Raw genomic sequence first — 110,677 nt, 5'->3', positions numbered from 1 at the left:
GCGACCTCGGCGGCCGTCGCCCCGTTGCCTTCGCCGGAGCTCACGCAACTGCTCGACCTCAACGATCTGATGACGGCGGCGGCGCTGCCCACCTCGGGTCTCATCTCGGTGGAGGTCAGGCCGGACGGCACGGTGTCGTTCGCGTTGCCGCGGGCCGAGGTGGGGCAGGGCATCACCACGTCGACGGCCATGCTGATCGCCGAAGAGATGGCCGTGCCGCTGGACCGGGTGCGGGTGACGCTGGCCGATGCCCGGCCTGAGCTGGTGTTCAACCAGCTCACCGGCGGGTCGAACACGACTTTCGCAACGTACACCCCGATTCGGGTGGCCGCCGCCGTCGCCCGGCTTCGGCTGCTGGAGGCCGCGGCGGCCGAACTGGGTTCGGCGGTCGGCGATCTGACGCTGAAGGCGGGTGTGGTCACCGATCGCTCCGGCCGGGGCGTCGGCATCGGCGCGCTCGCCGAGAAGGCCGCGAGTGCCCGGACCCGGCAGGTGTCGGTGGAGCTCACGCCTCGCCGGGACTTCACCGTCATCGGCAGGCCGCACAGCCGGGTCGACGCTCTGGACGCGGTGACCGGGCGCAAGAAGTTCGCCATGGACCTCGACGTCCCGGGCGCGAAGCCGACGATGGTGTGCCGTCCGCCGACCATCAACGGCAAGGTCGGTTCGGTGGCCAACCTCGCCGAGGTCCGCGCCATGCCGGGCGTCACCGATGTCGTGGTGATCTCCACCGGGGTGGCGGTGCGCGCCGAGACCTTCGGCCAGTGCGTCGACGCCGTACGCGCCCTGAAGGTCACCTGGAGGGCCGGCACGGCGGCGGGGAAGTCCGACGACAGCGTGCTGCGGCAGTTGGAGGCCGCGGAGCTGCCGCTCGGGCTCAGGCCGCCGACGCCGATCGTGGAGGGCAAGTTCACCTTCTACTTCCGCAGCAACAGCGCGCTGGAGCCCAACTGCGCGATCGCCGACGTACGGGCCGACCGTGCCGAGATCTGGTCGGCGCTGAAATCGCCCATCGTCGCCCAGCAGGCCATCGCCGCCAAGCTGAACCTGCCGGCCGGCAGGGTCACCGTGCATGTCGTCGAAGGCGGCGGTTCGTTCGGGCGCAAGCTGTTCTTCGACGCCGCGCTGGAGGCGGCCGAGGTGTCGCAGAAGGTCGGTAAGCCGGTCAAGCTCATGTGGCATCGCGCCGACGACGCGCGGCAGGGCCGCACTCACCCCATGGCCACCTCGCGGGTGCGGGTCGCCTACCTCGGTGACACCGTGCTGAGCTACAAGCAGCGGCACACCAGCGTCTCCACCGATCTGGGTCACGGGCTGGGCGAGATCATCACCGCGATGGCCGCGCGGCTTCCGGTGGGCGACATCGGTTTCTCGCAGACGTTCTTCCATCTCAGTCAGGCGATGTCCTACGATTTCGGCGCCAGTAGCCAGCTGCTCAGCGAGACGGACAAGAGTTTCAACACCGGCAGCATGCGCAATGTCTACTCGCCCGACGTCACCTGCGCCCGGGAGCTGATCGTCGATCAGCTCGCCGCCAGGATGGGCAAGGATCCCTACCGGTTCCGGCATGCGTTCCTGCGCGACGACCGTTCCCGGGCGGTCCTGGCGAAGGCGGCCGAAGCGGGCGGCTGGGGGCGGGCGATGCCGGCCGGTACCGCGCAGGGCATCGCGTTCCACGCCGAGTACAAGGGGGTCAGTGCCGCGCTGGTGGAGATCGACTGCCGGCCGGAGACCGTCAACCGGCCCGTTCGCGAGGGTGTGAGCGGGCCCCGTGTCACCAAGGTCGTCTTCGTGGTGGACGTGGGTCTGGCCGTCAACCCGCGCGGGCTGGAGGCGCAGATGATGGGCGGCGTCATGGACGGCATCGCGCTGGCCCTGACCTCCAGCCTGCACTTGCGCGATGGCCACTTCCTGGAGGCGAGCTGGGACAACTACTTCTACACCAGGCAGTGGAACACGCCGCCCGAATTCCGGGTGATCGTCATGCCGAGCACGTCGGAGACGCCCGGCGGGGCCGGCGAGCTGGGCGTCGCCGCGTCGATGGCCGCGGTCGCGTGCGCGTACGGCCGCGCGGTCGGGACGATGCCCACCAGCTTCCCGATCAACCACGGCACGCTCTCCTTCACCCCCAAGCCGACCATCCCGCCCGTGCCGCCGTCTCCCACCGACGGCCTGGACCACGCCCGCTGAGCAAGGAGTTGCGAGTGCCTGAGTTCACCTTCCGCGTCAACGGCGAGCAGGTCACCGTCGATGTCGCCGGCGACGTGCGGCTGCTGTGGGTCCTGCGCGACATCCTCGGCATCACGGGGCCGAAGTACGGCTGCGGCATCAACGTCTGCAAGGCGTGCACCAGCCATCTCAACGGCAAAGCGGTCAACCCGTGCGCGATCCCCGTCGAAGATCTTCAGCCGGCCGACGAGGTCACCACCATCGAAGGGCTGCCGGCCACGGTCGGCAGGGATCTGCATCCGATGCAGCAGGCCTGGCTCGACCATGATGTCGCGCAGTGCGGCTACTGTCAGCCCGGCCAGATCATGGCGGCGGTGGCGCTGGTGCGCCGGGCCGCCGCCGAAGGCCGTACGATCACCGACGCCGATCTCGACGGTCTGCGCAACATCTGCCGCTGTGGCACCTACGTGCGCATCCGCGCGGCGATCAAGGCCGGCGCCGCCGCCATGGGAGGTGGGCCTGCTTAGCGCTGTGACGGCGGCGGGGAGGCGGGCGTTCCAGCGCCGCGCGCGCCGGCCCTCACCCTGGGGGCCGGCTCAGGCGGGTGTGGTGATGCGCCAGTGGTGGCCGTCGGGGTCGGTGAAGTGCCCGGCGTAGTCGCCCTGGCCGGTCTGGGCCGCTGGGGCGGTGACCCGGCCGCCGGCGGAGTCCGCGGCGGCGAGAAGAGCGTCGACGTCGTCGCAGGTGGCGGCGGTGTGGGTGAGGACGAGCGCGGAGAAGCCGTCGCCGTGCTCGTCGACGCCGGCGTCCTTGGCGAGGGCCTTGCGGGGCAGCAGGCCCAGCCGGCACGCGCCGTCGGCGATGGTGAAGTCGATGAACTTGTCGCCGTAGTCGCGGTCGACGTTCATGCCCAGCTTCTCGTAGAACGCCTTGGACGTCTTCGGCTTGGCGACGCCGAGGAAAAGCGCGGTCTCGGTCGGCTTGGGAGGGTCGGGGGCGAGATCCGTGTCCTTGCTGGAGGCGGCGGCCAGCTTCCAGACGGCTCCGTCGGGCGCCTGGTAGACGGCGACGAACTCGCCGAAGAGCGCCTTCTTCGCGGGCTTGATGACCGTGGCGCCGTTGGCGGTGGCGGCCTGGAGGAGGGCCCTGACCTCGGCGGGCCGGCTGACGATGCAGGACAGGACGTAGCCGCGGAAGCCCGAGGTCGCCGGGTTCGCGGCGGAGTCGGCGGCGAGTGCGCCGATCTGGCGCAGGGCGAGCCGTCCGGTGCCGTGGAGGTTCAGGCGGGCGGTGTGGTCGTCGTCGGTGGCCGTGGCCGAGAACGCGGAGGTGTAGAAGGCGCGTGCGGCTTCCACCTGCGGTACACCGATCGTGATGATGTCGAGAGCGAGCGCCATCGGGTGATTCCTTCGTGCTGTCGGGGGCCGGTCGGTCTGGCGGTGGGAGTGGCCGGCTCAGCCGGGTGAGCCGGTGATGCGGACGAGGTTGCCGGCGGGGTCGCGAAAGGCGCAGTCGCGGATGCCGTAGTCCTGGTCGATGGGCTCCTGGACGACCTCGGCGCCCGCGGCCTGGAGGCGGTCGAAAAGTCCGTCGAGGTCGTGGGTGGCCAGCGTGATGGCGGTGTAGGCGCCCTTGGTGATGAGTTCCACGATGGTGCGGCGCTCCGCGTCGGTGACGCCCGGATCGGCCGCCGGCGGGTGCAGCACGATCGAGGTGCCGGGCTGGCCGGCCGGTCCGACGGTGATCCACCGCATGTCTTCGTAGCCGTTGTCGGCCCGGACCTCGAAGCCGAGCATGTCGCGGTAGAAGCCGAGAGCGGCCTCGGGGTCGGTGTGCGGGAGGAAGGCGTGATGGATGGTGATGTTCACGCCCGTCACGGTAGGCGTGACTGGCGGGTGCGGGCTTCTCGATTCTTGACCGGTCTGGTCACCTGCTTGCTCAGACACGGCGGAATGCCCGCCGCGGCCTGGGAGTGGTCACGCCGGTAGAGGCTCGGCGGCACGCCGACCAGCTCGGTGAACCTCGTGCTGAACGTGCCCAGCGAGGAGAAGCCCACTGCGAAACACACGTCCGTGACGCTGAGGTCTCCGCGGCGCAGCAGCGTCATCGCCCGTTCGATCCGCCGGGTCATCAGATAGGAGTACGGGGACTCGCCGTAGACGCGGCGGAACTCCCGGCTCAGGTGCCCGACCGACATGTGCGCCGCACGGGCCAGCGTGTCGAGGCTCAGCGGCTTGGCGTAGTCACGATCGATCCGGTCCCGGACACGGCGGATCACGGCGATGTCGCGCAACCGTCGCGCCTCCAGACGCCCAAGGCCCATACGCGCCATCGTGCCACGTCGCCCTGACGCGGGCGACGAGGGCGGCAGGGCCGAGCCCTGCCTGCCCCCGGTAGGGTGGGCATCTTTTGGGGATGCGGGAGGACATCGGTGCGGGGGGCGTTGCTGGTCGCGGGGACCACGTCGGACGCGGGCAAGAGCGTCGTGACGGCGGGCATCTGCAGGTGGCTGGCCAGGCAGGGCGTGCGGGTGGCGCCGTTCAAGGCGCAGAACATGTCGCTCAACTCGTTCGTGACGGCCGATGGCGCCGAGATCGGCCGCGCGCAGGCGGTGCAGGCGGCGGCCTGCGGGCTGCGGCCGACCGCCGACATGAACCCGATCCTTCTCAAACCGGGCAGTGACCGGCGGAGCCAGGTCGTCGTCATGGGCCGTCCGGCGGCCGACGTGGACGCCATGGAGTACGGCGCGCTCAGGGACCGCTTGCGTGCCGTCGCGGTGCAGGCGCTTGAGCGGTTGCGATCACAGTACGACGTGGTGATCTGCGAGGGCGCGGGCAGCCCGGCGGAGATCAACCTGCGCGCGGGTGACATCGCCAACATGGGGCTGGCGCAGGCCGCCGGGCTGCCGGTGATCGTCGTCGGCGACATCGACCGCGGCGGTGTCTTCGCCTCGATGTACGGCACGCTCGCCCTGCTGGACGCGGCCGACCAGGCGCTCGTCGCCGGTTTCGTGGTGAACAAGTTCCGGGGTGCGCGTGAGCTGCTGGAACCGGGGCTCGACATGCTGCGCGCGCTGACGGGCCGGGAGGTCTACGGCGTGTTGCCGTGGCTCGATGGGCTCTGGATGGATGTGGAGGACTCGCTCGCGCTGGACGGCCGCCCGGCGCAGGTGCCGGCGGCGGGCGGGCCGAGCCTGCGGGTCGCGGTCGTCAGGCTGCCGCGGATCTCGAACTTCACCGACATGGACGCGCTGGCGGCCGAGCCGGGGGTGATCGTGCGGTTCGTCACCTCGGCCGCGGAGCTGGACGACGCCGACCTGGTGGTCATCCCCGGCTCGCGGGCCACGGTCGCCGATCTGACGTGGCTCAGGTCGGCGGGCCTGGCTCGGGCCGTACGGGAGCGGGCGGCTCGGGGCGGGCCGGTGCTGGGCATCTGCGGCGGCTACCAGATGCTGGCCAGGACGATTAGGGACGACGTCGAGTCGGGCGCCGGCGTGGTGGAGGGGCTGGGGTTGTTGCCCGCGTTCGTGGAGTTCGCGGCGGACAAGCGGCTGGGGCGTCCGGTGGGGGAGGCGTACGGCTGCCGCGTGGCCGGCTACGAGATCCACCACGGGTCCGTGACCGTCGACTGGCCCGGACACGGGCCGGCCGGTGAGGGCGGCTCGGGTGGCGACGGGGCGGAGCCCTTTCTCGACGGCTGTCGTCTGGGAGCCGTGTGGGGGACGACCTGGCACGGCGCCCTGGAGAACGACGACTTTCGCAGGGCGTTTCTCGTGGAGGTGGCGGCGAGCGCCGGACGGGCCTTCACGCCGGCGCCGGGCACCTCGTTCGCCGCGCTCCGCGAGGCCCGGCTGGACGCGCTCGGCGACCTGGTCGAGCGGCACGTCGACACCGAGGGCCTGACCCGGCTGATCCGGCGGGGTGCTCCGGCGGGGCTTCCCCTGCTGGGTCCCGGAGCGGGTTCCTCTCGCGGAAGCGCGTGAGAGGACCCCGTCAGGTGAGTCGTCGGGGCCGGCGGGTCCGCTCCCGCGGGGCCGGGTCCCGCTCCGGCTGGTCCGGGCGTTCGACGCGGGTGGGGTCGCCGCGTACGAGCTCGTCGTGGATGCGCCGGCGGGAGGCGGTGACGGCGCGCTCCGCCGCCTGGTCGCCGTCCTCGATCCGCTGCCGCAGCAGCCGCAGGGCGATGCGGCGGTTGAGGCTGAACTGTCGTTCGGTGTCGACCACGACGACGATCCCGGAGGGCCGATGGGTCGCACGTACCGCGGTGCTGGCCTTGTTGCGGTGCTGGCCGCCGGGGCCGCCGGTGCGGCAGGCGACGATGTCGACGTCCGCCTCCGCGAACGTCGTGCGGGGGGTGTCGACCTGGCACGGCTGGGCGATGACGTACCAGTTCTTCCGTCCGGTGTTGGAGCGGTAGGGGCTGGGGGCCTGCCAGCACAGGGTTCCGGTCCACGAGGCGGCGAACGCCTCGGCGCCGGCTCCTGTGATCCGGACGAGGACCGACCGGTAGGTGCCGGGCCGGTCACCGGCAACGGTCTGGGCCCGGCTGGTGCGCAGATGTCGCCGGGCGGCGTCGGCTTCGAGGCGGCGCAGCAGCTGGGCCAGCGCCCAGGCGCACTCCTGCGGGCCGCGCCCGGCCGACAGGAGCAAATCGACGGTCACTGCCGGCCTCGCCTGCGGCGCTGGTCGCGGAGGTCGCGATGGCCCTTCCGGGGCGCGGACCCGAGGTCGGCGGTCTTGTAGGTGACCAGGGGGATGGTGGTGGCCACCGGCGTGGCCAGGTCGTGGTCGACGAGGTCGGCGATCACCTGCTCGATGCGTTTGTAGGCCGTCGGCGCCTCTTCGAAGAGCAGCTGGCGGTCGCCGCACACCACCAGCGACCCCACCGGTGTGCGGCGCAGTTCCTCGACCGTGTGCTTGGCCCGGCCCCGGCGCAGGGCGTCCGCGCGTGACATCTTGCGGCCGGCGCCGTGCGCCACGGAATGGCCGGCGTCCGGCCCGGCGTGCGCGGCCACGAGGTAGGAAGGGGTGCCCCTGGTGCCGGCGATGAGCACGTCGCGGCCGTCGCCGGGCGCCGCGCCCTTGCGGTGCAGGTAGATCCCGTCGCGGAGCTCGACCAGGTTGTGGCACTGGTCGACGATCGGCTCGGTGGGCTCGGCCCCCAGCGCGTGGGCGACCCGGGCGGCCATCAGCCGCCGGTTGAGCGACCCCCAGCGTACGGCGTCGTCGTGCATCGCCAGGTAGGCGCCGGGATCAGGGGCGGGGCCCGCGCCGTGGACCTCGGTGTGCGCGCGCAGGATTCGTTCGCCCAGCCCTCGGGAGCCGCTGTGGACGATGAGGACCAGGTCGCCGGCGGCGAGTCCGAGACGGCTCGCGTGGTCGGGCTCGAGGACGGTGCCGATCCGGGCCAGTTCGACGAAGTGGTTGCCCCGGCCGACCGTCCCGAGGCTGTCGACGTGACCGGCGGGAATGTCGCCCTTCAGCACGGCCCACGCCGGGTCGTCGGCGTCCCGCTCAGGGTCCAGCGCCTGATCGAGGTCGGGGAAGCGGGCGGCGAGTTTCTCGGGGTCGGCGCGCTTGAGCTTGATGGGGAACACGGCGATGCCGCAGCCGATGTCGGATCCGACCAGGAACGGGTACAGCGTGGTCGACGCCATGGCGGCGCCGATGGGGGCGCCCTTGCCGGGGTGCAGGTCGGGCATGGCGGCGACGTGCGTCATGCCGTCCAGGGCGGCCACCTGGTGGCACTGCGCGACGGCCTCGGACTCGATCCAGCTCGCGGGGGAGGCGAACACGGTGACGGTGGCCGGCCCCGTGGCCGAGGTCGGCGGCGGGGAGGACTGCTGGTGGGGGTGTCGCTGGGACAAGGACGCTCTCTTCGCTGAACAGGGTGGGGGGCTGGCGGCATCAGGGCGCGCTCGGGCGCCGATGGATCTCGGCGTGGGGGTGCCGTCCGTCAGGAGATCATGGGCACCACGTTTCCGGAGCCCGCGACGGGTGGCAAACGGTTTTCGGCCGTACGGCACGGGGTGCGTCAGCAGGGGAGGGCCAGGCGGAAGCGGTCGCGGAGGCCGGCGAGGGCCTCGCCGCCTCCTGCATCACCGGCGCCATCATGTCGGTCGACGGCGGCTGGACCGCTCACTGAGCACGGACCGCGCGGATGGACTGTCGCGGTCCCCTCTCACGGGAGTCTGACCTCGGCGAACACCGGCCGGTGATCGGTGTGCCGCAGGTCCAGCACGCGGAAGTCCCGCACCGCCATCCGCGAGTCCGCCAGCACGTGGTCGATCGCCACGCCGGGCAGCCGAAACGTCCGGCCCAGCGCCTGCGGCCAGGTCGCCGTGAACCCGTGCCCCATGACGTCGGCCGCGTCCCGATAGCCGGACGCCAGCAGCTCACGCATCGGCAGGTGGTCGAGCGTGGCGTTGAAGTCGCCCGCCAGCAGCCGCAACGCGCCGCCGCCGCGCGGCAGCGCGTCGAGGCCGCCCTGCCAGCACGGTTGCCGGCCGATGCGCTTGGGCGCGCACGGGTGCACGGAGACGATCTCCACGCGGGCCCCGCCGGGGTGCGCGAGCCACGCCCTGGCCTGCCCGAACGCGCCCAGCTTGATCGTCTCTCCGGCCGTCAGCGGATGCCGCGCGTACACGGCGGACCCGCCGACGCCCGGCAGCGGCCGTGTGACGGCGTGCGGCAACGTTGCGCGCAGGCCCGCCGCCTCCAGCCGCCGCATCGCCTCGGGTGTGAGCTCCTGCAACGTCAGCACGTCCGGCCGTACCTGGCCGACCAGGGTCATCAGCTGGGCCGTGTCGGCCTGGCCCACCATCAGGTTGGCCGCCAGCACCCGCATCACCGGCCCGTGCGCGGCCGGATTGCCGTCGGCCAAGGCCCGGGGCGCGACGGCGAGTCCCATCGCCACCACGGCCGCGATCCCCACCACCGCCGCCGCCGGGCGTCTCAGCGCCCACGCCAGGGCCGTGCCGGCCAACGACCCGGCCGCCGCGTAGGGCGTGTAGGCCACCACCGGCACCCACGGCCAGTCCGGCTCGAACCCGCTCAGCCGCACCAGCGCCCACCCGGCGAACGGTACGACGGCGATCCAGCTCATCCATGTACGCACGTCCCTGTATCGCCACAGGGCCCGATACGCGTTCATGAGAAGCCGCGCGATGACGCCGAGGCCGGAGTCGTGGCCGGGACCGTGAACCTCTTCGACGCCGGCCGGTCAGTCCCCGGGGAGACCTCCGGGGCCTCACCGCACCGCGCGGAAGAAGGCCCGGATGTCCTCGACCAGCAGTTCGGGCGTCTCCATGGCGGCGAAGTGGCCGCCCCGGTCGAATTCCGACCAGTGCGCGACGTTGTGCCCGCGTTCGGCGATCCGCCGGACGCCCGGGTCGCCGGGGAAGACGGCGACGCCGTGCGGCACCGTCGAGTACTCGGCGGGGGCGCCCCATGAACTCTGCGACTCCTTGTACAGGCGGGCCGAGGACGCGGCGGTCCCGGTGAACCAGTAGATGCTGATGTCGGTGAGCAGCTGGTCGACGTCCACCGCGTCCTCGGGCAGGTCGCGCGCCGGGTCGGTCCACTCCTTGAACTTCTCGGCGATCCACGCCAGCTGTGCGGCGGGCGAGTCATGCAGGCCGAACGCCAGGGTCTGGGGCCGGGTCGCCTGGATCATCGCGTAGCCGGCGCGGTCCTGATCCTGGTACTGGCCGAGTCGGGCGAGCTCGGCCTCGGTGAGCCCCTCGAACTCGGCCGGGTCGCCGGTGGGGAAGCCGAGGGCGCCGTTGACGTGGACGCCCACGACATGCGCGGTGTCGGCCCGGCCGAGCATCGGTGAGATGACCGCGCCGCTGTCGCCGCCCTGCGCGCCGTAGCGGTGGTAGCCGAGGCGGCGCATCAGCTCGGCCCACGCCCTGGCGACCCGGTTGAGGTCCCAGCCGGGTTCGGTGGTCGGCCCGGAGAAACCGAATCCGGGGATCGACGGGGCGACGACGTGGAAGGCGTCGGCCGGCTCGCCGCCGTGCGCGGCCGGGTCGGTGAGCGGCCCGATGACCTTCATGAACTCCGCGACCGAGCCGGGCCAGCCATGCGTGATGATCAGCGGGAGTGCGTCCGGCTCGGGTGAGCGGACGTGCAGGAAGTGCACGTTCTGCCCGTCGATGGGGGTGGTGAACTGCGGGAACGCGTTCAGCCGCGCCTCGGCGGCGCGCCAGTCGAATCCGGTGCGCCAGTATTCGGCCAGCTGCTGCGCGTAGCCGACCGGGACGCCGTAGGACCAGCCGGCGCCGGGCAGTTCGTCCGGCCAGCGGGTCGCGGCGAGCCGGCCGCGCAGGTCGTCGAGCTGCGCCTGCGGGACATCGATGCGAAAGGGGGTGATCTCCGAAGTCATGCCCCCATCCTCATACGCCTGCGTTCCCACTGGTAGGTTCCCGTGCACCGGCTGGACGTGCGGAATGCAGGCTCAGGGTCCCCGGGGGTGCCGGTGGCCCGGCCGGGCCGTCGGAACGTCAGGCGCGGGCCTGGTCCTGCGGCGTGGCCGAGGGCGCGGGCAGGCCGAGCTTGGCCGCGAGCGCTTCCAGCAGCTCGACCTGCTGCTGCGGGCGGGTGGGCGAGAGATGGAGCGCGATGTGCATCTCGTCGGCGCCGAGTGCGGCGGCGCGGTCGAGGTCGCCCAGCGCGGCTTCGGTGAAGGCGCCGGGGGAGAGCTGATCGTCCCCGAGGGGCGGGATCGTGTTCACCATGACGGTGCCGGCGCCGCCGGCCTGCCGGTACCAGCGGACCTGGGTGCGGGTCTCGTCCCAGTCGACGGCGACGGTGATGAAGCCGTCGCCGAGGCGGGCCGCCCGTTCGATGGTGCGGCGGGTCGTCGCGCCGATGAGCAGGGGGATGGTGCCCGACGGCTTGGGGCCGATCAGGGACGGCGGGATCTGGTAGTGCTCGCCGTGGAACTCGACGGGGTCGGGGGCCCAGCAGGCGCGCATCGCGGCGATGTGCTCGACGAATCCGGCGCCTCTGCGGCCGGCCGGCACCCCCGCCGCGATGAATTCCTCGGGGATGTGGAACGGCGGCAGCCGGGTGCCGCCGCCTTGGCCGATGCCGACGTCCAGCCGTCCCTGGGACAGCCGGTCGAGCGTGGCCAGTCTGCGGGCCAGGATGACGGGGGAGTGGAAGATGGAGTTCAGGATGGCGGTGGTCACGCGGATCCGGCGGGTGTGCGCGGCGGCCCAGGTCAGCATCTCCAGCGAGTCCCAGGCGTGTGACTCGGGCAGGCCCGCGTCGTTGTCCCAGCCCGGTGCGGCGGGCACCGGACCGCTCGTTCGGGAGCGTGGCGAGGGAGGCACACCGGGTGCGTGCCTCCCTCGCCGGGCAGGATGCTCAGTATTCGCTGACGACGTCCAGGACCCAGACGACGCCGAAGCCGTCCCTGAGCATCCCGTAGAGCGGCGCCCACTGCGCGGGCGCCAGCGGCTGCAGGACGGTGGCGCCGGCGGAGAGCCTCTCCCAGTACGCGGTGATCTCCTGAGTGGTCTCGCCCCGGACGGAGAGGAAGAACGCGTTCTCGCCCTGGTTCCACGGCAGGCCCGACGGCACGTCGTAGGCCATCACGTGGAAGCCGTTGTCGGCGAGCACCTGACCCCACATCACCTGGTCCGCCCCGGCGGCGTCCCGCACGTTCCCGGCGTCCTTATAGGTGACGACGGCGAGGTGCCCGCCGAACACGGACTGGTAGAACTCGAGCGCCGCGCGGGCGTCGCCCCGGAAGTTCAGATGGGTGACGGACTTGACGGCCATCTTCGGGCTCCTGACTTTTCGAATGTCGTCTCTGGGCGCCGTTGTCCGGCGCGAGACCACAGTCACAGGGGTAGAGGTCAGGTTGTGGCCGCTTCTCACGGCATCATGGATGCATGCCGAAGACCTCAGCGCGACTGCTGGCGTTGCTCTCGCTGCTCCAGACGCGCCGCGACTGGCCGGGGGCGCTGCTGGCCGAGCGGCTGGACATCAGCCCGCGTACCGTGCGCCGCGACGTCGACCGGCTGCGCGAGCTCGGCTATCCCATCGTGACCTTCAAGGGGCCCGACGGCGGATACCGGCTCGAAGCCGGCACGCGACTGCCCCCGTTGCTGTTCGACGACGAGCAGGCCGTCGCCCTGGCCATCGCGCTGCGGACCGCCGCCACCGCCGGCGCCGGCATCGGGGAGGGCGCGGTGCGCGCGCTCAACACCGTGCGGCAGGTGATGCCCGCCCGGCTGCGCCACCGGATCGACACCCTCCAGGTCACCGCCGTCGAGTGGCCCGCGCTCCGACCGGCCCCGCAGGTCGGCGGCGAGGTGCTCATGGCGCTCAGCGCCGCCGTGCACGCCCGCGAGGTGCTGCGCTTCGACTACACCGCCGCGCCGGACGACGACCACGGTGTCGTGGGCGTCCAGCCGCCGCGCCGGGTGCAGCCCCACCACCTCGTCACCTGGGGCGGGCGCTGGTACCTCGTCGCCTGGGACCTCGACCGCGACGACTGGCGCACCTTCCGCGCCGACCGGATCACTCCGCGCGTCCCTACCGGGCCCCGCTTCGCCCCGCGTGAGCTGCCCGGAGGCGACGTGGCCGCCTTCGTGGCCGCCAGGTTCCGGGGCACCGGCACCGGCACTGGCGACGGATCCGGCGACTGGCCGTGCCGCGGCGAGGTGATCCTGGGCCTGCCCGCCGCCGCCGTGTCCCCGTACGTCCGCGACGGAGTCGTCGAGGAGCTCGGCCCGGACCGCTGCCGGCTCGTCCTCGGCTCGTGGTCCTGGCTCGGCCTGGCCGCCGCCATCGGCAGGTTCGACGCCACCATCGAGGTCGTCGGCCCGGCCGAGCTCAGGGACGCCTTCGCGCACCTGGCCCGCCGCTATGCCGCCGCGGCCGACGGCGTGGGGCTCGGGTAGCGCGAGCGGGGTCCGTCCACCACGGACGACAAGTCCACCACGGACGACAAGTCCACCACGGACGACAAAAGGAAAAAGCAAGGAGGTCATTCGCCTCCCTGCCACTTTCAACGTATAGCGCACCGGGGGGCTTGCGGCAAGACCCGGGGCGTGCTGCAGAATCGTCGGCCGAGGCCGGCACCTGCGAAATCAGGGGCCGCGAACGCACGTGTCCTGGTGCCGGCGTGCGGGCTCGCGGACGTGGAACCGCCCGTGGGGCCCGGGGCGCGATCGCGGGACCCGGCGCCGAGGTGCGGGTGCGCGCGGAGCGGCCGGCCGGAAAACGACCTTGTCGAATAGGGGATTCATGATTGACGTGATCGTCGCCGGTGGCGGACCGACCGGCTTGATGCTGGCCGCCGAGTTGCGGCTGCACGGCGTGCGCGTGCTCGTGCTGGAGAAGGAGACGGAGCCCATCGGGTACGTCCGCGCGCTCGGCCTGCACGTGCGTAGCATCGAGGTGATGGACCAGCGCGGCCTGCTGGAGCGGTTCCTCGCGCACGGCCAGCGGTATCCGGTCGGCGGTTTCTTCGCCGGCATCACCAAGCCCTCACCCGCCCGGCTGGACACCACCCATCCCTACGTCCTCGGCATCCCGCAGCCCACCACCGATCGCCTGCTGGCCGAGCGCGCCGCCGAGGTCGGCGCCGAGATCCGGCGCGGCTGTGAGCTGGTCGGGCTGAGCCAGGACGAGGACGGGGTGAGCGTCGAGCTGGCCGACGGCACGCGGCTGCGCTCGCGCTACCTCGCCGGTTGCGACGGCGGCCGCAGCACGGTGCGGAGACTGCTCGGCATCGGTTTTCCCGGCGAGCCGTCCAGGGCCGACACGCTGCTGGGCGAGATGGAGGTGGCCGTGCCGCCGGAGACGGTGGCCGCCGTGATGGCCGAGGTCCGCAAGACCCAGCTGAGGTTCGGCGCCGGGCCCGTCGGCGACGGCGTGTACCGCGTCGTCGTGCCCGCCGAGGGGGTGGCTGAGGACCGCTCGGTCCCGCCGACCCTCGAGGAGTTCAAGCGGCAGCTGCGGGTGTTCGCCGGCACCGACTTCGGCGTGCACTCACCGCGCTGGCTGTCCCGCTTCGGCGACGCCACCCGGCTGGCCGAGCGCTACCGGAGCGGCCGGGTGCTGCTGGCCGGTGACGCGGCGCACATCCACCCGCCGCTCGGCGGGCAGGGGCTCAACCTCGGCATCCAGGACGCGTTCAACCTCGGCTGGAAACTGGCCGCCGAGGTCGGCGGCTGGGCGCCGGAGGGGCTGCTGGACAGCTACCACGCCGAACGGCACCCGGTGGCCGCCGACGTGCTGGACAACACCCGCGCGCAGATGGAGCTGGTGTCCACCGAGCCGGGTCCCCAGGCGGTGCGCCGGCTGCTGTCGGAGCTGATGGAGTTCGAGGACGTGAACCGCCACCTGATCGAGAAGATCATCGCGATCGGGATCCGCTACGACTTCGGCGGGGGGCACGAGCTGCTCGGCCGGCGGATGCGCGACGTGGGGCTGAAGCGGGGGCGCCTGTACGAGCTGATGCACAACGGCCGCGGGCTGCTGCTCGACCAGACCGGCCGGCTCTCGGTGGCGGGCTGGGCGGATCGGGTCGACCACGTTGTCGATGTCGTCGACGGCGGCGAGGAACTGGACGTGCCCGCGGTGCTGCTGCGGCCGGACGGCCACGTGGCGTGGGTCGGTGAGGACCAACGGGAGCTGGCCGGCCTGCTGCCCAAGTGGTTCGGCGCCGCCGTCGGCTGAGCTCTGCCCGGTCAACCTCGGAGGTAGGCGAGGACGGCGAGGACGCGGCGGTGGTCGTCCCCGGCGGGGGGCAGGTCGAGTTTGGCGAGGATGCCGGCGATGTGCTTGGCCACCGCCGCCTCGGTGACCACCAGCACGCGGGCGATGGCTGAGTTGGAGCGGCCCTCCGCGACCAGGCCGAGGACCTCCCGCTCGCGCGGGGTCAGCCGCGACAGCGGTCCGCGGCGGCGGCTGAGCAGTTGCCGCACCACCTCCGGGTCGACGACCGTGTGCCCCTGGGCGACCCGCTCCACCGCGTCCACGAACTCCCGCACCTCGCCGATCCGGTCCTTCAGCAGGTAGCCGATCCCCGCACCGTCGTCGGAGTCGAGCAGCTCGGCCGCGTAGGTCTGCTCGACGTACTGGCTGAGCACCAGTACGGCGAGCCCCGGGTGGGAGGCGCGCAGTGCGAGCGCGGCGCGCAGTCCCTCGTCGGCGAAGCCGGGCGGCATGCGCACGTCGGCGACGACGATGTCGGGTTCGTGCTCGGTCACGGCGGCGATCAGTGCCTCGCCGTCGCCGACCGAGGCGACGACCTCGTGGCCGAACCGGTCGAGGAGCCCGGCAAGCCCCTCGCGGAGCAGCACACCGTCCTCGGCGAGGGCTATCCGGAGAGGGGACACGGGATCTCCACACGCAGCGACGTCGGCCCGCCTGGCGGGCTGGACAGGGTCATCACGCCGTCCGTCACGGCGACGCGGTCGGCGAGCCCGGCCAGCCCGGACCCGGCCGCCGGGTCGGCGCCGCCCACCCCGTCGTCGCCGACCTCCAGCACCAGCGCGCCGTCGTGGAGCCGGGCGCGCACGAAGCCGCGCCGCGCCCGGCTGTGCCTGGCGATGTTCGTCATCGCCTCCGACACGACGTAGTAGGCGGCCACCTCGATCGGGGGCGGCAGCCGGCCGGGCAGCGAGACGTCGACGTCGACGGGGACGGGAGACCGGCCCGCCACGTCGCGCACGGCCGCGCCGAGCCCCCGGTCGGTGAGCACCTGGGGATGGACGCCCCGGATCAGCTCGCGCAGCTCGGCCAGGGCGCGTTTGGCCTCCTCGTGCGCGTCGGCGACCTGCGTCTCGGCGGGCGACCCCGGCGGCAGGTCGAGCCGGGCCAGGCCGAGCTTCATGCTGAGGGCCACCAGCCGCTGCTGGGCGCCGTCGTGCAGGTCGCGCTCGATCCGGCGGCGTTCGGCCTCGAACGCGTCGACCAGCCGGGCCCGGGAGCGGATGATCTCCGCGTCGCCCGGCGCGAGGAGCGCCCGCGCGATCAACGCGCGGGTGCCCGCCCAGGCGGCCATCATGTAGGCGAACAGCGGGAACAGCAGCAGCCCGGCGGCGAACAGCGGCAGGCCCTCCAGTGGGTTCAGGCTCGGCTGGAACGGCCCCGACATCAGCAGCAGCGGCAGCCAGATCGCCGACGAGACCAGTCCCAGGTCCATCCACCACATCACCGACGCCGCGACGGCCGTGAACCCCAGCTCGCGCCAGGTCGCCTGCTCGCGCAGGCGGGTGGCGAGCCAGGCTCGCGGACCCGGCCGCGGCGGCCTCAGGTGCGGGTCGGCCGCTGGCGCGTGGTCGACCAACCGGAGCCGCCACCGCTCGAACGCCGCGGCCGGCACCGTGAGCACGGTCAGAGCGAGCAGCGCGGCCACGGTCGCCACTCCGACGCCGAGAGCGTAGGCCGCGTAGATCATCACGCACGCGGCCACCGCGTGGACCGCGCTGCACAGCAGGTAGGCCAGCGACCGCCAGGGCCACGACGAGCGGAGGAACGCCGACGGCCTGCGGGTCACCGCTGCCAAGGCGGTCGGGGCGAGCACCCCTCGACGTTAACCGATCCGGGTGCGCGGGCACGGTAGTGCTGGATCTACCTCTGTCTCTCGCCTCAGCGCCAATGCGCCGGCACGGCACAGGCGGCTTTGCTGGACCACATGAATCCGGCAGAGACCACAGGCGGCCGAGACGGCGCGCACCCGGCAGCGCCCGGCGGGGACCCGGGGCAGGTGGACCGCGAGGAGACCGTGCGGCTGCGGGCGGTGCGCCGGCTGTACGGCACGGCCGCCCACACGGTGAGGGCCCTCGACGGGGTGACGGCGAGCTTCCACGCGGGCACCCTGACGGCGATCATGGGTCCGTCGGGGTCGGGCAAGTCGACCCTGCTGCACTGCGCGGCGGGCCTGGACCGGCCGACCGGCGGCACGGTCGCCATCGACGGCACCGACCTCGGCTCGCTGAGCGAGAACGGCCTGACCCTGCTGCGCCGCGAGCGGGTGGGGTTCGTCTTCCAGGCGTTCAACCTGGTGTCCGCGCTCACCGCCGAGCAGAACGTGGCGCTGCCGCTGCGCCTGGCGGGCCGCGCCGCCCCGTCCGGCCTGGTCCGGGCGGCGCTGGCGGAGGTCGGCCTCGCGGACCGGGCGGGGCACCGGCCGAGCGGCCTGTCCGGCGGCGAGCAGCAGCGCGTCGCCATCGCGCGGGCGCTGATCACCAGGCCCGCGGTGGTGTTCGCCGACGAGCCGACCGGCCAGCTCGACACCAGGGTGTCGCGCCAGATCCTCGGCATGCTGCGCGGGCTGGTCGACGACCGCGGACAGACGATGATCATGGTGACGCACGACCCGGTGACGGCCTCCTACGCCGACCGGGTGCTCTTCCTCGCCGACGGGCGCGTGGTGGACGAGCTCACCGGTACGGTCACCGCCGAGATCGTCGCCGCCCGGATGGCCGTCCTGGAGGCCGCGCCGTGCTGACCTTCGCGACGTTGCGAGAGCGGTGGCCCTCCTTCGCCGGGGGGTTCGTCGTGCTGTTCCTCGGCATGGCGATGGTGTCGATGAGCGTCCTGGCTCTGGCCTCGGCGGGGGCGAGGGTGCCCGAGCGGCTGGCGGGGACGCCCGTGTTCGTCTCGGTGCCGATGGCCGAGCGTGGCGACGGCGACTTCGCCCCGGACCGCCCGTGGTCGCCGGAGACGGTGGCGTCGCTGCGGGAACGGCTGGACGCGATCCCCGGGGTGGCGCAGGCCGTACCGGATCGGACGTTCTACGCGCAGCCGGTCATCGGGGGCAGGCCGGTGGCGGGTGACCGTGGGTACGCGTGGTCGGCGGCGATGCTGGCGCCGTACCCGCTGACGGCGGGCGCCGCGCCGCGGGAGGGCGAGGTGGCGCTGGACCGGTCACTGGGTCTCGCGCCGGGGGAGCGGGTGTCCGTGCTGACCGTGCACGGGCCGGTGACGTACCCGGTGTCCGGCACGGTGGACGGGCCGGGGGTGTATCTGAACGACGCGGAGGCGGCCCGCCTCTCGGCGGGGGTGCGCGCGATCGGCCTGGTCACCGAGCCGGGGGCGGATGTCGCCGCGGTCGCCGCGGCCGCGCGGGCGGTGGCGGGCGGCGTGGTGCTCACCGGGGAGGGGCGCGGCGCCCTGGAGACGCGGGAGGACGAGCGGACCCGCTGGATCGGCCTGCAGGTGCTCACCGCCATGGCCGCGCTGTCGGCGTTCGTGTCGGTCCTGGTGGTGGGTTCGACGTTCGCGGTGGGGGTGGCGCAGCGGCGCCGCGAGTTCGGCCTGCTGCGCGCCGTCGGCGCGACGCCGCGCCAGGTGCGGCGGATGGTGTACGGCGAGGCGCTGGCGGTCGGTGTCACCGCGACGGCGGGAGGGGTGGCGGCCGGCGCGTTGCTGGGTCCCGTGCTGGGGGACCTGCTCGTCACGGTGGGGTTCCAGCCGCCGGGCTTCGCGGTGCGGTGGTCGCCGCTGCCGCTCGCGGGCTCGTTCGCGGTGGGGGTGGTCGTCACGCTGGCGGGTGTGTGGTCGGCGTCCCGGCGGGCCGCGCGGGTGCGCCCGCTGGAGGCGCTGCGCGAGGCCGAGGTGGACGACCGTCCGATGCCGCGCGGGCGGTGGATCGCCGGGGTGGCGTGCTGCGCGCTGGGTCTGGCGGCCGCGGCCGGCGCGGGCCGTTCGGACGGCTCGGACGCGTTCGTGGTGTCGGGGCTGGTCGCGGCGATGGGGGTGATCGCCGGGCTGGCGCTGCTGTCGCCCGCGGTCGTGCCGCCGGTGGCGCGGCTGGTGTCGTGGCCGCTCGCCCGGGGCCGCGGCGCGACCGGGATGCTCGTCCGGGAGAACGCGCTGACCGCGGTCCGCCGTACCGCGGCGACGGCCACGCCGGTGCTGATCACGGTGGGGTGCGCGGTACTGATCACGGGGATGGTGCAGACGACCGCCGCGGCGTTCGCGGAGGTGCGCGCCACCACGATCCGGGCGGACGCGGTGATCGTGCCGGACGGCACGCCGGGGCTGACGGACGCCGCGGCGTCGGCGGCAGGTGCGGAGTCGTCCCTGTTCAGTGGCCTGTTCGAGCCGGACGGCGGCGTCCTGAGCGCCATCGGCGCCACCCCCGAACTGCTGGAGCGGGCGGGGGACGTCCAGATGGTGTCCGGCTCGCTCGACGCGCTGCGGAGCGAGGACCGGGTGCTCGTGGCGCAGTGGCTGGCCGAGGACCGGGGGCTGCGGCCGGGCTCGACGTTGCCGGTGTCGTTCGAGGACGGCACGTCGGCGACGCCGACGGTGGCCGGGGTGGTCCGGGAGGCGGACGCCGACGTGCTGCTCTCCCGGGAACTGCTCAGGAGGCACGACCCGGTGGCCCTCGCCGAGGAGGCGTACGTCGCGGGCGCCGCCGGCCCGCCCGGCCCGGGGGCGCGCGTGATGGACGTCCCCACCTACGCGGCGGAGGCGGACGCGGAGGAGGATCGGCTGGTGTGGATCGCCACCGTGCTCCTCGTCGTGGTGTCCACGGCCTACGCGGGCGTGGCGATCGTGAACACGATGGCGATGTCGGCGGCCGGGCGCGTTCGCGACCTCGCGGTGCTGCGCCTGTCCGGCGCCACGGTCCGGCAGGTGCTCGCGACCGTGGCGGCCGAGTCGGTGCTCGTGGTGCTGCTCGGCGGCGGGCTGGGGCTGGTGGTGGCGTTGCCCGCGCTGCTGGGCATGCGACGCGCTTTCGCCACCGCCATGCGCGCGGACGTCCCCCTCGTGGTGCCGTGGCCGCTCATCCTGGGAGTGATCGCCGCCTGCCTGGCCCTCGCCGCCTGCGCCGCCGTACTCGCGGCACGCCCCGCAGTACGGCGTGCGGCACCGGCCGGCGCGGCGGAAACCCGTTGGCGTCGCGGTCCTCGATCGGGCTAGCGTTGCTTGCGCCACGCGTCAGGACGACGTGCCCTGTCCGCGCCTGTGAGTCCGCAGATCGGAGACCCACGATGACGTCCCAGCTCGTCGCGCTCTGCTTCGACGCCAACGACCCGCTCGCTCTCGCGCGCTTCTGGGCCGGAGTCCTGGGCTGGGAGATGGCCGACGACCCCCGCGACGGCATCGCGCTCCTGCCGAGCGACGACACCGGGTTCCGGATCCGATGTCTGCCGAGCCAGGAGAAGAAGATCGGCCCGAACCAGATGCACTTCGATCTGACGAGCACGTCCCTCGACGACCAGCGGCAGACGGTGGCCAGGGCACTTCGGCTCGGCGCGCGGCACATCGACGTCGGGCAACGCCCCGAGGAGGATCACGTGGTGCTCGCCGACCCTGAGGGCGATGAGTTCTGCGTCATCGGGCCGGACAACGAGTTCCTGGCCGACTGCGGATTCGTCGGAGCGCTCGCCTGCGACGGTTCGCAGGAGGTCGGCTATTTCTGGAGCGAAGCGCTGGGCTGGCCGCTGGTCTGGGACCAGGACCAGGAGACCGCGATCCGCTCGCCGCACGGCGGCCCGAAGATCACCTGGGGCGGCCCGCCGGTGATGCCGAAGACGGGGAAGAACAGACTGCACTTCGACCTCGCTCCGCCTGCGCACGGTGATCAGCAGGCGGAGGTCGACCGTCTCGTCTCCCTCGGAGCTTCCCGGGTCGACATCGGCCGGCGCGGGGTCAGCCATGTGGTGATGGCCGATCCCGATGGCAACGAGTTCTGCGTGTTGCCCCCGCTGGCGTGACCGTCCCCGCGCGACCGGCGACCCGAGGGAGCGGCCAACGTGCCAGGATGAATCACGTCAAGCCGTAACTCGCGTGGGCCGGTATCGCAGGGCGACCGCCCCCGACCGGAACTCACGGCGGTCCACGGGCTCGAGCTGGATGCGCTCGCGCAGACCGGCGAGCAACGTCGGCCCGTGTCCGGCAAGGACCGGCTGCACAAGGAACTCGTACTCGTCGATCAGTCCCAGATCTGCCAACGCCAGGGGGAGCGTCACGCCACCCACCCACAGGCCCTCGCCTGACTCCTGCTTGAGCCGCTGAACCGCTTGCCCGAAGTCGCCTCGCACCAGCTCGGCATTCCAATCGACCGCGCTCAGCGTGCTCGACACGACGTACTTCTTCGCCCGGTCGATGGTCTCGGCGAACGGGATCTGCCACTCATCCATCCAGTCAGGCCACGTGTCCGTGGCCGGCTTCCGCCACGCCGACTCCATCATCTCGTAGGTCACCCGGCCGAATAGCAGGGCATCGGCTCGCTCCATCTCAGCGGTCCAGTAACGCATCGACTCCTCGTCCGGGGGGAGCCCTGCCTCGTGATGGCAGCAGCCGTCGAGCGTGACGTTGATCGAGTATCGAAGTGGTCTCATCTCGTTGCTCTCCCTTGATGCGCGCAGCGCGTTTTCACCGGACGTCTACTTAGACGACTGTCGGCGCCATTTCTCATCGGCGCCCGATCCCACCTGCTCAACACCGTCGTGATGCGGGTCTCGAAGCGCCCTGCGAGAGTCATCAGGAGGCCGGATCCCCCTTTCCGCCTCGGCGGCCCAGAGGTTCAGCTCCGGAACCCGCGGAAGACGCCGTCCGCGTCGGCGCTCTCGGCGAACTCGCCGAAGTCCATGAGGCGGAGCCAGTGGCTCCGCAGGTGCGGGCGGCGCGGGTTCAGGCGATCAGCAGGCGAAGGCCGAGCTCCGCCGCGTCGAGATGCGAGGTCTCGGTTGCGTTCGGCCCACCGGCCGGAGGCGAGGTCATCCCGGAGGCCGCGCACCGCGCGCTGTTCGGCGTCCGGCCCGACTCTGGCCCAGACCGACACCCCGCGACGGACATCCTCGTCCAGGTATGCCTCGGGCCGGCGCCAGTGTGCCTCGAAGAAGCCGTCAGCGCAGTCCCATGGGATGAGCACCGGTTCCGTCCGGGCTCCGATCGCGCGGGCCTGCTCGGTCACCGAAGGCCGGCCGGCAAGACGGTCCGGGCATCGCCGAGCGCGGCCCAGATCCGCGCGGCGATGCGTGGTTCGGTGCGCCGTGTCACGGTGTAGGTGGCTCCGATGGTGTCGTACAACTGCGCGCTGGACATTGACCCTGCCTTTCCGCTGGTCACCCATCGAGTTCGAGGAGCGGCTACTTCGGGAGGCCTACCGCGTTGGCCGCGTCGGCTTCGAAGTATTCCGTCGTGGCGAAGGGGCCGGCGTGCCTCTCGAAGAACGTTCTGACGCTGTCGACTGAGTCGTGGACGATGATGTTCACCGCTTTGGTCCCGTCGTCGCTGGCCACCGCCAGGGGCCAGCCGGCGCCCTTCGGCAGTTGCCCGTACGCCGCCTTCAGCGCGTCCCAGAACCCGCCGTTGTCGGAAATCGTGGAAATCGTCATGACGTGCATTCCGGTGTTCTTTTCCTTTGCCCTCGGATTCACTCGGCAATTGGTGTGGAGGTATTGCGCGACGCCGTCGTGGAAGTCGTAGATGGCGACGGTCTGGGGGTCTTCGAGTGGGCCGGCTGAAGGCATCAGGAAGTGCGTCTCGCTGATCGGAAGCAGCTCGTACGTGACGCGTTCCGGCTTACCGGTGAGTTGTGCCTCCAGGGGATTCGCGGCGAAGGTGAGGCGGAGATCTCCGTCCTCGGCCGACACCGTGTAACGGGAGCCCGGCCGCTCGTAGACGCCTTCGTACCTGGACGGGTCGAGGACCAGACTCGGATCGGGTTGCGGCAGGTCCGGGATCGTGGGCGCCCCGAGGTCGGAGAGGATTTCGTCGAACACCTTCTTGTAGAAGCCGTCCCGCGGCCCGGCATTGGCCAGCAGCACGAGGGCGAGGCCCGAATCCGGCAGGATCCGCAGGCGGGCGCTCTGGCCGACGGTGCTGCCGTCGTGCGCGTAGACGGTCTGGCCGTGCCAGTCGCACACGATGAGACCGAGGGCCCACTCGGGCCCGAACAGATACGGATCGGGCACGGGGACGCGTGATTCGGTCATCTCGCGAACAGCCTCGGTCGAGACGATTCTGGTGCCGTTCGGCGCTTTGCCGCCGTCGAGGAAGACGTGCGCCATCGTGAGCACCTCCCGCGCCGTCGAGCTGATGTTGCCACCGGCGCCGAAGGAACGCGGCAAATGGCTCAGCGGTGCGACGATCGGCCCCTCGTCGAGGGAGCGGACCAGGTGCCCCGTCGCGGCGCGGTGCGGGTCCACCTGGTCGTGCCAGGTGGACGTGCTGGTCAGTCCCAGCGGGACGAAGAGGCGATCGCGCATGATGTCGTCCCACCGTCGGCCATCGATCACCTCCATGACGCGGGCGAGAATGGCGTAACCCAGGGCCGCGCTGTAGCCGTGGGTGTGGCCCAGGGGATGCACCTGAGGCGCGCCGGCGATGTTCGCGACCATGCGCTCGTTCACATCGTCGCCTTCGCCGGGCCGGCCGTAGGCCTCCTCGATGCCGTGCGTGTGGTTCAGGAGATGGCGGGGCGTGACATGGGCGCCGACCTCGGGATCGGCGACCTCGAACTCGGGGAGATGGGTCCGCACCGGTTGGTCCAGGTCGGCTTTTCCCTCGTCGACGAGTTGCATGAAGGCGAGGGCGGTCCAGGTCTTGGTCATGGAACCGCACTGGTAGATGGTGTCGGGCGTCGCGGGCTCGCGCGTCGCCGCGTTCTTGACGCCGACGGCGAAGTCGGTGATCTCCCCGTCTCGGAGGATCCCGATCGCGGCGCTCGGGATCCGGTATTCGGCGAGAAGTTCGGAGACCCGCGCCCGTGCGCGCGTCAGGTCTGACATCGGCATGTCCTTTCCAGGTGGGGAAAGGCTATGTTGCGTTTCATATGCCGTCAACGAAAAGCGCATGAAATCAGCGATTTAACGGCGGATCGTTGCAACGGTATTGTCGGTGAATGCAATTCCGCTGTTCGTCCGTTGCAATGTACTGTTGGTGAACGCACCTCGAAAGGGAGGCGGGCCGATGCCCGGAGGCAGGCTGACCCATGAGGATCGCCGGAAGATCGCGACCTGGCTGGCCGACGGGCTGGGCTACTCCGAGATGGGCAGGCGGCTCGGCAGGCCCACGTCCACGGTGACCCGCGAAGTCGCGCGCAACGGCGGGCCCGCGGGCTATCTGGCGGACCGCGCCCAGCGGGCCGCCGAGCGGCGCGCCCGCCGGCACCGGGCGGTCAGGGCCACCGCGCCCGATGAGCGGCAGAGTGAGGAGGTACGCCGCTTCGCGGAGGAGTTCGCCACCCTGCTGGCCGGGACCGGTCTGCCCCGGATGCCGTGCCGGGTGTTCGTCTGCCTGCTCACCTCCGACTCCGGGAGCCTGACCTCCGCCGACCTCGTACGCCGGTTACAGGTCAGCCCGGCTTCGGTGTCCAAGGCCATCGGCTACCTCGAATCGATCGAAGTGGTCGGACGCGGCCAGGATCCGGGCGGGCGCCGCGAGCGATACGCGATCGACGACGACGTCTGGGGCCGCGCCTGGAGGGCCGACGCCGGGGCGCACGCCGAGGTCGCGGTGGCCGCGCGGCGCGGAACGCACATCTTCGGCTCCGACACTCCCGTCGGGGCCCGGCTGCGCGAGATGGGCCGGTTCTTCGCCCGCATCAGCGGCCACATGGACGGCGACGGCCTCACCGACGCCGCCGTGGCCGACGCGCTGACGGTGATCGCCGCGCTCGTGCACGCCGCCCGGCCGCTCACCACGGACGACCTCGCCACGGCACTGGACTGGCCCGTCGAGCGGGCGGCCGGTGCCCTCGACGCGATCGGCCGTCGTCCGATCCTGTCCGACCCCCTCACCGTGGAGCGGCCCGGGCGCGGCGCGTACGCCGTCACCCCGAGGCCGGACCGGCTGAGCCCCGTGCAACGCGAAGCCCTGACCGCCGGCTCGCGCTCGACCCGGAGGGCCCGGAGATGACGACACCGGATGAACGTCGCCGCGAACGTCATCGCCGTTCCCGACGCCTTCCCTTCGGCCCGTGGAAGGCGACGATTCTCAGGATGACACTCCGTAGCGGGTGGCGATCGCGACGGCGCGGTCGCGCAGGGAGTCGCGCAACCACTGCGGGGCCAGGGCTTCCGCGTTCGTGCTGAGCTGCCACAGCGCCCATTCGGCGTGTCGTGAATCCTGGAAGGTCACCTCCAGCCGCAGCCGGCCGTCTGCGTCGGCTTCCTCGGAGCGGACGGTCAGCGCGGTGCCCACCAGGTCCTCCCGCCGCGCCGGGTCCACCCGTACCAGCACGGCGACCTGGTCGCCGCCGGTGCGGAACCGCGTGCTGCGTTCCTGCCAGGCCCGGTCCAGATCGACCCGCTCTGGTCGCTGTGCGGGTTCGGCGAGCTCCTTGGCGGCCAAGATCCGGGACAGCCGGTAGGTGCGGTCCGCGCCGGACCTCGTGGCCAGCAGGTAGCCCCGGTCGCGTACGGTGACCAGGCCGATCGGGTCCACCGTGCGCCACTTCGGGGTCTGGTCCACGGCCGCGTAGTGGATGCGCAGCCTGTGTCCGGCGAGCACCGCGCGCCGGACCTCGGCCACTACGGCGTCAGGCACCTCCTCGGCGACCAGCCGACGTGAGAGGAGGTCGGTCTCCGGTTCGACGAGCAACCGCTCGGCCGCGCCGGCCGCGGCGTCCCGATGGCTTTCGGGCAGCGCGTCGACCACCTTGAGCATCGCCGAAGCGAGCGCCGAGCCGAGGCCGAATGCCTGCGCGCCGCGCCGCGATCCGGCGATCAGCAGGGCGAGGGCCTCGTCGGGGGTGAGGCCGGTGAGCTCGGTCCGGAAACCGGGCAACAACGCGAAACCGCCGTGCCGGCCGCGTTCGGCGTAGACCGGGACGCCGGCCGCGGACAGCGCCTCGACGTCGCGCAGCACGGTGCGGGTGGACACCTCCAGCTCGCGGGCCAGCGTGGTCGCGGACAGCCGACCGTGCCGCCGCAGCAGCAGCACCAGCGAGACCAACCGGTCTGCGCGCATACCAGAACTCTACCGAAATATACGACACAGGATGTCGTGATTCGTTGGGACGCTCATCACCACGACCACAGGGACGGCGGCAACCGAGCCGACGGACCTAGGTAAGGTCGGCGAATCGAATGGAGCTGATGTGGCGATGGAGCGAACGGCGGTCAACCCGTGGGCATGGTCGGTGGAGCTGGGATACAACCAGGGTGAGATCGTCTCCGGGCACACCCGGACCCTCTACTGCTCCGGGCAGACCGCGATGAGCGGCGAAGGCAAGCCCCAGCATGCCGGTGACATGGGCGCGCAGTTGGCGCTGAGCCTCGACAACCTGGAGGCCGTGCTCGGCGAGGGCGGCATGTCCCTGGCGAACCTCGTCCGGCTCAACGTCTACACCACCGACGTCGACCGGCTCTTCGAGCACTACGGCGCGCTGGCGTCGAGGCTGGGCGCCGCCGGGGTGGCGCCGTCCACCACGATGCTCGGGGTGACCCGGCTGGCGATCCCCGGCCTGATGGTCGAGCTTGAGGGCACCGCCGTCACGTGAGGCGACCTCGCCGCCTCCTGGCACCGGGGCGCGCCGCGGTCCTCGCGCGGTTCTCAGGGGAGCGGCCAGGTGCGTAGGGCGGCGTCGGCCATCTCCTGGAGCTCGTCGCGGCCGACCCCGCTCGCGGCCTGCACGGCGATGCCGAAGGCCAAGGTGGTGACGTAGCGGGCCAGCAGCCGCGGATTGGTCTCCGGAGGCAGCTCGCCGTCGTCGATGGCTCGCTGGAACCGCTCCTGGAGGCGGGAGCAGCCGTTGTTGCGCCAGGCGACGAGAAGGTCACGGACTCCACGCCCGGAGTCGCCGGAGACCAGGGCGCCCTGGACGCCCATGCAGCCGTGGGGATGGGCCGGGCGGGTGGTGGTGCGGATGGCGCCCGCCAGGATCGCGGTGGTGACGCCGAGGGCGGTCGGCTCCTCCAGGGCCCGGGCCAGGTATGCGCTCGGGCCTTCGGTGTAGCGCTCCAGGGCCTTGCGGAACAGCTCCTCCTTGTTGCCGAAGGCCGCGTACATGCTGGTGGTGGAGATGCCCATCGCGTTGGTCAGGGTGGCCAGGCTGGCCCCCTCGTAGCCGTGCTCCCAGAAGACCAGCATGGCGCGCTCGAGAGCTTCGTCGGCGTCGAATCCTCGCGGCCGGCCGATCGGGCCGCTCTGCCTGGTCTTCATGTCCGCACCCTACCTCTTCTGCATCGAACGATGCGGAAGTGCTACGCTTCGACTTCAGTATCGATCGATACAGAAATCGAAAGAGGTCATTCAGGTGGGACCACTTGAGGGCAAGACCGCTCTCGTCACCGGCGGCAGCACCGGAATCGGCCTGGCCAGTGCCGTACGGCTGGCCGCCGAGGGCGCACACGTGTTCATCACCGGCCGGCGCCGGACCGAGCTGGACGCGGCCGTCGAAATGATCGGCTCAGCGGCTACCGGGGTGATCGGCGACATCTCGAACCTGGCCGACCTGGACCGGCTCTACGAGACGATCCGCGGCCGGGGGCGGGGCCTGGACGTACTGTTCGCGAACGCCTCCGTCGCCGCGTTCGTGCCGCTTGAGCAGGTCACCGAGGAGCACTTCGACACCCTGTTCGGCATCAACGTCCGGGGCACGCTGTTCACCGTTCGGAAGGCGCTGCCACTGCTCAACGACGGCGCCTCGGTGATCCTGAACGGCTCCACCAACGCGGACGTCGGCGCGGAGGCGTTCGGCGTGTACGCGGCGACCAAGACCGCCACCCGGTCGTTCGCCCGGACCTGGGCCAACGAGCTCAAGGGACGTGGCATCCGGGTCAACACCGTCACGCCCGGCCCGATCGAGACCCCTGGCCTGGCAGGGCTCGTCGGCGGCCCGGAGCAGGTCGACGCCTTCAAGCGGCACCTGGCCGAGCAGGTGCCGCTGGGCCGGCTCGGGCGCCCGGAGGAGGTCGCCGCCGCCGTGGCCTTCCTCGCCTCGGCGCAGAGCGGCTTCATCACCGGTTCGAGCCTGTACGTCGACGGCGGCCTGAACCAGATCTGAGTCCCATGACCGCACCTCCGCCGGGGATGGCGTAGCCGCGGTTACGAGGACCTGAGACTCTGCGGGACCTCATCGACGAGCTGGGACCGTCAGCGCGTGCCGCGACCGCCGCCGGGGCTGCCGCCGCCGGCGAGTTCGCAGTCGTGGCGGTCCCCCTCAAGGTGGTCAACGACATGCCCGCGGAGGAGCTGGCAGGCAAGATCGTGCTGGACACGAACAACTACATGGTCTGGCGCGATGGCCATATCCCGGTCATCGACTCGGGTGAGAAGACGGTTCACGAGCTGCGCCAGGAGCACCTTCCGCGCTCCAAGGTCGTCAAGGCCTTCACCCACATCCAGGCTCCCCGCATCACCACCGCGGGTAGGCCGGCGGGCACCCCCGGCCGTCTGGCGCTGTCGGCCTCGAGCGACTTTCCCGAAGCCGTGGAACTCGTGACGCGGCTGTACGACCAGTTCGGGTTCGACACCGCCGACAACAGCCCGCTGAGCGAGTCGTGGCGCAGCGGCCCCGGTCAACCCGCGTGGGTGGCGCACGAGCACCAGAGCCGTGCCGAGCTGATCGCCAACCTCGCCCGGGCGCGACGGATCACCTTGAGGTGAGCCTGCCCCTGGGCGACAGGCAGGCCGAGGAACGCCGAGGGACGTGGAGCCCGCCGACCAGGCGGCACGCCATCTCTCGCCGGGGCGGTCGCTCGCGCCGCGCTTCGCGGCCGAAGATCCTCCCGGCTGCCGTGCCGAGCATGGGGTGCTGATACCTGACCCTTGACACACGAAATGAATATCGTGAACACTGGAGCGTAGTTCGAGGGGGAGTACCCGACTAGTCACCGCACCGCCGCCAGTACGGGCCCGGCCCATCCAGGCCCCGGTGGTGCAGCCGCCCGGCTTCTGTCCGTGGGTGGTCCGGGGAGACCGTCGACCACGAAGAGTGCCGTCGCGCGACGCGCGTGGCGGCCCGGTCGAGGAGGTCTGCTCCGTGTCTGTTGCCTGGTGGGCCTGGGCCGCGGTGCTGCTGGCGGTGGCCGTGATGCTCGCGGTCGATCTGTTCCTGCACCGCGACAACCACGTCATCGGCTTTCGTGAGGCGGCCATCTGGTCGGGCGTGTGGATCGCCGCCGGACTGGCCTTCGGCGCCATCTTGTGGGCGTGGCAGGGCGGGCAGGTAGCCGGCACCTACTTCGCCGGCTACCTGATCGAAAAGGCGTTGTCGGTCGACAACGTGTTCGTCTTCGCGCTGATCTTCACCACTTTCGCAGTCCCCGCCGCACTCCAGCACAAGGTGCTGTTCTGGGGCGTCATCGGCGCGCTGGCCTTCCGGCTGGTGTTCATCTTCGTCGGCGCCGAACTGCTGGAGACGTTCTTCTGGACGGCGTACCTGTTCGGCGCGTTCCTCGTCTACACCGGCTACAAGATGGCCTTCCGGCACGACCAGCACCCCCCGCCGGACCGCAACCCGGTGGTCCGCCTGGTGCGCCGCGTCGTGCCGACCGACCCCCGCTACCACGGCGCCCGGTTCTTCACCCGCATCGACGGCAAGCGGGTGGCCACCCTGCTGTTCGTGGTGCTCATCGCGGTGGAGGCCACCGACCTGATCTTCGCCATCGACTCGGTCGCCGCGATCCTGGCGATCACCACCAGCACCTTCATCGTCTGGACCGCCAACGCCTTTGCCATCCTCGGGCTGCGCAGCCTGTACTTCTGCCTGGCCGGGCTGCTGCGCCGGTTCGTGCACCTGCACTACGGCCTGGCCCTGCTGCTGGCCTTCGCCGGCATCAAGCTGATCGCCTCGGAGACCCCGATCGGGAAACTGCCCATCCCGGTCACGCTCGGGGTCATCGTCGTCACCATCGGCGTCTCCATCGGCTGGAGCCTGCTGGCCACCCGCGGCAGCGCCGGAAACGCCACCGCCCGGCTTCAGCCTCAACCCGCTGCCGCACCAGGTCCGATCCGGCCGCCTGGCACCACTCCCCCCGCAGGCGGCCAACGCGGCGATCACAGCGGCGGGCGCAGCGCCCGCCGCTGACACGACGCTGACTCGTCCCACCGATGCCCTGCATCGGCACGGCCATCGGGGGTGTCCATGTCGTGTTTCCCCTTTCGCGATACGAGGAGCATGCTTTTACCATGACCACCGTGGTATCCGACTGGACATTCCTGACCAACCACGCCCACGTCCTGGTGTGCATCGCCCGCGACCCCGGCATCCGCGTCCGCGAGATCGCCGTCGATGTCGGCATCACCGAACGCGCCGCGCAACGCATCGTGGCCGACCTGGTCGCCGCCGGATACCTCGCCGTCACCCGCGAAGGGCGGCGCAACCGCTACCAGCTCAACCCGTCCCTGCCCCTGCGCCACCCCCTGGAACGCGACCACCAGATCGGGGAGATCCTCGCGGTCTTCCGCGTCACCGACGCGTCCGCACCCAGCGCCAGGCCCGAACCGCTGGACGCACCTACGGCCGACACACGCCGGTAGGCCCGGCGCTCGGGTCGCCGCCACCGGGGGCAGAGTAGCGCTGAGTAACCATCGCTACTCTTTGTGGCTGCGAGGGCGGTCATCTCGGTGTCGAATAACTCATGTCGAGCTCGAACTTGCCGTACAGGTTCAGATGGGACCAGAAGAGAGCCGACAGGGCGCGCCGGTCGGCGTCGGTGAGCTTCTTCCGCCACTTCGGCTCGGCGAGGACGATCTGCACCATCCTGGTGTTCAGGTAGACGATCGCGGCCTGGACCAGGTGAAGGGCCAGCGCGGAGACCTCGACGTGCTCACGGTCGTCGCCGGTCAGATCACCGGCCTTGCCGTAGAAGATGTCCTTGTCGGCCGAGTTCCAGTTCTCCACCACGTTCAGGCCCTCGTGGATTTCGCGGCGCAGTTCCTCTTCCGCCAGGTAGTCGCAGATGAAGACGGTGCGATCACCCGGCCGAGTTCCTCGGCGCGCGGCGGCACGCGGCGGCATCGGTGGTGGCGCGCCCGCGCCGTCCGTGCCAGACTGACTGTTATAGAACTCATTAGAGAGTTATAGAACGATCGGAGCATGGCATGCCAGACGTGTCGCCGTGGCGCGAGCCGGTCCCGCCGGACGGGACGATGGGCGAGCCCCGAGCGCGGGGCCGGTTCGGCGAGTACGGCGGGCGGTACGCGCCGGAGTCTCTGGTGGAGGCGTGCCGCGAGGTGGACGAGGCGTTCCGGGAGGCCTGGGCGGATCCGGGGTTCCGCGGCGCGCTGGCGCGGCTGCTCGCCGTGCACGCCGGGCGGCCGACCCCGCTCACACCGGCCCGCCGGCTGTCGGAGGCGCTGGGCGTGCAGCTGTACCTCAAGCGCGAGGACCTCACCCACACCGGATCCCACAAGATCAACAACGTGCTGGGTCAGGCGCTGCTGGCCATCCGGATGGGACGGCGCAGGCTGATCGCCGAGACGGGAGCGGGCCAGCACGGGGTGGCCACCGCGACCGCCGCCGCCCTGCTCGGGCTGGAGGCCACGGTGTTCATGGGCGAACGCGACATCGAACGGCAGGCGCTGAACGTCTTCCGGATGCGCATGCTGGGCGCCGAGGTGGTCCCGGTGTCCACGGGCAGCCGTACCCTCAAGGACGCGACCAGCGAGGCCATGCGGCACTGGGTGGGCGCGACCGGCGACTCCCACTACTGCGTCGGCTCGGTCGTCGGGCCGGACCCGTACCCGTGGATGGTCAGGGAGTTCCAGCGGGTCATCGGCGACGAGGCCCGCGCGCAGTGCGCCGCCGAGCTGCGCACCGGCGTCCCGGACCACGTGGTCGCGTGCGTCGGCGGCGGCTCCAACGCGGCCGGCACGTTCGCCGGGTTCGCCGACACCCCGGCGCGCCTGGTCGGGGTCGAGGCGGAGGGCGGCGCCGGGGCGGCCCGCGGCCGGCTCGGCGTCCTGCACGGCTGCCGCTCGCTGTTCCTGCAGGACGACGACGGGCAGATCGCCCAGCCGCACTCCATCGCCGCCGGGCTCGACTACCCGGGCGTCGGCCCGGAGCACGCCCACCTGCGCGACCTGGGCCGGGCCCGCTACGTCACGGTGACCGACGACGAGGCGGTCGGCGCGGCGGTACGCCTGGCGCGTACCGAAGGCATCGTCCCGGCGCTCGAATCGGCGCACGCCCTCGCCTGGGTGATCAGCGCGGCGGGCGGCGGCGACCTGCCCGCGGGGTCGACGGTGCTGATGACGTTGTCCGGCCGGGGCGACAAGGACGTCTCAACCCTGAAGGAGCTGCTGTGACGAACCCCGTCCTGGCCGCCGGCGCGGTCGAACGCCACCTGCGTGCCCGCCGGGACACCGGCCGCGGCCTGCTCATGCCGTACGTCACCGGGGGGATCACGCCCGGCTGGACGGACTACCTGCGGGCGTTCGCCGCCGCCGGGGCGGACGTGATCGAGGTCGGCCTGCCCTTCTCCGATCCCACGCTGGACGGCGTCACCATCCAGCAGGCCAGTGACACGGCCCTGGCCCGAGGGGCGAGCACCCGCCGCATCCTCGCCGACCTGTCCGGCCTGCCGGACCTGGGCGTGCCGCTGGTCGTCAGCACCTACTACAACCTGGTGCTGCACGACGGCCCCGAGGCGTTCTGCGCCGCGCTGCGCCGGGCCGGCGTCGGCGGCCTGATCGTGCCCGACCTGCCGGTGCACGAGGCGGGCGAGCTGACGGACGTGGCCGCCGCCGCCGGGATCGAGGTGGCCCTGCTGGCGTCGCCGGCGACGCCGCAACCACGGCTGGCGGAGATCGCGTGCCGCAGCCGCGGATTCGTCTACGCGGTGTCGCTGATGGGCACCACCGGTGAGCGGGCCGACCTCGCCGCTTCGGCGGCGGAGCTCACCGAGCGGCTCAGGCACGTCACCGACCGGCCGGTCTTGCTAGGATTTGGCATTTCCACCCCGGCCCAGGCACGCGAAGCCCGCCGGCACGCCGACGGCGTGGTGGTCGGGGCCGCGGTCATGCGGCGGGTGCTCGACGGGGCCGGGCCGGACGACCTGCGGGCCTTCCTCGTGACCCTGCGGCAAGCCCTCGACCAGGAGTGTGACCGACCACGATGACCGCCGACGCCGGGCACGAGGCGCGATACCGCGCCATCGCCGCCGACCTCGCCGCGAAGATCCGGTCGGGGCACTACGCCCCCGGTGAGGCCCTGCCGCCGCAACGGGAGCTGAGCGCCTCCTATGGGGTGACCCTCATGACGCTGCGCCAGGCGTTGCGCGAGCTCAGCGACGAGCGGCTGATCGTGCAGCAGCCCGGCAGGGGCACGTTCGTCGCCCCGCCGCACCTGGCGTACCAGCTCGGCTCGCTCCGCAGCCTGGTGGACGACCTGCGTCAACAGGGCCACGACGTGCGCACCTCGGTGGAGGGGCGGGCGGTGCGCCGGGCCCCCGCCCGGATCGCCGCGGAGCTGCGGCTGCGTCCCGGCGACACCGCCCTGCGGCTGGAGCGGGTCCGCGAGTTCGCCGGACGTCCCGCCGTACACCAGGTGTCCTGGGTCCGCCGGCCGGTGGCCGAACAGATCCGCGACCGTGACTTCACCGCCGTCTCCCTCTACGCGGCCCTCGCCGACGCGGGAGTGACGGTCGCGCGGGCGTCGGAGGTGGTGCGGCCCGGTCTGCTCGACCCGGCCGCCGCCCGCCACCTCCACGAGCCGCAGGGCAGCCCGGTGCTCGTCAGCACCCGGATCACCTTCACGCTCGACGCCACGCCCGTGGTGTCCGACCACGCCACCATCCTCGGCAGCATGATGGAGATCCGCACCGAACGCGCCGCCACCGGCTTCTCTCTCACCTGGGGCGCCACCAGCTGAGAGCCGGTGCGCGGAAACCCGTCCGGGAGCCGCGCGCTCGTCAGCCGGGCCGGTGAGCGCTCAGGCCGGAGATCATCACGTCGATCAGCAGGTTGTAGCTCTCGTCCGGTTTCTCGGGGAGCCCGAACCCGCCGGCGGCCTCCAGCACCGAGAACCCGTGCACGGCCGCGCGCACGCACCGGGCCGCGTGGATCGCCGCCGAGTCGCTCAACCCGTAGGCCCGCAGCGCGGCCAGCACGATGCCGACCAGCCGGGATCCGGCCTCGGCCAGGCCCGGCTCCGGAGTCTGCAGCATGGCCGAGTAGCGGCGGGGGTGGCGCAGGACATACGAGCGCCAGCTCTCCATCAGCGCCCGGACCGCCTCGTCGCCCGACCGGCCGAGCACGGCCGCGCCCGCCTCGTCGGCTATCTCGCCCATGATCCGGATGGAGAGCAGTTCCCGAAGCTCGGCGAGGTTGCGTACGTGCTTGTAGAGGGACGGTGTGGCCACGCCCGCCCGGGCGGCCACCGCCGAGAGGGTCAGCCCCGGCTCCCCCTCCTCGTCGACGAGCCGCAGGGCGATCTCCACCACCGCTTCACGGGACAACGCCGCCCTGGCCATCGACGGCCTCCTTCCGATCACGTCCCGCACGGCCCTGGCGATCTCGCCGGCCGTGGTCAGTCCTTGAGGAAGCCGAGGACGGCGTGGGCGACCTCGGCCGGATACTGCGCGTGAGGGTAGTGGCCGGCTCCCTCGATCATGGCGACGCGGCCCACCCCGGGCGCCATGCCGGCGACGATACCGTTCGCCTCGGCCTCGGGGTCGGGCCAGTCGGGGTCCTGGCGGCCCATCACGACCAGGGCGCGGCACCGGACCCCGGCCAGGCACTCGCCGGCGTCGACAGGCGCCGACTGACCCATCTTGCCGACCACGGCCATCCGGCCCGGCCGGCGCAGGTCCGCCTGGAGCGCGGTGACGTACTCGGTGTGGTCGGCGGGTTTGACGCCGGGGTAGGCGACGTCGAGGTAGCTCTTCCACAGGCCGGCGCTCCTGAACAGCGCGGCGCCCATGAGCCGCGTCATTCCGCTGCGGTGCCGCGGGTTGCGCAGCAGCCCGCCCAGGTCGATCTTCTGCGCCCGGGTGAACGGGCCCAGCTCGACCACGGCGCTGACCAGCTCGGGGTGCCGGGCCGCCACGATGGTCGCGGACCCGCCGGAGAAGGAGTGGCCCACGACGACGGCCGGCCCGCCCAGATGCCGGATGAGCGCGGCGAGGTCGCCGGCCACATCGGTGCGCGTGTAGGAGGGCCAGCCGACGCTCGACTCGCCGTGCCCTCGGATGTCCATGGCGGCGACGCGGTGTCCGGCTTCGACCAGCAGCGGCGCCAGGTGGCGGAACGCGCCGCGGCCGTCACCCATGCCGTGGGCCAGCACGATCAGCGGCCCTTCGCCCGACACTTCGTACGCGAGCCGCCCACCGTCGACGTTCAGGAACTCGGTCATTCCGCCTCCAAGCTCATCTGTGTAGCCGTAAAGCTAATGCCATTAGCCGATGGCGTCAACCGCAGGTCGCCGGAGCCTCGCAGCGGCAGACCGGGAGCCGAAGGTCAGGGCCGGTCACCCTTCGCTCATCTTCGGGCGTGAGCCTCCTCTCCCAGGTCAGCCGTCGCCGTCACCATGCCTGGACCAAGGGGTCCTGCTCGCCGGGCACCACGCGGGTGCGACCGGTCTCCAGGTCGAGGCGCAGCAGTTGGGAGCGGGCGCCGCCGCACGGAGGCAGCCCGGCCAGCGGAGACCGGTCCATCTCCGCGGCCTCCCGGTCGACGCCGACCAGCGCGTGGCGGCCGGTCGGGTCGAGCGCCAGCGATTCGATGTGGCCGCAGTCCACCGTCAGGACCTTCCTGACCAGCCGCGTCCCCTCATGCAGGACGAGCGTGCGGGTCGGCCAGCCGAGCGCCCGCAGTTGCCGCCCGCCGGGCAGAGGCAGGATCGGGCGGGTGAACTCGTGCTCGGGCGGGGCGGCGACCTCCCCGATCGCGCCCGTGCCCACGTCGAGGGTGGCCAGGACGCCGGCCGGGACGCTGTGCTCGGGGAGCGCGAGGACCCGGGTGTCCAGCCACTGGAGACGGTAGCCGCTGACCGGCCATTCGCGTTCCAGGGTGCCCGCGAAGCGGGCATCGTCCGTGATCCGGCCGTAGGCGATGCGGCCCTCGGTGGAGACGGCCAGGCCGTTGACCGTGCCTTCGAGGGTGGGGGTGAGCCGCTCGCCGACCGTGATCCGGCCGTCGTCGCCCATGGACAGCCGGTAGAGGCGGAAGTGACGGCCCGACAGGCTGGTGAGCGCCGCTACGTAGCGGCCGGGCTCGGTGTCGCGGACGACGAGATCGTACTGGAAGTAGGTGCGCGTGGCCTGGGGCAGCAGGCTCACCGGCTCACCGGTCTCCAGGTCCAGCACGTACGGCCGGCCCGCGCCGGCGACCGCGTAACGCGGGGTGCCGTCGGCGTTGACCGGCAGCCCGATCAGCGCGGCGGGCAGGAACACGGCCAGTACGGCGGCTGCCACCGCCAGCACGGTGGCGCGCAGCTCGGTCAGGCGCGGCCGGATGCCCGCGCCCACGATCCCGGCCAGCAGGACCATGGTGGTGGGGGAGAGGAGCCAGGCCAGGATCAGTCGCGGCACCACGAAGGACGGCGTCGTCATCTGCGCGTTCAGGCATTCCTGCCACATGAAGGGCATGTCGGCGGACAGCCGGTCCTCGGCCTCGACCAGCGCGGCGGGAAGCAGGGCGAGCGCCAGTCCCAGCGTGGCGGGGAGCGGGAAACCGCCCCGGCCCGCGTAGGGGCCGCCCCGGGGGCGGGATCGGATCGCCCAGAACGCGGTCAGCGCCAGCAGTACGGGCTGCAGCCGGCCGAGCCAGTCACCGAGGAAGCCGGCCACCTGGGCCGCCGGAACCGGCTGCGGCCACTCCAGCGGCCCGGCACTGCTGCAGGTGACCATCACCGTTTCGGCGAACAGCGGTTCGGCCAGCAGTTCCCACAGCGACAGGGCCACCGCTGCCGACCAGAAGAACTTCATCATGCGCATCGGGGGGACTTTCCGAGCTCTGTGGAGGGGGATCGGAGTAGCCTAGCGCCCGCCGAGCCGCCATGATCACCGACTCGCCTCCGCATCCTCGGCTCCCGCGAAAACCACCACGAGTTCCAACCCGCCCCCCGGGTTGGGGCTCGCGCGCACGTCGGCCCCGTGAGCCTTCGCGATCGACGCGACGATCGACAACCCGAGCCCCGAGCCCTCCCCACGGGTCGTCTGCAGCCGCCTGAAGGGCTCGAAAAGATCGTCGAAACGTTCCTGGGGCACGTCCGGGCCGGTGTTGCGGACGTTCAGAACTCCACGGGAGAGCGTGACCTCGACGGTTCCGCCGGGATGGTTGTAGCGGACCGCGTTGTCGAGGAGGTTGGTGACGAGCCGGTTCAGTAAAACCGGATCCCCGTCGACGACGAACGGCTCGGCCCGCGCCGTCACGGTGACGCCGTCCGCGCCCCCTTCCGCGCCCCCTTCCGCCACGACGAGCCGTACCACCTGGTCCAGGGCCACCGGACTCCTGTCGTCCAGGCCGTGCTCCGCCTGGGCCAGGACCAGCAGGGCGTCGATGAGCTTCTCCGCGCGGTGGTTGTGGAGCAGGAGAGTGTCGCGGATCTCGCCGACGTCCTCGGGGAGCCCGATCTCGATCGCCGCCCGCTGGACGGCCAGCGGGGTTCGCAACTCGTGGGACGCGTTCGCGATGAACCGCCGCTGCCCCGCGACGGAGCGTTCCAGCCGGTCGAGCATCGCGTCGAAGGTGTCGGCCAGTTCCTTCAGCTCGTCCTTCGGCCCGGCGAGCGCGATCCGTTCGTGCAGGGTCGACAGGGACAGCCGCTGCGCTGTGGCGGTGATGCGGTGGAGGGGCCGCAGGATCCGCCCGGCGACCAGCCATCCGACGAGCAACGAGACCAGCACCAGGATCCCGACCGTGAACCCGGTCGCCTCCCACTGGTAGCCGATCACGTCGTTCACCAGCTCGGGCAGCCGCGGCAGTGGCTGCAGCCGGGGCAGCGGCGGCAGCCGATCGCCCGGCGTCACCCGCGTCGGCGCCGGCGTTCCCTCGGGCAGGCGGGCGATCCGCGCCTCCAGTGCCCGGCGCAGCAGGAGGTTGACCGTGACCAGCAACACGACCGAGGTCAGCAGGAACAGCCCGGAGTAGATCAGCGTGAGCCGTACCCGGATCGTCGTCACAAAAGGTATCCCGCTCCGGGAACCGTCTGAATGCACGGCGGGTCGCCCAGCTTGGCCCGTAGGCGGCTGACCAGGACCCGTACCACCGTCGTGAACGGATCGGCGTTCTCGTCCCATGCCTCTTCAAGCAGCCGTTCGGAGCTCACCACCCCGCCGTCCGCCCTCATCAGCACCTCGAGGACGGCGAACTCCTTGAGCGACAGGTGCAGGTGCCGCCCGTCCCGCGAGGCCTGCAGCCGATGCGCGTCGAGCACGATCCCGTGCCGCGTCAGCACCGGAGGCACCTGCGACCGGCTGCGCCGCCCCAGCGCCTGCACCCGTGCGACCAGCTCGGCGAAGTCGAACGGTTTGGGCAGGTAGTCGTCGGCCCCCATCCCGAGACCCGCGACTCGCTCCGGCACCGCCGAGGCCGCCGTCATCATCAGGATCCGCGTACGGCTCCCGTTCGCCACCAGCTCACGGCACACGAGGTCGCCGTGCATCTCGGGCAGGTCCCGGTCCAGTACGAGCACGTCGTAGTCGTGCACCGCCAGCCGTTGTGACGCGGCGGCCCCGTCGTACACCACGTCGACGGCCATGGCATGGCGGCGCAACCCCACCGCCACGAGATCGGCCAGATCGCGTTCGTCTTCGGCCACCAGAATCCGCATGCCGACGTTCGTACCCGAACAGGGGTAACAGTGGCGTTAACGGATCCGTTCACCACCGTGCAACCCGCCTCAGGCCACGCTCGCGGCCATGATCAGAGCCCTGTGCGCCGCCGTCCTGGTGACGGCCTGCTCCATGTCCGCCCCCGCGTCGGCCCCGACGCCGCAGCCGGCGTCACCATCGGCCACCACCCCAGGCGGAGGCTGCACCCCCAGCACGGCGCCACCGCCGCGATCGGCACCGCCGACCTCGGTGAACACGCTCCGGCAGGCGTACTTCTGCGTGCTGGCCAACTATTACAGCGGCCCGGTCATGGATTCGAAGGCGCTGCTGAAGAGCGCGTTCGCCGCCTACACCCAGAACCTGATGCGGCGCGGCGCCGACCGGGCCGACCTCCGGCTGCCCGCCCTCACCGGGAACCATGACACCGACTGGGCCGCCTTCGCGAAAGTCCTCGGCGCCGGTGACCCCGCCGCCCTGCGCGCCGCGATCACCGGCATGGTCGCCGGACTGCACGACAACCACGCCCGCTCGGTCAGGCCGGCCCCGCCGCAGGACGGCGGGCCGACCGGAACGGGCATCGTGGGCGCGTCGGCCCAGCAGGGATCGCAGCTCGACCCCGCCGCCCGACCACCTCTGTTCATCACCCAGGTCCTGCCGGGCAGCCCCGCGGCCAAGGCCGGCATCAGAGCCGGTGACATCATCGTCAAGGTCAACGGCGTGCCGGCGTTCATCGGGGACACCGTCAATCAGGGCCTCCTCGACGCCTTCGCCTCCGGCACGGTACGGCTCACGCTCAAGCGGCCCACGACGGGACGGAACCGCGTCGTCGAGCTCAGGGAGGGCCCCATCAGGCGGCAGCCTCCGGCGGTGACGTCGAAGAAGCTCGCCGACGGCGTCGTGTACGTCCGACTGCCCGGATTCTACGAAGGCGCCGCCGACCAGGTCATCGCCAAGCTGGGCGGGAAGCCGGAGGCGGTGGTCCTCGACCTGCGCGGCAACGGCGGCGGCTCGCCTCGCGAGGTGACGCGGCTGCTCGGCGCGTTCGCGCACGGCAAGGTCACCAGCTACTTCTGCCCGCTCAAGGGCGACTGCGTGCCCAACCGGACCGACGACAGCGTCCCGCTGCTCGGCTCGCGCCTGGTCGTCCTCACCGACCGCGGATGCGCTTCGGCCTGCGAGGACTTCAGCGCGGCGGTCAAGGACAACGGCCTGGGCACGCTCATCGGGACCCGCACCGCCGGGGCCGTCTCCGGCCCCAGCGAGGGATACCTCCTCGACGACGGCAGTGTCCTGCTGCTGCCCAGGGTCCGGCACCTCGGGCCCGCCCGCGAGATCATCGACACCATCGGCGTGCCGGTCGACCACCACGCCCCCATGACCGCCCTCGACCTGGCCACCGGTCGCGACCCGGGCGTGGCCAAGGCGCTGACGCTCCTGTGACGCGCCCGCCGCGACGGCCGGCAACGAGTCACCGACTGGACCTGACGAAGGAGTGGATCGTGAGCGATGCCGCCGACACGCCCGTGCTGAGCGCACGCGGGTTGCGGAAGGAGTACGGAAAGGGGGAAGGGCTGGTACGCGCCGTCGACGGCGTCGATCTGGACATCGGCGCGGGAGAGACGGTGGCGATCACGGGGCCCAGCGGCTGCGGGAAGTCCACGCTGCTGCACCTGCTCGGCGGGCTGGACCGGCCCTCGGGCGGCGAGGTGTCACTGAACGGCCGGCGCATCGACGACATCAGCGAGAAGGCCCTGTCCAGGATGCGGCGGACCGACGTCGGCTACGTCTTCCAGTCCTTCCACCTGATGGAGGAGCTCACCGCCGTCGAGAACGTCGAACTGTCGGCGCTGCTCGCCGGCCGCTCGCCGCGGGCCGCCCGGCGGCGCGCGGAGGAGCTGCTGGACCGGCTCGGGCTCGCCGGCCGGTCGCGCTTCCTGCCCTCGGCGCTCTCCGGCGGCCAGCGGCAGCGGGTCGCGGTCGCCCGGGCGCTCAGCAACGAGCCGCTGGTCGTCCTCGCGGACGAACCGACCGGCAACCTGGACAGCGCCGCCACCCTGGACGTCCTTCAGCTCTTCAAGGACCTGCACGAGTCCGGGCAGACGCTGGTCATCGTCACGCACGACGCGCGGATCGCGGCCACCACGGACCGGACGTTCACGATGCGCGACGGCGCGCTCGTGGACGAAACCTGGCCGAGCGGCGGCACCACCGGGCGGCTCGGCGCGCTCGCCGGACTGGAGGACTGACCGGAATGGGGCGCATCCTCCTCGTGGTCCGCCTGGCGCTGCGCGACCTCCGGCGGCGTCGCACCGAGGCCGTGCTTCTGCTGATCGCCATCCTGACCGCCACCACGACGCTGACGCTCGCGCTCGTCCTGCGCGACGCGGCCGGAGACCCGTACGAGAGCACCCGGGCGGTGACCAAGGGGCCCGACGTGGTCGCGAACGTCCAGTCCACCGGGCTCGACCACCTCGATCAACTGGCCACCGCCTCCGGCGTCACCCAGCACAGCGGACCGTACCCCGTCATCGCGGGGAAGCTCATCGCGGGGAAGCTCTTCGCGGGAAAGATCGAGGCGTCCGGCCGGACGTCGGACGCGCAGGTCGAAGGGCGCGACGCCACTGTCGCGTCGGTCGACCAGCCGGAGGTGACGAAGGGCGGCTGGGTCAGCGACGGCGGCGTGGTGGTCGAGGCCGCCTTCGCCGACTCGCTCGACGTGGGCGTCGGTGACTCGGTGGTCCTGAACGGCAGGTCGTTCGAGGTCGTCGGTGTCGCGGTCACCGCCGCCATGCCGCCCTATCCCGGTGGGTCCTGCATCGTCTCCGCCGGCTGCGTCAACGGTGCCATCCCCGACGACCGGGACCTGCCGCCGGGGTTGCTGCACAATCCCGGGCTGGTCTGGCTCACCCAGGCGGATGTACGGAGCCTCGCCTCGGACGGAGGCTCCCTGTCGTACGTGATGAACCTGAAGCTGGCCGACCCGGACGAAGCCCAGGCGTTCGTCGACCGGAACGGCGGCGAACACGGTGGCGTCATGTCCATGCGGACCTGGCAGAGCATCCTGGCCGACGCCACCGAACTGGCCCAGGACTCCCAGATCCTGCTGCTGATCGGCGCCTGGCTGCTCGGCCTGCTCGCCGTGGCCAGTCTGTCGGTGCTGGTGGGCGGCAGGATGGCCGACCAGACCCGACGCGTCGGACTCCTCAAGGCAGTCGGCGCCACCCCGGGCCTGGTCGCTGCCGTGCTGCTCGCGCAGTATCTCCTCGTGGCGCTCGTCGCGGCCGGGGCCGGGCTGACGATCGGAGCGCTGACCGCTCCGTTGCTCACCGAGTCCAGTGCCGGGCTCGTCGGCAGCGCGGGGACGGCGTCGCTGACCTGGTCCACGATCGGTCTGGTCACCGCCGTGGCCCTCGGCGTCGCAGTGGTGGCGACCGCGGTTCCGGCCGTGCGCGCGGCCCGCTCCAGCACCGTCAGCGCGCTGGCCGACGCGGCACGCCCACCGCGCCGCACCGGTTGGCTGATCGCCGTCTCGGCGCGACTGCCGGTCCCGCTGCTTCTCGCCTCGCGGGTCGCCGCCCGCCGGCCGCGACGGGTGGCGCTGGGTGTGGTCAGCATCGCGGTGACGGTCAGCGGGCTCTACGTCCTGCTGGTGCTCAACGCCTTCCTCGGCGACCAGCCGAGCACCGGGGCGTACACCGAAGCCCAGGTGGCGGTGCTGCGGCAGGTGCTGCTCGTCTGGACGGTGATCCTGCTCTCCCTCGCGGCGGTCAACGCCATCGTCATCACCTGGGCGACGGTGCTCGACAACCGGCATGCGTCGGCGCTGGCGCGCGCCCTCGGCGCGACCCCGCGGGAGGTGAGCGGCGCCCTGGCGGCCGCGCAGGTGCTGCCCGCGCTCCTCGGCGCCGTCCTCGGTGTCTTTCCGGGAGGCTGGGCGCTGTTCGCCGCCATCGTCACGATCACCGGCGGCGACAGCGACAAGGCCACGCTTCCCGCCCTCTGGCAGCTGACCGTCATGGTGCTGGCAGCCGTGCTCGTGGTGGCGGCGCTCACCTCCGTTCCCGCCTACCTCGGTGGCCGCCGTCCCGTGACCGAGACCCTGTCGGCTTCCCGGTCCTGAAGGACTGAGCTCGCGGTTCCTGGTCGTCGGTGGCTCCGATTACGCCGCTTCCGGCCCGCACCGGCGAGCACGGCGAGCCGGCCCCGCCGGCCGACCAGGACCCGGACCCGGTGGATCCGGGTGCATGCCGTCGCCGCGGTCAGGGCGTGAGCACGAAGCGACCGCGCACCCCGCCCTTGGCCATGGCCCGGTGGGTGTCGGCGACCTGGTCCAGCGGCACGACCGCGTGCACCCGGGCCGGCAGCTCGCCGGACGCGGTGCGGGCGAGCAGGCCGCTCAATCGAGGGCCGTCGGGGTGGGTCACCACGACGGCCACGGTGATCCCCCGCTCAGCGGCCGGCACGGCGTTCGGCCGGACGCCGACGAACGCGCCGCCGTCTCGGACCAGGGCAAGGCCCGCTCCCTGCAACGCCGCGCCGTCGGCGACCGCGTCCCAGCCCGGCTCGGCGTGCGTGGTGAAGCCGACGCCGAGGCCGCGGACGAACTCCTCGTCCTCGGCTCTGGCCAGACCGGTCACCTGCCAGCCGCGGTCGGGCGCGAGCGCGGCGACGTAGCCCCCGACCGCGCCGGCCGCGCCGGTCACCAGCAGCCGGTTGCCGTCGGACGGCGCGTCGCCGAGCAGGTCGAGGATCTGGGCGGCGGCCAGCCCGTTGAGCGGCACCGTCGACGCCGCCGCCAGGTCCAGCCCGTCGGGAACGACGGCGAGACTGGCGACCGCCACGACGAGCTGCTCGGCGTAGGTGCCGAAGTCGCGGTCGAAGCCGTCCACCAGGCCGGCGACCCGGGTGCCGGGCGCCATGTCCACATCGGGTCCGGCGGCGACGACGGTGCCGGCGAATTCCCAGCCCAGGCCGGTGTGCTCGGGCTGGTCGATCAACCCTGAGGCGTGGAAGAAGCCGCTCGCGACCCCGAGATCGACGGGGTTGACCGGCGCGGCGGCGATCTCCACCCGAACCTCGCCGGGCCCGGGCTCGACGACGGGCACGTCGATGATCTCGATCGAGTCGGGTCCACTCGGGGTGCGGACAACGGCCGTCCGGAAGGTGGCGGTACGGGACGTGGGAGTGTTCACGGGTTCGCTCCTTGTGGCTTGTGCTCGGCGGTTGCCTTGCACCACTGTGGGATGGGTAACTCCCCAACGGGAAGTAGGCACTTCGAAGTGCGTAGGTCACCCCTCGGTAGGAAGGAGCGGTCGATGCCGACGATGACGGCGGCCCAGAAGCGGGCACAGGCGCGGGCGGATTACGACGCGTTCCTGGCGGGCTGCCCCAGCCGCCGGCTACTCGCCCGGATCTCCGACAAGTGGATCGCGCTGATCCTGGCCGCCCTCGGCGGCGACGGCCCGCACCCCTCCGGGGACGACAGCGCCGTCAAGCCGCGGGCGATGCGCTACTCCGAGCTGTCCCGACGGCTGGCCGGGGTCAGCCAGAAGATGCTCACCCAGACGCTGCGCTCCCTCGAACGCGACGGCCTGGTCACCCGCACCGTGACGCCGACCGTGCCCGTCACGGTCACCTACGAGCTGACCGAGCTCGGTCTCTCGCTCCACCACATGATGCGCGGCATCAAGGAGTGGGCCGAGACGCACATGAACGAAGTGCTCGCCAATCGCGAGGAGTACGACACCCGCACCGCCTGAACACCGACGACCAACGCGACAGGACCTCACCCACACTCGCCACCGGGTGCCGGCCGTGGTCGTGCCCGAGGCCTGAGCGCACGCGATCACGCGCCAGACGCCCGAGCCCCGGTCGGCACGGCCGCCTCATGGCCTCGTACCGTCGGGGAACCCGGTCCAGCGCAGGTCGGCCGGAAGGTGGCTCATGTCATTGAACATGACGAGCGTCGGCGGCAGACCGGTGCGGTGGTCGATGACCGTCAGGGCGGCGTTGGCGCTGTTCAGGCCGAGCCACCGGGAGGGCGGCGCGTCCAGGGCGTGCCGCACCAGCCACGCGATCTGGTAGGCGTGCGTCACCAGAACCTCGTGAGTGTCGCGCCGGGTGCCGGTCGCGGTCTTGGGGGACTCCGCGAACCGGGCGACCAGGGCCTCGGCGAGCTTACGGCCCGAGGCCGCCTCGGCGGCGTCGTAGCCGTCGAAGAAGCCTGCCCAGGACGGGGGTGTCTCGGCAGCCTGGGGAACGTAGGGCAGGTGGTCGATGAGTTCCTCGGCCTCGAGGACGGGCGCGTTCCGCAGGTGCCGGGCGAGTTCGTGCGCGCTGGCCGCGGCGCGCGGTAGCGGAGAGTGCCACACGGCGTCGACCGGCAGGCCGGCGAGCCGTTCGCCCAGCAGGCCCGCCTGCCGGCGACCGATGTCGGTGAGGTTCCCGAACGCGTCGGCGGCGCCGTGGCGCGCCAGGTAGAGGTGTCGCGTGGTCATGAGCGGCTGGGGCGCGTGCCCGTGTGGGCCGCTCCCCGTCTCCTTTCGGTCCTGGGGTGACGCGGGCGTGGGTGCGGATCGGTCACGCATCGGCCGCCGTGACGGTGCCGGTGGTGCCGTCGATGGTGATGGTGCTGTCGTCGTGGAGTCTGCTCGTCGCGTTCGGGACGCCGAGGACCGCGGGGATGCCGTGCTCGCGAGCGACGATCGCGGCGTGGGAGAGCACGCCTCCGGCCTCGGTGATGACGCCGGCCGCGATGCGCAGCAGCGGCGTCCAGGCGGGGTCGGTGAAGGGGCAGACGATGATGTCGCCGGGGTGCGCGCGCGTGAAGTCGCGGGGACCGCGGATGATCCTCGCGGTGCCGGTCACGACCCCGTGGCTGCCGGGTGTTCCGGTCAGCGTGGGCGCGGCGGCCGGGGCGTGGCCGGCTGGCGAAGGCCACGCCGGGGGAGCGGCGGTGACCGGCCGTGCCTGCAGGATCCAGGCGCCGCCATCGGCGATCGCCCACTCGACGTCCTGAGGCCCGTCACGTACGGTGGTGATCTTCTTGCCCAGCTCGGCGAGCAGTCCGGCGGTCGCGTCGTCGAGTGCCGGCCGGTCGCGGGCATGGTCGGGCACGGCGGAGGTGACGAGTCGCCCGCCACGCCGGTCGAGGCGGGTCCGTTTGCGCGCGAGCGTGCGGGTGACCGAGCCGTCCCCGGCGACGCGGTAGGCGTCAGGGGTGACGGTGCCGCCGACGACGCTGGGGCCGAGCCCCCAGGACGCCTCGATGCGGGTCACGTCGTGCGGGTCCGCGGGGGTGAACATGACCCCCGACACCTCGGCGTCCAGATGGCGTTGCACGAGCACGGCCATGACGAGATCGTCGACGGGCCGGCCGCCGCGGCCGGAGGCGTCCCGGTAGTCGATGGCGCGCGAAGTGAACAGCGAGGCCCAGCAGGCGCGTACGGCGTCGATGACCGCGCCGACCCCGCGCACGGCGAGAAAGCTGTCGTGCTGCCCGGCCGCCGACGTCTGGCCGGTGTCCTCGTCCGCGGCGGACGATCTCACCGCGACGGGCGGATCGCCGAGCTCGCCGAGCGCGCGTCCGAGCGCGTCGATCAGAAGGTCATCGACCGGGCGGGCCTCGATCGCCCGCCGCGCGGCGTCGAGCCGGTCCGGCCGGCCGGCGAGCAGCTCGAAGCCCAGGTCGCGGAGGGCGGCGCGGTAAGCGGCGAACGGCACCACGAAACCGTCGGGAACCGGTAGTCCCGCGCGAAGCAGAGCGCCGAGCGCACCGGCCTTGCCGCCGCAGGTATCGGCGGCAGCCGATATGAGGGGTACGATCATCCGCTACCTATCAACGAAAGATTGACAACAATTCATTGATTGTGGATCATGTTGACCATGTCACGCAAGCACGACCTCACCCAGGCCGGACGCGCCGACCACGTCCAGGCCAGGCGCGAGCACGACGCGAGCGACCGCCTTCTGCGCCTGGGCGCGGGGGCGCTCGACGCCCGCCCGTGGCGCCCCTCTCCGGCGCCGCCGTCGGCGGTCGACCTCGTCCAGTTCGCCGTCTGGCGCAACGCCGACCTGGATCCGGAGGACGTCCTGAGCGCGCTGAGCCTCCTGCCCGCCGCACACGCCGAAGTCGAAGGACTCGAGTCCGCCCTGCTGTTCATCGCCCGCGGCGCCGGGCTGACCTGGGCCCAGATGGCGAACGCGATGGGGTTCAACTCCCCGCAGGCGTGCCAGCAGCACTTCAACCGCCTGACGGCGCGGCAGGACGCCGGCTCATGACGCGCGACTCCCTGCCCGGCCTGCTGGTCCTGCACGCCGTGCGCGTCCTCGGGTTCGCGGACACCCCGGTGGCCGCGCAGCGGTACGGGCTCGATGCGGCCGAGACCGAAGAGTTGCTGCGCGACGCCGAGGCGCGCGGCTGGGTCTCGTACACCGCCTTCGCCGGCACCGCGGGCTGGTCGCTGACCGAACGGGGCCGGGCCGAGAACGAGCGCCTGCTCGCGACCGAGCTCGCCCGCGTCGGCGGCGCCGACGAGGTCCGCGACGTCCACCGCGAGTTCCTCCCGCTGAACGCCCTGCTGCTGCGGGCCTGCACCGACTGGCAACTCCGGCCCACCGCCGGCGACCGGCTCACCGCCAACGACCACCGCGATCCTGCCTGGGACGCCCGGGTCCTACGCGAGCTCGGCGACATCTCCCGCGCGCTCACGCCACTGGCCGACCGGCTCGGGAGCGTCCTGACCCGGTTGCGCGGATACGACACCCGATTCGCCGCGGCCCTGGCGCGTGCTCGCGCCGGGGAGAACGCCTGGGTGGACCGCACCGACGTCGACTCCTGCCATCGCGTCTGGTTCCAGCTCCACGAAGACCTCATCGCCACGCTCGGCCTCGACCGGCACGCGCACTCTTGACCTGCTCGCGGGCGTTCCCGACTGCACCCGGGCAGATGGACGGCCGAGTTCGCGGACTCGCGGGTCAGGCGGGTGGGCGGCCTTCGAGAGGGTTGGCGGCGATCCGCCCCGCGACGTCGTTCCTGACCGATGCGGCGGCGGCGCTGTCCGGCTTGCGTCTCGCCTGGTCCTCGAAGCACGCCAGGAACCGCGCGCCGAATCCCAGCCGGGGATGGCGGGCGAGCATCCGCGCCCTGGCGTCCGGCGAGAACTCCTCCGGCCGCCGGCCGACCACCTCCCAGCTGGTACAGCGCGGGCGGGTAGAAACGCGTGGCCACCGACAGCGCCGCCGCGGCGGCGGGAGTCTCCGGAAACATGAGTCCAGCCCTCCCCGATGGTTCTACCTTGGCGGGTCGTCGACCTTGAGCTCGTCTCCCGTGTTGGAGACGAAGACGACCAGCAGCTTCGCCGGTCGCGTCCGGCTGGTGTTCTCCGTGAGCACATGGTGCGCGTCCGGCGGCTCGACCCAGTTCTCGCCTTGACTGTACGTACGCACCGGCTCGCCGCCGAGCCGGCTGCGCACGGTGCCCTCGAGGACGTAGGCGTAGACGAACGCCTTGCCGTGCCGATGCGGCGCCGCGCGTGCGGCGGGCGGGAAGTTCACGATCGCCGAGGTGAACGTCTTGCCCTGGACATTGGGAAGCGCCTGTTCCAGGAGAGGCGACAGCGTCTCGGACGGTGGCTGCGAGACCGTCGCGGCCACCGGCACCTGGTCGGTCGCCCGCTCCGCTGTCGCCCGCTCCGCTGTGGGCGCGCATCCGACGGACGCGGCCACCAGGCCGGCGGCCAGAAGGCCACCGGCAGACCGTACGTGGATCATGTCGGCTCTCCCATCCTGCTCGGACCTTTCAGGCGCACCGGGTGATCGCGAGGCGTCTCGGGTTCCGTCGGTCAGGAGGAGTGTTGATGAGGATGTCCAGGCATCTCGGAGCCTAACCACGGGCGATTTCAAGCCTTGGTGACGGTCTGCTCAAATGCAGCCGAGCCGAGCCGAGCCGATACGACGTCGCCGGCGACTGAGCCGGCTAGTCGCCTTCCGTGACCCGGATGATCGTCTTGCCGGGGGTGCGCTGGGCGGGCGCGAACGCGGCGGGCGTCTCGGCGAGCGTTCGCACGGCCCCGACGATCGGGCGGAGCCGTCCGTCCCGGACCCGCCGTGCCAGGTCCGCCAGCCGGGCACGATCGGATTCGACGACGAAGAAGATCGCCTGCCCGTCACGGGGCCGGACCGTAGGTGGCGAGACGATGGTGACCAGCGTGCCGCCGGTGCGCACCAGCGCGGCCGAGCGGTCCAGGATGTCACCGCCGATCACGTCGAACACCACGTCGACCTGACCGGCATCCTCAAGGTGATCGGCCTGCAGGTCCACGAAGGCGTCCGCGCCGAGGCCGAGTGCTGTGTCCCTGTCGCCGGCCCTGCCGGTGCCGATCACCCGGGCTCCCGCCTCGCGTGCGAGCTGCGCCGCGATGGAACCAACACCGCCCGCGATGCCGTGGATCAGGACGGTCTGGCCGGCGGCCAGGCGGCCGTGGTCGAACAGGCCCTGCCACGCGGTCAGCCCTGAGATCGGCAGTGCGGCGGCCACGGTGTGGTCGACGCCGGCCGGCAGCGGCGCGAGGTTGCGGGCCTCCACCGCCACGTACTCGGCCAGCGAGCCGTTGCGGGTCCAGTCGGTCAGCCCGAACACCCGCTGGCCGACGGTCAGGCCGGTTGTTCCGTATCCCAGCTCGGCGACGGTACCCGACACCTCATGCCCGGGCACGCTGGGCGTGCGGTCACGGCCGGCGCGATCGGACCACGTTGCCGGCCAGTCGAGCTCTCCGGGAGTGAACCCTGCGGCATGCACCCGGACGACGACATCGTTCTCGGCGGCATGCGGGTACGGCTCTTCCGTCAGGGAAAGCCCGGCCAGCCCGGCGGCGCGGTCTCGAACGGTGATGGCTCGCATGACGGGTCCTCACTCGTGACGGAGATGGCGAACAGGACGAACGTACAGACGTTCTTCCCCCGAACGGGTCCCCGTCACGATGTGGCGCGCGTCATGCGGAGGCTGTGCCGGACTGCCCGCTCTGGTCCAGCAGGGTGTTGATCATCTCCTGGAGTTCGGCGCGTCCAGTGGTGCCGAGCGCGCCGGACAGGGCTTGGGCGAGCTTGTCGAACGGGTCGTCCATCGGCAGCTCTTTCACCTTCGCGGCCAGCTCCGCCACGCTCCACGGCCCGTCCTTGTGGATGTGGCCGCCGAGGGACCAGCCTTGGTTGACCGCGACCGTACCGCCCCGCACCGACAGCACCTGGCCGGTGAGCGGGCAGGCTGGACCGGCGAGATAGGCGGCGACCGGCGCGCACGCGGCCGGGTGGAGGGGGTCGAACCCGGTCGCCGGTGGTTCCTGACTCATGCCGGGGACGCCGAGGGTGAGCCTGGTGCGCGCCATCGACGGCGAGATGCAATTGACCCGAACGCCGTAGCGGCCCAGTTCGAGGGCGGCCACGACGGTCAGCGCCGCGACTCCGGCGTTGCCCGCCGCGTAGGAGACCTGCGTGGGCAGCGGGTTGAGCAGTCCGGAGCCGGAGGAGGTGTTGACGACGGCGCGGTCGGCGCGGACGCCCGCCTGGTATCGGTCGCGCCAGTGGCGGGCCGCCCAGCGGGTCACCGCGAAGGTGCCTTTGAGCTTGACGGCCAGGACGTCGTCGAAGTCCTCCTCCGACAGGTCGGTCAGGCCGAGGTTCCGTTCGATGGTCGCGTTGTTGACCACTACGTGCAGGTCGCCGAAGGTCCGCAGGGCCGTCTCCACCATGCGGCGGGCGCCGTCCCAGTCGGCGACGTCGTCGGTGTCGGCCACGGCGTGGCCGCCACGCACGGTGATCTCCTCGACGACGTCCGCCGCCACGCCGGCGTCGCCGCCCGTGCCGTCGATGGCGACGCCGGGGTCGTTGACGACGACCTTGGCGCCCTCGGCGGCGAAGAACAACGCCTCCTCCCGCCCGATGCCGCGCCCTGCTCCGGTGATGAGGACGACTCGTCCGTCCAGGCTTCCCATGCTGACCGCCCTTCAATCGCTACAGTCACTGTAACAATACATTGTATGCACTAGTGCAGGCTCTAAAGTAAACTGGAGCACATGGTGGAGAAACTGGGGCTGCGGGAGCGGAAGAAGCAGCGCACCCGGCAGGCGCTGATCGAGGCGGCGGTCCGCCTGTTCGACGACAGGGGCTACGACCAGGTGACCGTGGCCGAGATCGCCGACGCGGCGGAGGTGTCTCCCCGCACCTTCTTCCTCCACTTTCAGACCAAGGAGGACGTGCTCTTGGCCAACGCCGACGTGCGCGTCGACCTGGCGCTACAGGTGATCGCCGAGCGCCACGCCGGGGAGCCGCTGTCCGAGGTGCTGGTGCGGGCGATGGACCGAATGATCGCCGACGCCTGGGACCGCGACCTGTCCAGCGGGCTCGCCGCGCTGCGGGCCAGGCTGGCGGCCTCGGTGCCGGCGCTGCAGACCCGGCTGCTGCAGCGCTACCTCTCCGCGCAGGCCGAGCTGGCCCAGGCGCTGCAGCGGGCATTCCCCGCCAGGCTCGACGCGATCACCGCCTCCGCTCTCGTCGGCGCGATGGTGGGCGCGGTCAGCGCCGCCGCGCTGACCGCGCTGGAGCGCGGCGACGGTCCCGACGAGGCACGGGACGCCATGCGGCAGGCCATGGCCTTGGTGGCGCGATCCGTCGCCTGACAGATGATCGCGGTCGACTCCGTCCCCGGCGCGAACGCCTCGTTTCCCGGTTGTCCGGCGGATCGGGAGGGCGATGGCCCCGGTCGGCGTGCCCAGTTATAGTCATATCCATGACTATTCATCGTTATGAGTATCGTTAGCCGATGGCCCTCCGACACGCGGTGCTGGCGGCGCTGCTCGACGGCGAGTACAGCGGATACCAGCTCACCAAGATCTTCGACATCGGCGTCTCCAACTTCTGGTACGCCGCCCCGCAGCAGCTCTACGCCGAGCTGACCAAGCTGGAGGCCGACGGCCTGGTCACGGGCCGGGAGGTGGTCCAGCGTGGCCGCCCCAACAAGCGCGTGTACACGGTGACCGAGGCCGGGCTGGGCGAGCTGGCGGCCTTCGCCGCCACCCCGGCCAAACCCCTGCTCATCCGCGACGACCTGGCCGTCAAGGTGCACGCCGTCGACCTCCTCGACCCCGCGCCGGTGATCGAGCAGCTGCATGACCGGGCCATGGAGGCCGCCGCCAAGCTGGAGGTCTTCGAGCAGCTCCTGCTGCGCCTGCGTGGCGAGCTGGACGAGGAGACGTTCCTGCGCCAGGCCGAGCACATCGGCCCCTACCTGTCCTGCCTGGCGGGGTGCAGGCTGGAGCGCGAGACGCGCGCGTGGTGCCTGGAGACGGCGCGGACGCTCGGCGAGCGCATGGCCCGCACCGGAAGGGAGACCCCATGACCGTCTACACGCGCTACGTCGCGCTCGGCGACAGCCAGACCGAGGGCCTCGGCGACGGCGACGACGTCACCGGCCACCGCGGCTGGGCCGACCGCCTCGCCGAGCACCTGGCCGGCGCCAACCCCGATCTCCTGTACGCCAACCTCGCGGTCCGCGGCCGGCTCGCGGGCCAGATCCGCGCCGAGCAACTGGCCCCCGCGCTGGCGCTGCGCCCCGATCTGGCCACGGTCATGGCGGGCATGAACGACCTCATCCGCCCCGGCTGCGAGCCCGCGGCTGTGGCGGAGGTACTGGAGGAGATGTACGCCGCCCTCACCGAGTCGGGCGCACACGTGGTTACTGTGACTTTTCCGGATATTGGGAAGATCGCCCCGATGGCCCGGCCGCTCCGGCCCAAGGTGCTCGACCTCAACGCCCGCATCCGCGCCGCCGCGGCCCGCCACGGGGTCACGGTGGTGGACACGTTCGCGATGGAGTTCGTCACCGACGCGCGCATGTGGGGCACGGACCGGCTGCACGCGAGCCCGGCGGGGCACGCCCGCATCGCCGCCGCCATGGCCCACTCCCTCGGCCTGCCCGGCAGCGACGACACGTGGATGCTGCCCTTCCCGTCCCTGCCTGCGGCGGCGGCGTGGCGGGTGGCGGCGGCCGAGCTGCGCTGGTTCGCCACCTTCGCGGGCCCGTGGATCGGCCGCCGCATCCGCGGCCGCTCCTCGGGCGACGGCCGCACGGCCAAGCGCCCGGAGCTCACGCCGTGGACCCAGCCGGCCGCGGGCGTGCCGGCTCGGGGTCCCGGTAGCAATGACGAAGTTTCCTAGTCGTTCCGCCTTGCCGGAAATTCTGCCGTCGGCCGCGGACACGTAGGGATTGAAAGCCCGCAGCGTTCGAAAGGCCCGACGAGGATGACGCGTGAGTGAACAAGACGATCGGTCCCGGTTTGAGGCGGTGTATCGGCGAACCTATGAGCAGATCCTCGGATATGCCCTACGGCGGTGTTCCTCTCCTGAGGACGCCGCCGATGTTGTGGCCGAGACCTATGTGATCGCCTGGCGGCGGATGACCGAACTCCCCGACGGCGAGGCCGGCAAGCTCTGGTTGTACGGCGTGGCCCGGCGGGTCCTGGCCAATCACCGCCGCAGCGAGCGGCGCAGGCTCACCCGGCACACCGAACTCACCGACGAGATCGAACACCTTTATGCCGCCCCCTCCCATCACAGTGAGCAGCACGGCGTGGGCGAAGCCATGGACATGCTCGCCGACAGCGATCGTGAGCTGCTGGCGCTGACCCTTTGGGAAGGGCTCGACCCCGGCGAGATCGCCACTGTGCTGGGCTGTTCCCGCAACGCCGCCCGCATCCGCCTGCACCGGGCCCGCAAGCGCTTCGCCAAGGCTCTGGAGAAGACCCGCCCATCGGCCGCTGGTTTCGCATCACGGCCGCTCATCGAGAAGGAGTCAGGGTGAACAACGACCAGATCTTCAAGGACCGGGCGCGAGTGCTGGATGAGGACCTGGCCGGCCGGGCGTCCACCGCGGGGGCGGACGCGCTGCTGGCGGAGATCGTCTCGCTGGAGCGTGTTCCGGCCCGGCGGCGGCTCCTGCCCTCTCCTGGCCGCGCTCTGCTCGGCCTGGCCGCGGCCACCGCCGCGGTGGCGGTGGTCGCCCCTGCGATGTCGTCTGACAGCACGATCTCTGTCGCGCCTCAGCCCAGCACGTCGGTGTCCGCGACGGCCGAACCGACCGCCCGGCAGATCCTGCTCGCTGCCGCCGTCGCCGTGGAGAAGGCCCCTGCGAGCGGCGACTACTGGCGCACCGCGACCGTCGACCGGTGGATGTTGACCGACCCCACCCGCAGCTATGTGCTGGAGGGCAGCCGGTCCCTTGAGACGTGGCTGGCGAAGCGGCCGGATCTGGAGTACTGGCGCATCTGGCAGGATCTCGGCGTCAAGCCCGCGACCCCGCAGGACGAGGCGGCCTGGCGGGCGGCGGGGGCGCCCACCAGCTGGCGCTACCCCAAGAACATGAAGACGGAGAACCTGTTCTCCGTCCCATCCAGGCCGCTGGAGGCGGCGGCGGGTGAGCGAACCGCCGAACGCCTCTACGGCAAGTGGAAGGGCTCGGCCGGCGACCTGGCAGGGGAGGACATGACCTGGAAGGAGGTGCGCGCGATCCCGAGCGAGCCCGACAAGCTCCGGAGCTACCTGGAAGAGCGCATCGGCCGACTGGAGCTGGCCGGATCTGAGATGGGCGTGGAGGAGGCGAGGGCGTACATCCTGCTGCGAGACTGTGTGGGCATCATCAGTGGCCTGCCGGCCTCGCCCGAGGTTCGGGCATCCGCGTACCGGATCCTCGCGTCTCTGCCCGGCATACGGGCCGAGGGGGAGATGCCCGATCCGCTGGGCCGGCGCGGGCAGACGCTGAGCTATCAGGAGGAGATAGAGCCGGGCCTGTTCACCCGGGTTCAGCTCGTGGTCGATCCCGGCACCGGCCTGCTTCTTGCCGAGGTGAGGACGAACACCACCAAGCTCGCGAACGGGCGGCAGGCGGAGCTGCGTCTCTCCACCTCGTTCCAGGCGATCGGCTGGACCAACCAGCGCCCAGAACTGCCCATGCGTCGGAACTGAGTCGCTCACAAATCCGCGCGCGAGCTCCTGCCGTATCGGACGAAACCGGAACGAAGGTAGCGGCAGTGATTCACCAGGAGCACAGGGGCAAGCGTGGCTTCGGCCTCACGGTTGCCCCTGTTTCGGCAAGGTGAGGATTTCGGCTCCGTCGTCGGTGATGGCGATCGTGTGCTCGCTGTGTGCCGTCCGGCAGCCTGTCGCACTTCGGAGCGTCCACCCGTCGGCATCGGTGACGAGCTCGGCGGTGTCGGCCATGACCCACGGTTCCAGTGCGAGCAGCAGCCCGGGGCGCAGCCTGTATCCACGGCCGGGTCGTCCGGTGTTGGAGACGTGCGGGTCCTGGTGCATCGTTGATCCGATGCCATGGCCGCCGAACTCGGTGTTGATCGAGTATCCCGCCGCACTGAGAACCGAGCCGATGGCATGGGAGATGTCCCCGATGCGAGCCCCGGGGCCGGCAGCGGCTATCCCCGCGTAAAGCGCGCGTTCGGTCGCGCTGATCAACGCGACGCTCTCCGGGGGCTTCGATTCGCCCACGATGAAACTGATGGCGGAGTCCGCGGCGACTCCGTCCTTGGAGACGGCGAGGTCGAGTGACAGCAGATCGCCGTCGGCGAGCGGGTAGTCGTAGGGCAGCCCGTGGAGCACGGCGTCGTTGACGCCCGTGCAGATGTGGTGGCCGAACGGCCCGCGACCGAAGGACGGCTCGTAGTCGACGTAGCAGGACTGCGCCCCAGCCTCGACGATCATGGCCGCTGCCCACCGGTCGATGTCCAGGAGGTTCGTGCCGACCGTGCTACGGCTCTTCAGTGTCTGCAGAATGTCTGCCACCAGGGCGCCCGTGTCCCTTGCACGGGCCAGTTCGGTGGGATTCAGAATCTCGATCATGCGGCGCCCTTCTCACGCTACCAATAACTATCCCGGCCATATTATCCCGGTATAGGATCGAGGGCATGGTCAGGTTGCCGCTCACACCCGCGGAGGTCGAGCGCGGACAGCGCCTCGGCGCCCTGTTGCGTCGCGCCAGGGGAGAGCGCTCGATGCTCGAAACCGCGCTCGACGCACGGGTCTCACCGGAGACCCTCCGGAAGATCGAGTCGGGCCGCGTGGCGACCCCCGCCTTCCCGACCATCGCCGCGATCGCCGATGTCCTCGGCCTCTCCCTCGATGCGGTGTGGGCCGAGATCAACCAGCCCGTACACGGTGTCGAGCCGACCGGCTCCGGTCGCGACCCCGGGGAGCGGTTGGTCTCGTAGGGCGTCAGTCGAGTGACAGCCCTGCGGCCGGAGTCACCCGGGTGGCCCGGCGCGCCGGGAGGACAGCGGCGAGGAGTCCGGCCAGGGCGGCGATGAGGACGACGACGACGAGTGACAGCCAGGGGACCCGCATGGTGGCGTCGCTGAGAGCCCGCGTCACGAACGTCTCGTAGCCGACCCAGGCGAACCCGACGCCGATCACGGTGCCGAGCAGGGTGGCCACCACCGACAGCAGCACCGCCTCGGCCGCCAGCATCCGCCGCAGCTGCCCGCGGGTGAGCCCGAGCGCGCGCAGCATCGCGTGTTCGCGGGCGCGTTCGAGTACGGAGAGCCCCAGGGTGTTCGCGATCCCGATCAGGGCGATCACGACGGAGATGCCGAGCAGGCCGAGCGCTGACCAGGTGTAGATTCCCAGCTGTTGGTCCAGCGACTCCCAGGTCCGCAACCCGTTCGCGACCGTCGCGCCGGCCGGATCCGCCAGCTCGTCCAGGTCACTGCCGAGTTGAGCCGGGTCGGCACCGGAGGAGGCGCGGATCCAGATGGCATGCGGCTCGGGGGCGTCGGTGAGCGTCGCCAGCGTCTCGGGCGCGACCACGGCCGCCGGGCCCCAGCCGGTGCCGACGGCGACCCGCAACCGGGCTCGCCGGTCGCCGACGCGCACCGTGACCGGGTCACCGGGCCGGAGGCTCAGGTCCTTGCCGAAGGCCTCGGAATCGATTCCGATCTGCCCCGGCTCGACCCGGGCGAACGCCCCGCCGTCGCGGGCCACGTGCGCCGCGGCCGGCGCGCTGACGATCGGGATCGGCTCGGCCAGCCCGGTCACACGGGCCACGGCGCCGTCCACTGAAATGGCCCGCGCCACACCGGGAGTGCGACGTACCCGGTCGAGGAGGTCAGTGGTGACCGGCTCCATGGGCGAGGTGAGCGCGACGTCGATGGGGTGGTCCCTGCCGATCTGCTCATCCAACGCCGAACGCCACGTGGCCATCCCGGTGAGTACGGCGGTCGTCAGGGTGACGCCGACCAGCAGGGAGGCGGTGGTGGTGGCGGTCCGGCGCGGATTGCGCACCGCGTGCTTGGTCGCCAGCCGCCCGGCCGGGCCGAGCAGCGCGCCGATGAGCCGGACCAGGCGGGGAACGAGCACCGGCCCGAAAAGGAGTACACCGGCGAACACCAATCCTCCGCCTGCCACCATGAGCGCCGTACTGTCCTGGACCATCGCCGCGCCGAGCAGGACCAGCCCGGTGACCAGGAGGATCGCAGCGAGCGCCGGCCGCACCAGGCCGGTGGCCGTGTGTACGTCGACCGCGGCATCCGGTCGCAGCGCCGCCAGCGGGCTCACCCGGACCACCCGCCGGGTCGGCAACCATGACGCGACCATAGTGACCACCAAGCCGACGGCGAACCCCCCCAGCAGCCAGAGCGCGGGCAGCTCGGCGGCACCCATCGGGGCGGTGGGCACGAGGGCGCTGATCAGGGCGATCAGCCCGTAGCCGAGACCGATACCGACCAGTGTCCCGGTCAGCGACGCGAGCACCCCGACGACGGTCGCCTCGCGGCGTACCGAACGCACCACCTGCCGCCTGGTGGCGCCGATGCAGCGCAGCAGCGCGAAGTCGCGCAGTCGTTGCGCGAACAGGATGGAGAACGTGTTCGCGATGACCAGGACCGAGACAAAGAGCGCGATGCCGGCGAACAACAACAGCATCACCGACAAGCTGTCCACCCTGTTCTGGACATAGGTCAGCCGCTCCGCGCCGAACTCCTCCGGCGACTGCGCCTTCGCGCCTTCCGGGAGCTGACCCACCTCCCCGCGCACCGCCACCGCGTTCAGATGGAGGTGGTCGCGCCACTGCAGCAACTGCGGCCAGGTGACGTACATCGAGGCCTGCGCCGGGGGCGAGGGCGACTCCACGAGACCGACCACGTCTACGTCGGCCGCGGCGGCGCCCTCGCCGATCCGAACCCGGTCGCCGACCGCGATGTTCTCGGCCAAGGCGAAATACACGTCCACCACGGCCTCGCCCGTGCGGGCTGGGAAGCGCCCCGAGCTGAGCGGCTGCCAGCGCCACTCCTCCAAGGTCGCGATCGGCCCCACGGTCGTTTCGGAGAGTCGCCGGCCATTCGCGCGCCACGGCAGCGTTGCCCGGCCGGTCGCGGACGCGTTCTCGCCGTGTCGCTCGGTGAATGCGATCGCGGCCTTCGGGTCCAGCTCGGATGCTGGCCACCTCGCCGCCGAGACCACGTGGTCGGCATGGCGGTACGGCGCCCCCAGGCCGTCCATGAGTCCGCTATGTGCCCCGGCCGTGAGCACACCGACCACGACGACGAAGGCGACTGCGACGGCGACCGCGACCGCCGCTGCGACGTACCTGCGAACGTGGGTGCGCAGCGACGCCAGGAAGACGGTACGCATCAGACGATCCGCCCGTCCTGCATGGTGACCACGTAGTCGGCGTACGCCGCCGCGTCCCGCTCGTGGGTGACCATCACGACGGTCTGGCCGAGCTCGCGCGCCGACCGGCGCAGGTGATCCAGCACCTCCGCCGACGTGGCGCTGTCCAGGTTTCCGGTGGGCTCGTCGGCGAACAGCAGGTCCGGCTGGGTGATCAGGGCCCGGGCGATCGCGACCCGCTGCTGCTGGCCGCCGGACAGCTCCGCGGGCCGGTGGCCGAGCCTGTCGGCCACGCCGAGGATGTCCGCGAGGAGGTGCGCTCGCTCGCGCATCGCGTCGTCGACCCGGCGACCGCCCAGCTCAAGCGGGAGCATGATGTTCTCGCCCGCGGTGAGCATCGGCAGCAGGTTGAACGACTGGAACACGAAGCCGACGTGCTCACGGCGGAAGATCGTGAGAGCGTCGTCGTCGAGTGATCCGAGGTCGGTGCCGGCCACGGTGACGGTGCCGCCAGTGGCCTGGTCGAGTCCGGCCAGGCAGTGCATCAGCGTGGACTTGCCCGACCCGCTCGGCCCCATGATCGCGGCGAACCTGCCTCGTGGGAGGTCGAGATCGATGCCCCGCAGGGCGTGCACCTGGGCATCGCCTTGGCCGTAGGTCTTGGTCAGGCCCCGCGCGCTTGCGGCCGCGGTCTCCTGAGTGGCTTGCCGGGTGGTGGTCGTCATGCCGCCAGTCAAGGCAGCGTGGTGTTGTCAGCACGTATGTGGTTTTCGATACGCCGACGATATGCTCCGGCTCCTAGCATCGAGAACATGCGGGTGCTGATCGTCGAGGACGAACCCTACCTGGCAGAAGCCATCCGCGATGGCCTACGCCTGGAAGCGATCGCCGCCGACATCGCCGGTGACGGTGACACCGCTCTGGAACTGCTGAGCATCAACGCCTACGACATCGCCGTCCTCGACCGCGATATCCCCGGGCCCTCCGGCGACGAGATCGCCAAACGCATCGTCGCCTCCGGCAGCGGCATGCCGATCCTCATGCTCACCGCTGCCGACCGGCTCGACGACAAGGCCTCCGGGTTCGGACTCGGCGCCGACGACTACCTCACAAAGCCCTTCGAACTCCGAGAACTCGTGCTCCGTCTCAGAGCACTCGACCGCAGGCGCGCCCACGGCAGACCACCCGTGCGAGAGATCGCGGGTCTGCGGTTGGATCCGTTCCGCCGCGAGGTCTACCGCGACGGCCGTTACGTCGCGCTCACCCGGAAACAGTTCGCCGTGCTCGAAGTCCTCGTCGCCGCCGAAGGCGGTGTCGTCAGCGCCGAAGAACTCCTGGAGCGGGCGTGGGATGAGAACGCCGACCCCTTCACCAACGCCGTGCGCATCACGGTCTCGGCACTGCGCAAACGGCTCGGCGAACCCGGGATCATCGCCACCGTGGCCGGCGTCGGCTACCGCATTAACACAGCATCCGGCACCGGACGTGAGGGGGGGAACCATGGATAGGGCGCCTGGTTTGAGCGTTCGTCTCAAACTTGCCCTCAGCTATGCCGGGTTCGTCACGCTTGCAGGTGCCTTGCTACTCGCGGCCGTGTGGGTGTTCCTTCGGCGTTATGTGTCCGACGGCGTGCTCTTCAGCCCCGGTCGTTTCGTTCCCAACCGGCCCGACCCCCTGCACGCTTTCGCTCCGGCGGCAGCCGCAGTGTTCGCGTTCCTGCTGGTGTTCGGTCTCGCAGGAGGGTGGATTCTCGCCGGCCGCATGCTCACCCCTCTGACTCGCATCACAGACGCCACACGCAGGGCCGCCAACGGATCACTCTCCCACCGAATCCGGCTACAGGGCCGCAGAGATGAGTTCCGCGAACTCGCCGACGCCTTCGACACGATGCTCGCACGGCTCGAAGCACACGTCGCCGAACAGCAGAGATTCGCGGCCAACGCCTCTCACGAACTGCGCACCCCGCTGGCGATCTCGCAGTCGCTTCTCGACGTGGCCCGCAATGATCCGGCGCACGACCATGGCGAACTCGTCGACCGCCTGCACGCCGTCAACGCCCGGGCGATCGACCTCACCGAGGCGCTACTCGTGCTCAGCCGCGCTGACCAGAGGTTCTTCACCCGAGAACCCGTCGACCTGTCCCTTCTGATGGAAGAGGCCACCGAAACACTTCTCCCGCTCGCCGAGAAACGCGGTGTCACCCTTCATGCCTCCGGTGACATCACCCCGGCTGTCGGGTCGCCAGCGCTCCTGCTGCAAATGACGACGAACCTTATGCACAACGCCATCGTCCACAACCTGCCCGAACAGGGCACCGTGTGGGTCACGACCAGCGTCCGCTCCGAGACCGTGGCGCTCACTGTCGAGAACAGCGGTGAGAAGCTGTCCCCGCAACTGGTCTCGACACTCACCGAACCGTTTCAGCGCGGCACCGGAAGAACGCGCGACGACCACGCAGGCTTGGGCCTCGGCCTGGCGATCGTCAAGAGCATCATCCACGTGCACGACGGGTCCCTCACCATCGTCCCGCGCCCCGCGGGCGGACTCCGGACCGTCGTCCAACTGCCCACCCCACCACGGCAGGCGGCCACATAGTCAGTGGTGCTCAGCTGGGAGGGCCGCCGCGATGCAGTCGAGGACACGCTGGAGCCCGTACCGGAACTGGTCCTCGCGGCTCAGGTGCGGCTGGCGCGCCTCCATCACGATCTTGGTGAAGATCGGGTACTCCCCGCTCTTCACCAGCCGGTCGACGTAGGGGTAGCTCCGTGCCATCCACTCCGACTCGCTGAGCCCGCTGCGGCGGACCTCCCTGGCCGAGCTGATCTCCTCGCGCGCGGAGCTCTCGACGTAGCTGTTCAGCATGGCCACGAGGCCGAGGTTCTCGTCGATGGAGACGAAGGCGTCGAGCACTCCCATCAACCGTTCGATCAGGAGCAGTTGGTTGGGGCCGAAGCTGGGGAGTGACCGCTGCACGGTGGCGATCCACGGGTGCCTCAGCCACATGGCCCGCAGCCCGTCGGCGTAGCGGGTCAGGTCGGCGCGCCAGTCGCCCGAGGGCATGCCCGTGACGTCGATCTCGCCCATCAGCCGGTCGGCCATGAGCTCGACCAGGTTGTCGCGGCTTGGGACGTACCGGTAGAGGGACATCGCGCCGGCGCCGATCTCGGCGGCGATCCGCCGCATGGTGGCGGCCTCCAGGCCCTCGGCGTCGGCGATCCGGACGGCCGCCTCGGTGATCTGCGCCCGGCTGTAGATCGGCTTCGGCCCGCGGGCGGGGCGCTCGGGCCGCATCCAGATGTTCACGTACTCGGCGTCGGTCACCGTTCCACCCCCTACTTGCGTACATAGTACCCAGTAACTTAGCCTGACCGGCATAACCGCGTACAACGTACCCAGTGGAGGAGTCATGGCGGATCCGGTCGTCTTCGCCGAGGGGCTGCACAAGTCCTTCGGCGACACCCATGCGCTACGGGGGCTGGACCTGAGCGTCCCGAGAGGAACGGTCTGCGGCGTGCTGGGGCCCAACGGCGCCGGGAAGACGACCGCGGTGCGCATCCTGGCGACCCTGTCCGACCCCGATGCCGGGCACGCCCGCATCGCCGGATACGACGTCGTCCGCGAGGCCGGCCAGGTGCGCGCCAGGATCGGGCTCGCGGGCCAGTACGCCGCCGTGGACGAGAAGCTCACCGGCCGCGGCAACCTGCGCATGTTCGGGCGCCTCTCCCACCTGTCCCGGCGTGAGGCGCATCGGCGGGCCGACGAGCTGCTCGAACGCTTCGGTCTGATGGACGCCGCCGATCGGCAGGTCACCGGCTACTCCGGCGGCATGCGGCGCCGCCTCGACCTGATCACCAGCCTCATCCTGCGCCCCGAGGTGCTCTTCCTGGACGAGCCGACCACCGGCCTGGACCCGCGCAGCCGCGGCGAGATCTGGGACAGCGTCCGCGAGCTGGTGGCGGACGGCACCACGGTGCTGCTCACCACGCAGTACCTGGACGAGGCCGACCAGCTGGCCGACGACATCGCCGTCGTCGACCACGGACAGGTGATCGCCACGGGCACACCCGACGAGCTGAAGGCCACGATCGGCGACCGCCTCGACGTCATCCTCGAAGACCCCGCCGCCCTGCGTCCGGCGGCGACCGTGCTGAAAGCCCTGGCCGGGACCGATCCCACGATGACCGGCGCCGACCGGCTCGGCGTCGCCCTGCCGGGCGGCGGCTTCCGGCTCGCCGACATCGTGCGCGAGCTCGACCGCGCCGGGGTCGCCGCGGCCGACGTGCGGCTGCGCCGCCCCACCCTCGACGAGGTGTTCCTGCGCCTCACCGACCGGAAGGAACTGGTCTGATGACCGACCTCGCCCCGCCGCTGGGCCACCGCCTGCGGTGGACGTTCACCGACGGGCTGACCCTGGTCGGCCGCGAGCTGGGACGGCTGCGACACGATCCCGGCGAACTCGTCGCGGCGCTGATCTTCCCGGCCGTCATGGTGGTGCTGTTCGGGTACGTCTTCGGCAGCGCGATCCAGGTGCCGGACGGCGGCGACTACCGCGAGTACCTGATGCCCGGCCTGTTCGCGATGGTGACCTTCTCCGCGGTGATGGCGGCCATGACGCGGATGGCCACCGACGCCTCCCGCGGTGTGATGGACCGGTTCCGCTCCATGCCGATGGCGCGCTTGGCGGTGCCGTTCGGGCACACCGGCGCCGACCTGCTGATCGGCCTGCTGATGCTGGCCATCATGGTGGGCGCGGGCCTGCTGGTGGGCTGGCAGCCGCACCACGGCCTGATCCCCACCGCCCAGGCGTTCCTGCTGATGATCGTGCTGCGGTACGCGCTGAGCTGGGTGGGCGTCTACGTGGGCCTGGCGGTGAAGAACGACCAGGCCGCCGACGCGATGGTGCCGCTGTTCCTGCCGTTCACGATGCTGTCGAACGCGTTCGTCCCGACCGACGGCATGCCGGGCTGGCTGCGCCTCCTGGCCGACTGGAACCCGGTGAGCGCGCTCACCGCCGCCTCACGGGAGCTGTTCGGCAACCCGGGCGGCCTGGCCGGAAACGTGGCCTGGCCCCTCGCGCATCCGGTGACCACCGTCCTGCTCTGGTCTGCCGCGCTGCTGGTGATCTTCGTCCCGCTGTCGCTGCGCGCCTACATGAGCAGAGGACGCTGAACGCTCCGGACATCAGCAGACCGCATGCCGCGTCAATGCCAGTTGCGCGTCATACGCGGGGTGTGAACTGGCTCAGGTCGTAGATGCCGAGCGTCTTTTCGATGTCGGCCACCTGCTCGACAACGCCGGTGAAGCCGGCCGCGCCGAAACGGCGGTGCTCCTCATCTTCGAAGGTCTCGGCCATCTGGATGAACTCTTTGGGCGGGATGACGTCGCGCATGGCGGGGAAGACCACGGTGTCCTCGCGTGCCTCGTGGGGCTCGTACATGCGGATGAAGGCGGCCAGGTCGGCGGCCAGGTCGCGACGGGCCTGCTGGGGGGTGGGTCTGGCGGTGGCGTCCAGGATGCGGCCGGTCAGCACGCGGCCGCGCTGGTGCTGCCGGACCAGGATGGGGACGGTGTCGGTCAGCTTGCCGGCCTTGACCAGGCGTGGGAAGACGTAGCGTTCTTCGAGTCGCTCGTGGTACTCCTCGATGAAGGTACGGATGATGCCGGCCCCGGCGTGCAGGGGCCGGGCGGGCACCGCCTCGCCGGCGTTGATCCGCCGGATGCCCTCCCGGTAGATCAACAGGACGCGTTTGAGGACCCCGTGCTCGCGCATGAGGTCCTCCGATGGCGTGACCGGCACCTCCTGGGCCTGTTCCGCGCTGGGGGCAGGGGGGTGTGTCGCGGCGCCGCCGGCCGGCCGGGTGGTCCCGCACGCGGTCAGCGCCGCCGTGCCACAGGCCAAGGCGACGGGCAGGCTGAGCAGCTCGCGGCGGCGCACGCTCGGTGTTCCGCGGTTGTCCCGTGCCTCGTCGCTCATCGTCCGCCCCGGTCCCCAAGTCCGATACGGGCCGACTGGACCGCATCGCCTCAGGCGCCTGCCCGGCAGTGGGTGATCTGACGCGATAACGGAGGTAATGCTTCCCTCTGCCTGTCCGGCCACCGGGCAGGTCCAGCAGCCGGATGCCCTCTGCGGTCGAGGTCGTTCACTGCTGTCTCCTCTGTCGGCCGATCGCCTCGTCAGGTATGGAGACGGCATCCGCCGCGCAACCTCATCGGTCCAGAAACGGGTGGAAGGTTGAACGACGGGAACAGGGCCGGCTCGTGGAACGCGACGATCTCGGTTATCCGGCCGTCGCGGCCCCGCGGCACGCCGATGCCGAACGGCTCGGGTGAGCCGGCCGGAGCGGGGCTCCGTCAAGCAGAGCGACGACCCGTGGGGCGTAGATAGCGCCGAGTTTTTGGCATTTGCCTAGTCCGCATCCACCAGTGTTGCCATAAGGGAATCATCGTTTCCAAAATCCGGGTAACAGTTTCCCCACGCGCGAAAGCTGGTGAAGCATCATGCGCTCCTGGCCGGTCAGGATCTGCGCGACCCTCTTGATCCCATTTCTCATCCTCACGGCCGCCCCCGCCAGGGCCTCCGCCGACCCGTCCGCACCGGGCGCGTACCCAGTCGGCTACGCCGACGTCAGCGTCTCCGCCTCCGGCCGATCGTTCGGCGCCAGGGTCTACTATCCGGCGACCTCGGCGGGGAACGGCACGGCCGTCGCCTCCGGGCAGTTCCCGGTGACGGCCTTCGGCCACGGATTCTTCCAGAGCATCAGCAAGTACGCCTCTCTGGGCAGTCACTGGGCCTCCTGGGGCACCATCACGATCATGCCGACCTCACAGGGCGGCCTGTTCCCGAGCCACAGCGCCTTCGCCGACGACCTGAACGCCGCGCTGACCTGGATGGTGTCGCAGAACTCCACCTCCGGCTCGCGGTTCAACGCCCACGTGCGCACCAACCGGCTGGGACTGTCGGGTCACTCGATGGGCGGCGGCGCCAGCGTGCTGGCCGCCGCGCGCAACTCGTCGGTGCGGACGGTGACGAACCTGGCCGCCGCCGAGACCAATCCCTCCGCCAAGGCCGCCGCGGCCACCACAGCCGTCCCCATGCAGCTGGTCGCCGGCTCCAATGACACCGTCGCGGGCCCGTCGGGCCACCAGATCCCCATCTACAACGCCAAGCTCGCCCCCAAGCAACTGCGCACGATCGTCGGCGGCTTCCACTGCGGCTTCACCGACTCCGGCGGCATCGGTTGCGACAGCGGCTCGATCAGCCGGGCCACCCAGCAGGCCATCACCCGCCGGGTGACCACCACCTGGCTGCTGCACTACCTGCACGACGACACCACCCAATACGACGCGGTCTGGGGCACCTCCGCCCGTAACGACCCGGCGGTTCAGTTCCTCGGCGTGCAGTGACCACACTCCGGCCCACCCGCCCCGGCCAGGGGCGGGTGCAGGAGCGGCGGCCACACGCCGGGCACGAACAGCCCCAGCACGAACGCCCGCCCGGGTAGCGCCGACCGGCTCTCGGCGCCGAGCTTGGCGCGCAGCCGCACCAAGTGGTAGTCCACCGCCTGGCGGGTCAGGTACAGCCGCCGGGCGATCTCCGCGTTGGACGCGCCCGCGGCGACCAGCCGCAGCACCTCGCCTTGGAGCGGGCCCAGCACGGGCGCGGCGGAGGAGATCTCGTCCAGTACGGCCACCGCCCGCCACGGCATGCCGTCCGCGCGGTGTTCGACGGAGGCGCTGACCCGGGCGCGGATCACGGCCCCGTTCCCGCGGATGAGCCGCAACCGCGTCCGGTAGACGTTCAGCCGCCCGAAGGCCAGCATCCGCCAGAAGGGCCGCTGCGCGTCGATCTCACCAGGAGCGAGCAGCTCCTCCGCCAGGAGACCGTCGAGCTCCTCGGCGGTGCGGTCCACCACGGAGCGGAAGGCAGGATTGCTCTCCCTGACCCGGCCGAGCCCGTCCACCGCGGCGATGGGGATCCGGGCACGTTCGAAGTACACCTGATACCGGCCCTTCATGACCGCACCATAGAAAATCTCGTCCAAGCGGTCCATCCCCGTTTGCAACCGCACGGGCCCGTTCGGAGCCGTGACCACCTGTCCGGAAAAGGATTGGACGGGATGATGCTCGGGCTTGTAGCTTGCAGGCGACCGTGACACCGCCCGAGGAGGTGAGACCCATGAACGCTGTATCGATGTGGGTGCTCCCCCTTCCCATCACGGCCGGGCGATTGACGTAGGTGTCGCCGGGAGCGCCTCGCCAACAAGGCACTCCCGAAAGGCAACACCTATGCACTCTCAGCAGTTCGCCGCCGAGCCGTCGTCGAACGACAGGGTCGAGCGTGACTCCACGGTGGGCGACGTCCCCGCACTCTGGCCGCCGGCCTCCGGCGCCGATCGCGCGCCCCTCATCTTCGATGTGATCATTGCCGGGTGCGGGCCGACCGGTGCGATGCTGGCCGCCGAACTGCGGCTGCACGATGTGCGGGTCCTCGTTCTGGAGAAGGAAACCGAGCCCGCGTCGTTCGTCCGCATAGTCAGTCTGCATATGCGCAGTCTCGAGCTGATGGCGATGCGCGGACTGCTGGAGCGCGTTCTCCGGCAGGGAAGACGGCGTCCGGCCGGCGGTTTCTTCGCCGCCATCCCCAAACCCGTGCCCAAGGGCCTGGATTCCGCGTACGCCTATCTGCTGGGCATCCCGCAGCCGGTCATCGAACATCTGCTCGCGGAACATGCGGCCGAACTGGGTGCGCAGGTCCGGCGCGGTTGCGCGGTGACCGGTTTCGAGCAGGACGACGAGGGGGTGACCGTCGAGCTGGCCGACGGGGGACAGCTGCGTTCGCGCTATCTGGTCGGCTGTGACGGCGGGCGCAGTACGGTGCGCAAACTGCTCGGTGTCGGCTTCCCCGGCGAGCCCTCGCGGACCGAGACGCTGATGGGCGAGATGGAAGTGGGCGTGCCGCAGGAGGAGATCGCCGCCAAGGTGACCGAGATCCGCGAGACCCATCAGCCATTCTGGCTCCGGCCCTTCGGCGAAGGGGTCTACAGCGTCGTAGTGCCCGCCGCGGGAGTCAGCGACCGCGCGGAACCGCCCACCCTCGGGGATTTCCAACAACAGTTGCGCACTATCGCCGGAACCGATTTCGGCGTGCACTCCCCGCGCTGGTTGTCCCGCTTCGGGGATGCCACCCGGCTGGCCGAACGTTATCGGGTCGGGCGGGTGCTGCTGGCCGGCGATGCGGCACACATCCATCCACCCATCGGCGGACAGGGCCTCAACCTGGGCGTTCAGGACGCAGTCAACCTCGGTTGGAAACTGGCCGCACAGATCCGCGGCTGGGCGCCGGAACCACTGCTGGACACCTACCAGGCCGAACGTCGTCCGGTCGCCGAGGACGTGCTGGACAACACCCGCGCCCAGGTGGAACTGCTGTCCGCCGAACCGGGCCCGCGGGCCGTGCGCAGGCTGCTCACCGAACTGATGGACTTCGACGAGGTGAACCGTCGTCTGATCGAGAAGATCACCGCGATCGGCATCCGCTACGACTTCGGCGCAGGCCCCGACCTGCTCGGCCGCCGCCTGCGCGACATCCACCTGAAACAGGGCCACCTCTACGGTCTGCTGCATCGCGGCCGCGGCCTGCTGCTGGACCGCACCGAACGCCTGACCGTCGGCCGTTGGTCAGACCGGGTCGACTACCTCGCGGATCCCACTGCGGAACTGGATGTTCCGGGCGTCCTGCTACGCCCGGACGGCCACGTCGCCTGGATCGGCGACGATCAACAGGACCTGGACGACCACCTCTCCCGCTGGTTCGGCAAGCCCGCCGACTGATTTCGCCTGAGCAACCGAAAAGGCCCGTCATGAGGATCGGACCTGGCGGGCTCGCTCGACTTCGGCGGTGCGATGAAGGGCTGCCGGCCGTGCCCGGCTCCGATGACCGGGCACGGCCGGCAGGTCACTCGACCATGATCTGATGAGTGGCCTTGGCCGGCCCGGCCGTGGCCTCCCCTGACCACCTCGCGAGATAGCTGTACCTGCCGGCGATGGCGGGCGTGTCGGTGAACGTGTACGTGCCGTCGGCGTTCACGTTCACCGGTGGGAGCTTGACGCTTCCATCGCTGACGTTGTCGACGTACACGCTGCGCTGCACGGTGAGCGTGGCCCCCGGCGAGGGCGGCTTGCCACCCGCCGTCAGCACGCCGGTCAGCTCCATGGCCGTGCCGACGACGCCTGACTGCGACCCGTCCATGGTGAGGGTGGAACTGTGCCTGACCGTCACGGTGACGGAGGCGCTGCTCCGGCGGTAGTGGTCGTCGCCGTCCCAGAACACCAAGTAGGTGACCTCGCCGATGTCCGGCGGCGTGTCCTCGAAAGTGAACGTGCCGTTCTTCTGCGTCGTCACGCCGGCGATCGGCTCTTTCGTCCCGTGGATCAGGCGCCGGGTCACCGCGAGCGGCTTGAGCCCGAGCGCCTTGCCGTCGGTGCGGGTGAGCCGCCCCTCGACGGTGACCGGCGAGCCGGCGTACGCGCGCGCCGGAGCCGTCACCGTCAGATTGGACGCAGGCAGCGCGACGCCCGTCACCCGCCACAGCAGCAGCCGGTCCGCGGAGCTCCGCAGCAGCACGAAGACATCCGGGCCGGAGAACGCGACGCCGTCCGGGAGCAGTTCGGCGTCCGGCTGGTCGGCCGCGAACATCGCCGCGCCGGTCGCGGCGTCGTAGAGTGTGAGGTCGGTGCTGCCCCACTGGCGTCCCGCGGCGACGTAGGCGCCGCCCGAACCGAGCGCCACCGCCGACGGATAGCCGTCCCAGCCGTCGCCGTAGGTGCCGGTCGCCGCCAAGGTCCTGGTGTCGTACCTGGTGAAGTGGCCGGGGGTGTCGGCCGCGGAGAACAGGGTGGTGCCGTCGGAGGTCAGGGCGAGGTCGCGCAGGTAGTCCATGCTCCACTCCTCGCCGTCGATCGTGCCGCGCGGCTCCGGGGCGCCGCCGCCGACGTCGTAGACCAGCAGGTCGGCGTGGTGCAGGCTGTTCCGGCCGACCACGAGCGTGTCGCCGGCGGCCACGAGCACGGGAGCGCGCGGGTGCTCGCCTCCGACCGCCACCGGTGCCGGTGTGGCCGCGCTCAGATCCAGGCCGACGACGCCGCCGGGGCCGTTGTCGCATCCGTGCCCTACCCACAGCCGCTCGCCCAGCAGTGCCAGGGTGGACGGGCACGGGTGGGCCGACAGGTCGATCCGCCGGGTGACGGCGAGGCTCGCGGTGTCGATCTCGGCCACCTCGTTCGAGTCGGTGAGCGCCGCGTACAGGCGGGTGTCGTCCGCGTTCATGGCCAGCTCGCGGACACCCGACAGGCCGGTGACCACGCCGCCGGTGAGGTGTCCGCCGGTGTCGGTCACGATGATCCGGTCGTCGGCGGCGACGAACACCCGGCCGCCGCCGACGGCCAGGTCGGCGGTGTAGGAGTCGAAGGTCACCCCGAGGTCGGTCGTGGTGTCGGCCGCCGAGGCCACGGGGGCCGCGACAGTGAGCAGGCCGGTGATCAGAGCGGTGATCAGGCCGGTGACGCCACAGTGAGCGGCTAATCGGCGAACCAGTGGCTGGCGCACAAGGACCTCCCGCACGAATGGGAACAGACGTTCTAATAACGTCCCGTGGGTGCTCCCACGTCAAGATCGGCCGGTCGTGCAACACCAAACCGTGATCAAGCACGCCCCCGCCCGGTGTACCGCGGCGGCAAGGGTGACCGCCCGCTCCGGCCGTCCCTTCCTGACCGCGAACTGGCAGATCGTGCCCAACGACGCCGGCTCGCTGTCCGACCACGACAGTGCCGCGCCCGGCGAGAGGGTGACGCCGCTGGGATCGAGGGCGAGCCCGGCGTGCCGTCAGCGGCTCAGCAACCGATACAGGCGCTGCGCCTCGGCGTCGAGCAGCCGGAACGAGCATCGGGTTCGAGCAGGCGGTTCGAGCAGCCGAAGACGGGCCTGCGTTCCGCCCCGCCGCCCGGGTCGAGCAGATCCAGCGGGTCCGGCCCGGCGCAGCGGCCGAGGCCGTGTTGTCAAGCAGCACAGGCGACCTGCGGCCGTCGTCTCGGTGCGCCGGCGCGCGGCCCGTGACCGGGTGTCGGCCGGAATGTCCTGATCGAACACGCGCGACGGCGGCCAGCAGGCGGCCCAGCGCCTCGTGCGGGGGCAGCGCGTGTTCGGCGTCGTCGCCGCGCAGGTCGAGGTGGATGCGCCCGTCGGGAACAGTTCGCGGTCGTGGTGACCCCGGTGGATGGCGAGCCCCAACCCGTAGCGAAGCGGCGAGCGGCCAGGTACGTGATAGAGGCCCCTTCCACGTACATGGCCGACCGTAGGGGTCCGGTCAGGCGTCGCGGTGGTTGATCGCCACGGTTGTCAGCAGGAGGGACACCACGACGTAACCCATCAGGATGACGGTGGCCGTTGAGGGACCGAAGGCTCCGGCGTCGGGTACGGCGGCCAGTTGCCTGGCCAGCGACGGAATTGTCAGGGAGCTGATCCAGTCGTTCCACGGGGCCGGGAGGAAGCGCTCGACCACGGTCGGAACCAGCAGGAGGACGACCAGCGCGATGAGCGCTCCCGGTGTCGAACGCAGCACCGTGGCCAGGCCCAGTCCCACCACCGCGGCGACGGCGGAGCCGGCGCCGGTGGTCAGCACCTCGGTCAGGGCCGCATGTTCGGCGAACGAGGCGCCGATGGGACGCCCGGCCACTACGGCCTGTGCGGTGACGTAGGTGGCGAACGCCAGCGCCTGGCCCGCGACAGCGGCCACGGCGGCCACCACGGCGGCCTTGGCCAGAAGGAGCGTCCACCGGCTCCGGATCGTGGTCAGCGTGAGTCTGATCATGCCGGTGGTGTACTCGCCGGAGATGGCGAACACGCCCAGCATGCCGAACAGCACGGGCGGAATGTCGGCGCTGAGGCTGAGACCCGTGCCGACGGCTTCGCCGCCGGGGCCGTTGGTGTCGAAGTAGTGCGAGATCGAGTAGGCGGCGAAGCCGGTGAGCGCAAGGGCCGAGAGAGTGGAGGCCAGGACGTAGTAGGTGGCTCGGAGCGAGCGTAGCTTGAGCCATTCCGATGCGACGAGGTTGATCATTGGGTGATCTCCATGAAGGCTTCCTCCAGTGATGTCCGGCGCGATACCAGCTCGTGAACGGCGCAGCCGTTCGCCAGGGCGATGTCGCCGATGGCGGCTCTGGTCAGGCCGGTCACCAGCAATTCCTCTCCAGCGCCTGCGGGCCGGCCGGACGTCGGCTCCTCACCGGCGCTGGTGCCCTGAGCGGGGCATACGGTTGCTCCGGCCGCTCGGAGTGCCTTGGACAGGTAGGCCGCATGGGGCGATCGGACTTGTACGCCGCTCTGAAAACGGGCCAGCAGGTCGGCCGTCGAGGCGTCCTCGATCAGCCGGCCCTGGCCGATGATGATGAGCCGGTCGGCGGTGAGGGACATCTCGGTCATCAGGTGGCTCGACAGCAGGACGGTGCGCCCCTCGGCCGCCAGGGATCTGAGCAGTGTCCTGAGCCAGCGGATCCCGTCGGGGTCGAGGCCGTTGGCCGGCTCGTCGAGGATGAGCACGCCCGGGTCGCCGAGCAGTGCCGCCGCGATGCCAAGGCGCTGGCGCATCCCGTGAGAGAATCCGGCGATCCGCTTGCGTGCCGCCCCGGCCAGGCCGACCTCCTCCAGCACCTCCACGACCCTGCGGCGCCCTATCCCGCCCGCGTACGCCAGCGCCTCGAGGTGAGCGAACGCGCTGCGCCCGCCCTGCACCTCGGCCGCGTCGAGCATGGCACCGACCTCGCGCATGGGGTCGCGCAGGTCGTGTTTGCGGACGCCGTTGATCAACGCCTGGCCCGACGTGGGCGCGTGGAGACCGAGGATCACGCGCATGGTGGTGGACTTGCCGGCGCCATTGTGCCCGAGGAAACCGGTGACCTGCCCGGGTTTGACGTCGAACGTGAGACCGGACACCGCGCGGGTGGAGCCGTACATCTTCGTCAGCTCTCTGACCTCGATCATTTCCCCACCTTCTGGATGATCTCGGCCGGGCAGCGCGTGCCCGGCGCGGGCAATTCCCCCGTGGTCAGGTAGGCACTGACGTGCCGCCGCAGGCAGATGTTTCGCGCCCACGACGCGTGGCCGTCGCCGTGCCACAGGACGCGCGCGGACGGGATCTGCTCGGCCACGTGCGCCTGCCCGAGATAGTTGGTGTTGTTGTCGAGCTCCCCGATCGCGAAGAGGATCGGCGGGGCGTCCTTCACGCGCAGTGGATGCGGCGCCCAGGACGCGCCCCCGCTGCGTCCCCAACAGCGACCGAGCTCTAAACGTCCCTCGAGCCAACCGAACCTCGGCGCGATCTCACGGAGTCTGGCCTCGATGCCCTGAAACTCCTCATACGTCGGCAGCGTCGGCATGAAGTCGTTGCACAAGGAGTCTTGGCTCACCGACGCGCCGCCCTGCTCCGGGAGCAATTCCTCCAGAAAGTCGCCGGCGTCGCCGTCGAGAGCCTTGCGGATGGCGGTGGCGAGCTGGGGCCAAAATGCCGGATTCATGCCTTTGGTCGCGCCGGCGTACAGCTGCCCCTCATGCACCGTCCGCCCGGCCGAGGCCGGCAGTGGCGCGCGGCGCACCCTGGCGACGAGCTCGTCCCACGCCTTGCCGGCGTCCGTGCCACGCAGGGCGCAGTCGGTGCGGCGGGCGCACCAGTCGCGGAAGCGGGTGAGATGGCGCTCCTGCGTGAGCGCGTAGTTGCGTATCCAGGGCTCGAACTCCCGCTGGGTGTGATCGGCGGTGCCGTCGAAGTACATGCGGCCGACCCGCTGCGGAAACAGCTCCAGGTATGCCTGGGCGTAGACGGTGCCGTAGGAGTTGCCCGCGTAGATGATCTTGTCCTGGCCGAGTGCGGCGCGCAGGGCGTCGATGTCGTGCGCCACGTTCCACGCTGTCATCCCGCGCCAGGCCGATCTGGCCGCTGTGCGGCAGCTCGCCTGATGGGCCGCGTTCTCGGCGGCGTGGGCGTCCCACTCCTGCTTCGTCCTGGCCAGGAGCAGTCCGTAGACGGAGGGCTCGGGTTTCGCGCAGCTCACCCTTTTGCCGCTCGCGGGCTCCGACAGGCCGCGCGGATCGATGGCGATGACGTCGAAGCTCCTCTGCAACTCGTCGAGCAGGTTCGGCAACTCCGCCTGAGCGTCGGGCTGACTTTTCCGCCTGAACATCGAGGTGCTGGTGCCGGGCCCTCCGAAGTTGACGATCAGCAGGCCGATGCTCTTGCCCGTCGCGGGCAGTTTGGCCACGTGCACCGAGGTTCTGGGCCCGCCGGGATCGGCCCAGTCCACGGGAACGATCAGCTCGGCGCATCGCAGCCCGTCACCGCAGTCCGTCCACACCAGGCCGTGGGCCTGCGCCGAGGCCAGCGCGATGCCGCCGAGCGGCACGGCGAGACAGGCCGCCAGGCACACGGCGATGAGTCTGCGTCGGTTCATGGCGGCAACGATGCTGTGCGGCAGCGGGCCCGCACATCGGAGCCAGATCCGATCTTTGGGATCGGACCAGGGTCGTACGGTACGGGCGTACGTGGGCGGAGTACGACCCTGGTCCGACGGCCCGTGCTCCGATTCGCCCCCGGCCGTTCCTCGATAACGTCGGCATGTGAACCTGCTCGCCCGGCGGCCTCCACCCTGGATGCTCATCCTGGCCGACACCGTGGTCGCGGTGCTGCTGGCGCTGGCGTCCACGGCGAGTCCGCCGGAGCTGACCACGAACTTTGTGACCATGGCGCTTTGCTGGCTGCTCGCGGTGCCCGTGGCGGTGCGGCGGGTATGGCCGGAGCCCGCCTACTACGGTGCGCTCCTGATCGGCCTTGCCGTGCTCGCCGCGCTGCAGACCAACCGGCTGATGCCGACGGCCGTGGCGGCCCTGGCCATCTACCCGGTGGCGACCGGTCGGCCGGTGTGGCGATCGGCGATCGCCCTGGTGTCGGGCCTGCTGGTCAACGGAGGCTCGCTGCTCCTCTCGTTGCCGGGCCCACCACGATATTCGGACGGGTGGCCCGACCCCGTCTTCATCATCGGTACGGCCTGGCTGGTCCTCGCGGCGAGTTGGAGTCTCGGCACGGCGGCGCGCACCCGCCGCGAGTTCGCCGCCCGCGAGGCCAGGAGGCAGGCCGAGCAGGCGGCGGCCGACGAACGCCTGCGGATCGCGCGCGAACTACACGACGTCGTCGCCCATTCGATGAGCCTGATCACCGTCAAGGCAGGGGTGGCGGCCAAAGTCCTGGACAAGCATCCGGAGGAAGGGCGCAAGGCGTTGCGGGCCATCGAGGAGATCGGGCGCGGCTCGCTCGCGGAGATGCGCCATGTTCTCGGCGCGCTGCGCGCATCCGGCGGCGCACCCGGCAGGACGCCGCTGCCTCGGCTCGCCGACCTGCCGTCCCTGGCGCACGGGGCGGCGGAGGCCGGCGTGCAGGTCGATCTGTCGGTGAACGGAACCGTGCCCGACAGCATGGCGCCGGCCGTTTACCGCATCGTCCAGGAGGCGATCACCAACGTCGTCAAGCACGCCGCTCCCGCCCACTGCCAGGCCGACGTGTCGGTCGCCGATGGGAGGGTGCGGATCTCCGTGGTCGACGACGGGCCTGGGCAGCGGGTGCTGCCGGGTGGGCACGGGCTGGCGGGAATGCGCGAACGGGCGCTGCTGTACGGCGGCACCTTCGAGGCCGGCCCGCTTCCGGGAAGGGGGTTCGGTGTGCACGCGTCATGGGAGATTCCTTGACCGCCTGGGAGTTCGCGGGGGAGCGGGCGCAGCGCCGGGCGTTCCGGTGAGGCGCGGGCGTGCTCGAACGACGAGCCCATTCGCCAGAGCGCCGCAGTGGCGCACGGAGATACGTACGGCAGGCGTTCCAAGCGTCGACGTGGTGCGAATGGTAGGCGCGGATCGGTCATGATGGACGCGATGACGAGGAGCACGAGCATGAGCCGGAGGAAGCGGAGTCGGCGGGTCCGGCCAGGGCGTCCGCGGACCGGGCCGGGCCCGGCAGGGATGGGGGCGGCAGGGAGAGGCTCGTGATTCGGGTACTCATCGCCGACGATCAGGCGCTCCTGCGCGGCAGTTTCCGCCTGCTGATCGAGTCGGAGGACGATCTCACCGTGGTGGGGGAGGCGGGCGACGGGCAGGAGGCGGTGGCGCTCGCGCGTACGGAGTCACCCGACGTGGTGCTCATGGACGTCAGAATGCCCGAGATGGACGGCATCACCGCGACCGGGCAGATCGCCGGGGACACGCGGGTGCTCATCCTGACCACGTTCGACCTCGATGAGTACGTCTATGCGGCGCTGCGCGCGGGTGCCAGCGGGTTCCTGCTCAAGGACGCGCCTCCGGACGACCTGTTGAAGGGCATCCGCGTGGTGGCGTCGGGTGAGACGCTGCTCGCGCCGATCGTCACCACCCGGCTGATCGCGGAGTTCGTACAGCGGCCGCTCCAGCAGACCTTTCGCGGGCTCGACACGTTGACGGAGCGGGAGCGCGAGGTGCTCACCCTCGTCGCCCACGGACTGTCCAACGCCGAGCTCAGTGTGCGGCTCCAGGTGAGTCCCGGGACCGTGAAAACGCATATCGGCCGTCTGCTGGCCAAGCTCAACGCCCGCGACCGCGCCCAGCTCGTCATCGCCGCCTACGAGGCCGGCCTGGTCACGCCACGTTCAGCCGACCGCGCGCCGTGACCGCAGGCCGCGTCGGTGCTCCAAGTTTTTTGTAGAGCGGCCGATCTTGAGGGCGCGAGCGGCTTCGGTGACCGAGACGCCGTCGCCGACCTGGTCGGCCCGACCGAGAAGGTCGGCGTGCTCGACGCCTGGTCCGACGGCTGGCGTTGGACCACGACGCAGGCGGCAAGCTGGCTTGGTTGTACGGCGACGATGCGGCGGAGGCGTGCCAAGTGGTGCACGAGGTGATCGCATGCTGACAGCAGCGCGAGCAAGTGCAGTTGTAAGCAGGCATGATGGCGACCGTGCGGATCTGATGGTCGAGCGGGGCTTCAATGGTCGCGACGCGGTAGCGCAGCTCAGCGGCTCACGCTGCGGTTACTCCTCCCACTCCTTGACCTGCACCTCGTGGTCGGCCTTGGCGGATGTGTAGTCGGCGTTGCCCGCCCACTGGACCGTGTACGTGTAGGGGGTCGCAGAGATTTGGAACGGAATCCGGCGTTAGCGAGGTTCCAACTGGTCAGGGAGCTCTCTGCCCCACCTCTGCCCGTACGCGGCTCGCGCCGGATTTCGTTCTGGTTCACAGCGCGACAGTGATCTACCTACTGCCACATTAGGTAGTCGGAGCGCTACCGTCGACGTTACCGGCAGGCCGGTCTAGTGGTCGGTGATGAGGGCGTCCAGGGCGGCTTGCTTGTCGGCTTCGGTGGGCAGGGCGTAGCGGCGGGTGGTGTCCAGCGAGCCGTGGCCGAGGAGTTCGGCGACCAGGATCGGGTCTTTGCCGTCGCGGATGAGCTGGGTGGCGAAGGTGTGGCGCAGGACGTGCGGCCCGAAGGGCTCGGTGGGGTCGTCGTTGATGCCGCAGGCCTCGCCGAGGCCGGTGATGATGTCGCGGGCGGCGCGGTCGCTGAGGCGGCCGCCGCGCTGGTTGAGGAACACCGCGGTGCTGTCGGCGCCGTTCCACCCGGCGCGGGCCTGGAGCCAGTCGGTCAGGGCTTGGCGCAGGTCGGGGTGGATGGGCAGGTGGCGGATCTTGCCGCCGTCGCGGCCCTTGCCGCGGATGCGCAGTTCGCCCTTGCGGGCTGACAGGCGTACGTCGGTCAGGTCGAGTCCGACGACTTCGGCGATGCGCAAGCCCGCGAAGTAGGGCAGCAGGGCCAGGGCTTTGTCGCGCGGGCCGGCGGTGAGCTGGACGTGGCGGACGTAGCGGCGGGCCCGGCGGGAGTCCAGGGCGCGGGGCGCGGTGCGGCGGGCGTCGCGTTCGCGCCGGGCCTGCGGCTTGCCGAGACCGCGGCGGGTGTAGAAGTCGTCGATGGCCGACAGGTAAGTGTCGATGGTGTTGGGGGCGCGGCGGCCGTTCTTGAGGTGCCGGCGGAAGTCGCGCACCGCGCCGGTGGCGGCGATGGGGTCGGTGAGCGGGTCGCCGTCCAGCGCGCCGGCGTCGGCCTGGTCGGCGAGCCAGGCCAGGTAGCCGCGCAGCCGGGAGACGTACTTGGTCTTGCTGGAGTCGGCCAGCGGGGAGCGCTGCAGCGCGGTGCCGTACGCGGCGAGGATCGCCGCGTACGGGCCGGGCAGCGCGACCGCGCGCGACCGGCTGGTGTTTCCGGAAGCTGTTCCGGAGGGCTGGGAGATCTCTACGGGCGTGTTTCCGGAAGTCACTCCCGGAGTCTACTTCCGGAAACACGCAATTCCGGAAGTCATGACGTACATTGAAGGTACCGAGGTTTTTCGAGCGTTGGCATTCAGGTCTGCGTCGCCCCCGGCGAACCACCACCGGCCCTCTTCTCAGGGCCCGGACAGGTCAGGCAGATCATGACGCCGACGCTTCTTTCCTACTCCGCGCCTCTCAGCGCCGCCTCCTCCGCAGTCCCTCAGGTCGATTCCGCGCTACGCCTCAGTCTCCGGCCGGTGCCGAATCAGCGGGCGGTGGTGGACGGGGCCTGGTGGCCCTCCTCCCGTGACGCGGCCGCCGAACTGCCTGGCCTCATCGCCGCCGTCGACCGGCTGCTGGATCGCATCACGCTCCGCATCGGCGTCCATGGCGATGCATGGCAGAACATCCCGCGCCGCATCCCGGCGCGCGGGCGTCAGGTCCGCATCGGCTGGTTCCGCCACACCGACCCGCGCGTGATCACGCTCAGCTTCGCCGCCGGCGAGCCGGTCGTCCTGCTGATCATCCCTGCGGGCACCGTCGCCGGCGCCGCCGAGGCCACGCTCAAGCTCACCGCCCAGGATATCGCCGGCTTGAGCATCGACGCCATCCTCACCCTCGCGCATCTGCCCGCCAGCCCCGCTCCGCGGGCCTCGGCCGACGGCTCGGCCCGCTGGGAGGACGAGGGCGGGTCGGTCATCGGGCAGCCGGCGCAGTCCTTCACAGGACGGCCGACAACGTCGCAGTGACCCCGTGTGCCGCCTGCCGGCCGGATCGAGCGGTCCTGGCACCGCCCCTACTGGCGGCGGGCCGATCTCCGGCCGGCAGGCATCTCATCACCTTTCAGCTTCTCCCGTGAGGAGACATTCCATGACCGTCATCGACACCGCCCCGCTCGCCGGGGCCAGCGCCTCGGCGCCGACCCTCGTGCATCTGTCGGGGGACATCGACATCTTCACCACAGCCCGGCTGCGCAAGCGGCTGATCACCGCCCTCGACCACAGCACCGACCTGCTCGTCCTGGATCTGTCCCAGGTCACCTTCTTCGGGGCCGGCGGGCTGGGCGTGCTGGTCGGCGTGCAAGGCCGTGCCCGGACACGAGGCATCACGCTGTCCCTGACCGGCGTTCCCCCGCGCGTGGCCCGGCTGCTGCGCATCACCGGGCTGGACCGCCGCTTCCCGGTCACGGCGTGACCGGCATGCCGACCGCCACCCGCACCGCCGCCGAGGCGGGCTATGACGGTCATGCGCCGTTCCCCCGCCCCGCCGCGCTCGCGCGGGCCGGCATCGTCCCGGTGACGCTGACCGCGGCGATCGTCATCGCGCCGTTCCTCGCGCTGGGCGCCGGCATCTGGCTGGCGTGGGGAAGCGGGATCACTCTCACCGACCTGCTGCTGGCCGCCGTCTTCTACGTGGTGACCGGGCTGGGCGTGACGGTCGGCTTCCACCGGCTGCTGACCCACCGCTCCTTCACCGCCCGCCCGTGGCTGCGCGTCGTCCTGGCCGTGGCCGGGTCGATGAGCTTTCAGGGCAACCTCATCGACTGGGTGGCCGTCCACCGCCGCCACCACGCCTTCACCGACCGGCCCGGCGACCCGCACTCCCCCTACCGCTACGGCACCGGTCTCGGTGGGCAACTGCGCGGCCTGGCCCACGCCCACCTAGGCTGGCTGTTCTCCAGCGAGCCCACCTCGGCCGCACGGTATGCCCGCGACCTGTTGCGCAACGATCCGGCCATGCTGCGCATCTCCCGCGCCTTTCCCGCCTTGTGCGCCGCCTCCCTGCTTCTGCCGTTCGCGGCGGGCTGGGCGATCAGCGGTAGCCTGTACGGCGCTCTGACCGCGTTCATCTGGGCCGGACCGGTCCGCATCGCCCTGCTGCAGCACGTCACCTGGAGCGTCAACTCCTTGTGCCACATGATCGGTGAGCGGCCGCACAAGACCCGCTGCCACGACCGGTCCACCGACTTGTGGCCGCTGGCACTGCTGTCCTTCGGGGAAAGCTGGCACAACGGCCACCACAGCCAGCCCGGCTGCGCCCGGCACGGCCGCGGCCCCCGCCAGATCGACCCCTCCGCCGCGCTCATCCGCCTGTTCGAACGCCTGCACTGGGCCACCAACGTGCACTGGCAGCCGCCTGACGTCCTCGGCCACCATCGCACGGTGGCCGGCAAACACACGCTGCAGGGCCTGCCGGGCTCCCGCCCGGCAGAGGGCCCGGGCGCCGCAACCCGGCGCAGGTATTCCCGATAATGGCCGTCATCTCGCCAGCGACCAGGGCCGTCCGCCTCCTGCCGGCCGTCAGTCCTCATCGTCGACGTCGTCGGCATCAGGCTCACGCAGCGCCCGCCGCCCAACTGCGGCCGCTGGAAGGAATACCGGCCGTGCACATCAACGTGTCTCCTGATGAACGGGCTGAGCCGGGCGACGTCGTTATCCAGCACCGGATAGCCACGAGCGCGCAGCTGACGTAAAGCATCGATGTAGACGGTGTTCCACAGCACCAAGCAATTCAGGACAATGCCCAGAGCTCCTAACTGGTCCTCCATTCCCTCGTATGTTGTCGGCGCGCAGGGTAGGTGTGATCGACATAGCCGAGCCGATGCCGCTCCAGCGCGGGCACGCCCTTGACCGCGATCGGCCCGTAGGTGATGTTCAGCGCTTGGGCAGTCAGGCACGCCGCCACCGAAATATCCAGGTCGTCCAGGTGCGGGCCGGTGCCGGCGATCGAGGTGAAGGCCTCCATGAACTTCGGGCACCACGACAGGACCTCTACGACTGCCTCGGAGATGTCCACCCGCGGCATCATCGCCTCCACCCGCTTGCGCAGGTCGATCAGAGACGGCGGCTCCTCGATCGCCTTCACGCTGGCGACGTGGATCTTGCCGTCGTCGTCGATGGTGACGGAGGTGTTGGCCGCGAGCGCGGCCCACACCACCCGGTAGGCGCGATCGAGCCGCTCGGCGTGCTCGGCCAGCAGCACCTCGGGGTCTTCGGGCAGGCCCAGGTCGGTCAGCACGCTGTCCTTGACCGCCGCCCAGGCCGCGCCGTTCAGCAGTTGTGCGTCCGGGTCGCGCCAGCGACTGGAGGCGGGCGCGTGGATCTCGCGGCGTTTGAGGTGGCGGTGGAACTGCTCCAGCACGCAGCACACGTACGCGTTGCGGTCGACCAAGCCATCAGTGCGGGCCGGATGGCCGAACACCAGCCGCTTCCACGGGCCGGTCACCACCAGCGGGTCGATCAGCCGCAGCGGCAGCACCGTGACCGGATGGCGGCGCGAGCGGTGGGCCAGCGCGTCCGGCAGAGCCTGCATCGCGGCCAGCACCCGCCGGCCTTCGGCGTTGGCCTCGAACGCGATCACCGCGGTCAGCAGCTTCACGAACCCGGACACGGTGGCGTACTTGGTGGCCATCTGCGCGCGCCAGCCGCCGTCGTCCTCGGCGTCCGGCGGCGGCACCAGCCCGGTCACGGTGGCCACCCTCGAGCGCAGCTGAGCGAGGGGCACGACCGCGTCGATCATCTCCCACACCTCGAACAACCGCACATCCTCACTCCACCCCTCCGCCTCCAGCAGCACCTCCACCGCCTGGGCCAGCCAGGCCGAGGCCTTGGCCAGCCGGGGATGCTTGACGACCTTCTGCTTGTCAGCCTCCCGCTGCGCCTTGCCGAGCAGCTCGGTCACCATGAGCAGGTCCAGCAGCTCCAGCGTGTCGTCGATGGTCTTGGTCTCCAGCCGCTGCGCGGTGGCCAGCAGCGTGGCCAGCCGCCGCGATGCGGGATGCTTCTTCAACTGGGAGGAGTGCGCGGTCAGGCCGTAACAGGCCAGCTCGTCCAGCCGCCGCTGCGGCACCGCGCTGGCCGTCCGCGGGCCCCTCGACTCGAACATGGTCAGATGGGGATGCGAACTGTCTCGGAGCATCAGATCCCCGACACGCAGGTCCGCCTGCCGGCCGGCTTGTTCTCCGACGGTGTGCCCCCGGACGGTGCAGGTCACGAAGAAGGTTTCGGGGTCGGAGCGGCGGATCAGCTGGGGCGTACGCTGGATCGTCAGCGACGGTGCGGTCAGCGAACCACCGACGTGGCAGCGGCAGCCAGCCTAGCTTGCCTAACGTGCCTGACAGACCTTCGAACAGACGTTGGAACGTCGAAGGCGGACTAACGATCAGCCCTGTACTCCGTCAGGGGTACAGGTACCCGCGCCGAGCGGACGACGACATACGCGGGCCGATTGCCCAGGATAAGGCCGGTGACGGCAGTTGACCCCAAGGAGGCGTTGTGGAGATGGTCAGCACCGCCGAGGTTCCAGCGGAAGAACGATTCGCCGTCTGGCGCGAGGTGAGCTCGAAACTGTGGGTGCCCCTCGAGGCACGGTGCGAACCGCATCTGGAAAGCGAATTTCGGGCGCAGGCCGATTTCAGTGGGCTCGGTCTCGTGCAAGCGATGTTGCTGACCACGACACCGCTTTCCGTCCACCGCACATCCAAGCTGATTCGCCAGTCCGATCCTGAGGTGTTCTTCCTGAACTGCGTCGTGCACGGTGGCATGAGGGCGGAGCAGGACGGCCGGTGCGCGGACTTACATGTCGGGGATCTGATGCTCCGGGACAGCTCACATCCGTACCTGACCAGCCACGCTCCAGGGAAGTCATCGAATCAGGTGCTGGTCCTGCAATTCCCGCGCTCGTTACTGCCCTTGCCGCAGCGGGACCTGCGGCGCCTGACCATGGTTCCTCTTCCGGGCGCGCAGGGAATTGGAGCACTGTCCTCGCATTTCATGCTGCAGCTCGCCAGGCGCCTGCACGAGTTCACCCCTTCCGACACCGTCCGGCTGTCCACCCTGACGCTCGACGTGCTCATTGCGGCGCTGGCCGGCGCGCTGGACATCCACGGCACCGTATCGCCCGAGACCAGGCGGCGGGCGTTGCTGGCCCAGATCCACGCCTTCATTCAGCAGAACCTCGGCGACCCGACTCTGACGCCGGGATCAGTCGCCGCGGCGCACCACATCTCGCTGCGCTCCCTGCACAAGCTGTTCCACACCGAAGGGCACACTGTCGCCGGCTGGATCCGTGAGCGTCGCATGCTGCGGTGCCACCGCGACCTGGCCGACCCTCGGCTGGCGGCCCAGTCGATCGCGGCGATCGCCGCCCGGTGGGGCTTTGCCAACTCGGCTCACTTCAGCCAGGCATTCCGCAGCGTTTACGGCCTGTCGCCGCGCCAGTTCCGCCAGCAGTCCGCGATCGTGCGCGCCTACTAAGATTGTCTTTATCCTTCGGATTGTTGTGCTGAGCGACGTTTGATCGTTTCGCAGACAGCAAGACGGCCTTGAGTGATCATGTGCGGTGTCGAGTGCTGCCCCCGCCCGTCACCCGCGGTGGGCGGCCTCGCAAGTACTGCTCCGACGCCTGCCGGTGGGCCTTCGGCCGGACACGCGCCAGGCGCTGGCGTCCGCTCACCCAGCGGACTTCGCCCACCCCGCCGCCGACAACGTCGCCTCCTGCCGGGGGACGGCTGCTGCTCCTCCTGATCAGGCGAGTGCGGCCCGGACCCGGTTGAGGGTCTCCACTCTCCAGTAGGACCGGTCGGGAAACTGGTCGTCCCATCGCCAGCGCCAGGTCGAGATCAGCGCCCACATGAGGACGCGGCACCGGCGAACCAGGTCGTGGTCGGCTTCCGGATAGTGTTCCGCGACCTCTTCGGGGGCATGGGCGAGGTCGAACTCGATCGGGCCGCGGCAGCACGTCGCGAGGTCCACGAAGAGCGGCCCTCTCCTCGTGTTGAGCAGGTTGCCCGGATGCGGCTCGCCGTGCAGCAGCTGTTTCCCGCCACTGATGACGGTGCTCTGGTTGCTGAGCGTGCTGCTGAGGAACTCCCGGTCGGGATCGGACAGCTCCGGGGTCTGCTTCCTGTCGCTCACCTCACTCAGCGCGCCCGCGACCCGATCGGTGAGGTCCGGTGCCTCCAGGTCGATCCGGCGCAGGGCGGCGTGGTACCGCTCGAGCGCATCAGCGTAGAGGGCCGGCGCGATCTCCGATCCCACGGGTTCGTAGTAGGTCCAGAGGGAGACGGCGAAGTCGTCACGCTCATAGACGCGGGGTTCGACCCGAGGGTCCAGCTCGGCCACCGGGCCGCCGACCTCGGCCAGACGCCGGGCGATCTCCACTTCGAACTCCATGCCGGCCAGATGCGCCGAGAGTGAGACCCGGACGAGAACATCGCAGGGGACCAGGCGCAACGTGATGCGGTCGGAGTTGGTGATGACGACCGCATCGTCGACCTGAAGGCCCAGCGCGGCAGCTGTCGCCCATCCGGCCTCAATGGCCCGGTGGAGTTTCGATGCCTCCAAGCCGTCCTCCTTGATCTTGCGTACACAATGGGGACAACGACTCCACTTTGACGTGCTCTCCGCCATGAATGAATGACGGAGATTCCTGTGCTGCCTAGGCAGCAGCTCGCGGCGCGGGTGCGGGCGAGACTGTGGGACAGGATGCTTGACGCTTCACAGACCCGCCCACCGGCAGGTCTCCACGTCCTGTGACCGCCCGTCCGGCGGCGGAGGTGTACCGATGGAGCTGGTTTCTGGCGGCGTTGGTATCGGCGTTGCCGATCCATCCGCACGCCGGGTTCTTACACGCGAACCGGGCTTGGGTTTCACGCGAACCCGGGGTGGTGGTGTGGCAGCGGTGGCACTCTTGGCTGGTGCCATGGGGTGCGACCTTGGCCACCAGGCCGCCGCGGTCGAGACTCTTGTAGGTGAGGAAGTCCACAGTGCGGCCCCACGCCTCGGTGGCGATGGCCCGGTTCAGGCCCCGCTTCTGGGCGACCCGCGTGCCCGGTTCGGCCACGGTGCCCGACGCGGAGGCCATCATGTTCGTGATCTTCAGGTCTTCTACCACGATCACGCTGAACCGCTGTGCGAGATCGGTGGTGGTCTGGTGCTGCCAGTCGAGGGCTCGGCGCTTGGCTGTCGCGCGAAGCCGGGCGATCTGCTCGTAGGTGCGGCGTTCCCGGTTGGAGGCCGGGCTGCCCTTGACACGGTTGGCGCGCTGGCGGACGGAGGTGCGTTCCAGCCGCAGCAGCCGGACGGCTTGGCCATCGGTGAGCCACGGCCCGTGTGTGACGTGCTCGCCGGTCGACAGCGCGAGCGGGACCGTGATACCCCGATCCAGGCCGGCCTTGGGTCCTTGGTGTGGGTGGGGGGAGGGAACCGGCAGTTCGGTGCGGAAGACGATGTGCCAGCCGAGGGCGTCCTTGACCAGGCGAGCCCCGATGATCCGTCCCGCGGGGCCACCTTTGGACAGGCCGGGCAGGTCTTTGGTCCACCGGAACTTCACCCGGCCCGCTTTGGGGAGGTTGACCGCGCCCCACCGGCGGTTGATCCTGCTGATCTGCAGGTCGCGAGCCTGCGGGACGTCAACGGCCATGCGTGAGCGCAAGCGGCTCTTGAAGGCGGGCCGCCGGGCTGGATGGCCGGGGTTGAGAAAGTTCGCCCACGCTTGGCGGTAGGTCTTCAACACCGCTTGGGCGGCCTGGGCTGGGAGTTGCCCCAGCCAGTCGATCTCACGGCGAGCTGCCCGGATCGCGTCGTCGCAGTCCTTCAGCGAGGCGAATCGGCCCTGACGGAACGTGAAGTACTCGTGCAGGAGATTCCACAGCGCTCGCGCGCGGTGTGCCTGCCCGTCCAGGGTCGCGATCTGCGCCAGGTTCAACTCCAGCCGGGCGATGTGCCCCCGAAGCCGCTTCTCCCCTTCCACTCTCTGATCGTATCATTTGGTTTATGTCACCGAGGTGGGAACCGAACCCGGATGTGCGGACGGGACGACATGTCGTCCACAACCTCCATGCCCATTTGGTGTTCGTCACCAAGTACCGGCGGGGTGTGTTCACCGACGTGATGCTCGCCCGGTGCGAGGAGATCATGCGCAATGTCTGTGCGGACTTCGAGGTCGAACTCCGCGAGTTCAACGGGGAACACGACCATGTGCATCTGCTGGTCCACTACCCGCCCAAGGTCGCTCTGTCCAAACTGGTCAACTCGCTCAAGGGCGTCTCGGCCCGGTACCTGCGCCAGGAATACGACACACACGTACGGAAGTATCTGTGGGGCGGTCACTTCTGGTCGGGCTCCTACTTCGCCGGGAGTGTCGGCGGCGCCCCGATCTCGGTCCTGCGTCAGTACATCGAGCAGCAGAGCCGGCCCGTCTGAGCAGGGGACGCCGGTTCGCCTGGCGGCGAATCGGCTATTCCTGCCCCGCTACGCGGGACGGTCGGCTTCACCCCCAGCCTGAAGGCCGGAGCACTGCCGATGAACCAGGTAGACACGAAGATCATTCACCTCCGACCGGTTTTTCGGCGCTCTGTACGCCAGAAACGGGCCGCGGGGAGTTCATGGCCGGCTCTCACCTGCGACTTCGGGTGCAGTGACGCGCGATGTCGGGTGCCAACCGCGAGCGGTGCGAACCCTTGGAGCGAGCAATCGTCAAGACCTGTGGATCGAAGGAACTTGGCTACCGGCGTTGCTGAGCCAGTCGAAGACCGGCGGCAGCGCGAACACGTCGTGTTCTTCCCCTGTCGGCGAGTAGGCGCAGTGCAGCCGATGATGTCAGCACCTGCGCGGCCGTGCGTTGACACCAATCGGAGGAAGCCAGGAAATCCTCCGGTCCCCACGGATCATTGACGGCGATCGACCTCAACACCATCCATTCGCGCAGGCGGTGAGCGAGGAACTCCCACTCCGCGGTCACGGTGACCATGGCCTCGATCCAGTCGGAAACTCGCGTCGGCCGGAAGCTGCGCTGCTCGCCGGTCCAGGTGACGGACCATCGCCGACTGGGCCATCACCGTATCCGGATCACGCAGGACCCGGGCCACCAGGTCAACCTCGTCCTGCGAGCCGGCATCCGCCAGTTCCTGCAGATAGCGAGCGAACCGCTGATGCTCGTCGTCGGTCGGCTGCATGGCGGTGCTTCGGCCGGTCACGCGGCAACTCCTTCGGGTCGCTCGACGAGCCTGCCGCCGGTGAAGACAGCCCCGGCGCGGACGAGCGCGACCAGATGTGGCGCATTGACCGCGCGCCAGCGGGCCCGGGCCCGACTCGATCAGCTTGAACGCCGGCGATCCGGACGCCGGAGGAGAACAGGAGCCGGCCGATGGCGCGGTCGCGGACGAGGGGGCGGCGTTCGACAGCGCGCAGGTAGCAGCGATGCGCAAACGCAGCCGGAGGTCCGAGCTTGTGTCACCGTTCGCAGTGGACTTCTTCGCGTACCCGCTCAGATCGGTCAACGGCGCACCCGATAGCGCAGGTGAAGCACCCGGTTGCCTTGAATCACCACGTCAGGATCGTCCAACAGGTGCTGCGCGTGGACCGACCCGAAGTAGCGCTTGCCGGACCCGAACACGACGGGTACGACATCCATGCGCACCTCGTCGATCAGGCCCGCGGCAAGCACCTGGCCACCGACGTCGCCAGCGGCGACCTCGACCATGCGGTCACCCGCAAGCTCCTGCGCCTTGGCCACGGCTGCCTCGACGCCGTCGACGAAGTGAAACGGCGCCTCGGGGGCCCAGCCCTCGGGCATCGGCCGGTGCGACACGACGACCACGTGGTCGATGCCGCTCGGCGGCTTCCCGCCCCAGCCGTCCGTCAGGTCGAAGACGTGGCGGCCGACGATCGTGACTCCGATCTGGTCCCAGTACGTCCGGGTGTAGTCGTAGGACGTCTGCGACACCTTCAGCTCGCCGCTCTCGTCCAACGGGACGTCACCGCTGGACAACCAGTCGAACAGCGGTCCAGGCTGGTCATTCTCGTCCGCGACGAAGCCGTCCACCGACACCGAGCTGTACATGACCACCTTGCCCACGGGGCTCTCCTCTGCTTTGGGGTGCCCCCAAATTAGCGTTTCGTGAGCTGTCGCTCTTGTAAGAAATCAATCGGCCGGCAGCGGCCAGCCGTCCAGCGCGTGGCCGGGATGTTCGCGCAGGAACCGCCGCCGGACTTCGACGTACCGGGTCGGCGTGAGCCCGGTGAACGCCCGGAACTCGTGGCCGAAGTGGGCTTGGTCGAAGTAGCCTGCGCCACCGGCGAGGTCGCCCCAGTCGATCGGTCCGGCGGGGTTGATCGCGAACACGGTGGCGGCGAAACGGTAGGTGCGGGCCAGCCGCTTCGGCGTGACGCCGATGAGCTTCTTGAACCGCTGTGCCAGATGAGTGCTGCTGACACCGGCTGCCACGCTCAGGTCGCCGATCGCCACCGCCCCGCTGGTCGCCGCGATGACGCTGCTCGTATGGCGGACCAGCCCCAGGCCGGCGGTCTCGCACAGCCGTCGCATCAACTCCTCCTCGAGCAGCGTCAGCATCTCGTGCGGTCCGTCCGCCGTGGCCAGCCGGTCTCGCAGCTCAGCAATGGCGGGCCGGCCCCAAACCTGCTCTACCGTCACCGGCCGGTCACACAGCTCGGCCGCGGGCATCGGCAGGAACGGCGCCAGCCCCCAGGGCTTGACGTGCACACCGACGGACCGGGTCCGGAGTGGGTAGCCGAACTCCAACGCGCGGGTGGGCATGGTGACCACGCAGCCGTCGGCGTACTGGGCCGTTTCGATGTCGGTGCCGGCGCGGATGCGGAACGGCGCCCCGAGGTTGACGATGAGCAACGCCGACGGCATCGGCGGCAGCGTCAGCCGGGCGTACGGCGTCGCACCCTCCAGGTAGTAAAGGTCGTCGATCAGCCTGTCCAGCGGCGGTCGCGGCACTCTGGACACGTACTCCACGCCCACAGTATCGCCGACATCGAGCGCCGGGATGGTCCAGCCGCGCTGCCGCCGGAACGGGCGAGCGTCCGGCGTTACGCAGTCGGCAGGTCGGTGAGGTCCAGGCGCCGGTCGATGCGCAGCCGGATCTCACCGTAGGGGGTCATGTTGGTGTGGAACAGCGGCGTGAGCCCGCGCCGGTCGGCGTCGGTGACCTGGCCGCCCCTCGGCTGGCCACCTGCTCGATCAGCGTGATCGCCGCCCGGTGGGGCTTCACCAGGCCCGAGCATTTCAGCCAGGCATTCCGCGGCCTCTATGGTCTGTCGCCGCACCAGTTCCTTCAGCAGTCCACGATCGAGCGCGCTGACTAAACAGGTGGGCGCTCGGGCTAAAGACATGGCCCGGGCACGGCTTGCATCCTCATGAAGTGAAGACCTCGCCGAAGCGAGAGAACGTTCGCCGACACGCAAGCGGCACCATCGATGTCGGCCTGTCGCTCGTGTTCGACTCAACGAGAAGGGGCGTAATGAAGTACCTCAGAAGATTGGCGGTATTGGCCCTGCCATTACTCGCCGTGATTTCACTGGGCTCTCCTGTGAGCGCCGCGCCGAGTCCCGCTCCGCGGTTAGTGACGCCAGGAGAGGACAACATGGTTTCGTCACCAGAAACCGATTCCCGGGCAACCGCCGCAGCGCTGGTCAGCTACATCCACAATACGAGCGCCAGCAACGGCGGCCTCGGAGCGATTCGTTGGCTCGACGGGGACTACGATGACCCTCGGGGGTTCGACGCGGTGCTGCCACGCGGCTGGCGCACGAACGTCGCATTCGGCTGGCAGCAAGCCGAGGCCTTCTACATCGGCAGTGAGCGCTGTGCCCACACCTGGTACTGGGACGGGTCTGCCTGGGTACGCTCTGCCTCAGTCGGCGCCGGAACGTGGTACGTCCCGCCGACCGGACAGAGCGTTTCGGGATGGATGGTTCAGACCTACGTCTGCTGATTCAGCACAGATCCTCCGAACGCATGAAGATGGCCTCCCCGGTAGCACTGGCGGAGGCCATCCGTGTGATAAACAACCCGCCTTGGCATGCTACTTACTGGAGTGCGCCGGAGGGTGCCGCCCGGAGTGAACCTGAATGGGCCGGCGATGCTACTCACCTGCCGATGAAGAGGACCGATGCGGACGCGTGCGTCCTGGCCAGGGTGGCCGACGGCGACACGGCCGCGCTGGCTGAGCTGTACGAGCGATACGGCGAGCCGCTGTTCGCCTTCCTGTTCCGGCTGGCCGGGGACAGAGGGACGGCCGAGGAGATCCTGCAGGACACGATGCTGGCCGTGTGGCGGTCGGCGGGGACGTTCCAGCGCCGGTCGAGCGCGAGCACGTGGCTGTTCGGGGTAGCGCGCAGGCAGGCGCACAACCGGTTGCGGCTGGCGACGCCCCGGCGGCCGCGGAGCTGTGCGAGCAGCGTGACGCGCTGCCAGGGCCGGAAGAACTGGCGGTCGGCGGCGACTGGCTGCACGCGGTGCTGGCTGGGCTGCCGCCGGCGCAGCGGGAGGTGGCCGTGCTTCATTTCGTGGTGGATCTGGCGCATCAGGACACGCCGAGGTGCTGCGAATCCCCGTCGGCACGGTGAAGAGCCGGCTGCACCTGGCCCGGCCGAAACTCAGGGAGTGCCTGAATGGACAGTGAGGCAGAGAGGGGCGCGCCGCCGGCGGAGCGGATGATTCCAGCGGTGCTGGCCGCGTCGGCGCTGGAGGGGGGCTCGGTGACGTGCGGGCGCACGCCGTACCGGCGCCGCGGCGGGCGTGGCAGCTGCTGGTGATGGAAGCGCGGCTGTTGCACCCCGGGGTGTGGGCGGCGTCATTCCTCGTGATGGCTGTGTGCGCGGGGTTCGCCGCGATGCGGGTGGTGGTGCCGGAGGTGGTGCTCGGGCTGAGCGTGCCGCTGGTTGCCGGGACGGGTGTGGCGGGGCTCTACGGGCCGGAACGGGATCGGGCGTTCGAGGTGGTGGCCGTCACGCCGACGTCGCCGCGGGTGGTGCTGCTCGCGCGGGTGACGCTGGTGTTCGGGTACGACCTGGTGCTGGCGCTGCTGGTCTCCGGGGTGCTGGCGGTGGCCGGCGGGTCTCCTGGGGGCGTGGCCGGGCTGGTCACGGCTTGGCTGGGGCCGATGGCGCTGCTGGCGGCGGTGGCCTTGCTGCTGTCGGTGTGCTGGCGTCCGGGCGGGGCGATCGGGGTGGCGCTGGCGGCGTGGTGCGTGCCGGCGCTGGCGGAGGTGACCGACGCGCCGGTTCCCGATGGCTATCGGGTGCTCTGGCAGAGCGGGCCGTGGACGATCGCGCTAGCCGTGGCGCTGGCGGGGACGGCCGTCGCGCTCGCGGGCCGTGTTGAACTCCTGCGGCGGGCCGGCGCTACTCACTGATCGTGAAACCTGTCGATCTCTGGCGGCACGAGGCCCGGCGGGCGGGGTTGCCCGCCCTGCTGGGACCTCCCGTGCTGGCCGTTCTCATTCTGCTTCTCGCCACTTTCGGCGCCCGGCTCGGCTCGCGTGAGGAGAACACCCGCTGGATGCTGATGGGCGCGCTGGAGATGGGCGTGCCGCTGCTGGCGGGGGTGGCCGCGGCCACGCTGCCCGGCCGCGATCCGGTGGCCGAGCTGCGGCTGGCCATCCCGCACGGCTATCGCCCCGCGCTGCTGCGCCGCCTGGCCGTGACGCTGGGCTGCACGGCCGCGTGCGCGGTGGTGGTCTGCGCCGCGCTAATGGCGAGCGGCTGGTGGACGTTCGCGTACGGCGGTGCGGCCGGGCAATTGGTGTGGCTGGCGCCCGCACTGTGGCTGGCGGCGCTCGGGTTCTTCGCAGCGGCGGCGCTGCGCAGCACCGCGGCGGCCACGTCGCTGGTGGCGTTCGTGTGGACCGGGGAGCAGCTCTTCAGCGGCGCGCTGGCGGACAACCCGGCATACCGGCTCCTGCACCTCTTCGCGACCACGTCATATGGGAGCAACGACTGGCCGGTCAATCGCCTGTTCCTGCTGGCCACCGCCGTCCCCCTGGCCTTCGGGGGCTGGCTGCTGCTCGGGAACACCGAGCGCGTGCTGCGAGGAGAGCCCGAATGATCGCCAGCCTGCGTTACGAGTTTGCGATGCAGGTCCGCCGCCCGTTGCTGTGGATCGTCTACGGCCTGGTCCTGGCCATGATGGTCGCTGTGCTGGACTACTGGTCGCTGGACCTGGGAGTGTACGAGGTGTCGGTGCCCAAGGAGGCGATGGGCGTCGCGGCGCAGATCATCGTCACCTTGCTGCCCATCGTGTACGGCTGCATGCTGGCCGACCGGCCATCGCGCGACAGGGTGCTGCGCAGGTGTCGGCTGCGCCGCCGGACCCATGGGCCCGGCCGGCCGAACCCACGCTGGAGGACGGCTACCTGGCGCTCATGGACGGCCGAGCTCCTTGAGCGAGCCGCCGGGCCGGACGCAGTCCTCCTGAGGCGGGCCCACCGCGGAGCAATGATCGAAACCTGTGGATCTGCCGGGAGGGGTGTACCTTCCCGGATCATCCGTTAGAGGTTTCGAGATAAGGCCGACGCGCCAACGTCGGTCGGGAAGGCACACCCGTGCCGCTTACCGTAGACCTCGGCCGGCGCGATCGAGGTGGTCGCGCCGCGGGTCAACGACAAGCGCGTCGACGAGGCCACCGGCGAGCGGCGGCGGTTCTCCTCATCCATCCTGCCGGCCTGGGCGCGTAAGACTCCCAGCGTCGGTGAGGTGTTGCCGCTGCTGTATCTGCATGGCCTGTCTTCCGGGGATTTCGTGCCCGCGCTGGGGCAGTTCCTCGGCTCCACCGCCGGGCTGTCGGCCTCGGTCGTCACGAGGCTGACCGAGACCTGGAAGGGCGAGCAGCGCGCGTTCGCCGCGCGGGACCTGTCCGGGGTGGACTACGTCTATCTGTGGGTGGACGGCATCCACGTCAACATCCGGCTGGAGGAGCACAAGCTGTGCCTGCTGGTGATGATCGGCGTGCGCGCGGACGGCCGCAAGGAACTCGTCGCGCTGACGGACGGCTATCGCGAGTCGGCCGAGTCGTGGGCCGATCTGCTGCGTGATTGCAAGTGGCGCGGGATGGGGGCGCCGGTGCTGGCGATCGGGGATGGCGCGCTCGGCTTCTGGTCGGCGCTGCGGGAGGTGTTTCCCCAGGTTAAAGAGCAGAGGTGCTGGTTTCACAAGATCGCAAACGTGTTGAGCGCGCTACCGAAGTCGGCGCACCCGGCCGCGAAGAGGTGTCTGGCCGAGATCTGGAACGCCGAGGACAAGGACCACGCCCAGGCCGCGGTGAAGGAGTTCGAGGCCGCCTACAGCGCCAAATATCCCAAGGCGGTCGCCAAGGTGGCCGACGACCTCGACGAACTGCTCGCCTTCTACGACTATCCCGCCGAGCACTGGGTGCACCTGCGCACGACCAACCCCATCGAGTCGACCTTCGCCACCGTACGGCACCGCACCAAGGTCACCAAAGGACCGGGCTCACGCGCCGCCGGCCTCGCGATGGCCTTCAAGCTGATGGAGTCGGCTCAGGCCCGCTGGCGAGCGGTCAACCACCCCACCTCGTCGCCCTGGTCCGCGCCGGCGCCACGTTCCTCGGCGGCAAACTCGTCGAACGCCCCGAAGAGACACCGGCTACCGAGGAGACCACGGTCGCCGCCTAAAGATCTCGATCCACAGGTATTGACGATTGCTCCATTCAGCCTGCGCGTCACACTTCACGAAGCCACAGGACTGGGACAGGCGGAGCGCCTCTGTTACTTGTGGGAATTCTGCCTTCTCGCAAGTTGGCCGGATCTCTGTTGACGCAACAGATCTCATTTTCTGATTTCTAATTTCTAGAAAATCAAAAAATGGTACGGTGCTGCGGTGACTGAGAGCGGTGTGGTGACGCCCTGCAAGCACTGTGGTGCGCCGATCGAGCAGCGGCAGGGGAGAGGGCGGCCCAAGGCGTACTGTCCCGAGGGGGACTGCCAAGCGGCGGCCAAGCGGGAGCGCGAGCTGCGACGGGCGACTCCCGGCTTGGAGGGGGCGCTGGCCAGGGCCGAGCAGTTGTACGACCGGATGGAGAGCGGCCTGGCCTCGGCGATCGAGCCGTTGGCCCGGGTGCTGGCCGAGGAGCTGAGCCCGGCCGGGGTGGAGGCCCGGTTGAGCGCCGTGCAGGCGGAGGCGCACACGCGCGTCGCGATCGCGCGCACCGAGCGGGAGCAGGCGTTCGAGCAGGTACGGCTGGCGCGGGAAGCAGCCGAGCACGCGCGCCGCGAGGCCGGGGCGATGCGGCTGCGGGTCGAGGAGGCGGAGGGCGAGCGCGACACCGCGCTGCGGGATGCCGAGCGGGCCCGCGAGCAGGCGCTGGCCGCCTTGCGGGAGGCGGCCAGCACCGAGCGGCAGGCCCAGCAGAGTGCTGACGAGGCCGGCCGACGGGCCGACCTGGCCGAGCGGCGGGCCGACGAGGCGCTGCAGCGGGCCGAGCTGGCGGAGCTGGCCAGGGTTCAGGCGGTGCAGGAGTTGGCCGAACGCGTTGAGGCGGCCGAAGAACGTACGAATGAGGCGGAGGCGCGGGCCGTACGGGCAGGGGAGGAGGCCGAGCGGGCTCGGGCCGAACGTGACGAGGCGCGCGCTGAGGTGGCGACGGCTGGGCGGGCGAGGCAGCAGGCCGAGCGGGAGCTGGCGGCGGCGCAGGCCAGGGCGGAAGCGGCCGCCCAGGAACGCGATCGAGCCGTCGCCCGTGCCGAGGGCGCCGAGCGGAAGGCGGCGGAGGCCGACCGGGACCGGGCCGTCGCGCTCAACGACGTGGCGCAGGCGCGCGAGGCCGCCGCGGCCGAGGTGACGGCCGCGGACCGGGCGAGGAAGGACGCCGAACGGGAGCTGGCCGCGATGGGTGAGCGGGTCAAGGAAGCCGAGGGCGCCGCTGCGGCGGCGCTATCGCGGGCCGAGGAGGGAGTGGCGGAGGAACGGGCCCGCGCCGACGTCGTCGCGGGCGAGCGGGATCAGCTGCAGGGGGATCTGCGGCTGGAGCGGGCGCGGCTGGAGGACATCCGGGCGCAGCTTGACGCCGCCCGTGCTGAGGCCGCCGAGCTGCGCGAACGGGCGGTGGCCGCCGAGCTGCGAGCCCGCCGGAACGAGTCGTGATTCGCTGGCCCGTGGAGGCTCACTACTGAGAGGGAGTGCCGACAACCAAGGTGCCACCAGCCGCCAAGTAGGGTAAGCAACAGTCCTTGAGTTGAGGGCACCGGATCCTCCTCACCCTGCACGCTCACTGCCTGCGAACTGCGTCTTCTCCCGTTTGCCAGATCGATCACCGCGCACCGAAGTAACTTCACTCTCGGTGAAGCTTCTGTCACAGAAGTGATGGAATGGCGGTAGGGCTGAAGTCGGGAGGTGTGGGTTGGCGCTGGGAGTCGTACGAGATCTACGCGAGCACCGAGCTCCAGGCAGCGAAGAAGATCTTGCCGCCTTCGAGACCGACGTGCTGGCGGGGTTCGTGCTGGCTCGCGCGTCGGCCGGGCTGACCGACAGCACTATCCGCAACGACGCCAATCATCTGGAGTTGATCCGGGACTGGTTCGGTCGGCCGCTGTGGGAGATGCAGCCCGAAGACGGCGACGTCTATTTCGGCAAGGTGTTACGAGAGGCCAAGCCCTCCACTCGCACCGGGCGGGCGGCGGCTCTGACGGTGTTCTTCCGGTTTCTGGAGCTTCGGCACAAGGTTGAGCTGCACAACCTCACCGGCCGGGTCGTCGAATGCCCTCTCGATGAGGTCAACCGACCACGGCTGTCCGTGGATCCGCAGCTGCGCGTCCCGCCGACCGTCGAGGAGATCGAGCAGCTGTTCGCCGGGTGGCGCGAAGAGCTGCTGAGCTGCCGCAAGTTCGCTCCAGCCGCCCGCAACTACGCCGTGGTCCGGTTGGTCGCCGATGTCGGGTTACGGATCAACGAGGCCCGGATGCTGGACCTGGAGGACGTGCGCTGGGAGCTGGGCCGGTTCGGCAAGCTGAACGTCCGCCACGGGAAGGGATCGCGCCGCAAAGGGCCCAAGCCCCGGTTGGTGCCCCTGATCAACGGCGCCGATCGCAGCCTGCACTGGTTCATCGAAGACGTCCTCGGGCTGTTCGAGCTCGACCTTTCCAGCCACCGCACCCCATTGTTCCCCTCGGAGCGGAAGAACGCCGAGGGCACCTGCACCCGCGCCACGGCGGACGTGTTCCGCCGAGCCCTGATCGACGCCGTCGACCGTCACCTGCCGTCCTGGTCGGGGCGGCTAACGCCGCACGTGCTGCGGCACTATTGCGCCTCTCAGCTCTATCTGGCGGGGATGAACCTGTTCGCGATCCAGGAGCTGCTCGGCCACGCCTGGACCGGCACCACGGCCAGGTACATCCACGTGCATGCCACCCATGTCGAAGACGCCTGGGTCACCGGACAGCGCCGCGTCGCCGATCGATGGAAAGGACTCACCCGATGAAATGGAACCTGCGCCTGGCGGCCGCGAACCGCGGGATCTGGAAGGCCAGTGAATTCCAGCGGATGCTCGCCGAACGTGGCCTGGTCATCAGCGCCGGCAAGATGTCGGGGCTGTGGTCGGGAAGTCCCAACGTGGTCAAGCTCGACGAGCTCGATGTCATCTGCACCGTGCTGGGCTGCGGCGTCGACGAACTGCTGATCCCCGAACCCGAGGCCGTCGCCGAGCCGCGCCACCATGACGATGACCAGAGCACGGCGGTTGGCCAAGACCGATTGGTGACCCCGCGCGCCGGCGCCGGGCGGTCGCTACCGCCTCGATGAACTGCGCTCACTGCGGCATCCCGTTGCCGGAAAAGCGACGGCGGAATCAGGTCTACTGCAGCAACTCCTGTTCAGCGTTAGCCTCCTACTATCGGCGCAAGAACGGCCAGCCGGTCCCGCCGCGCTGGCAGCACCCGGCGTTGACGGCCGATGATCCGGTGCTGCGGGCAGCGGCGCGTCATGCTCAGGAACTCGGCCAGATCAGCGGCTGGAATCCCTCGACCGCCAGATGTGTGCTCGATGGGCTGGTCACGGTGCTGACGGACCTTCCCGCAGGTGAGCGTGTCTTGCTCAGCGAGGTCCGAGCCCGGCCGCACCGCTGGGTGTCGCGGCCTCGGCTCGTCGAAGTGCTCACCGATCTGGATCTGCTCCACGACGACTCCGCTCCGGCGATCAGATCCTGGATTGACCGCGTCACAGGCTCTTTCGCTCCCGGCTATATCACTCCCGTCCGGCAGTGGCTGCTGGTCTTGCTCGATGGCGACACCAGATCGCGCTCCCGGTCCGCGTCTAGCATCTATGTCTACTTCAGTTGCATTAGGCCGTTCCTCGACGACTGGGCGGCGGGCTACGACCACCTGCGGGAGGTCACTCGTTCCGACATCCGCGCGGCGCTTGGACCGCTGAGGGGCTCACGACGCGCCACCGCGACCAGCGCCCTGCGATCGCTGTTCGGATTCGCCAGGAAGCGCGGCCTGATCTTCTCCAACCCGACGACCGGGTTGAAGGGTCGCCCGGCGGATTTCTCCCTGCTCCCGATGGCCGATGAGGAGATCCGGGCCATCGAGCAGCTGGTCGACGACCTGGCTGGACGAGTCATCATCGTCCTGGCCGCAGAGAATGCCGCTCGCACTGGAGCCATCCGACACTTGGAGCTCGACGACCTCGACATGGCCAACCGGCGAATCACACTCGCCGGCCTCCGCCAGCGACTCGGCGACCTCAGCCACCGAGCACTCCGCCGCTGGCTCCGCCACCGCCGCACCACCTGGCCGCATACCAACAACCCCCACGTCCTCATCAGCGACAAGACCGCCCACGGAACCGGCCCGATCAGCCAACAGTTCGTGACGCTGCGGATGAACCACATCGGATGCACGGTCGATCGCATACGCAAGGACCGCATCCTCCACGAAGCCCTCGCCGCGAGGGCGGACCCGCTCCACCTGTCGTTGGTCTTCGGGATCTCCCACAGCACCGCCGTCAGATACTCCGCCGTCGCCGAGCACCTGCTCTCCGACGAACTCGCCCAGGCACCCAACCACGATCCTGTTTGAAGAGCAGCCGGAACCCGCCGGAAAGGGGACCGAAGCGTGAGTGGTGATCGCTAAGGTGATCGTCATGGCACTGCTGGCTCGCCTCGACCGTTTCAACCGGCGGCACCCGTGGAGCCACAACGACCACTACGGCCGCTGGGTCGCCGACCGAGTGGCCGCGTCCGGGGCCCGCCACGTCCTCGACGTCGGGTGCGGCACGGGCAACCTCGCCGCTCTGCTTCGCCGACGCGCCGCTACCGTCACCGGGCTCGAACCCGATCCCGCGACCGCCCGCGCCGCGGCGGAGCGCTTCGCCGACGACCCCGCGGTCACCATCGTCCAAGCCGACTTCGCCGGGCGCGACCCGCAGCGGTGCTGGGACGCCGTCACCCTCGTCGCTGTCTTGCACCACCTCTCGCTGGCGCCCACCCTGCGTGAACTACGCGGCTGTCTCACCCCGGGCGGGCGTCTCGTGGTTGTCGGCTGCTACCGGGAGGCCGGGCCCGCCGACTTGCTTGCCGCCCTGCCTGCCATGGTCGCCAACCCGATCATGGGAGTGATCAAGCACCCGGCCCGCGCCAATGAGCCGCCCTTGCACATGACGGCGCCCACCACCGATCCGCAGGAGACCCTGGCCGACATCCGGGCCTCGGCCGCACGGGAACTGCCCGGCGCCCGGATCCGGCGTCGCCTGTTCTGGCGATACACCTTGGTCTATGACGCCCCCAACGGACGGAACGGGGCCTGACGCCCCGCCGCAGAGAAGCCACTAACCAGCCGAAACATGCCGGCAGGCCCCCTCTCCACATATTCCGGCTTGACTGCGAAGCCTCAGTGCTGGTCGAACTCTCCACGTTTTCGGCTCCCACAAACCGAACTGACGTAGGTTCCCGATGAAAGTCCTTCAGTCTGGCTGAACTCACGGCGAACGTGCCAGTAAGAAACGTGTCATGAGCCCCAAACGGCGTTGATCTTGCTGCGCATCCTGCAGGCCGCGCTCGTATACATCAACACTCTCATGCTGCAGGACGTCCTCGCCGACACCGAATGGGCCACGCTGCTCAAGCCCGCCGACCGGCGCGGGCTGACTCCGCTGTTCTGGCAGCACGTCCAGCCCTACGGCGAGGTACGGCTGGACGTCGCCAAGCGCCTGCCGCTGGGCGGTAGCACGAATTAGGACAGCGTCACGGTGATTCCGCGGCCGGCCTCTACCTGTCAACCGGCTACCCAACGCGAGAAGCCCGAGTCGCCGAGCCATGGCAACCTGAGATGACTGGCCGGACCGATGAGGCTTAGTTCTTCTGCAGCACCATCTGGAGCTCGATCTCGATCTTTACCTTGTCGGCGATGACCACGCCGCCACCCTCGATGAGGACGTTGCCGGTGATGCCGAAGTCGCTTCGGTTGATCTCGGTGGTGATATGGAAGCCAGCCCGGGTGAACCCGTACGGATCAGGGCCGATGCCGCCGGTTTCGGCCCTTAGCGTGATCGGCTTGGTGGTGCCTCGGATGGTCAGGTCGCCGTCGACCAGATAGGCGTCACCGTCCATACGTATGGCCGTCGACGTGAACATCATCTCTGGGTATTCGTCAACGCTGAGGAACCCACTAGAGCGCAGGTCCGTGTCCCGTGTGTCGTGGCCGGTATCAATAGAGGCGACTCGGATCGCGGCTCGGGCGGTGGAGTTCAGCGGGTTCTCAGCAGTGGTGACGATCGCCTCGAAGTCAGCAAATCGGCCGCGCACGTTGCTGACCATCATGTGGCGGACGCTGAAGCCGATCTCCGAATGGATCGGGTCCGCGTTCCAGGTACCGACCTGGTAGCCGGGGATTTGGACGACTTCGGGATTGTTCACGATGATGCCTTCCGGGAAGATGGAGCCGAGCAGTTCCTTCTGAGATCTCGGTTCCTGATAGGAACCGTCCCAGTATCGAAGCCGCTCCACAGCCGGACAAGCAGGCACATTGCAGTGCGTCAGTACCACGGAGGGAACCATGAGCCGAACGGCGAAGGACCGCCAGGTGACGGACAGCCAGACGAATACCGTATTGTCGCCCTACTGCCGGGCGCGGGATGTGCTCGACCGGGTTGGGGACAAGTGGTCTGTCTACGTCATCACCTTGCTCGGGGATGGCACCAAGCGGTTCAGCGAGCTGAAACGCGACATCCATGTGATCACCCAGCGGATGTTGACCGTAACGCTGCGCGGACTGGAGCGAGACGGATTTATCAACCGCACCGTCTATCCCGTTTATCCCGCCCGGGTCGAGTACTCCCTGACACCGTTGGGCGCATCCCTCCTCGACACGCTGCGTGCACTACTGACGTGGAGCATCGACCACGTCGACCGCGTCGACGAGGCCAGGCAACACTACGACGATGCGGAACCAACTGATCGGTAGAGCGCTCCTGCCCCTCCCACCCACCGCTCGGCGTCCTCGGGCCCGACGACAAACGGCATGATGCACATCGAGCCGTCAGCCTGCACACCAAGCCCCCCGCAGCAGGTCAGCCGTATCCAGGCCCCTACGGGCGCTCGACGTCGTCCAGGCCGGACAGGTCGCCGTGGTAGGTGATCGGGGGCAGCATCGTGCTCCCCCTACGCCGAGACCGGCTTGTCGGGATCGAGATGGCGGTAGATCGTGGCGCGGCTGACCCCGAGCCGGTCGGCGATCTGCAGAACGGTGTCCTTGGTCGGGCGCCGGGCAGCGACGTGGCGTCGCCTGCCGGTGAGGGTCACGTGCTGATCATCGTCGTCCGCCGAACTCCCACTCGTGAACTTCGATAGCGGCATACCGGTCCGGGGTCAGGACTGTGCGGGCCGTGTCCGGGCCCTGCGCCTGGACCAGGGCCGCCGTGCCCAGCCAGGTGGCGCCGTCGTCGGACGACAGCGGCCCGTAGGCGATCAACTCGTCCCTCCGGTCGGGCGGTGGGACGAGGTCGGCGGCCTGTCCGGAGGCCAGACCCAGCACCAGATAGCGGTTGCCGCCTTCGCGGCCACCGGGGAAGTCCCACATGGTGCGACCCAGCACGTTGCGCCACCGGCGCAGCATCACGTCACGGTACACGCCGGCCTGGAAGTTGGGCTCGTCGAAGGCGAACGCCCGCGCGGCGGCGAGGTCCGGTAGGTCGACGATGTGCACGCTGCCGGTGGCCGTGTCGCCGTCGAGGGTCGGGCCGCGGGCGATCAGCTGCGCCGCGTATCGGTCCATGTAGGACCAGTGCTCCTCGGCGAGCTTCTCGCGCAGCGCCGCGGAGCCGGGCCGGTCGCGGTGGTAACAGAAGAATTCCATATTGTGCCTATTTATCATGATCGCGGCAGGAACGGGTGCGCCGGTATCGGGATCATCTGTGGTGCCGGTGCGCAGCCGAGAGGGCGCCGTACAAGATGGACGCCACCGGTTTGGCCTGCCGCTCGACGCCGTGCCGCTCGACGCCGTGCCGCTCGACGCCGTGCCAGTCGATGGCATTCCTCAGCGCTCCCTCGCCCGCATGATCTGCCACGGTAAGAAGGGCGAGCCTTACCACCACTATGAGCGCGGCTTTCAGAACCAGCTCGGCATACTCGACCTCGTCTTACGAACGTCTGGCGAACGCAGGCGAGCACGTCCGAGGAGAAGACCAGCGGCAAGCTCGCCACCGACGACCGGCCAGACCTCCCGAACGCGCTGGGCTACATCCGCGAGGGCGGCCTGCCGACCGTCCAAGAGGTCGACCGGCTCGGCCGCAACCTCCTGGAAGGGCGATCGTCCGCGGCGAATCCATCCGCACCATCTCGGCGTCGTCCACAAGATCCTCGCAGACGCCCAGCTCGCCGCCGCAGAGCGCGCACCGCTCGCTAGCCGGGCGTTCTGTCGCGCTCGCGTCTTCGGGCTAGGCTCTGGGCTTGCCCTGCGTGAATGTCGCCTACCCATTCCCAGCCGGGCTTGGCCGATGGGCCGAGCCGCGGGTCGTCGGGAGCGTGGCCGTCCCGCAGGGCATGCACGTACGCGCGGTCGAGTTCGATCCGTGCGCGTACCTGATCGGCTCCGCCGACAGACCCGTGACCGGGGACGACGACATCGACGTCGCCCGCCACGCCCTCGAGCAGCCGCAGCCCGACAAGGTACTCCTCGATCGGGTCGTTGGTGCCGTTCAGGTCGTCGAGCATCGGAATCAGGACATCAGACAGCATGTCGCCGGCGACGAGAACCCCGCGCTCCTCGACCAACAGCGCCGCATGGCCCGGGGCATGAGCCGGATGCTCAATGATCCGGACTTGAGGGCCGTCCCAAGGAATCCGCGTAGTTCCGGCAGGCAACCCGGTAATGAGGCCGAACAGGTCCAGCGGTATCTCATCGGCGATTTCCGGCGGCAATCCCTCGGCGACGCGCGCCTCCCAGCCCGCGTTCGACCGCAGATCTCGCATATGAGCCGCACAGCGGGCTGTGCCGTAACGGGGCGCTTCGCCGAGTTCGGCGTGCCAGAGCACGTGATCCCAATCAGGGTGCGTCGAGAAGCCTGCCACAACGGGCCGGCCCAGCTCGCGAAGGTCGTTCGCGAGGCAGGCCATTTCGGAGCCTTGTATCCCGGGGTCGACGAGCAACACGCCGGCCCGGCCTTGCACGACAACGGTGTTGTTCTGCAGCAACTCGCTCTGATGGACCAGCACACCCTCCGCGACCTGCCTCAGCACGAGATCGCCTCCTTCGCGTCCCGGATGGCGTAGCGATGCATCGTGACGCCCTGCTCGAACGATCGCTGCTCCAGCAGGTCGAGATCGGTCGGCAGGTCGTAGTCGTCGAACAGTGGCCTGCCGAAGCCGAGGATCGCGGGATGGGTGAAGAGCAGCAACTCGTCAAGAAGCCCCGCCCGGAGCAGCTGCGTCGCAAGCGCCGCGCCGCCCACACTGATGCTGCCGTCGGTCTCGGCCCGCAGGGCGGCGAGCCGCTCGATCGCGTCGTCTCCGCCGATGATCCGGGTGTTGTGGTCGGCGCTGCGGCGGGTGCGGGAGACGAGCACCTTGGGCTTGGCGGTCCAGATCTCACCGTACTCACGCATGACATCCGGCAGCGACGCGTCCTCCTGCGCCCGCGGCCAGTACTCCTCCATGACCTCGTAGTAGGCCCGGCCGTGGACCATGAGCGCGAGCGCCCGTGTCTGCGCGTTGGCCTCGCGGTGCAGTTCCTCGTCGATGCGCAGCCACTCGCCGGCGCCGTTGTCCCCCGGAACTTGCTCGATCCGCAGGTCGAGGGATACCTGCATCGAGTAGACGAAGCGACCCATCAGCTCCTCTTCCAAAGTGATTGCATTCTGCAACTACTATATTGGGAGCGAAATACCTGTCAAGGAGGAATCGTGGAACCACGGTCCGGGTGTCCGATCAACGCCGCCGTCGAGGTGCTCGGAGATCGCTGGTCGTTGCTCGTGCTGCGCGACGTCATCTTCGGCGACCGCCGTTACTTCCGGGCGCTGCTCACCGGGTCGGTCGAGGGCATCGCCTCGAACATCCTCGCCGACCGTCTCGTACGGCTCGTCGAGGCGGGGATCCTCACCCGCGGCACCGCCGTGCGGGGGCAGCGCGCCCGCTACAGCCTCACTGAAGCCGGCATCCAGACTCTTCCGATCATGTACGCCCTCGGCAACTGGGGCCTCGACTGGCGCCCGGGCGGCGACGAGGTCCGGAGCCGGCAGCTATTCATGCGCGATGAGGGTCCGGCGTTCATCGAGGAGCTCATGGACGAGCTTCGCGTCCGCCACCTCGGCGCTCCGCCGAAGCCGCACGACGGTCCAGGTCCGTTCGAGCGCCTCGACGCCGCCTACGCCGCGGCCGCCGAGCGAGAACGCGTCGACTGACGGTCGGGCGCGATCGGGATGAGCAGCAGCGGGGTCGCCAGCAGGAGCACGCCGGCCAGGCCGATGGCCGTGCGCGGGCCGAGTAAACCGCCCAGCATCCCCCATACGGCCGTCAGGAGCGCGGTCGAGGCCTTGGTCGTCACCGACCAGGCGGACAGCGTGCGGGCGACCCGGTCGTTCGCGGTGCGCTAGACGGTAGGTGGCGTAGACGGGGTCGAAGACCCCGCAGCAGAAGATCAGCCCGAGCTCGACGCCCATCACCAGCAGCAGCCCTCCGGCGCCCGGCCCCAGGAAGGCCAGCCCGACGGGCCAGATCGCGCACGGCGTGAACCCGAGGTGCCCGAGCATCAGGACGGCCAGCAGCGCGTCGATGGCCAGCACCAGGCCGTTGAACAAGGCGGTGTTGAAGAACAGCGGACGCAGCGTACGCTCCCCAAAGCCACCCGAACTGCCGCCCCAGCCGGTGCCCGCTCCGCATGCCGACACTCCTCGCCGCTCCGCCGCACTGGAGCGGGACCTCGGCGTGCGGCTGTTCAGCCGCACGCCGCGCGGCGCCGAGCTCACCATCGATGGGCAGGCGTTCCTGCCCCACGCCCGCGAACTGCTGCGCGTCGCCGAGCGCGCGGTCGCGTCCGTCCGCGCCGTCGCCGTGCCCGGCCGGCCCCTTCCCGAGCACATCGAGGCCGTCCGGGTGCTGGACGAGCCAGCTCCTCACCGGCCCCGCCCACGCGCTGGCGTCCGCCCGTTCGGTGACCGTCGCCCAGCTCGCCGGGCACCGGATCTGGATGCCCGGCATCGTCCCCGGCACCGAATGGGCCGCCTACTACGACGACCTCGTCGCCGAGTTCGGCCTCACCATCGAGGCGACCGGCCCCAACTTCGGCTCCGACGCCCTCCTCGACACCATCGCCGACACCCCCGCCCTGGCCACCTTCATGGGCGGGCAGACCCGCCTCGTCTGGCCCGCCGGCCACGGCCTGCGCCGCATCCCGGTGACCAACCCCATGCCCGTCTACCCGCACTCGCTCCTGTGGCACGCCGCGGCGGGCGGCGGCTTCACCATGCGCAGGGGGCGCACACGGTCGCGACGAAGCTCCGCAGCATGCGCGCGGACACCGGATGCGTAACGTCCTCCAGAGCGGTCAGAGCCGCCCGGTGGGCGTCATGGCAGGCGGTCACGGCCAGGTCCAGGGCCTTCGATCGGGCGTCCGGGTCACCGGCGAGAAGGTCGCCGGTGATCCCCGGGAGCGCGTCGGGGATGGCCGAGAGCCGTCCGGAGAGCATCCCGGGCAGCGCGACGTCGAGCCGGGTCCGCTCGCCGCGCACCGCCAGGACCTCTTCGGCGTGCAGGAAGGCGTGCCCGCTGTGGTTGCCGAAGTCCCGCAGCGCGCGGATGGTCTCGGGCGACGCTCCGCCGAGTTGCGCCCCGATGCGGGAGGGGAACTCCAGCAACGCGGCGAACACCTCTCCCGCCCGCGACCGGCCGGCCGGGTCGATCCTGGCGGAGCGGAGCGCGGCGAGCTCACCCAGCCAGTCGGCGAAGGACCACGACACCTCCGGCGCCGAGGCCGCCACCAGCCGCGATGCCTGCGCCAGAAGGAAGTCGCCGGCCAGCACGGTGCTGGCGACGGCCCAGTCCACCCGCCTGCCCGGTGCCGCGCGCGGGGGCATCGGGCCGAGGAAGGCCAGCGCCCCGAGGGTGGCGAGCTCGATCGCGGCGGCGAGGGTGGCGGAGGTGGCGTCGGGCGGTCTGCCACCGGCCAGCAGAGCGGCGAAGAACGGCACGGCGGGCCGCAGCCGCTGGTGCGGGGCCTGTTCTCCGGCGATCAGCAGGCGGGCGATGAACGGCCATTCCTTACGGACGGTGCTGACCGCGACCTCGTCGCAGGCGAGCAGGAACGGCCCGAGCAGCGCCACGTCGGGTGCGGGCAGCGGCATCAGATCGGCGGCCGTCAGCCCGGAGAACCCCTCCGGCATCAGCACGGCCCGCCGGACCTTCGCCGAGACGGGCCGCTCGTCGCCGGCCGTGGCCACGAGGACGCGCCAGGCCAGGTGGTAGCGCCGGGCGGCGTGCGTCGCCGTCTCGAAGTAGCCGACGAACGTGGCCGACAGCCGCCGCGTGTAGGTTCGCCCCGCCGCGCCCGGATCGTCCGGATGATCGGCGATAGCGCGGGCGGCCAGCAGGGCGCTCTGCACGGCGTAGCTGAGCCCTTCGCCGGTGAAGGGGTTGACCAGTCCGGCCGCGTCGCCGACCAGGAGCCGTCCGTCATGGACGCTGTGCTCGGGGGCGAAACCGCTGTTGAGGACTCCGGTGACCGCCGGACCGGCGGGCAGGGCCCCGGCGAAGCGCGGATCCTCCTCGGCCAGGACGGTCAGGGCGGTTTCGAGGAGTTCGTCAGGGTCGGCGGGGCCGAGCCTGGAGGCGCCGATCGTGCAGGTGCCCGGCTGCGCTCCCGGCACCGCCCACACGCACGTGGGCCGTTCGGCCGGGTCGATGGTACGTGGCGCGGGCAGGGCCAGCACGATCGAGGTGATCAGGCCCACCCCGCTGTACGGTCGCGCGCACAGCAGGCCGGTGGCGTGTGGCGTACCGGCCGAGGGAGCGCCGGTCGCGACCACGAGATGGCGCGCCGACACGGTGGTGCCGCCGGTCGACGCGTGCCAGACGCCGTCCCGCCGTACCGGATCGGTGACCAGGCCCGGCAGCCGGGTGGCTCCGGCGGCGGCGGCGATCCGGCGCAGCCCGTCGACGAGGTGGCGCCGACCGCACACGGCGTTCACGGTTTCGGGCAGCACATGTCCGCCGCCCTGCCCCAACCGCAGCTCGACATTGTCGATGACGCGGGCGTCGACCTCCTCCAGCGCGCCGAGAGACGCCAGGCCGTGCAGGGCCGCCCCGCTGAGCACGAGGTCGTGGTCGGCCTTCCCGTCGTCTTCTCCGGCCAGCACGGCACGCAGGCCGTGACGGGCCAGCTCGGCGGCGGTGATCGCGCCGGCCGGACCCGCGCCGACGATCAGCACGTCGGCCGCGAGGTGCGCGGTCACCGGCGGGCCGGCAGGAGTGCGGCGGCGAGCGTGACCAGGCGGTCGCGGGGGCCGCCGGCGGGCAGCTCCTCCAGGGCGGCGAGCGCCTGCTCGTGCCAGTCGGCCGCCAGCCGTGCCGCGGCGTCGAGCCCGCCACGGTCCTGGATGAGGGAGTAAACCTCGGGCAGGTCGTGGGTGCTGAACGACGGCGACAACAGCAGCGTGGCGAGTTCTCCGCCGCTGTCGGCTCGCAGCGCGTACAGGGTGGGGGCGCCGAACAGGCCCAGCGCGTGGTCGGTGCCGACCGGCTTGCCCGCGCCGTTCGGGCTCAGGTCCAGGCAGTCGTCGAGGATCTGGAACGTGACGCCGAGCGCGGCGCCGAACCGGACGAGCGCGCCCGCCTCGCCCGGGCCGCACCGGCCCTCGGCGGCGCCGAGCAGGCAGCAGAGCCGGAACAGCTCGGCGGTCTTGCTCTGTACGAGCTCCAGGTAGGCGGGCAAGGGGAAGGCGGTGTCGAAGGCGCGTTCGACGTCGAGCAGCTCACCGTAGGCCAGCTTGGCGACGGTCGTGCTCACGGCCCCGGCGACGCCTTCCCCCAGGTCGGCGGCCTCCGTGCCCACCAGCGCGAAGCAGGCCAGCCCGGCGAGCATGGCCTGTTCGGTGCCGACGGCCGTGTGCGCGGCCGGTGCTCCCCGGCGGGTCTGCGCCTCGTCGATGACGTCGTCGTGCAGGAGGGAGGCCAGGTGGATCAGCTCCACCACCGCGCCCAGGCGTACCAGCCGGTCGGGATCGGCCGTGCCGAAGCTCGCGCAGGCGGCCAGCAGCCGGGGCCGGACGAGCTTGCCCGGCCCTGCGACGAGCGTGCGCACCAGGCCCCGGACCGGCTCCGGCAGGTCATCGGCCAGGAGCAGGAGCCGGTCGTTCACCTGGGCGGTGAAGGCGTCGGGTGGTGCGGCAGCAGGGGTCGTGGTGGTCATCGCGGCATTTCGATGGGCCCGTTCGTCTCGATGCTGGGCACCGCGGCGATGGCGTCGTAGACGATCTTGTACACGTCGGGGCGGTTCATGTAGGCCAGGGCCTGCCTCCGGTTCATCCCCAGAACGGGCAGCAACGCCTCCTGGTAGAGCTTGAGGGCGAGCGTGGTCTCCTCTCCCGTCAGCACCGACTGGCTGAGCCCGTAGATGACGAAGCCGGCGTCGTCGAGGTGTTCCTGCGTGACGACGGCGGTCGAGTTCGGGTCGGCGAGCACCGAGGCCATGAAGTCGTGGTACTTCGTGTAGTACTGCGAGGCGTAGGAGAGCTCCGACCCTGTGGCCTGCTTGCCCTTCAGACGGTCGACCACCGCCTGCTGGTTGATGTAGGGAAGGCGGATCAGGAGATTGCCGACCAGGCTCTGCGCCAGGAAGTCGTCCCGGAGATCGTCGGCGAGGTCGTTGTCCTCGGTCAGCGGCAGGCGATAGTAGTTCCCGACGGTCGCGAGGAGCGGGCATGGAGTCTCTTCCTCGGGCTCGACGAACGTGGAACCGTCGCCGCCCACGTACACCGCCGAGCCGGAGTCGCCGGGGCTGCCGAAGCTCTCCGTGGCGATGAGGTCCGTGAAGAGGATCCACCCGATGGGGGTCAGGATGTTCGACTCGACACCGGTGGCGGTGATGGTGCTGGAGCTGTAGCCCGAGGTCCTGCCCACCTTCTCGATCTTCGTGTACGCCTTGGGCGCCACCACCGCCGCCGCCGGGGCGGCCACCAGTTTGCCGTTCGAGTCCTTGACGGCCAAGGACACGTTGAGCGCGGCGAGCGTCTTGTCCATCCTGGTGATCAAGCCGGTGCCGTACGTGTCGCCCGCGGTGAAGAGGCCGACGACCGGGTGGTCGGCCGACGGCGGCGGCATGCGGTCGAGCGCGGGCTCCAGGGAGAGACCGGACTGGTCGACGAGCTCGGCGATGGCGGCGTCGAGGCTCCCCCCGGCGGGGACGGGGGCCATGCGCTTCACCGTCGCGATGACGTCTGTGGCCTCGGTGCCGCCGTCGTAGGTGCCCGGCTGGATGATCTTCTCGCCGGGGGAGGCCAGACCCATGCGCCCCACCACGTGGTTGTTGGACAGCAGGCACACCTTGCCGTCCTTGTTGTCGAGCACGAACAGCCCGAGCGTTCCCGCGGTGTTGCCGTCCAGGGTGTTGGAGATGCTGCAGCCCGGCCGCGGCGGCCGCATCCGCCCGGTGATCACGTCGGCGGTCCTGACACGATCATCGACCCGGCCCATGGTGAACGGGCCGGCCTGGATCACGTCCACCTCGTAGGGGACCCCGTCCACCTCGACGGTTCTCGGCAGCAGCCGGCGGTTGGACACGAGCGCCGCGGGGCGCTTCTTGGCGACCATGACCACGACCGCGGGCTCCTCGGTCCACTGCCCGTCGCGGCGGCGGAATCCGATGCCGGCACCGGTGACGTTGGGATCGGCGCCGAAGCTGTCGAGGATCTTCCGCTTGCCCCGGTGCAGCCGGTCCTCGGTGTCCTGGCTGAGGTTCATCGTGTCTCCAGGCGCTGAAGGACGTCGGGCTGCGCGCCGCGCTCGTGCAGGTCGGCCAGCCCGCCGATCCACACGGTCGCGGGGCTGTCGGAGGCGGGGTCGAGATGGCGGGCGACGGTGGCCGCGCCCAGTGCGGCGAGCGCGATCAGGCCCTGCCGCTCGGCGGGCGCCGCCGTGGCGGCGGCCCGGCCGATGCCGGCGAGCAGCGCCGGCCGCGGCGCGGCCAGCAGACCTTGGGCGATGAGCAGGTCCGCCCCGGTGCGGACCTGCGCCAGCCGGGCCGGTTGCAGCCGGGCCTCGGCGTCACGTAGCCGGGAGGCGGTGACACGGCTGCTCGCCGTGCCCCGTTCGCCGAAGCCGGGGACCTCGATGGGGTAGATCGCTCCGGCCTTGGCCACCTGCAGCGCCATCTTCCGCTGCTCGGACGACAACCTCTCGGCGGCGGAGGCCGAGGTGGGCACGGTCATGCCGATGATCAGGGTGGATCCGGCGGCGCCGGACACGCGGAGCATGGTCCGCCGTGTCACAGGGACCGATCGAGGGGGATGGTCGCGCATCAGCCGCTGTCTCTTTTCTGAGGGGGACAAGACACATGACTGTGCGTCATGATCACCGAGAAACGTAGCTTGATCATGAAACCATGATCAAGAGATTTCGGTCACCGATTTGCGTTTATTTCAGGACAGAATGGCGATTCGGCGGACCAGAACGAGACGAGAACGGTGCGCCATGCAGACACCTCCTGGGCCACGCTCCTCCGCCGAGATCCGCGCCTACCTGAGAGACCGGCTCAACCAGGCACTTCGCCGTCCTGGCATGTTCGGCGGAGAGATGACCCTACGACTGCTGCTCGATCACCTGACGTACGCCGAACGCGATGACGCGGCATGGGCGGAGGAACTCCGGGTGCTGGAAGCTCGGGGCGCCCGCGACGCGCTCGGTGTGACCGGAGCGTTCACGACCGTGGTGGCCGGCGACTACGAGTCCGGCGTCGCCTCGATCTACGCGGAGTTCGTCCGCGATCGCGGCTGGCTGGACATCGACCGAACGCTGACGACTGCGGAATACGCCTCCATACGCCGTGAAGTGGACGCCTGGGTCGCTCAAGATCGTACGCTCACCGAAGTGCGGGAGACGTTCGGTCCGCCCTCCGTCCTCTTCGGCGGCGGCAACGCCCTCTACGGCAAGACGCTCGCCTACGCGACCGAGCGGGTGACCCAGCCGATGGTCTTCTTCCATCTCTGGAACGGAACCGATCCGGAAACCGGGCCGACCTGGCCACCGGCCTACCACGAGCCCATCCTCCTGGCCGTCCGCCGCGGTAGGGGACCGTTCAAGGACACCTTCACCTTCACCCCGCGAGGAAGCATGCGCCGTCCCGGCGCCGCATAGCCGGAGCCGCGCGACGGACTCGCCGCCCACGCGGCGACCGTCAACTGCCCGCGCATGTCAGCCGGCCGAGCTCAGTCCCGCGGCTTGCGCCAGGTGATGCTTTGACGCGCTCCCCAGCCTGACGGCCGAGGATTCAGCCTGTGCCGCTTAGGCGGCACTTCTGTGGCTACCTGCTTCGCCGACCGTGCCGCCCTGGCCGCGCTGACGCGCGGCCGGTCTGGTCTTAC

At 70.6% G+C, this 110,677-nt stretch carries 116 protein-coding genes and 4 pseudogenes (1 of these 120 cut by a window edge); 60 read left to right on the top strand and 60 right to left on the bottom strand.

Features of this window, described 5'->3' with window-relative positions:
• On the top strand, positions 1-2,190 hold the 3' portion of the coding sequence (locus IEY82_RS19435; RefSeq protein WP_189125570.1) for a molybdopterin cofactor-binding domain-containing protein. It extends 108 nt beyond the left edge of the window; 2,190 of the gene's 2,298 nt are visible here — the last part of the coding sequence; its start codon lies beyond the left edge, outside the window; its stop codon occupies positions 2,188-2,190.
• Positions 2,191-2,204: 14 nt separating this feature from the next.
• Positions 2,205-2,696, top strand: coding sequence for a (2Fe-2S)-binding protein (locus IEY82_RS19430; protein WP_189125569.1), 492 nt, complete (start codon positions 2,205-2,207; stop codon positions 2,694-2,696).
• 69 nt (positions 2,697-2,765) lie between these two features.
• Here the strand turns inward: IEY82_RS19430 and IEY82_RS19425 are convergent, their stop codons facing one another.
• Genes IEY82_RS19425 through IEY82_RS19415 form a run of 3 tightly spaced genes read right to left on the bottom strand, consistent with a single transcriptional unit; the run spans position 2,766 to position 4,492 of the window.
• Positions 2,766-3,566 (bottom strand): VOC family protein, encoded by an 801-nt coding sequence (locus IEY82_RS19425; protein WP_189125568.1) that lies wholly within the window; start codon positions 3,564-3,566, stop codon positions 2,766-2,768.
• Positions 3,567-3,623: 57 nt separating this feature from the next.
• Positions 3,624-4,037: a VOC family protein gene (locus tag IEY82_RS19420; RefSeq protein ID WP_189125567.1), complete on the bottom strand. Its 414-nt coding sequence runs from the start codon at positions 4,035-4,037 to the stop codon at positions 3,624-3,626.
• Positions 4,038-4,042: 5 nt separating this feature from the next.
• Complete coding sequence (locus IEY82_RS19415) at positions 4,043-4,492, bottom strand: helix-turn-helix transcriptional regulator (protein ID WP_189125566.1); 450 nt, start codon at positions 4,490-4,492, stop codon at positions 4,043-4,045.
• A gap of 108 nt (positions 4,493-4,600) precedes the next feature.
• On the opposite strand from IEY82_RS19415, the gene IEY82_RS19410 reads away from it, so the two are divergent.
• Positions 4,601-6,151 (top strand): cobyric acid synthase, encoded by a 1,551-nt coding sequence (locus IEY82_RS19410; RefSeq protein ID WP_189125565.1) that lies wholly within the window; start codon positions 4,601-4,603, stop codon positions 6,149-6,151.
• Positions 6,152-6,161: 10 nt separating this feature from the next.
• Here the strand turns inward: IEY82_RS19410 and prfH are convergent, their stop codons facing one another.
• From prfH to IEY82_RS19380, 6 genes are all read right to left on the bottom strand, one after another.
• Positions 6,162-6,830: a peptide chain release factor H gene (gene prfH, locus IEY82_RS19405; RefSeq protein ID WP_189125564.1), complete on the bottom strand. Its 669-nt coding sequence runs from the start codon at positions 6,828-6,830 to the stop codon at positions 6,162-6,164.
• Positions 6,827-8,035: an RNA ligase RtcB family protein gene (locus tag IEY82_RS19400; RefSeq protein WP_189125563.1), complete on the bottom strand. Its 1,209-nt coding sequence runs from the start codon at positions 8,033-8,035 to the stop codon at positions 6,827-6,829. The genes prfH and IEY82_RS19400 overlap by 4 nt, the downstream gene beginning before the upstream one ends.
• 314 nt (positions 8,036-8,349) lie before the next feature.
• Complete coding sequence (locus IEY82_RS19395) at positions 8,350-9,273, bottom strand: endonuclease/exonuclease/phosphatase family protein (RefSeq protein ID WP_189125562.1); 924 nt, start codon at positions 9,271-9,273, stop codon at positions 8,350-8,352.
• Between the two features lie 144 nt (positions 9,274-9,417).
• Positions 9,418-10,557, bottom strand: coding sequence for an epoxide hydrolase family protein (locus tag IEY82_RS19390; RefSeq protein WP_189125561.1), 1,140 nt, complete (start codon positions 10,555-10,557; stop codon positions 9,418-9,420).
• 118 nt (positions 10,558-10,675) lie between these two features.
• Complete coding sequence (locus IEY82_RS19385; protein WP_225263358.1) at positions 10,676-11,473, bottom strand: LLM class flavin-dependent oxidoreductase; 798 nt, start codon at positions 11,471-11,473, stop codon at positions 10,676-10,678.
• Positions 11,474-11,543: 70 nt separating this feature from the next.
• The gene (locus IEY82_RS19380; protein WP_189125559.1) at positions 11,544-11,960 is read right to left on the bottom strand and encodes a VOC family protein; all 417 of its coding nucleotides are present in this window, start codon (positions 11,958-11,960) and stop codon (positions 11,544-11,546) included.
• Between the two features lie 113 nt (positions 11,961-12,073).
• Here IEY82_RS19380 and IEY82_RS19375 point away from each other — a divergent pair, with 113 nt between their 5' ends.
• Both IEY82_RS19375 and rox (IEY82_RS19370) read left to right on the top strand, forming a co-directional pair.
• Positions 12,074-13,087 carry a helix-turn-helix transcriptional regulator gene (locus tag IEY82_RS19375; RefSeq protein WP_189125558.1) on the top strand — a complete coding sequence of 338 codons (1,014 nt, stop codon included), beginning with the start codon at positions 12,074-12,076 and terminating at the stop codon, positions 13,085-13,087.
• Positions 13,088-13,433: 346 nt separating this feature from the next.
• Positions 13,434-14,870: a rifampin monooxygenase gene (rox, locus tag IEY82_RS19370; protein WP_189125557.1), complete on the top strand. Its 1,437-nt coding sequence runs from the start codon at positions 13,434-13,436 to the stop codon at positions 14,868-14,870.
• Positions 14,871-14,881: 11 nt separating this feature from the next.
• Here rox (IEY82_RS19370) and IEY82_RS19365 read toward each other — a convergent pair whose 3' ends face one another.
• Both IEY82_RS19365 and IEY82_RS19360 read right to left on the bottom strand, forming a co-directional pair.
• Positions 14,882-15,532: a response regulator gene (locus IEY82_RS19365; RefSeq protein ID WP_189125556.1), complete on the bottom strand. Its 651-nt coding sequence runs from the start codon at positions 15,530-15,532 to the stop codon at positions 14,882-14,884.
• Positions 15,514-16,722 (bottom strand): sensor histidine kinase, encoded by a 1,209-nt coding sequence (locus IEY82_RS19360; RefSeq protein ID WP_189125555.1) that lies wholly within the window; start codon positions 16,720-16,722, stop codon positions 15,514-15,516. Before IEY82_RS19360 ends, IEY82_RS19365 begins: the two co-directional genes overlap by 19 nt.
• A 111-nt stretch (positions 16,723-16,833) precedes the next feature.
• Here IEY82_RS19360 and IEY82_RS19355 point away from each other — a divergent pair, with 111 nt between their 5' ends.
• The 3 genes from IEY82_RS19355 (at position 16,834) to IEY82_RS19345 (ending at position 20,869) form a co-directional block, all read left to right on the top strand.
• Entirely contained in the window at positions 16,834-17,649 is an 816-nt protein-coding gene (locus tag IEY82_RS19355) for an ABC transporter ATP-binding protein (RefSeq protein ID WP_189125554.1), read from the top strand.
• Positions 17,643-20,072 (top strand): ABC transporter permease, encoded by a 2,430-nt coding sequence (locus IEY82_RS19350; RefSeq protein ID WP_225263356.1) that lies wholly within the window; start codon positions 17,643-17,645, stop codon positions 20,070-20,072. The genes IEY82_RS19355 and IEY82_RS19350 overlap by 7 nt, the downstream gene beginning before the upstream one ends.
• 71 nt (positions 20,073-20,143) lie before the next feature.
• Complete coding sequence (locus tag IEY82_RS19345) at positions 20,144-20,869, top strand: VOC family protein (RefSeq protein ID WP_189125553.1); 726 nt, start codon at positions 20,144-20,146, stop codon at positions 20,867-20,869.
• A 57-nt stretch (positions 20,870-20,926) separates the two neighbouring features.
• Here IEY82_RS19345 and IEY82_RS19340 read toward each other — a convergent pair whose 3' ends face one another.
• The 3 genes from IEY82_RS19340 to IEY82_RS19330 form a co-directional block, all read right to left on the bottom strand.
• The gene (locus IEY82_RS19340; RefSeq protein WP_030925166.1) at positions 20,927-21,496 is read right to left on the bottom strand and encodes a dihydrofolate reductase family protein; all 570 of its coding nucleotides are present in this window, start codon (positions 21,494-21,496) and stop codon (positions 20,927-20,929) included.
• 571 nt (positions 21,497-22,067) lie between these two features.
• Positions 22,068-22,202 carry a hypothetical protein gene (locus IEY82_RS39925; protein WP_263648257.1) on the bottom strand — a complete coding sequence of 45 codons (135 nt, stop codon included), beginning with the start codon at positions 22,200-22,202 and terminating at the stop codon, positions 22,068-22,070.
• Positions 22,203-22,246: 44 nt separating this feature from the next.
• Positions 22,247-23,956, bottom strand: coding sequence for a serine hydrolase domain-containing protein (locus IEY82_RS19330; protein ID WP_225263354.1), 1,710 nt, complete (start codon positions 23,954-23,956; stop codon positions 22,247-22,249).
• A gap of 115 nt (positions 23,957-24,071) precedes the next feature.
• Here IEY82_RS19330 and IEY82_RS19325 point away from each other — a divergent pair, with 115 nt between their 5' ends.
• Positions 24,072-25,019: a GbsR/MarR family transcriptional regulator gene (locus tag IEY82_RS19325; RefSeq protein WP_189125552.1), complete on the top strand. Its 948-nt coding sequence runs from the start codon at positions 24,072-24,074 to the stop codon at positions 25,017-25,019.
• 78 nt (positions 25,020-25,097) lie between these two features.
• Here IEY82_RS19325 and IEY82_RS19320 read toward each other — a convergent pair whose 3' ends face one another.
• Positions 25,098-26,072 carry a helix-turn-helix transcriptional regulator gene (locus IEY82_RS19320; protein WP_189125551.1) on the bottom strand — a complete coding sequence of 325 codons (975 nt, stop codon included), beginning with the start codon at positions 26,070-26,072 and terminating at the stop codon, positions 25,098-25,100.
• Between the two features lie 136 nt (positions 26,073-26,208).
• Here IEY82_RS19320 and IEY82_RS19315 point away from each other — a divergent pair, with 136 nt between their 5' ends.
• Positions 26,209-26,604 (top strand): RidA family protein, encoded by a 396-nt coding sequence (locus tag IEY82_RS19315; protein ID WP_189125667.1) that lies wholly within the window; start codon positions 26,209-26,211, stop codon positions 26,602-26,604.
• 53 nt (positions 26,605-26,657) lie between these two features.
• Here IEY82_RS19315 and IEY82_RS19310 read toward each other — a convergent pair whose 3' ends face one another.
• Positions 26,658-27,266 carry a TetR/AcrR family transcriptional regulator gene (locus IEY82_RS19310; protein WP_189125550.1) on the bottom strand — a complete coding sequence of 203 codons (609 nt, stop codon included), beginning with the start codon at positions 27,264-27,266 and terminating at the stop codon, positions 26,658-26,660.
• A gap of 94 nt (positions 27,267-27,360) precedes the next feature.
• On the opposite strand from IEY82_RS19310, the gene IEY82_RS19305 reads away from it, so the two are divergent.
• From IEY82_RS19305 to IEY82_RS19290, 4 genes and pseudogenes are all read left to right on the top strand, one after another.
• Positions 27,361-28,110 (top strand): SDR family oxidoreductase, encoded by a 750-nt coding sequence (locus IEY82_RS19305; RefSeq protein WP_189125549.1) that lies wholly within the window; start codon positions 27,361-27,363, stop codon positions 28,108-28,110.
• Between the two features lie 56 nt (positions 28,111-28,166).
• Positions 28,167-28,712, top strand: a pseudogene (locus IEY82_RS19300) (NADPH-dependent F420 reductase); the annotation flags it as partial.
• Positions 28,713-29,088: 376 nt separating this feature from the next.
• Entirely contained in the window at positions 29,089-30,135 is a 1,047-nt protein-coding gene (locus tag IEY82_RS19295; protein ID WP_189125548.1) for a TerC family protein, read from the top strand.
• Between the two features lie 101 nt (positions 30,136-30,236).
• Positions 30,237-30,587: a helix-turn-helix transcriptional regulator gene (locus IEY82_RS19290; RefSeq protein WP_189125547.1), complete on the top strand. Its 351-nt coding sequence runs from the start codon at positions 30,237-30,239 to the stop codon at positions 30,585-30,587.
• A 79-nt stretch (positions 30,588-30,666) separates the two neighbouring features.
• On the opposite strand, the gene IEY82_RS19285 is transcribed toward IEY82_RS19290, so the two are convergent.
• Positions 30,667-31,068: a Tn3 family transposase gene (locus IEY82_RS19285; protein ID WP_189125546.1), complete on the bottom strand. Its 402-nt coding sequence runs from the start codon at positions 31,066-31,068 to the stop codon at positions 30,667-30,669.
• Positions 31,069-31,151: 83 nt separating this feature from the next.
• Between IEY82_RS19285 and trpB the strand changes: the two genes are divergently transcribed.
• The 3 genes from trpB to IEY82_RS19270 are packed head-to-tail and all read left to right on the top strand — an operon-like array spanning position 31,152 to position 33,921.
• Positions 31,152-32,357, top strand: a complete 1,206-nt coding sequence (gene trpB / locus IEY82_RS19280; protein WP_225263352.1) for a tryptophan synthase subunit beta — start codon at positions 31,152-31,154, stop codon at positions 32,355-32,357.
• Positions 32,354-33,169, top strand: a complete 816-nt coding sequence (gene trpA, locus IEY82_RS19275) for a tryptophan synthase subunit alpha (protein WP_189125545.1) — start codon at positions 32,354-32,356, stop codon at positions 33,167-33,169. The genes trpB and trpA overlap by 4 nt, the downstream gene beginning before the upstream one ends.
• Positions 33,166-33,921: a GntR family transcriptional regulator gene (locus IEY82_RS19270; protein ID WP_189125544.1), complete on the top strand. Its 756-nt coding sequence runs from the start codon at positions 33,166-33,168 to the stop codon at positions 33,919-33,921. Before trpA ends, IEY82_RS19270 begins: the two co-directional genes overlap by 4 nt.
• Positions 33,922-33,961: 40 nt before the next feature.
• Here IEY82_RS19270 and IEY82_RS19265 read toward each other — a convergent pair whose 3' ends face one another.
• The 6 genes from IEY82_RS19265 to IEY82_RS39215 all read right to left on the bottom strand — a co-directional run bounded on the left by IEY82_RS19265 (position 33,962) and on the right by IEY82_RS39215 (position 39,081).
• Positions 33,962-34,522 carry a TetR/AcrR family transcriptional regulator gene (locus IEY82_RS19265; protein ID WP_189125543.1) on the bottom strand — a complete coding sequence of 187 codons (561 nt, stop codon included), beginning with the start codon at positions 34,520-34,522 and terminating at the stop codon, positions 33,962-33,964.
• A gap of 56 nt (positions 34,523-34,578) precedes the next feature.
• Positions 34,579-35,403 (bottom strand): alpha/beta fold hydrolase, encoded by an 825-nt coding sequence (locus tag IEY82_RS19260; protein WP_189125542.1) that lies wholly within the window; start codon positions 35,401-35,403, stop codon positions 34,579-34,581.
• Between the two features lie 169 nt (positions 35,404-35,572).
• Positions 35,573-36,985 (bottom strand): hypothetical protein, encoded by a 1,413-nt coding sequence (locus IEY82_RS19255; protein ID WP_189125541.1) that lies wholly within the window; start codon positions 36,983-36,985, stop codon positions 35,573-35,575.
• A gap of 66 nt (positions 36,986-37,051) precedes the next feature.
• Positions 37,052-38,173: a sensor histidine kinase gene (locus IEY82_RS39920; protein ID WP_189125540.1), complete on the bottom strand. Its 1,122-nt coding sequence runs from the start codon at positions 38,171-38,173 to the stop codon at positions 37,052-37,054.
• The gene (locus tag IEY82_RS19245) at positions 38,170-38,823 is read right to left on the bottom strand and encodes a response regulator transcription factor (RefSeq protein ID WP_189125539.1); all 654 of its coding nucleotides are present in this window, start codon (positions 38,821-38,823) and stop codon (positions 38,170-38,172) included. Before IEY82_RS19245 ends, IEY82_RS39920 begins: the two co-directional genes overlap by 4 nt.
• Before the next feature lie 69 nt (positions 38,824-38,892).
• Positions 38,893-39,081, bottom strand: a complete 189-nt coding sequence (locus tag IEY82_RS39215; RefSeq protein WP_225263348.1) for a hypothetical protein — start codon at positions 39,079-39,081, stop codon at positions 38,893-38,895.
• Here IEY82_RS39215 and IEY82_RS19240 point away from each other — a divergent pair.
• From IEY82_RS19240 to IEY82_RS19230, 3 genes are read left to right on the top strand one after another with little or no spacing between them, the layout of a single operon-like run.
• Positions 39,074-40,264: a S41 family peptidase gene (locus IEY82_RS19240; RefSeq protein ID WP_225263346.1), complete on the top strand. Its 1,191-nt coding sequence runs from the start codon at positions 39,074-39,076 to the stop codon at positions 40,262-40,264. The two genes, IEY82_RS39215 and IEY82_RS19240, sit on opposite strands and share 8 nt — an antisense overlap.
• Before the next feature lie 59 nt (positions 40,265-40,323).
• Entirely contained in the window at positions 40,324-41,070 is a 747-nt protein-coding gene (locus IEY82_RS19235) for an ABC transporter ATP-binding protein (RefSeq protein ID WP_225263344.1), read from the top strand.
• A gap of 5 nt (positions 41,071-41,075) precedes the next feature.
• On the top strand, positions 41,076-42,944 hold the full coding sequence (locus IEY82_RS19230; protein WP_189125538.1) for an ABC transporter permease: 1,869 nt from the start codon (positions 41,076-41,078) through the stop codon (positions 42,942-42,944).
• Between the two features lie 139 nt (positions 42,945-43,083).
• Here the strand turns inward: IEY82_RS19230 and IEY82_RS19225 are convergent, their stop codons facing one another.
• Positions 43,084-44,016 (bottom strand): NADP-dependent oxidoreductase, encoded by a 933-nt coding sequence (locus IEY82_RS19225; RefSeq protein ID WP_189125537.1) that lies wholly within the window; start codon positions 44,014-44,016, stop codon positions 43,084-43,086.
• A gap of 123 nt (positions 44,017-44,139) precedes the next feature.
• On the opposite strand from IEY82_RS19225, the gene IEY82_RS19220 reads away from it, so the two are divergent.
• Positions 44,140-44,583 (top strand): winged helix-turn-helix transcriptional regulator, encoded by a 444-nt coding sequence (locus IEY82_RS19220; protein ID WP_189125536.1) that lies wholly within the window; start codon positions 44,140-44,142, stop codon positions 44,581-44,583.
• 126 nt (positions 44,584-44,709) lie between these two features.
• Here the strand turns inward: IEY82_RS19220 and IEY82_RS19215 are convergent, their stop codons facing one another.
• Both IEY82_RS19215 and IEY82_RS19210 read right to left on the bottom strand, forming a co-directional pair.
• Positions 44,710-45,321: a histidine phosphatase family protein gene (locus tag IEY82_RS19215; RefSeq protein ID WP_189125535.1), complete on the bottom strand. Its 612-nt coding sequence runs from the start codon at positions 45,319-45,321 to the stop codon at positions 44,710-44,712.
• An 82-nt stretch (positions 45,322-45,403) separates the two neighbouring features.
• Entirely contained in the window at positions 45,404-46,651 is a 1,248-nt protein-coding gene (locus IEY82_RS19210) for a PEP/pyruvate-binding domain-containing protein (RefSeq protein ID WP_189125534.1), read from the bottom strand.
• 57 nt (positions 46,652-46,708) lie between these two features.
• Here IEY82_RS19210 and IEY82_RS19205 point away from each other — a divergent pair, with 57 nt between their 5' ends.
• Together IEY82_RS19205 and IEY82_RS19200 are read left to right on the top strand one after the other, a co-directional pair.
• Positions 46,709-47,104 carry a DNA-binding protein gene (locus IEY82_RS19205; protein WP_189125533.1) on the top strand — a complete coding sequence of 132 codons (396 nt, stop codon included), beginning with the start codon at positions 46,709-46,711 and terminating at the stop codon, positions 47,102-47,104.
• The gene (locus tag IEY82_RS19200) at positions 47,101-47,736 is read left to right on the top strand and encodes a transcriptional regulator (protein ID WP_189125532.1); all 636 of its coding nucleotides are present in this window, start codon (positions 47,101-47,103) and stop codon (positions 47,734-47,736) included. The genes IEY82_RS19205 and IEY82_RS19200 overlap by 4 nt, the downstream gene beginning before the upstream one ends.
• Positions 47,737-47,800: 64 nt before the next feature.
• Here the strand turns inward: IEY82_RS19200 and IEY82_RS19195 are convergent, their stop codons facing one another.
• The 4 genes from IEY82_RS19195 to IEY82_RS19180 form a co-directional block, all read right to left on the bottom strand.
• Positions 47,801-48,010, bottom strand: a complete 210-nt coding sequence (locus IEY82_RS19195; RefSeq protein WP_225263341.1) for a hypothetical protein — start codon at positions 48,008-48,010, stop codon at positions 47,801-47,803.
• A 105-nt stretch (positions 48,011-48,115) separates the two neighbouring features.
• Positions 48,116-48,595: a cupin domain-containing protein gene (locus tag IEY82_RS19190; protein WP_189125531.1), complete on the bottom strand. Its 480-nt coding sequence runs from the start codon at positions 48,593-48,595 to the stop codon at positions 48,116-48,118.
• 205 nt (positions 48,596-48,800) lie between these two features.
• Entirely contained in the window at positions 48,801-49,724 is a 924-nt protein-coding gene (locus IEY82_RS19185) for an NADP-dependent oxidoreductase (protein WP_189125530.1), read from the bottom strand.
• A 91-nt stretch (positions 49,725-49,815) separates the two neighbouring features.
• The gene (locus tag IEY82_RS19180) at positions 49,816-50,814 is read right to left on the bottom strand and encodes an SDR family NAD(P)-dependent oxidoreductase (protein WP_189125529.1); all 999 of its coding nucleotides are present in this window, start codon (positions 50,812-50,814) and stop codon (positions 49,816-49,818) included.
• An 81-nt stretch (positions 50,815-50,895) separates the two neighbouring features.
• On the opposite strand from IEY82_RS19180, the gene IEY82_RS19175 reads away from it, so the two are divergent.
• From IEY82_RS19175 to IEY82_RS19155, 5 genes are all read left to right on the top strand, one after another.
• On the top strand, positions 50,896-51,498 hold the full coding sequence (locus tag IEY82_RS19175; protein WP_189125528.1) for a TetR/AcrR family transcriptional regulator: 603 nt from the start codon (positions 50,896-50,898) through the stop codon (positions 51,496-51,498).
• Between the two features lie 143 nt (positions 51,499-51,641).
• Positions 51,642-52,217, top strand: a complete 576-nt coding sequence (locus IEY82_RS19170) for a PadR family transcriptional regulator (RefSeq protein WP_189125527.1) — start codon at positions 51,642-51,644, stop codon at positions 52,215-52,217.
• The gene (locus IEY82_RS19165; protein WP_189125526.1) at positions 52,214-53,035 is read left to right on the top strand and encodes an SGNH/GDSL hydrolase family protein; all 822 of its coding nucleotides are present in this window, start codon (positions 52,214-52,216) and stop codon (positions 53,033-53,035) included. Before IEY82_RS19170 ends, IEY82_RS19165 begins: the two co-directional genes overlap by 4 nt.
• Positions 53,036-53,126: 91 nt before the next feature.
• Positions 53,127-53,678 carry an RNA polymerase sigma factor gene (locus tag IEY82_RS19160; protein WP_189125525.1) on the top strand — a complete coding sequence of 184 codons (552 nt, stop codon included), beginning with the start codon at positions 53,127-53,129 and terminating at the stop codon, positions 53,676-53,678.
• On the top strand, positions 53,675-54,838 hold the full coding sequence (locus IEY82_RS19155) for a CU044_5270 family protein (protein WP_189125524.1): 1,164 nt from the start codon (positions 53,675-53,677) through the stop codon (positions 54,836-54,838). The genes IEY82_RS19160 and IEY82_RS19155 overlap by 4 nt, the downstream gene beginning before the upstream one ends.
• A 105-nt stretch (positions 54,839-54,943) precedes the next feature.
• Here the strand turns inward: IEY82_RS19155 and map are convergent, their stop codons facing one another.
• Positions 54,944-55,726 carry a type I methionyl aminopeptidase gene (gene map / locus IEY82_RS19150; protein WP_189125523.1) on the bottom strand — a complete coding sequence of 261 codons (783 nt, stop codon included), beginning with the start codon at positions 55,724-55,726 and terminating at the stop codon, positions 54,944-54,946.
• Positions 55,727-55,791: 65 nt separating this feature from the next.
• Between map and IEY82_RS19145 the strand changes: the two genes are divergently transcribed.
• Complete coding sequence (locus tag IEY82_RS19145; protein WP_189125522.1) at positions 55,792-56,094, top strand: helix-turn-helix domain-containing protein; 303 nt, start codon at positions 55,792-55,794, stop codon at positions 56,092-56,094.
• A 4-nt stretch (positions 56,095-56,098) separates the two neighbouring features.
• On the opposite strand, the gene IEY82_RS19140 is transcribed toward IEY82_RS19145, so the two are convergent.
• Together IEY82_RS19140 and IEY82_RS19135 are read right to left on the bottom strand one after the other, a co-directional pair.
• Complete coding sequence (locus IEY82_RS19140) at positions 56,099-58,510, bottom strand: ABC transporter permease (protein WP_189125521.1); 2,412 nt, start codon at positions 58,508-58,510, stop codon at positions 56,099-56,101.
• The gene (locus IEY82_RS19135; RefSeq protein WP_189125520.1) at positions 58,510-59,214 is read right to left on the bottom strand and encodes an ABC transporter ATP-binding protein; all 705 of its coding nucleotides are present in this window, start codon (positions 59,212-59,214) and stop codon (positions 58,510-58,512) included. The genes IEY82_RS19140 and IEY82_RS19135 overlap by 1 nt, the downstream gene beginning before the upstream one ends.
• Before the next feature lie 87 nt (positions 59,215-59,301).
• Here IEY82_RS19135 and IEY82_RS19130 point away from each other — a divergent pair, with 87 nt between their 5' ends.
• Together IEY82_RS19130 and IEY82_RS19125 are read left to right on the top strand one after the other, a co-directional pair.
• Complete coding sequence (locus IEY82_RS19130; RefSeq protein WP_189125519.1) at positions 59,302-59,997, top strand: response regulator transcription factor; 696 nt, start codon at positions 59,302-59,304, stop codon at positions 59,995-59,997.
• A gap of 10 nt (positions 59,998-60,007) precedes the next feature.
• Positions 60,008-61,084 carry a sensor histidine kinase gene (locus IEY82_RS19125; protein WP_308015988.1) on the top strand — a complete coding sequence of 359 codons (1,077 nt, stop codon included), beginning with the start codon at positions 60,008-60,010 and terminating at the stop codon, positions 61,082-61,084.
• Here IEY82_RS19125 and IEY82_RS19120 read toward each other — a convergent pair whose 3' ends face one another.
• Complete coding sequence (locus IEY82_RS19120) at positions 61,085-61,810, bottom strand: TetR/AcrR family transcriptional regulator (RefSeq protein ID WP_189125517.1); 726 nt, start codon at positions 61,808-61,810, stop codon at positions 61,085-61,087. It lies immediately after the preceding gene.
• Between the two features lie 85 nt (positions 61,811-61,895).
• Between IEY82_RS19120 and IEY82_RS19115 the strand changes: the two genes are divergently transcribed.
• Both IEY82_RS19115 and IEY82_RS19110 read left to right on the top strand, forming a co-directional pair.
• Positions 61,896-62,837 (top strand): ATP-binding cassette domain-containing protein, encoded by a 942-nt coding sequence (locus IEY82_RS19115; protein ID WP_189125516.1) that lies wholly within the window; start codon positions 61,896-61,898, stop codon positions 62,835-62,837.
• Positions 62,837-63,658 (top strand): ABC transporter permease, encoded by an 822-nt coding sequence (locus tag IEY82_RS19110; RefSeq protein ID WP_189125515.1) that lies wholly within the window; start codon positions 62,837-62,839, stop codon positions 63,656-63,658. Before IEY82_RS19115 ends, IEY82_RS19110 begins: the two co-directional genes overlap by 1 nt.
• Positions 63,659-63,707: 49 nt before the next feature.
• On the opposite strand, the gene IEY82_RS19105 is transcribed toward IEY82_RS19110, so the two are convergent.
• On the bottom strand, positions 63,708-64,463 hold the full coding sequence (locus IEY82_RS19105) for a hemerythrin domain-containing protein (protein ID WP_189125514.1): 756 nt from the start codon (positions 64,461-64,463) through the stop codon (positions 63,708-63,710).
• 560 nt (positions 64,464-65,023) lie between these two features.
• Here IEY82_RS19105 and IEY82_RS19100 point away from each other — a divergent pair.
• Positions 65,024-65,893: an alpha/beta hydrolase family protein gene (locus IEY82_RS19100; RefSeq protein WP_225263339.1), complete on the top strand. Its 870-nt coding sequence runs from the start codon at positions 65,024-65,026 to the stop codon at positions 65,891-65,893.
• Here the strand turns inward: IEY82_RS19100 and IEY82_RS19095 are convergent.
• Positions 65,872-66,504, bottom strand: a complete 633-nt coding sequence (locus IEY82_RS19095; RefSeq protein WP_189125512.1) for a LuxR C-terminal-related transcriptional regulator — start codon at positions 66,502-66,504, stop codon at positions 65,872-65,874. The genes IEY82_RS19100 and IEY82_RS19095 overlap by 22 nt on opposite strands.
• Before the next feature lie 391 nt (positions 66,505-66,895).
• Here IEY82_RS19095 and rox (IEY82_RS19090) point away from each other — a divergent pair, with 391 nt between their 5' ends.
• Complete coding sequence (rox, locus tag IEY82_RS19090; protein ID WP_225263396.1) at positions 66,896-68,320, top strand: rifampin monooxygenase; 1,425 nt, start codon at positions 66,896-66,898, stop codon at positions 68,318-68,320.
• A gap of 124 nt (positions 68,321-68,444) precedes the next feature.
• Here the strand turns inward: rox (IEY82_RS19090) and IEY82_RS19085 are convergent, their stop codons facing one another.
• The 4 genes from IEY82_RS19085 to IEY82_RS19070 form a co-directional block, all read right to left on the bottom strand.
• On the bottom strand, positions 68,445-70,094 hold the full coding sequence (locus tag IEY82_RS19085; RefSeq protein WP_189125510.1) for a YncE family protein: 1,650 nt from the start codon (positions 70,092-70,094) through the stop codon (positions 68,445-68,447).
• 757 nt (positions 70,095-70,851) lie between these two features.
• Positions 70,852-71,604, bottom strand: a complete 753-nt coding sequence (locus IEY82_RS19080) for an ABC transporter permease (protein WP_189125509.1) — start codon at positions 71,602-71,604, stop codon at positions 70,852-70,854.
• On the bottom strand, positions 71,601-72,524 hold the full coding sequence (locus tag IEY82_RS19075) for an ATP-binding cassette domain-containing protein (RefSeq protein ID WP_189125508.1): 924 nt from the start codon (positions 72,522-72,524) through the stop codon (positions 71,601-71,603). Before IEY82_RS19075 ends, IEY82_RS19080 begins: the two co-directional genes overlap by 4 nt.
• Complete coding sequence (locus IEY82_RS19070; protein ID WP_189125507.1) at positions 72,521-73,987, bottom strand: alpha/beta fold hydrolase; 1,467 nt, start codon at positions 73,985-73,987, stop codon at positions 72,521-72,523. The genes IEY82_RS19075 and IEY82_RS19070 overlap by 4 nt, the downstream gene beginning before the upstream one ends.
• 166 nt (positions 73,988-74,153) lie before the next feature.
• On the opposite strand from IEY82_RS19070, the gene IEY82_RS19065 reads away from it, so the two are divergent.
• Positions 74,154-75,275, top strand: coding sequence for a sensor histidine kinase (locus IEY82_RS19065; protein ID WP_189125506.1), 1,122 nt, complete (start codon positions 74,154-74,156; stop codon positions 75,273-75,275).
• A 290-nt stretch (positions 75,276-75,565) separates the two neighbouring features.
• Positions 75,566-76,222: a response regulator gene (locus tag IEY82_RS19060; protein WP_189125505.1), complete on the top strand. Its 657-nt coding sequence runs from the start codon at positions 75,566-75,568 to the stop codon at positions 76,220-76,222.
• Positions 76,223-76,858: 636 nt separating this feature from the next.
• On the opposite strand, the gene IEY82_RS19055 is transcribed toward IEY82_RS19060, so the two are convergent.
• Positions 76,859-77,860, bottom strand: a complete 1,002-nt coding sequence (locus tag IEY82_RS19055; RefSeq protein ID WP_189125504.1) for a tyrosine-type recombinase/integrase — start codon at positions 77,858-77,860, stop codon at positions 76,859-76,861.
• 153 nt (positions 77,861-78,013) lie between these two features.
• Between IEY82_RS19055 and IEY82_RS19050 the strand changes: the two genes are divergently transcribed.
• From IEY82_RS19050 to IEY82_RS19040, 3 genes are all read left to right on the top strand, one after another.
• A complete protein-coding gene (locus IEY82_RS19050; protein WP_225263337.1) occupies positions 78,014-78,601 on the top strand; it encodes a DUF5994 family protein in 588 nt (195 codons plus the stop codon).
• Positions 78,602-78,722: 121 nt separating this feature from the next.
• Positions 78,723-79,046: an STAS domain-containing protein gene (locus IEY82_RS19045; RefSeq protein ID WP_189125502.1), complete on the top strand. Its 324-nt coding sequence runs from the start codon at positions 78,723-78,725 to the stop codon at positions 79,044-79,046.
• A gap of 5 nt (positions 79,047-79,051) precedes the next feature.
• Positions 79,052-80,104: an acyl-CoA desaturase gene (locus IEY82_RS19040; protein ID WP_189125662.1), complete on the top strand. Its 1,053-nt coding sequence runs from the start codon at positions 79,052-79,054 to the stop codon at positions 80,102-80,104.
• Positions 80,105-80,286: 182 nt separating this feature from the next.
• Here IEY82_RS19040 and IEY82_RS40360 read toward each other — a convergent pair.
• Positions 80,287-80,400 (bottom strand): annotated as a pseudogene (locus IEY82_RS40360) (Tn3 family transposase); the annotation flags it as partial.
• Positions 80,385-81,737, bottom strand: a complete 1,353-nt coding sequence (locus tag IEY82_RS19030; RefSeq protein WP_189125501.1) for a Tn3 family transposase — start codon at positions 81,735-81,737, stop codon at positions 80,385-80,387. The gene IEY82_RS19030 and the pseudogene IEY82_RS40360, both read right to left, overlap by 16 nt.
• Positions 81,738-82,132: 395 nt before the next feature.
• Between IEY82_RS19030 and IEY82_RS19025 the strand changes: the two genes are divergently transcribed.
• The gene (locus IEY82_RS19025) at positions 82,133-83,107 is read left to right on the top strand and encodes a helix-turn-helix domain-containing protein (protein ID WP_225263394.1); all 975 of its coding nucleotides are present in this window, start codon (positions 82,133-82,135) and stop codon (positions 83,105-83,107) included.
• A 270-nt stretch (positions 83,108-83,377) separates the two neighbouring features.
• Here the strand turns inward: IEY82_RS19025 and IEY82_RS19020 are convergent, their stop codons facing one another.
• Entirely contained in the window at positions 83,378-84,196 is an 819-nt protein-coding gene (locus tag IEY82_RS19020; RefSeq protein ID WP_189125499.1) for a phosphotransferase, read from the bottom strand.
• 94 nt (positions 84,197-84,290) lie between these two features.
• Positions 84,291-85,604: an RNA-guided endonuclease InsQ/TnpB family protein gene (locus IEY82_RS19015; RefSeq protein WP_189125498.1), complete on the bottom strand. Its 1,314-nt coding sequence runs from the start codon at positions 85,602-85,604 to the stop codon at positions 84,291-84,293.
• Positions 85,605-85,627: 23 nt separating this feature from the next.
• Here IEY82_RS19015 and tnpA point away from each other — a divergent pair, with 23 nt between their 5' ends.
• On the top strand, positions 85,628-86,056 hold the full coding sequence (tnpA, locus tag IEY82_RS19010) for an IS200/IS605 family transposase (protein ID WP_189125497.1): 429 nt from the start codon (positions 85,628-85,630) through the stop codon (positions 86,054-86,056).
• Positions 86,057-86,520: 464 nt separating this feature from the next.
• On the opposite strand, the gene IEY82_RS39210 is transcribed toward tnpA, so the two are convergent.
• The 4 genes and pseudogenes from IEY82_RS39210 to IEY82_RS18990 form a co-directional block, all read right to left on the bottom strand.
• Complete coding sequence (locus tag IEY82_RS39210; protein ID WP_225263335.1) at positions 86,521-86,829, bottom strand: hypothetical protein; 309 nt, start codon at positions 86,827-86,829, stop codon at positions 86,521-86,523.
• A pseudogene (locus tag IEY82_RS40510) lies at positions 86,826-86,961 on the bottom strand (IS256 family transposase); the annotation flags it as partial. The pseudogene IEY82_RS40510 and the gene IEY82_RS39210, both read right to left, overlap by 4 nt.
• Positions 86,962-87,128: 167 nt before the next feature.
• Positions 87,129-87,710, bottom strand: a complete 582-nt coding sequence (locus IEY82_RS18995; protein WP_189125496.1) for a dihydrofolate reductase family protein — start codon at positions 87,708-87,710, stop codon at positions 87,129-87,131.
• Positions 87,711-87,776: 66 nt separating this feature from the next.
• The gene (locus tag IEY82_RS18990) at positions 87,777-88,616 is read right to left on the bottom strand and encodes a helix-turn-helix domain-containing protein (protein ID WP_225263333.1); all 840 of its coding nucleotides are present in this window, start codon (positions 88,614-88,616) and stop codon (positions 87,777-87,779) included.
• 152 nt (positions 88,617-88,768) lie between these two features.
• Between IEY82_RS18990 and IEY82_RS18985 the strand changes: the two genes are divergently transcribed.
• The 14 genes and pseudogenes from IEY82_RS18985 (at position 88,769) to IEY82_RS18930 (ending at position 98,848) form a co-directional block, all read left to right on the top strand.
• On the top strand, positions 88,769-88,966 hold the full coding sequence (locus IEY82_RS18985) for a helix-turn-helix domain-containing protein (protein ID WP_189125495.1): 198 nt from the start codon (positions 88,769-88,771) through the stop codon (positions 88,964-88,966).
• 56 nt (positions 88,967-89,022) lie between these two features.
• Entirely contained in the window at positions 89,023-89,595 is a 573-nt protein-coding gene (locus tag IEY82_RS18980) for a hypothetical protein (RefSeq protein ID WP_189125494.1), read from the top strand.
• Positions 89,568-90,320, top strand: coding sequence for an RNA polymerase sigma factor (locus tag IEY82_RS18975; RefSeq protein WP_308015987.1), 753 nt, complete (start codon positions 89,568-89,570; stop codon positions 90,318-90,320). The genes IEY82_RS18980 and IEY82_RS18975 overlap by 28 nt, the downstream gene beginning before the upstream one ends.
• Entirely contained in the window at positions 90,275-90,418 is a 144-nt protein-coding gene (locus IEY82_RS39205; protein ID WP_229697619.1) for a hypothetical protein, read from the top strand. Before IEY82_RS18975 ends, IEY82_RS39205 begins: the two co-directional genes overlap by 46 nt.
• Positions 90,367-91,017 carry a hypothetical protein gene (locus IEY82_RS18970; RefSeq protein ID WP_189125493.1) on the top strand — a complete coding sequence of 217 codons (651 nt, stop codon included), beginning with the start codon at positions 90,367-90,369 and terminating at the stop codon, positions 91,015-91,017. Before IEY82_RS39205 ends, IEY82_RS18970 begins: the two co-directional genes overlap by 52 nt.
• 2 nt (positions 91,018-91,019) lie before the next feature.
• A complete protein-coding gene (locus IEY82_RS18965) occupies positions 91,020-91,709 on the top strand; it encodes a hypothetical protein (protein ID WP_189125492.1) in 690 nt (229 codons plus the stop codon).
• Positions 91,706-92,155, top strand: coding sequence for a hypothetical protein (locus IEY82_RS39200; RefSeq protein ID WP_225263329.1), 450 nt, complete (start codon positions 91,706-91,708; stop codon positions 92,153-92,155). The genes IEY82_RS18965 and IEY82_RS39200 overlap by 4 nt, the downstream gene beginning before the upstream one ends.
• Before the next feature lie 66 nt (positions 92,156-92,221).
• Positions 92,222-93,294 (top strand): annotated as a pseudogene (locus tag IEY82_RS18960) (IS256 family transposase); the annotation flags it as partial.
• A 205-nt stretch (positions 93,295-93,499) separates the two neighbouring features.
• Positions 93,500-94,762, top strand: a complete 1,263-nt coding sequence (locus tag IEY82_RS18955; RefSeq protein ID WP_189125491.1) for a coiled-coil domain-containing protein — start codon at positions 93,500-93,502, stop codon at positions 94,760-94,762.
• A gap of 256 nt (positions 94,763-95,018) precedes the next feature.
• Complete coding sequence (locus IEY82_RS18950; protein ID WP_189125490.1) at positions 95,019-96,095, top strand: tyrosine-type recombinase/integrase; 1,077 nt, start codon at positions 95,019-95,021, stop codon at positions 96,093-96,095.
• The gene (locus IEY82_RS18945; protein WP_189125489.1) at positions 96,092-96,415 is read left to right on the top strand and encodes a helix-turn-helix domain-containing protein; all 324 of its coding nucleotides are present in this window, start codon (positions 96,092-96,094) and stop codon (positions 96,413-96,415) included. The genes IEY82_RS18950 and IEY82_RS18945 overlap by 4 nt, the downstream gene beginning before the upstream one ends.
• A gap of 140 nt (positions 96,416-96,555) precedes the next feature.
• Positions 96,556-97,692 (top strand): site-specific integrase, encoded by a 1,137-nt coding sequence (locus IEY82_RS18940; protein WP_189125488.1) that lies wholly within the window; start codon positions 96,556-96,558, stop codon positions 97,690-97,692.
• Positions 97,693-97,756: 64 nt separating this feature from the next.
• Positions 97,757-98,419 carry a class I SAM-dependent methyltransferase gene (locus tag IEY82_RS18935; RefSeq protein WP_189125487.1) on the top strand — a complete coding sequence of 221 codons (663 nt, stop codon included), beginning with the start codon at positions 97,757-97,759 and terminating at the stop codon, positions 98,417-98,419.
• 225 nt (positions 98,420-98,644) lie between these two features.
• Entirely contained in the window at positions 98,645-98,848 is a 204-nt protein-coding gene (locus tag IEY82_RS18930) for a Tn3 family transposase (protein WP_229697611.1), read from the top strand.
• A 115-nt stretch (positions 98,849-98,963) separates the two neighbouring features.
• On the opposite strand, the gene IEY82_RS18925 is transcribed toward IEY82_RS18930, so the two are convergent.
• Positions 98,964-99,656, bottom strand: coding sequence for a YceI family protein (locus IEY82_RS18925; protein ID WP_225263326.1), 693 nt, complete (start codon positions 99,654-99,656; stop codon positions 98,964-98,966).
• A gap of 10 nt (positions 99,657-99,666) precedes the next feature.
• Here IEY82_RS18925 and IEY82_RS18920 point away from each other — a divergent pair, with 10 nt between their 5' ends.
• Positions 99,667-100,074, top strand: a complete 408-nt coding sequence (locus IEY82_RS18920) for a winged helix-turn-helix transcriptional regulator (RefSeq protein WP_189125485.1) — start codon at positions 99,667-99,669, stop codon at positions 100,072-100,074.
• Between the two features lie 197 nt (positions 100,075-100,271).
• On the opposite strand, the gene IEY82_RS18915 is transcribed toward IEY82_RS18920, so the two are convergent.
• From IEY82_RS18915 to IEY82_RS18895, 5 genes are all read right to left on the bottom strand, one after another.
• A complete protein-coding gene (locus IEY82_RS18915; RefSeq protein WP_189125484.1) occupies positions 100,272-100,412 on the bottom strand; it encodes a helix-turn-helix domain-containing protein in 141 nt (46 codons plus the stop codon).
• Between the two features lie 7 nt (positions 100,413-100,419).
• Positions 100,420-100,965, bottom strand: coding sequence for a YciI family protein (locus IEY82_RS18910; RefSeq protein ID WP_189125483.1), 546 nt, complete (start codon positions 100,963-100,965; stop codon positions 100,420-100,422).
• 52 nt (positions 100,966-101,017) lie between these two features.
• A complete protein-coding gene (locus IEY82_RS18905; RefSeq protein ID WP_189125482.1) occupies positions 101,018-101,176 on the bottom strand; it encodes a hypothetical protein in 159 nt (52 codons plus the stop codon).
• Between the two features lie 334 nt (positions 101,177-101,510).
• Positions 101,511-102,347 carry an MBL fold metallo-hydrolase gene (locus IEY82_RS18900; protein ID WP_189125481.1) on the bottom strand — a complete coding sequence of 279 codons (837 nt, stop codon included), beginning with the start codon at positions 102,345-102,347 and terminating at the stop codon, positions 101,511-101,513.
• Positions 102,341-102,937: a dihydrofolate reductase family protein gene (locus IEY82_RS18895; RefSeq protein ID WP_189125480.1), complete on the bottom strand. Its 597-nt coding sequence runs from the start codon at positions 102,935-102,937 to the stop codon at positions 102,341-102,343. The genes IEY82_RS18900 and IEY82_RS18895 overlap by 7 nt, the downstream gene beginning before the upstream one ends.
• Before the next feature lie 72 nt (positions 102,938-103,009).
• Here IEY82_RS18895 and IEY82_RS18890 point away from each other — a divergent pair, with 72 nt between their 5' ends.
• Positions 103,010-103,507 carry a winged helix-turn-helix transcriptional regulator gene (locus tag IEY82_RS18890; protein ID WP_189125479.1) on the top strand — a complete coding sequence of 166 codons (498 nt, stop codon included), beginning with the start codon at positions 103,010-103,012 and terminating at the stop codon, positions 103,505-103,507.
• On the opposite strand, the gene IEY82_RS39195 is transcribed toward IEY82_RS18890, so the two are convergent.
• Entirely contained in the window at positions 103,471-103,650 is a 180-nt protein-coding gene (locus tag IEY82_RS39195; protein ID WP_225263324.1) for a hypothetical protein, read from the bottom strand. The two genes, IEY82_RS18890 and IEY82_RS39195, sit on opposite strands and share 37 nt — an antisense overlap.
• Before the next feature lie 606 nt (positions 103,651-104,256).
• Between IEY82_RS39195 and IEY82_RS39190 the strand changes: the two genes are divergently transcribed.
• Positions 104,257-104,634 (top strand): type 2 periplasmic-binding domain-containing protein, encoded by a 378-nt coding sequence (locus IEY82_RS39190; protein ID WP_225263322.1) that lies wholly within the window; start codon positions 104,257-104,259, stop codon positions 104,632-104,634.
• Here IEY82_RS39190 and IEY82_RS18875 read toward each other — a convergent pair.
• Genes IEY82_RS18875 through IEY82_RS18860 form a run of 4 tightly spaced genes read right to left on the bottom strand, consistent with a single transcriptional unit; the run spans position 104,564 to position 109,561 of the window.
• Positions 104,564-106,552: an FAD-dependent monooxygenase gene (locus tag IEY82_RS18875; RefSeq protein WP_189125478.1), complete on the bottom strand. Its 1,989-nt coding sequence runs from the start codon at positions 106,550-106,552 to the stop codon at positions 104,564-104,566. The two genes, IEY82_RS39190 and IEY82_RS18875, sit on opposite strands and share 71 nt — an antisense overlap.
• Positions 106,549-107,508 (bottom strand): polyprenyl synthetase family protein, encoded by a 960-nt coding sequence (locus IEY82_RS18870; RefSeq protein ID WP_189125477.1) that lies wholly within the window; start codon positions 107,506-107,508, stop codon positions 106,549-106,551. The genes IEY82_RS18875 and IEY82_RS18870 overlap by 4 nt, the downstream gene beginning before the upstream one ends.
• The gene (locus tag IEY82_RS18865) at positions 107,505-109,058 is read right to left on the bottom strand and encodes a chymotrypsin family serine protease (protein ID WP_189125476.1); all 1,554 of its coding nucleotides are present in this window, start codon (positions 109,056-109,058) and stop codon (positions 107,505-107,507) included. The genes IEY82_RS18870 and IEY82_RS18865 overlap by 4 nt, the downstream gene beginning before the upstream one ends.
• Positions 109,055-109,561, bottom strand: a complete 507-nt coding sequence (locus IEY82_RS18860) for a hypothetical protein (protein WP_189125475.1) — start codon at positions 109,559-109,561, stop codon at positions 109,055-109,057. The genes IEY82_RS18865 and IEY82_RS18860 overlap by 4 nt, the downstream gene beginning before the upstream one ends.
• Before the next feature lie 226 nt (positions 109,562-109,787).
• Here IEY82_RS18860 and IEY82_RS18855 point away from each other — a divergent pair, with 226 nt between their 5' ends.
• The gene (locus IEY82_RS18855) at positions 109,788-110,450 is read left to right on the top strand and encodes a hypothetical protein (RefSeq protein ID WP_189125474.1); all 663 of its coding nucleotides are present in this window, start codon (positions 109,788-109,790) and stop codon (positions 110,448-110,450) included.
• Positions 110,451-110,677: the final 227 nt, after the last annotated feature.

The organism is Nonomuraea cavernae (assembly GCF_014646355.1).
In the GTDB taxonomy this organism is placed as follows: Bacteria; Actinomycetota; Actinomycetes; order Streptosporangiales; family Streptosporangiaceae; genus Nonomuraea; species Nonomuraea cavernae.
Note: the sequence above shows the minus strand (reverse complement) of the source record. Positions and strands in the feature narration are given on the sequence as shown.

Bases quoted from the DNA above. Each gene is read 5' to 3' on its own strand.
- IEY82_RS19425 (WP_189125568.1), bottom strand. From the start codon at position 3,566: ATGGCGCTCGCTCTCGACATCATCACGATCGGTGTACCGCAGGTGGAA.
- IEY82_RS19415 (WP_189125566.1), bottom strand. From the start codon at position 4,492: ATGGGCCTTGGGCGTCTGGAGGCGCGACGGTTGCGCGACATCGCCGTG.
- IEY82_RS19395 (WP_189125562.1), bottom strand. From the start codon at position 9,273: ATGAGCTGGATCGCCGTCGTACCGTTCGCCGGGTGGGCGCTGGTGCGG.
- IEY82_RS19390 (WP_189125561.1), bottom strand. From the start codon at position 10,557: ATGACTTCGGAGATCACCCCCTTTCGCATCGATGTCCCGCAGGCGCAG.
- IEY82_RS19380 (WP_189125559.1), bottom strand. From the start codon at position 11,960: ATGGCCGTCAAGTCCGTCACCCATCTGAACTTCCGGGGCGACGCCCGC.
- IEY82_RS19375 (WP_189125558.1), top strand. From the start codon at position 12,074: ATGCCGAAGACCTCAGCGCGACTGCTGGCGTTGCTCTCGCTGCTCCAG.
- rox (WP_189125557.1), top strand. From the start codon at position 13,434: ATGATTGACGTGATCGTCGCCGGTGGCGGACCGACCGGCTTGATGCTG.
- IEY82_RS19355 (WP_189125554.1), top strand. From the start codon at position 16,834: ATGAATCCGGCAGAGACCACAGGCGGCCGAGACGGCGCGCACCCGGCA.
- IEY82_RS19345 (WP_189125553.1), top strand. From the start codon at position 20,144: ATGACGTCCCAGCTCGTCGCGCTCTGCTTCGACGCCAACGACCCGCTC.
- IEY82_RS19340 (WP_030925166.1), bottom strand. From the start codon at position 21,496: ATGAGACCACTTCGATACTCGATCAACGTCACGCTCGACGGCTGCTGC.
- IEY82_RS39925 (WP_263648257.1), bottom strand. From the start codon at position 22,202: ATGTCCAGCGCGCAGTTGTACGACACCATCGGAGCCACCTACACCGTG.
- IEY82_RS19330 (WP_225263354.1), bottom strand. From the start codon at position 23,956: ATGCGCTTTTCGTTGACGGCATATGAAACGCAACATAGCCTTTCCCCA.
- IEY82_RS19325 (WP_189125552.1), top strand. From the start codon at position 24,072: ATGCCCGGAGGCAGGCTGACCCATGAGGATCGCCGGAAGATCGCGACC.
- IEY82_RS19320 (WP_189125551.1), bottom strand. From the start codon at position 26,072: ATGCGCGCAGACCGGTTGGTCTCGCTGGTGCTGCTGCTGCGGCGGCAC.
- IEY82_RS19315 (WP_189125667.1), top strand. From the start codon at position 26,209: ATGGAGCGAACGGCGGTCAACCCGTGGGCATGGTCGGTGGAGCTGGGA.
- IEY82_RS19310 (WP_189125550.1), bottom strand. From the start codon at position 27,266: ATGAAGACCAGGCAGAGCGGCCCGATCGGCCGGCCGCGAGGATTCGAC.
- IEY82_RS19290 (WP_189125547.1), top strand. From the start codon at position 30,237: ATGACCACCGTGGTATCCGACTGGACATTCCTGACCAACCACGCCCAC.
- IEY82_RS19285 (WP_189125546.1), bottom strand. From the start codon at position 31,068: ATGCCGCCGCGTGCCGCCGCGCGCCGAGGAACTCGGCCGGGTGATCGC.
- trpB (WP_225263352.1), top strand. From the start codon at position 31,152: ATGCCAGACGTGTCGCCGTGGCGCGAGCCGGTCCCGCCGGACGGGACG.
- IEY82_RS19270 (WP_189125544.1), top strand. From the start codon at position 33,166: ATGACCGCCGACGCCGGGCACGAGGCGCGATACCGCGCCATCGCCGCC.
- IEY82_RS19265 (WP_189125543.1), bottom strand. From the start codon at position 34,522: ATGGCCAGGGCGGCGTTGTCCCGTGAAGCGGTGGTGGAGATCGCCCTG.
- IEY82_RS19260 (WP_189125542.1), bottom strand. From the start codon at position 35,403: ATGACCGAGTTCCTGAACGTCGACGGTGGGCGGCTCGCGTACGAAGTG.
- IEY82_RS19255 (WP_189125541.1), bottom strand. From the start codon at position 36,985: ATGCGCATGATGAAGTTCTTCTGGTCGGCAGCGGTGGCCCTGTCGCTG.
- IEY82_RS19245 (WP_189125539.1), bottom strand. From the start codon at position 38,823: ATGCGGATTCTGGTGGCCGAAGACGAACGCGATCTGGCCGATCTCGTG.
- IEY82_RS19230 (WP_189125538.1), top strand. From the start codon at position 41,076: ATGGGGCGCATCCTCCTCGTGGTCCGCCTGGCGCTGCGCGACCTCCGG.
- IEY82_RS19220 (WP_189125536.1), top strand. From the start codon at position 44,140: ATGCCGACGATGACGGCGGCCCAGAAGCGGGCACAGGCGCGGGCGGAT.
- IEY82_RS19215 (WP_189125535.1), bottom strand. From the start codon at position 45,321: ATGACCACGCGACACCTCTACCTGGCGCGCCACGGCGCCGCCGACGCG.
- IEY82_RS19210 (WP_189125534.1), bottom strand. From the start codon at position 46,651: ATGATCGTACCCCTCATATCGGCTGCCGCCGATACCTGCGGCGGCAAG.
- IEY82_RS19205 (WP_189125533.1), top strand. From the start codon at position 46,709: ATGTCACGCAAGCACGACCTCACCCAGGCCGGACGCGCCGACCACGTC.
- IEY82_RS19200 (WP_189125532.1), top strand. From the start codon at position 47,101: ATGACGCGCGACTCCCTGCCCGGCCTGCTGGTCCTGCACGCCGTGCGC.
- IEY82_RS19190 (WP_189125531.1), bottom strand. From the start codon at position 48,595: ATGATCCACGTACGGTCTGCCGGTGGCCTTCTGGCCGCCGGCCTGGTG.
- IEY82_RS19185 (WP_189125530.1), bottom strand. From the start codon at position 49,724: ATGCGAGCCATCACCGTTCGAGACCGCGCCGCCGGGCTGGCCGGGCTT.
- IEY82_RS19180 (WP_189125529.1), bottom strand. From the start codon at position 50,814: ATGGGAAGCCTGGACGGACGAGTCGTCCTCATCACCGGAGCAGGGCGC.
- IEY82_RS19175 (WP_189125528.1), top strand. From the start codon at position 50,896: ATGGTGGAGAAACTGGGGCTGCGGGAGCGGAAGAAGCAGCGCACCCGG.
- IEY82_RS19170 (WP_189125527.1), top strand. From the start codon at position 51,642: ATGGCCCTCCGACACGCGGTGCTGGCGGCGCTGCTCGACGGCGAGTAC.
- IEY82_RS19165 (WP_189125526.1), top strand. From the start codon at position 52,214: ATGACCGTCTACACGCGCTACGTCGCGCTCGGCGACAGCCAGACCGAG.
- map (WP_189125523.1), bottom strand. From the start codon at position 55,726: ATGATCGAGATTCTGAATCCCACCGAACTGGCCCGTGCAAGGGACACG.
- IEY82_RS19145 (WP_189125522.1), top strand. From the start codon at position 55,792: ATGGTCAGGTTGCCGCTCACACCCGCGGAGGTCGAGCGCGGACAGCGC.
- IEY82_RS19140 (WP_189125521.1), bottom strand. From the start codon at position 58,510: ATGCGTACCGTCTTCCTGGCGTCGCTGCGCACCCACGTTCGCAGGTAC.
- IEY82_RS19135 (WP_189125520.1), bottom strand. From the start codon at position 59,214: ATGACGACCACCACCCGGCAAGCCACTCAGGAGACCGCGGCCGCAAGC.
- IEY82_RS19130 (WP_189125519.1), top strand. From the start codon at position 59,302: ATGCGGGTGCTGATCGTCGAGGACGAACCCTACCTGGCAGAAGCCATC.
- IEY82_RS19115 (WP_189125516.1), top strand. From the start codon at position 61,896: ATGGCGGATCCGGTCGTCTTCGCCGAGGGGCTGCACAAGTCCTTCGGC.
- IEY82_RS19110 (WP_189125515.1), top strand. From the start codon at position 62,837: ATGACCGACCTCGCCCCGCCGCTGGGCCACCGCCTGCGGTGGACGTTC.
- IEY82_RS19105 (WP_189125514.1), bottom strand. From the start codon at position 64,463: ATGAGCGACGAGGCACGGGACAACCGCGGAACACCGAGCGTGCGCCGC.
- IEY82_RS19095 (WP_189125512.1), bottom strand. From the start codon at position 66,504: ATGAAGGGCCGGTATCAGGTGTACTTCGAACGTGCCCGGATCCCCATC.
- IEY82_RS19080 (WP_189125509.1), bottom strand. From the start codon at position 71,604: ATGATCAACCTCGTCGCATCGGAATGGCTCAAGCTACGCTCGCTCCGA.
- IEY82_RS19075 (WP_189125508.1), bottom strand. From the start codon at position 72,524: ATGATCGAGGTCAGAGAGCTGACGAAGATGTACGGCTCCACCCGCGCG.
- IEY82_RS19070 (WP_189125507.1), bottom strand. From the start codon at position 73,987: ATGAACCGACGCAGACTCATCGCCGTGTGCCTGGCGGCCTGTCTCGCC.
- IEY82_RS19050 (WP_225263337.1), top strand. From the start codon at position 78,014: ATGACGCCGACGCTTCTTTCCTACTCCGCGCCTCTCAGCGCCGCCTCC.
- IEY82_RS19045 (WP_189125502.1), top strand. From the start codon at position 78,723: ATGACCGTCATCGACACCGCCCCGCTCGCCGGGGCCAGCGCCTCGGCG.
- IEY82_RS19040 (WP_189125662.1), top strand. From the start codon at position 79,052: ATGCCGACCGCCACCCGCACCGCCGCCGAGGCGGGCTATGACGGTCAT.
- IEY82_RS19030 (WP_189125501.1), bottom strand. From the start codon at position 81,737: ATGTTCGAGTCGAGGGGCCCGCGGACGGCCAGCGCGGTGCCGCAGCGG.
- IEY82_RS19025 (WP_225263394.1), top strand. From the start codon at position 82,133: ATGGTCAGCACCGCCGAGGTTCCAGCGGAAGAACGATTCGCCGTCTGG.
- tnpA (WP_189125497.1), top strand. From the start codon at position 85,628: ATGTCACCGAGGTGGGAACCGAACCCGGATGTGCGGACGGGACGACAT.
- IEY82_RS18975 (WP_308015987.1), top strand. From the start codon at position 89,568: ATGGATGGTTCAGACCTACGTCTGCTGATTCAGCACAGATCCTCCGAA.
- IEY82_RS39205 (WP_229697619.1), top strand. From the start codon at position 90,275: ATGGACAGTGAGGCAGAGAGGGGCGCGCCGCCGGCGGAGCGGATGATT.
- IEY82_RS39200 (WP_225263329.1), top strand. From the start codon at position 91,706: ATGATCGCCAGCCTGCGTTACGAGTTTGCGATGCAGGTCCGCCGCCCG.
- IEY82_RS18945 (WP_189125489.1), top strand. From the start codon at position 96,092: ATGAAATGGAACCTGCGCCTGGCGGCCGCGAACCGCGGGATCTGGAAG.
- IEY82_RS18935 (WP_189125487.1), top strand. From the start codon at position 97,757: ATGGCACTGCTGGCTCGCCTCGACCGTTTCAACCGGCGGCACCCGTGG.
- IEY82_RS18920 (WP_189125485.1), top strand. From the start codon at position 99,667: ATGAGCCGAACGGCGAAGGACCGCCAGGTGACGGACAGCCAGACGAAT.
- IEY82_RS18910 (WP_189125483.1), bottom strand. From the start codon at position 100,965: ATGGAATTCTTCTGTTACCACCGCGACCGGCCCGGCTCCGCGGCGCTG.
- IEY82_RS18895 (WP_189125480.1), bottom strand. From the start codon at position 102,937: ATGGGTCGCTTCGTCTACTCGATGCAGGTATCCCTCGACCTGCGGATC.
- IEY82_RS18870 (WP_189125477.1), bottom strand. From the start codon at position 107,508: ATGACCACCACGACCCCTGCTGCCGCACCACCCGACGCCTTCACCGCC.
- IEY82_RS18865 (WP_189125476.1), bottom strand. From the start codon at position 109,058: ATGAACCTCAGCCAGGACACCGAGGACCGGCTGCACCGGGGCAAGCGG.
- IEY82_RS18855 (WP_189125474.1), top strand. From the start codon at position 109,788: ATGCAGACACCTCCTGGGCCACGCTCCTCCGCCGAGATCCGCGCCTAC.